This is a genomic window from Acidimicrobiales bacterium (assembly GCA_041394265.1).
In the GTDB taxonomy this organism is placed as follows: domain Bacteria; phylum Actinomycetota; class Acidimicrobiia; order Acidimicrobiales; family SZUA-35; genus JBBQUN01.
In genome coordinates this window covers 4,878,997-4,991,714 of sequence record JAWKIO010000005.1, presented here as the reverse complement: position 1 = coordinate 4,991,714, position 112,718 = coordinate 4,878,997, and the positions used below count along the sequence as shown (strand labels likewise).

General features: G+C 66.8%; 116 protein-coding genes (2 of these 116 only partly in view). 71 read left to right on the top strand and 45 right to left on the bottom strand.

Features of this window, described 5'->3' with window-relative positions; translation table 11 throughout:
* The 3 genes from R2733_23920 to R2733_23910 form a co-directional block, all read right to left on the bottom strand.
* Positions 1-88, bottom strand: partial view of a PA2169 family four-helix-bundle protein gene (locus R2733_23920; protein ID MEZ5379570.1) — the beginning only. It extends 365 nt beyond the left edge of the window; the window shows 88 of its 453 coding nt (coding positions 1-88); it begins with the start codon at positions 86-88; the stop codon falls past the left edge of the window.
* A gap of 119 nt (positions 89-207) precedes the next feature.
* Positions 208-1,596: a trehalose-6-phosphate synthase gene (locus tag R2733_23915; GenBank protein ID MEZ5379569.1), complete on the bottom strand. Its 1,389-nt coding sequence runs from the start codon at positions 1,594-1,596 to the stop codon at positions 208-210.
* 93 nt (positions 1,597-1,689) lie between these two features.
* On the bottom strand, positions 1,690-2,127 hold the full coding sequence (locus R2733_23910; protein ID MEZ5379568.1) for a DUF1992 domain-containing protein: 438 nt from the start codon (positions 2,125-2,127) through the stop codon (positions 1,690-1,692).
* A gap of 98 nt (positions 2,128-2,225) precedes the next feature.
* Between R2733_23910 and R2733_23905 the strand changes: the two genes are divergently transcribed.
* Positions 2,226-3,032, top strand: coding sequence for an enoyl-CoA hydratase-related protein (locus R2733_23905; protein ID MEZ5379567.1), 807 nt, complete (start codon positions 2,226-2,228; stop codon positions 3,030-3,032).
* Between the two features lie 32 nt (positions 3,033-3,064).
* On the opposite strand, the gene R2733_23900 is transcribed toward R2733_23905, so the two are convergent.
* Entirely contained in the window at positions 3,065-5,296 is a 2,232-nt protein-coding gene (locus R2733_23900) for an FdhF/YdeP family oxidoreductase (GenBank protein MEZ5379566.1), read from the bottom strand.
* Positions 5,297-5,592: 296 nt separating this feature from the next.
* On the opposite strand from R2733_23900, the gene R2733_23895 reads away from it, so the two are divergent.
* From R2733_23895 to R2733_23875, 5 genes are all read left to right on the top strand, one after another.
* Positions 5,593-5,841: a hypothetical protein gene (locus R2733_23895; protein MEZ5379565.1), complete on the top strand. Its 249-nt coding sequence runs from the start codon at positions 5,593-5,595 to the stop codon at positions 5,839-5,841.
* An 18-nt stretch (positions 5,842-5,859) separates the two neighbouring features.
* Positions 5,860-6,453, top strand: coding sequence for a hypothetical protein (locus R2733_23890; protein ID MEZ5379564.1), 594 nt, complete (start codon positions 5,860-5,862; stop codon positions 6,451-6,453).
* Positions 6,454-6,479: 26 nt separating this feature from the next.
* Positions 6,480-6,944: an NUDIX hydrolase gene (locus R2733_23885; GenBank protein MEZ5379563.1), complete on the top strand. Its 465-nt coding sequence runs from the start codon at positions 6,480-6,482 to the stop codon at positions 6,942-6,944.
* A 22-nt stretch (positions 6,945-6,966) separates the two neighbouring features.
* Positions 6,967-7,335: an FKBP-type peptidyl-prolyl cis-trans isomerase gene (locus R2733_23880; GenBank protein MEZ5379562.1), complete on the top strand. Its 369-nt coding sequence runs from the start codon at positions 6,967-6,969 to the stop codon at positions 7,333-7,335.
* An 82-nt stretch (positions 7,336-7,417) separates the two neighbouring features.
* Positions 7,418-8,872 (top strand): phosphatase PAP2 family protein, encoded by a 1,455-nt coding sequence (locus R2733_23875; GenBank protein MEZ5379561.1) that lies wholly within the window; start codon positions 7,418-7,420, stop codon positions 8,870-8,872.
* A gap of 5 nt (positions 8,873-8,877) precedes the next feature.
* On the opposite strand, the gene R2733_23870 is transcribed toward R2733_23875, so the two are convergent.
* Positions 8,878-9,180 carry a hypothetical protein gene (locus R2733_23870; GenBank protein ID MEZ5379560.1) on the bottom strand — a complete coding sequence of 101 codons (303 nt, stop codon included), beginning with the start codon at positions 9,178-9,180 and terminating at the stop codon, positions 8,878-8,880.
* Positions 9,181-9,259: 79 nt separating this feature from the next.
* Here R2733_23870 and R2733_23865 point away from each other — a divergent pair, with 79 nt between their 5' ends.
* From R2733_23865 to R2733_23835, 7 genes are all read left to right on the top strand, one after another.
* Complete coding sequence (locus R2733_23865) at positions 9,260-9,982, top strand: hypothetical protein (GenBank protein MEZ5379559.1); 723 nt, start codon at positions 9,260-9,262, stop codon at positions 9,980-9,982.
* A 295-nt stretch (positions 9,983-10,277) separates the two neighbouring features.
* Positions 10,278-10,805 carry a universal stress protein gene (locus R2733_23860; GenBank protein MEZ5379558.1) on the top strand — a complete coding sequence of 176 codons (528 nt, stop codon included), beginning with the start codon at positions 10,278-10,280 and terminating at the stop codon, positions 10,803-10,805.
* A 72-nt stretch (positions 10,806-10,877) separates the two neighbouring features.
* Positions 10,878-11,417, top strand: coding sequence for a sigma-70 family RNA polymerase sigma factor (locus tag R2733_23855; protein MEZ5379557.1), 540 nt, complete (start codon positions 10,878-10,880; stop codon positions 11,415-11,417).
* Positions 11,392-12,801 (top strand): hypothetical protein, encoded by a 1,410-nt coding sequence (locus R2733_23850; GenBank protein MEZ5379556.1) that lies wholly within the window; start codon positions 11,392-11,394, stop codon positions 12,799-12,801. The genes R2733_23855 and R2733_23850 overlap by 26 nt, the downstream gene beginning before the upstream one ends.
* Before the next feature lie 111 nt (positions 12,802-12,912).
* On the top strand, positions 12,913-14,226 hold the full coding sequence (locus R2733_23845) for a hypothetical protein (GenBank protein ID MEZ5379555.1): 1,314 nt from the start codon (positions 12,913-12,915) through the stop codon (positions 14,224-14,226).
* 27 nt (positions 14,227-14,253) lie between these two features.
* Entirely contained in the window at positions 14,254-14,856 is a 603-nt protein-coding gene (locus R2733_23840) for a hypothetical protein (GenBank protein ID MEZ5379554.1), read from the top strand.
* Positions 14,857-14,983: 127 nt separating this feature from the next.
* Positions 14,984-16,165 (top strand): winged helix DNA-binding domain-containing protein, encoded by a 1,182-nt coding sequence (locus R2733_23835; protein MEZ5379553.1) that lies wholly within the window; start codon positions 14,984-14,986, stop codon positions 16,163-16,165.
* Here R2733_23835 and R2733_23830 read toward each other — a convergent pair whose 3' ends face one another.
* Positions 16,166-17,068 carry an SDR family NAD(P)-dependent oxidoreductase gene (locus R2733_23830; GenBank protein MEZ5379552.1) on the bottom strand — a complete coding sequence of 301 codons (903 nt, stop codon included), beginning with the start codon at positions 17,066-17,068 and terminating at the stop codon, positions 16,166-16,168.
* A gap of 62 nt (positions 17,069-17,130) precedes the next feature.
* Between R2733_23830 and R2733_23825 the strand changes: the two genes are divergently transcribed.
* Positions 17,131-18,021 (top strand): aminoglycoside phosphotransferase family protein, encoded by an 891-nt coding sequence (locus R2733_23825; protein MEZ5379551.1) that lies wholly within the window; start codon positions 17,131-17,133, stop codon positions 18,019-18,021.
* A 37-nt stretch (positions 18,022-18,058) separates the two neighbouring features.
* Here R2733_23825 and R2733_23820 read toward each other — a convergent pair whose 3' ends face one another.
* Entirely contained in the window at positions 18,059-18,436 is a 378-nt protein-coding gene (locus tag R2733_23820) for a VOC family protein (protein ID MEZ5379550.1), read from the bottom strand.
* Between the two features lie 235 nt (positions 18,437-18,671).
* Positions 18,672-19,847: an aminotransferase class V-fold PLP-dependent enzyme gene (locus R2733_23815; GenBank protein MEZ5379549.1), complete on the bottom strand. Its 1,176-nt coding sequence runs from the start codon at positions 19,845-19,847 to the stop codon at positions 18,672-18,674.
* 119 nt (positions 19,848-19,966) lie between these two features.
* Between R2733_23815 and R2733_23810 the strand changes: the two genes are divergently transcribed.
* On the top strand, positions 19,967-22,882 hold the full coding sequence (locus tag R2733_23810; GenBank protein ID MEZ5379548.1) for a SpoIIE family protein phosphatase: 2,916 nt from the start codon (positions 19,967-19,969) through the stop codon (positions 22,880-22,882).
* Positions 22,883-22,890: 8 nt separating this feature from the next.
* Here R2733_23810 and R2733_23805 read toward each other — a convergent pair whose 3' ends face one another.
* Both R2733_23805 and R2733_23800 read right to left on the bottom strand, forming a co-directional pair.
* Entirely contained in the window at positions 22,891-23,049 is a 159-nt protein-coding gene (locus tag R2733_23805) for a hypothetical protein (GenBank protein ID MEZ5379547.1), read from the bottom strand.
* 106 nt (positions 23,050-23,155) lie between these two features.
* Entirely contained in the window at positions 23,156-24,394 is a 1,239-nt protein-coding gene (locus tag R2733_23800) for a polysaccharide deacetylase family protein (protein ID MEZ5379546.1), read from the bottom strand.
* A 413-nt stretch (positions 24,395-24,807) separates the two neighbouring features.
* Between R2733_23800 and R2733_23795 the strand changes: the two genes are divergently transcribed.
* The 4 genes from R2733_23795 to R2733_23780 are packed head-to-tail and all read left to right on the top strand — an operon-like array spanning position 24,808 to position 26,352.
* Positions 24,808-25,008: a DUF2188 domain-containing protein gene (locus R2733_23795; protein ID MEZ5379545.1), complete on the top strand. Its 201-nt coding sequence runs from the start codon at positions 24,808-24,810 to the stop codon at positions 25,006-25,008.
* Between the two features lie 20 nt (positions 25,009-25,028).
* On the top strand, positions 25,029-25,577 hold the full coding sequence (locus tag R2733_23790; GenBank protein ID MEZ5379544.1) for a TlpA disulfide reductase family protein: 549 nt from the start codon (positions 25,029-25,031) through the stop codon (positions 25,575-25,577).
* On the top strand, positions 25,574-26,047 hold the full coding sequence (locus tag R2733_23785) for a hypothetical protein (protein MEZ5379543.1): 474 nt from the start codon (positions 25,574-25,576) through the stop codon (positions 26,045-26,047). The genes R2733_23790 and R2733_23785 overlap by 4 nt, the downstream gene beginning before the upstream one ends.
* The gene (locus tag R2733_23780) at positions 26,029-26,352 is read left to right on the top strand and encodes a hypothetical protein (GenBank protein ID MEZ5379542.1); all 324 of its coding nucleotides are present in this window, start codon (positions 26,029-26,031) and stop codon (positions 26,350-26,352) included. The genes R2733_23785 and R2733_23780 overlap by 19 nt, the downstream gene beginning before the upstream one ends.
* Here R2733_23780 and R2733_23775 read toward each other — a convergent pair.
* Positions 26,349-28,058 carry a cyclic nucleotide-binding domain-containing protein gene (locus R2733_23775; protein ID MEZ5379541.1) on the bottom strand — a complete coding sequence of 570 codons (1,710 nt, stop codon included), beginning with the start codon at positions 28,056-28,058 and terminating at the stop codon, positions 26,349-26,351. The two genes, R2733_23780 and R2733_23775, sit on opposite strands and share 4 nt — an antisense overlap.
* A 118-nt stretch (positions 28,059-28,176) precedes the next feature.
* Between R2733_23775 and R2733_23770 the strand changes: the two genes are divergently transcribed.
* Positions 28,177-29,028 carry a hypothetical protein gene (locus R2733_23770; protein MEZ5379540.1) on the top strand — a complete coding sequence of 284 codons (852 nt, stop codon included), beginning with the start codon at positions 28,177-28,179 and terminating at the stop codon, positions 29,026-29,028.
* A gap of 17 nt (positions 29,029-29,045) precedes the next feature.
* Positions 29,046-30,371: an aminotransferase class I/II-fold pyridoxal phosphate-dependent enzyme gene (locus tag R2733_23765; GenBank protein ID MEZ5379539.1), complete on the top strand. Its 1,326-nt coding sequence runs from the start codon at positions 29,046-29,048 to the stop codon at positions 30,369-30,371.
* Between the two features lie 23 nt (positions 30,372-30,394).
* Here the strand turns inward: R2733_23765 and R2733_23760 are convergent, their stop codons facing one another.
* Entirely contained in the window at positions 30,395-30,592 is a 198-nt protein-coding gene (locus R2733_23760) for a CsbD family protein (GenBank protein MEZ5379538.1), read from the bottom strand.
* A 142-nt stretch (positions 30,593-30,734) separates the two neighbouring features.
* Here R2733_23760 and R2733_23755 point away from each other — a divergent pair, with 142 nt between their 5' ends.
* The 3 genes from R2733_23755 to R2733_23745 all read left to right on the top strand — a co-directional run bounded on the left by R2733_23755 (position 30,735) and on the right by R2733_23745 (position 35,754).
* On the top strand, positions 30,735-32,555 hold the full coding sequence (locus R2733_23755) for a fibronectin type III domain-containing protein (GenBank protein ID MEZ5379537.1): 1,821 nt from the start codon (positions 30,735-30,737) through the stop codon (positions 32,553-32,555).
* Positions 32,556-32,647: 92 nt separating this feature from the next.
* On the top strand, positions 32,648-34,432 hold the full coding sequence (locus R2733_23750) for a glycoside hydrolase family 15 protein (GenBank protein ID MEZ5379536.1): 1,785 nt from the start codon (positions 32,648-32,650) through the stop codon (positions 34,430-34,432).
* A complete protein-coding gene (locus R2733_23745; protein MEZ5379535.1) occupies positions 34,429-35,754 on the top strand; it encodes a hypothetical protein in 1,326 nt (441 codons plus the stop codon). The genes R2733_23750 and R2733_23745 overlap by 4 nt, the downstream gene beginning before the upstream one ends.
* Positions 35,755-35,764: 10 nt before the next feature.
* On the opposite strand, the gene R2733_23740 is transcribed toward R2733_23745, so the two are convergent.
* Complete coding sequence (locus R2733_23740) at positions 35,765-36,136, bottom strand: hypothetical protein (GenBank protein MEZ5379534.1); 372 nt, start codon at positions 36,134-36,136, stop codon at positions 35,765-35,767.
* A gap of 92 nt (positions 36,137-36,228) precedes the next feature.
* On the opposite strand from R2733_23740, the gene R2733_23735 reads away from it, so the two are divergent.
* Both R2733_23735 and R2733_23730 read left to right on the top strand, forming a co-directional pair.
* The gene (locus R2733_23735) at positions 36,229-36,618 is read left to right on the top strand and encodes a hypothetical protein (protein ID MEZ5379533.1); all 390 of its coding nucleotides are present in this window, start codon (positions 36,229-36,231) and stop codon (positions 36,616-36,618) included.
* Complete coding sequence (locus R2733_23730; GenBank protein MEZ5379532.1) at positions 36,608-37,444, top strand: SigB/SigF/SigG family RNA polymerase sigma factor; 837 nt, start codon at positions 36,608-36,610, stop codon at positions 37,442-37,444. The genes R2733_23735 and R2733_23730 overlap by 11 nt, the downstream gene beginning before the upstream one ends.
* A gap of 12 nt (positions 37,445-37,456) precedes the next feature.
* Here the strand turns inward: R2733_23730 and R2733_23725 are convergent, their stop codons facing one another.
* The 5 genes from R2733_23725 to R2733_23705 form a co-directional block, all read right to left on the bottom strand.
* Positions 37,457-37,756, bottom strand: a complete 300-nt coding sequence (locus R2733_23725; protein ID MEZ5379531.1) for an STAS domain-containing protein — start codon at positions 37,754-37,756, stop codon at positions 37,457-37,459.
* 95 nt (positions 37,757-37,851) lie between these two features.
* Positions 37,852-38,142: a glutaredoxin domain-containing protein gene (locus R2733_23720; protein MEZ5379530.1), complete on the bottom strand. Its 291-nt coding sequence runs from the start codon at positions 38,140-38,142 to the stop codon at positions 37,852-37,854.
* A gap of 28 nt (positions 38,143-38,170) precedes the next feature.
* The gene (locus R2733_23715) at positions 38,171-38,722 is read right to left on the bottom strand and encodes a hypothetical protein (GenBank protein MEZ5379529.1); all 552 of its coding nucleotides are present in this window, start codon (positions 38,720-38,722) and stop codon (positions 38,171-38,173) included.
* A gap of 5 nt (positions 38,723-38,727) precedes the next feature.
* The gene (locus R2733_23710; GenBank protein ID MEZ5379528.1) at positions 38,728-39,246 is read right to left on the bottom strand and encodes an NUDIX hydrolase; all 519 of its coding nucleotides are present in this window, start codon (positions 39,244-39,246) and stop codon (positions 38,728-38,730) included.
* Entirely contained in the window at positions 39,243-40,430 is a 1,188-nt protein-coding gene (locus R2733_23705) for an MFS transporter (protein MEZ5379527.1), read from the bottom strand. Before R2733_23705 ends, R2733_23710 begins: the two co-directional genes overlap by 4 nt.
* Before the next feature lie 36 nt (positions 40,431-40,466).
* On the opposite strand from R2733_23705, the gene R2733_23700 reads away from it, so the two are divergent.
* The 10 genes from R2733_23700 to R2733_23655 all read left to right on the top strand — a co-directional run bounded on the left by R2733_23700 (position 40,467) and on the right by R2733_23655 (position 47,401).
* Positions 40,467-41,120: a dienelactone hydrolase family protein gene (locus tag R2733_23700; GenBank protein MEZ5379526.1), complete on the top strand. Its 654-nt coding sequence runs from the start codon at positions 40,467-40,469 to the stop codon at positions 41,118-41,120.
* Between the two features lie 33 nt (positions 41,121-41,153).
* Positions 41,154-41,555, top strand: a complete 402-nt coding sequence (locus tag R2733_23695) for a RidA family protein (GenBank protein ID MEZ5379525.1) — start codon at positions 41,154-41,156, stop codon at positions 41,553-41,555.
* A gap of 82 nt (positions 41,556-41,637) precedes the next feature.
* Entirely contained in the window at positions 41,638-42,120 is a 483-nt protein-coding gene (gene mobB, locus R2733_23690; GenBank protein ID MEZ5379524.1) for a molybdopterin-guanine dinucleotide biosynthesis protein B, read from the top strand.
* 19 nt (positions 42,121-42,139) lie between these two features.
* Positions 42,140-42,844, top strand: coding sequence for an SOS response-associated peptidase (locus R2733_23685; GenBank protein ID MEZ5379523.1), 705 nt, complete (start codon positions 42,140-42,142; stop codon positions 42,842-42,844).
* Positions 42,841-44,325 carry a DUF2079 domain-containing protein gene (locus R2733_23680; GenBank protein ID MEZ5379522.1) on the top strand — a complete coding sequence of 495 codons (1,485 nt, stop codon included), beginning with the start codon at positions 42,841-42,843 and terminating at the stop codon, positions 44,323-44,325. Before R2733_23685 ends, R2733_23680 begins: the two co-directional genes overlap by 4 nt.
* The gene (locus R2733_23675; protein ID MEZ5379521.1) at positions 44,322-44,957 is read left to right on the top strand and encodes a CDP-alcohol phosphatidyltransferase family protein; all 636 of its coding nucleotides are present in this window, start codon (positions 44,322-44,324) and stop codon (positions 44,955-44,957) included. The genes R2733_23680 and R2733_23675 overlap by 4 nt, the downstream gene beginning before the upstream one ends.
* A gap of 10 nt (positions 44,958-44,967) precedes the next feature.
* A complete protein-coding gene (gene gcvH / locus R2733_23670; protein ID MEZ5379520.1) occupies positions 44,968-45,351 on the top strand; it encodes a glycine cleavage system protein GcvH in 384 nt (127 codons plus the stop codon).
* Positions 45,352-45,353: 2 nt separating this feature from the next.
* Positions 45,354-45,842 carry an FHA domain-containing protein gene (locus tag R2733_23665; protein ID MEZ5379519.1) on the top strand — a complete coding sequence of 163 codons (489 nt, stop codon included), beginning with the start codon at positions 45,354-45,356 and terminating at the stop codon, positions 45,840-45,842.
* On the top strand, positions 45,842-46,825 hold the full coding sequence (locus R2733_23660; GenBank protein MEZ5379518.1) for a MerR family transcriptional regulator: 984 nt from the start codon (positions 45,842-45,844) through the stop codon (positions 46,823-46,825). The genes R2733_23665 and R2733_23660 overlap by 1 nt, the downstream gene beginning before the upstream one ends.
* A gap of 78 nt (positions 46,826-46,903) precedes the next feature.
* Positions 46,904-47,401: a bifunctional nuclease family protein gene (locus R2733_23655; GenBank protein MEZ5379517.1), complete on the top strand. Its 498-nt coding sequence runs from the start codon at positions 46,904-46,906 to the stop codon at positions 47,399-47,401.
* A gap of 4 nt (positions 47,402-47,405) precedes the next feature.
* Here the strand turns inward: R2733_23655 and R2733_23650 are convergent, their stop codons facing one another.
* Positions 47,406-48,434, bottom strand: a complete 1,029-nt coding sequence (locus R2733_23650) for a phosphotransferase (GenBank protein ID MEZ5379516.1) — start codon at positions 48,432-48,434, stop codon at positions 47,406-47,408.
* Between the two features lie 249 nt (positions 48,435-48,683).
* On the opposite strand from R2733_23650, the gene R2733_23645 reads away from it, so the two are divergent.
* Positions 48,684-49,133: a MerR family transcriptional regulator gene (locus R2733_23645; protein ID MEZ5379515.1), complete on the top strand. Its 450-nt coding sequence runs from the start codon at positions 48,684-48,686 to the stop codon at positions 49,131-49,133.
* A gap of 38 nt (positions 49,134-49,171) precedes the next feature.
* Here the strand turns inward: R2733_23645 and R2733_23640 are convergent, their stop codons facing one another.
* Complete coding sequence (locus tag R2733_23640; GenBank protein MEZ5379514.1) at positions 49,172-50,620, bottom strand: sensor domain-containing diguanylate cyclase; 1,449 nt, start codon at positions 50,618-50,620, stop codon at positions 49,172-49,174.
* A 128-nt stretch (positions 50,621-50,748) separates the two neighbouring features.
* The gene (locus R2733_23635; GenBank protein MEZ5379513.1) at positions 50,749-51,453 is read right to left on the bottom strand and encodes a histidine phosphatase family protein; all 705 of its coding nucleotides are present in this window, start codon (positions 51,451-51,453) and stop codon (positions 50,749-50,751) included.
* Positions 51,454-51,637: 184 nt separating this feature from the next.
* On the opposite strand from R2733_23635, the gene R2733_23630 reads away from it, so the two are divergent.
* From R2733_23630 to lepB (R2733_23580), 11 genes are all read left to right on the top strand, one after another.
* Complete coding sequence (locus R2733_23630; protein ID MEZ5379512.1) at positions 51,638-53,728, top strand: S9 family peptidase; 2,091 nt, start codon at positions 51,638-51,640, stop codon at positions 53,726-53,728.
* 123 nt (positions 53,729-53,851) lie between these two features.
* On the top strand, positions 53,852-55,564 hold the full coding sequence (arc, locus tag R2733_23625) for a proteasome ATPase (GenBank protein ID MEZ5379511.1): 1,713 nt from the start codon (positions 53,852-53,854) through the stop codon (positions 55,562-55,564).
* 3 nt (positions 55,565-55,567) lie between these two features.
* Positions 55,568-57,073 (top strand): depupylase/deamidase Dop, encoded by a 1,506-nt coding sequence (dop, locus tag R2733_23620; protein ID MEZ5379510.1) that lies wholly within the window; start codon positions 55,568-55,570, stop codon positions 57,071-57,073.
* A gap of 1 nt (position 57,074) precedes the next feature.
* Entirely contained in the window at positions 57,075-57,269 is a 195-nt protein-coding gene (locus R2733_23615; protein ID MEZ5379509.1) for a ubiquitin-like protein Pup, read from the top strand.
* A 58-nt stretch (positions 57,270-57,327) separates the two neighbouring features.
* Entirely contained in the window at positions 57,328-58,125 is a 798-nt protein-coding gene (gene prcB, locus R2733_23610) for a proteasome subunit beta (GenBank protein ID MEZ5379508.1), read from the top strand.
* Positions 58,126-58,128: 3 nt separating this feature from the next.
* Positions 58,129-58,806, top strand: coding sequence for a proteasome subunit alpha (gene prcA / locus R2733_23605; protein ID MEZ5379507.1), 678 nt, complete (start codon positions 58,129-58,131; stop codon positions 58,804-58,806).
* Complete coding sequence (gene pafA, locus R2733_23600; GenBank protein MEZ5379506.1) at positions 58,806-60,167, top strand: Pup--protein ligase; 1,362 nt, start codon at positions 58,806-58,808, stop codon at positions 60,165-60,167. The genes prcA and pafA overlap by 1 nt, the downstream gene beginning before the upstream one ends.
* A gap of 12 nt (positions 60,168-60,179) precedes the next feature.
* The gene (locus tag R2733_23595; GenBank protein MEZ5379505.1) at positions 60,180-61,133 is read left to right on the top strand and encodes a WYL domain-containing protein; all 954 of its coding nucleotides are present in this window, start codon (positions 60,180-60,182) and stop codon (positions 61,131-61,133) included.
* Positions 61,133-62,092, top strand: a complete 960-nt coding sequence (locus R2733_23590) for a WYL domain-containing protein (protein MEZ5379504.1) — start codon at positions 61,133-61,135, stop codon at positions 62,090-62,092. The genes R2733_23595 and R2733_23590 overlap by 1 nt, the downstream gene beginning before the upstream one ends.
* A 101-nt stretch (positions 62,093-62,193) precedes the next feature.
* Entirely contained in the window at positions 62,194-62,766 is a 573-nt protein-coding gene (lepB, locus tag R2733_23585; GenBank protein MEZ5379503.1) for a signal peptidase I, read from the top strand.
* Between the two features lie 42 nt (positions 62,767-62,808).
* Positions 62,809-63,411 (top strand): signal peptidase I, encoded by a 603-nt coding sequence (gene lepB / locus R2733_23580; GenBank protein MEZ5379502.1) that lies wholly within the window; start codon positions 62,809-62,811, stop codon positions 63,409-63,411.
* On the opposite strand, the gene R2733_23575 is transcribed toward lepB (R2733_23580), so the two are convergent.
* The 3 genes from R2733_23575 to R2733_23565 are packed head-to-tail and all read right to left on the bottom strand — an operon-like array spanning position 63,378 to position 65,194.
* Positions 63,378-63,839, bottom strand: a complete 462-nt coding sequence (locus tag R2733_23575) for a barstar family protein (protein MEZ5379501.1) — start codon at positions 63,837-63,839, stop codon at positions 63,378-63,380. The two genes, lepB (R2733_23580) and R2733_23575, sit on opposite strands and share 34 nt — an antisense overlap.
* Entirely contained in the window at positions 63,836-64,435 is a 600-nt protein-coding gene (locus R2733_23570) for a ribonuclease domain-containing protein (GenBank protein MEZ5379500.1), read from the bottom strand. Before R2733_23570 ends, R2733_23575 begins: the two co-directional genes overlap by 4 nt.
* A gap of 3 nt (positions 64,436-64,438) precedes the next feature.
* Positions 64,439-65,194: a glycerophosphodiester phosphodiesterase gene (locus R2733_23565; protein MEZ5379499.1), complete on the bottom strand. Its 756-nt coding sequence runs from the start codon at positions 65,192-65,194 to the stop codon at positions 64,439-64,441.
* Positions 65,195-65,358: 164 nt separating this feature from the next.
* Between R2733_23565 and R2733_23560 the strand changes: the two genes are divergently transcribed.
* The 10 genes from R2733_23560 (at position 65,359) to R2733_23515 (ending at position 74,671) form a co-directional block, all read left to right on the top strand.
* Positions 65,359-65,688, top strand: coding sequence for a hypothetical protein (locus tag R2733_23560; GenBank protein ID MEZ5379498.1), 330 nt, complete (start codon positions 65,359-65,361; stop codon positions 65,686-65,688).
* 164 nt (positions 65,689-65,852) lie between these two features.
* Positions 65,853-66,284, top strand: a complete 432-nt coding sequence (locus R2733_23555) for a hypothetical protein (GenBank protein MEZ5379497.1) — start codon at positions 65,853-65,855, stop codon at positions 66,282-66,284.
* Positions 66,281-67,075, top strand: coding sequence for a twin-arginine translocase subunit TatC (tatC, locus tag R2733_23550; GenBank protein ID MEZ5379496.1), 795 nt, complete (start codon positions 66,281-66,283; stop codon positions 67,073-67,075). Before R2733_23555 ends, tatC begins: the two co-directional genes overlap by 4 nt.
* Entirely contained in the window at positions 67,072-69,768 is a 2,697-nt protein-coding gene (locus R2733_23545) for a DEAD/DEAH box helicase (protein ID MEZ5379495.1), read from the top strand. Before tatC ends, R2733_23545 begins: the two co-directional genes overlap by 4 nt.
* Complete coding sequence (locus R2733_23540; GenBank protein MEZ5379494.1) at positions 69,765-70,364, top strand: hypothetical protein; 600 nt, start codon at positions 69,765-69,767, stop codon at positions 70,362-70,364. Before R2733_23545 ends, R2733_23540 begins: the two co-directional genes overlap by 4 nt.
* 46 nt (positions 70,365-70,410) lie before the next feature.
* Positions 70,411-72,021, top strand: a complete 1,611-nt coding sequence (locus R2733_23535) for an FAD-dependent thymidylate synthase (GenBank protein MEZ5379493.1) — start codon at positions 70,411-70,413, stop codon at positions 72,019-72,021.
* 68 nt (positions 72,022-72,089) lie between these two features.
* Complete coding sequence (locus R2733_23530) at positions 72,090-72,977, top strand: LysM peptidoglycan-binding domain-containing protein (GenBank protein ID MEZ5379492.1); 888 nt, start codon at positions 72,090-72,092, stop codon at positions 72,975-72,977.
* Positions 72,978-73,102: 125 nt separating this feature from the next.
* A complete protein-coding gene (locus tag R2733_23525; protein MEZ5379491.1) occupies positions 73,103-73,609 on the top strand; it encodes a hypothetical protein in 507 nt (168 codons plus the stop codon).
* A gap of 1 nt (position 73,610) precedes the next feature.
* A complete protein-coding gene (locus tag R2733_23520; GenBank protein MEZ5379490.1) occupies positions 73,611-74,159 on the top strand; it encodes a hypothetical protein in 549 nt (182 codons plus the stop codon).
* A complete protein-coding gene (locus R2733_23515) occupies positions 74,156-74,671 on the top strand; it encodes a GNAT family N-acetyltransferase (GenBank protein ID MEZ5379489.1) in 516 nt (171 codons plus the stop codon). The genes R2733_23520 and R2733_23515 overlap by 4 nt, the downstream gene beginning before the upstream one ends.
* Here R2733_23515 and R2733_23510 read toward each other — a convergent pair.
* The 3 genes from R2733_23510 to R2733_23500 form a co-directional block, all read right to left on the bottom strand.
* Positions 74,634-75,395, bottom strand: a complete 762-nt coding sequence (locus R2733_23510; protein MEZ5379488.1) for a crotonase/enoyl-CoA hydratase family protein — start codon at positions 75,393-75,395, stop codon at positions 74,634-74,636. The two genes, R2733_23515 and R2733_23510, sit on opposite strands and share 38 nt — an antisense overlap.
* 19 nt (positions 75,396-75,414) lie before the next feature.
* Complete coding sequence (locus R2733_23505) at positions 75,415-76,986, bottom strand: hypothetical protein (GenBank protein MEZ5379487.1); 1,572 nt, start codon at positions 76,984-76,986, stop codon at positions 75,415-75,417.
* 81 nt (positions 76,987-77,067) lie between these two features.
* Positions 77,068-78,075, bottom strand: coding sequence for a tyrosine-type recombinase/integrase (locus R2733_23500; protein ID MEZ5379486.1), 1,008 nt, complete (start codon positions 78,073-78,075; stop codon positions 77,068-77,070).
* Positions 78,076-78,203: 128 nt separating this feature from the next.
* Here R2733_23500 and R2733_23495 point away from each other — a divergent pair, with 128 nt between their 5' ends.
* From R2733_23495 to R2733_23485, 3 genes are all read left to right on the top strand, one after another.
* On the top strand, positions 78,204-78,359 hold the full coding sequence (locus R2733_23495) for a hypothetical protein (GenBank protein MEZ5379485.1): 156 nt from the start codon (positions 78,204-78,206) through the stop codon (positions 78,357-78,359).
* Between the two features lie 91 nt (positions 78,360-78,450).
* Positions 78,451-81,687, top strand: a complete 3,237-nt coding sequence (locus tag R2733_23490; GenBank protein MEZ5379484.1) for a BTAD domain-containing putative transcriptional regulator — start codon at positions 78,451-78,453, stop codon at positions 81,685-81,687.
* Between the two features lie 68 nt (positions 81,688-81,755).
* Positions 81,756-81,920, top strand: coding sequence for a hypothetical protein (locus R2733_23485; protein ID MEZ5379483.1), 165 nt, complete (start codon positions 81,756-81,758; stop codon positions 81,918-81,920).
* A gap of 68 nt (positions 81,921-81,988) precedes the next feature.
* On the opposite strand, the gene R2733_23480 is transcribed toward R2733_23485, so the two are convergent.
* Positions 81,989-83,557, bottom strand: a complete 1,569-nt coding sequence (locus R2733_23480; protein ID MEZ5379482.1) for a hypothetical protein — start codon at positions 83,555-83,557, stop codon at positions 81,989-81,991.
* A 179-nt stretch (positions 83,558-83,736) separates the two neighbouring features.
* On the opposite strand from R2733_23480, the gene R2733_23475 reads away from it, so the two are divergent.
* From R2733_23475 to ilvA, 6 genes are all read left to right on the top strand, one after another.
* Positions 83,737-84,033 (top strand): hypothetical protein, encoded by a 297-nt coding sequence (locus tag R2733_23475; GenBank protein ID MEZ5379481.1) that lies wholly within the window; start codon positions 83,737-83,739, stop codon positions 84,031-84,033.
* Positions 84,034-84,122: 89 nt separating this feature from the next.
* Positions 84,123-85,115, top strand: coding sequence for a hypothetical protein (locus R2733_23470; GenBank protein ID MEZ5379480.1), 993 nt, complete (start codon positions 84,123-84,125; stop codon positions 85,113-85,115).
* 79 nt (positions 85,116-85,194) lie between these two features.
* Entirely contained in the window at positions 85,195-86,136 is a 942-nt protein-coding gene (metA, locus tag R2733_23465) for a homoserine O-succinyltransferase (protein ID MEZ5379479.1), read from the top strand.
* A 167-nt stretch (positions 86,137-86,303) separates the two neighbouring features.
* A complete protein-coding gene (locus tag R2733_23460; GenBank protein MEZ5379478.1) occupies positions 86,304-87,044 on the top strand; it encodes a hypothetical protein in 741 nt (246 codons plus the stop codon).
* Positions 87,045-87,182: 138 nt separating this feature from the next.
* On the top strand, positions 87,183-88,619 hold the full coding sequence (locus tag R2733_23455; protein ID MEZ5379477.1) for a methyl-accepting chemotaxis protein: 1,437 nt from the start codon (positions 87,183-87,185) through the stop codon (positions 88,617-88,619).
* Between the two features lie 34 nt (positions 88,620-88,653).
* A complete protein-coding gene (gene ilvA, locus R2733_23450) occupies positions 88,654-90,201 on the top strand; it encodes a threonine ammonia-lyase, biosynthetic (GenBank protein MEZ5379476.1) in 1,548 nt (515 codons plus the stop codon).
* A gap of 28 nt (positions 90,202-90,229) precedes the next feature.
* On the opposite strand, the gene R2733_23445 is transcribed toward ilvA, so the two are convergent.
* The 3 genes from R2733_23445 to R2733_23435 form a co-directional block, all read right to left on the bottom strand.
* On the bottom strand, positions 90,230-91,231 hold the full coding sequence (locus R2733_23445; GenBank protein MEZ5379475.1) for a DUF4214 domain-containing protein: 1,002 nt from the start codon (positions 91,229-91,231) through the stop codon (positions 90,230-90,232).
* A gap of 223 nt (positions 91,232-91,454) precedes the next feature.
* Positions 91,455-91,808 carry a DUF952 domain-containing protein gene (locus tag R2733_23440; GenBank protein MEZ5379474.1) on the bottom strand — a complete coding sequence of 118 codons (354 nt, stop codon included), beginning with the start codon at positions 91,806-91,808 and terminating at the stop codon, positions 91,455-91,457.
* Positions 91,809-91,823: 15 nt separating this feature from the next.
* On the bottom strand, positions 91,824-91,979 hold the full coding sequence (locus tag R2733_23435) for a hypothetical protein (protein MEZ5379473.1): 156 nt from the start codon (positions 91,977-91,979) through the stop codon (positions 91,824-91,826).
* Between the two features lie 92 nt (positions 91,980-92,071).
* Between R2733_23435 and R2733_23430 the strand changes: the two genes are divergently transcribed.
* Positions 92,072-92,803 carry a J domain-containing protein gene (locus R2733_23430; protein ID MEZ5379472.1) on the top strand — a complete coding sequence of 244 codons (732 nt, stop codon included), beginning with the start codon at positions 92,072-92,074 and terminating at the stop codon, positions 92,801-92,803.
* A gap of 39 nt (positions 92,804-92,842) precedes the next feature.
* On the opposite strand, the gene R2733_23425 is transcribed toward R2733_23430, so the two are convergent.
* Positions 92,843-94,483, bottom strand: a complete 1,641-nt coding sequence (locus tag R2733_23425) for a calcium-binding protein (GenBank protein MEZ5379471.1) — start codon at positions 94,481-94,483, stop codon at positions 92,843-92,845.
* Positions 94,484-94,537: 54 nt separating this feature from the next.
* On the opposite strand from R2733_23425, the gene R2733_23420 reads away from it, so the two are divergent.
* Positions 94,538-95,398, top strand: a complete 861-nt coding sequence (locus R2733_23420) for a TIGR03619 family F420-dependent LLM class oxidoreductase (protein ID MEZ5379470.1) — start codon at positions 94,538-94,540, stop codon at positions 95,396-95,398.
* Between the two features lie 6 nt (positions 95,399-95,404).
* Here the strand turns inward: R2733_23420 and R2733_23415 are convergent, their stop codons facing one another.
* The 5 genes from R2733_23415 to R2733_23395 all read right to left on the bottom strand — a co-directional run bounded on the left by R2733_23415 (position 95,405) and on the right by R2733_23395 (position 100,441).
* The gene (locus R2733_23415; GenBank protein ID MEZ5379469.1) at positions 95,405-96,433 is read right to left on the bottom strand and encodes a Gfo/Idh/MocA family oxidoreductase; all 1,029 of its coding nucleotides are present in this window, start codon (positions 96,431-96,433) and stop codon (positions 95,405-95,407) included.
* A gap of 39 nt (positions 96,434-96,472) precedes the next feature.
* Complete coding sequence (locus R2733_23410; GenBank protein MEZ5379468.1) at positions 96,473-97,324, bottom strand: diguanylate cyclase; 852 nt, start codon at positions 97,322-97,324, stop codon at positions 96,473-96,475.
* Positions 97,325-97,386: 62 nt separating this feature from the next.
* Positions 97,387-98,760: a mycothione reductase gene (locus R2733_23405; GenBank protein MEZ5379467.1), complete on the bottom strand. Its 1,374-nt coding sequence runs from the start codon at positions 98,758-98,760 to the stop codon at positions 97,387-97,389.
* Positions 98,757-99,287: a DUF983 domain-containing protein gene (locus R2733_23400; protein MEZ5379466.1), complete on the bottom strand. Its 531-nt coding sequence runs from the start codon at positions 99,285-99,287 to the stop codon at positions 98,757-98,759. The genes R2733_23405 and R2733_23400 overlap by 4 nt, the downstream gene beginning before the upstream one ends.
* Positions 99,284-100,441, bottom strand: a complete 1,158-nt coding sequence (locus R2733_23395; protein ID MEZ5379465.1) for an aminotransferase class I/II-fold pyridoxal phosphate-dependent enzyme — start codon at positions 100,439-100,441, stop codon at positions 99,284-99,286. Before R2733_23395 ends, R2733_23400 begins: the two co-directional genes overlap by 4 nt.
* A gap of 79 nt (positions 100,442-100,520) precedes the next feature.
* Between R2733_23395 and R2733_23390 the strand changes: the two genes are divergently transcribed.
* A complete protein-coding gene (locus R2733_23390) occupies positions 100,521-101,387 on the top strand; it encodes an NAD(P)-dependent oxidoreductase (GenBank protein MEZ5379464.1) in 867 nt (288 codons plus the stop codon).
* 1 nt (position 101,388) lies between these two features.
* Here R2733_23390 and R2733_23385 read toward each other — a convergent pair whose 3' ends face one another.
* The 6 genes from R2733_23385 to R2733_23360 form a co-directional block, all read right to left on the bottom strand.
* Positions 101,389-102,372: an ABC transporter permease gene (locus R2733_23385; GenBank protein MEZ5379463.1), complete on the bottom strand. Its 984-nt coding sequence runs from the start codon at positions 102,370-102,372 to the stop codon at positions 101,389-101,391.
* A 5-nt stretch (positions 102,373-102,377) separates the two neighbouring features.
* Positions 102,378-103,331 carry an ABC transporter permease gene (locus R2733_23380; protein ID MEZ5379462.1) on the bottom strand — a complete coding sequence of 318 codons (954 nt, stop codon included), beginning with the start codon at positions 103,329-103,331 and terminating at the stop codon, positions 102,378-102,380.
* A gap of 94 nt (positions 103,332-103,425) precedes the next feature.
* Positions 103,426-105,231, bottom strand: a complete 1,806-nt coding sequence (locus R2733_23375; protein ID MEZ5379461.1) for an ABC transporter substrate-binding protein — start codon at positions 105,229-105,231, stop codon at positions 103,426-103,428.
* Between the two features lie 97 nt (positions 105,232-105,328).
* Positions 105,329-106,354 carry an ATP-binding cassette domain-containing protein gene (locus R2733_23370; protein ID MEZ5379460.1) on the bottom strand — a complete coding sequence of 342 codons (1,026 nt, stop codon included), beginning with the start codon at positions 106,352-106,354 and terminating at the stop codon, positions 105,329-105,331.
* A complete protein-coding gene (locus tag R2733_23365) occupies positions 106,354-107,475 on the bottom strand; it encodes an ABC transporter ATP-binding protein (GenBank protein ID MEZ5379459.1) in 1,122 nt (373 codons plus the stop codon). Before R2733_23365 ends, R2733_23370 begins: the two co-directional genes overlap by 1 nt.
* A 176-nt stretch (positions 107,476-107,651) precedes the next feature.
* Positions 107,652-108,461 (bottom strand): YceI family protein, encoded by an 810-nt coding sequence (locus tag R2733_23360; GenBank protein MEZ5379458.1) that lies wholly within the window; start codon positions 108,459-108,461, stop codon positions 107,652-107,654.
* A 349-nt stretch (positions 108,462-108,810) separates the two neighbouring features.
* Between R2733_23360 and glgC the strand changes: the two genes are divergently transcribed.
* Positions 108,811-110,052: a glucose-1-phosphate adenylyltransferase gene (gene glgC, locus R2733_23355; GenBank protein MEZ5379457.1), complete on the top strand. Its 1,242-nt coding sequence runs from the start codon at positions 108,811-108,813 to the stop codon at positions 110,050-110,052.
* 1 nt (position 110,053) lies between these two features.
* On the opposite strand, the gene R2733_23350 is transcribed toward glgC, so the two are convergent.
* A complete protein-coding gene (locus R2733_23350) occupies positions 110,054-111,457 on the bottom strand; it encodes a glycogen/starch synthase (GenBank protein ID MEZ5379456.1) in 1,404 nt (467 codons plus the stop codon).
* Positions 111,458-111,494: 37 nt separating this feature from the next.
* On the bottom strand, positions 111,495-112,718 hold the 3' portion of the coding sequence (gene glgX, locus R2733_23345; protein ID MEZ5379455.1) for a glycogen debranching protein GlgX. Its footprint extends 933 nt past the window's final position; 1,224 of the gene's 2,157 nt are visible here — the last part of the coding sequence; the start codon falls outside the window, past its right edge; its stop codon occupies positions 111,495-111,497.

The window sequence follows — 112,718 nt, the reverse complement described above, 5'->3', positions numbered from 1 at the left end:
GCTCGGCAGCCTCGGCAAAGCCCCTGCTTCCGTCTTCGAGGGTTTCGATGAGATCGGTGGTGACCTTCCGGTCGGTTGAGGTGCTCATGTCTGCTCCTTCACGTCGGCGATAGCGGGCGCTCCGGGTGGGGAGCGGGCCAACGAGTGGCGCTGTACCCGTGGATCGCGGTCACAAACGTGGAGGTACGGATGCTCGCGGGCGATGGCTCACGCAACCCCGGCTGCACCGGCCAGGCGATCGAGACAACGGGTGACCCAGGTGGTGCTGTCGAGTGAGCGAGCGACGGCGGCGCGACGCTCGGCCGACCCTCGGTCGGGAGAATCGGGGTCGGCGATGACACGCCGGAGCGCGGCGGCAATGGCGAGGACATCCGACGCATCGACGGTCACGCAGTGCCAACCGAGATGATGCGACGTACCGGTGCCATCGCTGAGGATGAGGACACACGGTCGGTCGTGATTGGCCAGCGAGTACTCGACGGCCACCCGATTGAAGCCGTCTCTGACCGGGGTCACGAGCGCAACGTCGGCGGCGCGGTAGAGGGCGGCGAGTTCTCGAGGCGACGGAGGTGAGGACACGATGTCGATCACGTCGAGACCGTCGGAGCGACGATGGGCGCCATTGATCCGGGTGGCGATCTCCTCCAGCTGGGATTGCAGGAACCGATGGGTGGGGCCTGCGAGCGACGTCGGGAGGGCAATCTGCACGAGTCGGAGGTCGTCGGCGCCGAGTGCACCCGATTCGAGCAAGGTCTCGATGGCAAGGAGCTTGTGGATCACTCCGGCGCTGTAGTGCAGGTGATCGACCCCGACGGCCAGGACGCCGCCGGGCAGGCGGAGCTTGGAGCTGAGCGCGGCCACCACCGGGTCGTCGAGCTGCCGGAGCCACGCTTCGGTGTCGATGCCGACCGGTTCGACGTGGATCTCAGGGAGATCGTCGTGCGCCAGTCCGCTGGCTGCAAGCATCCGCTGCACGCTGACCGCATCTGCGTCGGTCTGCACACCGATGACGTCGGCGGCCGCCACACGTCTCGCGAGCTCGACCGCGGACGACAGGGTGGCCATCGTGTCGCCGTCCACGGCGGTGTGGCAGAACACCCCGATCTGGAGATCGGGTCGGAGTTCCCGCAACAACCGCGGCACGCCGAGAAAATGTCGACCGTGCATCCACACCGAGGTGCCGACAGGCAACTGGTTGGCCAACATACGAGCCACACGATCGCTGAGTTGCTCGTACGCCGACCACCACGAGTCCCGCACTTCGATGTTGTCCCGCAAACCGTGCAGTGCCGGCCACAGGGTCCGGTCGGCGAAACCCTCGATCGCCTCGGCGATCTCGGTGCGGTGAACCACGATCGTGTGCAGGGACAGGTCGCCGCTGGGGGGCGGCGGTTCACGGTGGGTGGCGAACCCGTACCAGTGCGCACGTGTGCCCCGCAGTGAGGTGGCGACGTCGTTCACCAGGCTGCTGCTGTTGCGCTGCCAACCTTCGGCCGCGTCGTAGACGGCAGGGAGCTGGAACGAGACGATGCAGATCGGAGCTCGACCACCGGAGGGTGACGCGGTAGACGCATCGCCAACGTCCGTTGTCTCCATCGCGCCTCCCGGTCGTGCGGTCGGCGGCGGTGCCGACCGGGTCGGTGCCTACCCGGTTGCGATGAGAGCGAAACCGGTCGTCCGACGCACCGGTCAGAGCAGACCCCAGCGACTCCGCTGTTCTCGCTTGGTGCGACGGAGTCGGATCCACAGGCCGATGGCTTCGTGAACATCGACCAACTCGACGTGGTGCTCGGCGTCGACCGACGAGCGATTGTGCGCTCGGATCTGGGCGTTCAGCTCGTCGAGTTGGGCCCGGAGCACGGCGACGTCGTCGTGGTGGAGGGCCTGGTTGCGGACGGCTCGTCGGTGCTCACGCACCTCTTCGGCCGTCTGTCGCCGCTGCTCGGTCTCGATCCACCGGCTCGCCCACCAACCTGCAGGCCGCTCGGTGTCGAGGTCGGGCAGGGGGCGCCCATGGCCGGCCAGGTTGTCGAACTGACCCCGCCGTTGGCCCTCTCGAATCGCCCTCTCGGCCAGGCTTTCGATCTGGGCGACGCTGTCGAACAGCTCCGGTGGTTCTCCAGCCATCGCCGAACAGTAGCGGCACCAACACGATGGGCGATGGTCGGGCCATCGTCGGCGTTGGCCATCTGAAGCGTCGGTCGAGCCTGGACTATGAAAGGGCCATGCACACCTTCGACGAGACCCTTTGCACCTACGAGGTCGACGACAACGTCGCCACCATCGCCTTCAATCGCCCCGACCAGATGAATGGGATGACCGGCGACATGGAGGTCGCCTACTTCGGACGGCTGCTCCAGGCGCAGGCCGATCCATCGGTTCGGGTCATCGTCGTGACCGGCACCGGCCGCGGCTTCTGTCCCGGCGCCGACCTCGCACATCGCCCCGGCGAAGGCCAGGAGCCACTCCCGAATGCCATTGTCTCCACGCGCACGCCACTCGAGATCACCAAGCCAACGATCGCCATGATCAACGGTGCCTGCGCCGGGGTCGGCCTGGCCTACGCCCTGCAATGCGACTTCCGCGTCGCTGCTGCCGGGGTGAAGTTCACCACGGCCTTCGCTCGCCGAGGCCTCATCGGCGAGTACGGCATGCCCTGGCTGCTCCACCAGATCGCCGGGCGGGCGACCGCTCTCGACCTCCTCATCACGGCTCGGGTGTTCCTCGCCGACGAGGCATTCCGCCTCGGACTCGTCAACGCCGTCGCCGAGCTCGACGACCTCCGCTCTACCGTGATGGCGTTGGCCTCCGACATCGCCGCGAATGTCTCACCTGCGTCGGCGGCTGTCGTCAAGTACCAGGTGACCACCCAGTCGGAGATGGACGCCCACCGGGCGATGGACCAGTCCGACGATCTCATGCGCCAGTCACTCAAGGGTCCCGACGTTGGTGAGGGCATCGCCAGTTTCCTCGAACGACGACCGGTCGCCTTCCCACCGCTCGGCGAGGGCACGACCTTCGACCTCGGCTGAGACCTGCCCCACGGCCGCTGTGCCGCCGCCAGTCAGCGACGTTCGAGGCGAATCGGGATCGATTTCGACGCCGGCGTTCGCACATTCGGATCGTGATGATCGAGCGGGATGAGCGCATTCGTCTCGGGGTAGTAGGCCGCAGCGGCGCCGGGTGGCGTCGGGTACTCGATGACGAGGTAGTCACGCACTCGACGCTCGGGGCCGGGGAGGTCGGTGATGATGTCGACCCGGTCGCCATCGGTCAGCCCGCGCGCCGCCAGGTCAGCACTGGAGAGCAGGATCACGTGGCGGTCGCCGCGAATCCCTCGGTAGCGGTCATCGTGACCGTAGATCGTGGTGTTGTACTGGTCGTGCGAGCGCATGGTCTGCAGCAGGAGGCGGCCGGCTGGTCGCTCTGGGCGGGTGATCGAGAAGTGGGCCTTGCCGTCGTCTGTGGGGAACCGCCGGTCGTCTCGCGGCGGGTGTGGGAGCTCGAAGCCGCCGGGTACCCGGACACGGCGGTTGTAGTCGGCGAAGCCGTGAATCGTCTCCGCCATGGCGTCGCGAACGAGGTCGTAGTTGTTGCGGAACTCGGCCCACGGAACCGGGTGATCGGTACCGAGGAGCGAGACGGCAAGCAGGCAGATGATCGCAACCTCGCTCTTCACGTCGGGGCCTGGCGGCGTGAGACCGCCACGAGACGAGTGCACCATCGTCATCGAGTCCTCGACGGTCACGAACTGGTCGGTGCCGTTCTGCTCGTCGAGGTCGGTCCGTCCGAGCGCTGGCAGGATGATGGACGTGTGGTCGGTTAGCAGATGCGACCGGTTCAGCTTGGTCGAGACGTTGACGACCAGCGGCGTCGACGCGAACGCCGCTTCGACGACCTCGGTGTCAGGTGTCGCTCGAGCGAAGTTGCCGCCGATACCGAAGAAGATCTGAGCCCGGCCATCGCGCAGCGCCCGGACCGACTCGACGGTGTCGTGGCCGGCAGCGCGAGGTAGATCGAGTCCATAGCGGCGCTCGAGGGCCTCGATCGCCTCGGGCTGGACCTGTTCCCAGATGCCAACCGTCCGGTTGCCCTGCACGTTGCTGTGGCCCCGCACCGGGCAGAGTCCGGCGCCGGGTCGACCGATGTGGCCACCAAGCAGTGCGAAGTTGACGATCTCGTCGATCGTCGCCACCCCGTTGCGGTGTTGGGTGACCCCCATTGCCCAGCAGATGATCACACGGTCGGACCGAGCGAGCAGGTCGAACGCCTCGGCGACCAGCGCTGCGTCGAGGCCGGTCATGGCGAGGAGCTCGTCGTGGTCGGCATCGGCGACGTGGTCGACGAAGGCGTCGAATCCTTCGGTGTAGTGCTCGATGAATGCCCGATCGATGGTGACCTCACCGACACGCTCGCGCTGTAGCAGCATCGACGACCACAACTGGAACAACGCTTGGTCTCCACCGAGGCCGATCGGGAGGTGGAGGTCGGCCAACTCGGTCCCTCCGAGCACCAGTCCTCGAACGGTCTGGGGATTGTCGAAGCGGCGTAGCCCCGCCTCGGGAAGCGGGTTGACGGCGATGATGCGAGCACCGTTCTGCTTGGCTCGTTCGAGGGCGGTCAGCATCCGTGGATGGTTGGTGCCGGGGTTCTGGCCGACGATCACGATCGTGTCGGCCTCGTAGAAGTCCGTCAGTCGGACCGTCCCCTTGCCGATTCCGATCGTTCGATCGAGGGCGCGGCTCGTCGGCTCGTGGCACATGTTGGAGCAGTCCGGGAGGTTGTTGGTGCCATAGCACCGCACCAGCAACTGGTAGAGCCAGGCGGCCTCGTTGCTCGTGCGGCCCGAGGTGTAGAAGATCGCCCCGTTCGGGTCGCCGAGCGCGGTGAGTGAGGCGGCGATCTGAGCGATGGCCTCGTCCCAGCCAATCGGCTCGAAGTGGGTCGCTCCCGGGCGTTTGATCATCGGCTCGGTGAGACGGCCGGCACGACCGAGCCAGAAGTCCGAGCGTGTCCTCAGGTCGGCCAGGGAGTGCTCGGCGAAGAACCGGCGATCGGCCCGCTCCCTGGTCGCTTCCTCGGCGACCGCCTTCGCACCGTTCTCGCAGAACTCGGCTCGTTTGCGCTCGTCGGGTGCTGGGTCGGGCCAGGCGCAACCCGGGCAGTCGAACCCCTCGGGTTGGTTGATACGCAACAGCGTCCGTCCGGTGCGGACCGGGCCGAGGGCGTCGAGGCTGCGGGTCATCGTGGTGACGATCGCCTCCGCCCCGGCCGCCGAGGTGTGAGGTTCGCCCACACTCACCTCGTGTCTGCCAGGGTCGGGTCGGCGGTCGTCGTGCTCAGCTCGCTGCATGCCCCCGCATTACCCACTGGCGCAAGTGCCAATCCGCCGCAGACGCCAAATTTGCCAAGCAACTTTGGCGAGTTGACACCGCTGAGCGGAGCGAATTCTCCAAAGTTGGTTTGGCGGGGGTGAGGTCGGGGAGGACCTGGGCCTCACCAGTGAAGGAGTCCAACCATGGGCATCATCGGAATTGTCATCGCCGCCTTGGCGATCATTGGCCTCATTGCCGTCCTCCGAGGACGTGTGGCATGAGGAATCGACTTGCACGCTACGTAGGAACCGGCGTCGTCGTCGCAGGTCTCACCCTCGGTGCGGCTGCGTGCAGCGACGACGACGGTGATTCCACCGACATCGACAATCCGGTCGACGGCTTCGATGACCAGATCGACTCCGGCGCCGAGGAACTCGAGAACGAGATCGACAGCGAGACCAACGACGGTGCCACCGACGACGGCTCGATGGACGACGGCTCGACCGACGCCACCAGTGAGGGCTGATCACCAGCCGGCCGGTCGATGACCACGCGGTCGCCGACCACCACCTCCTCCACCTCACAGGAGGACGAGCTGCCCGAAGATCGGGAGGCTCGACGCGACGACCTTCGCCTGGCGCTGCTGGGCGGGGTCGTCGCCGCGTTGGTGGGCTTTGCCGGCATGGCCATCGTCGGTACCGCCAACTCGTTCCAGGCGCAGCGGCTGCTCGACGCCGTCCTTCCAACGGTCAGATTTGCCGCCTCCGCCTACGTGGCCGGCGGCGCCACGGTGCTGGCACTCATGCTGACGTTGCTGACCTTCTCCATCTCGCATGATCGCGAGTTCCGGGCCGAGCACTACGTGCGTATCCGCCAGATCGCTCAGCTGACGGTCGGCGTGATCGTCGGTTCGGTCATGCTGTTGATGTTCCTGAGCTTCCCGATCGGTGAGGCCGACGTCGAGCGGTCCTGGTACCTCTGGGTGTACTACGCCGTCCTGCTCGGCGGAGCGATCACCGGGGGCACCTTCATCTCGATCGTGTTGATGCTCTACTACGCCGTGCGAGAACTGATCGCCGTGGGTCAGAATCCGGAGCAGAGCGACCTGGTACTCGCTCTCGACGAGGGCGACGACTGACGGTCGGGCCGCCTAGCCTGCGACCCATGACGCGCTCAGGTGACGGATTCATGAGGTGTTCCGACGGGCACGTTCGATGGGGCATCTTCGGCGCCGCCGGTGTGGTCTTCATCGTGCGATTCCCCGACGGCCCGCGGGTGATGCTCCAGAAGCGGTCGGCGTTCGCTCACGAGGGAGGAACCTGGTCCTGCGCCGGGGGAGCGCTCGACGAGGGCGAGACGGCGCTCGAGGGCGCACTTCGCGAGGCATCGGAGGAGATCGGGCCGATTCCGGCCGAAGCGAAGGTCGTCGGCCAGACCGTGTTCCAACCGGCGGACGATTGGTCGTACACGACGTTCGTCGTCGAAGTGCCGGGTGAGTTCGGAGCCTCGATCAACTTCGAGACCGACGCCATCGCCTGGGATTCGCCCGACGAAGTCGAGCAGCGGCCGCTGCACGCCGGATTCGCCGCGGCGTGGCCCGATCTGCGGGCCATCATCGAAGCAGACTGACACCGCCGATAGCGTCGTCGCCATGACCAAGCCTGACGTCACCGTTCCCCAGGAAGATCCGCCCGCCGACCTGGTCGTCATCGACGACACCGTGGGCACGGGCGACGAGGCTCGGCCGGGAAGCCGGGTACGGGTGCACTACGTCGGTGTGTCCTGGTCGACCGGCAAACAGTTCGATGCGTCGTGGGACCGCAACGATCCGCTGCAGTTCAAGCTCGGCGTCGGCCAGGTCATCAAGGGCTGGGACGACGGCGTCGCCGGCATGAAGGTCGGCGGTCGGCGAACGCTCCACATCCCGCCCCACCTCGGCTACGGCTCGCAGGGAGCCGGCGGCGTGATCGCTCCCAACGAGACGCTGATCTTCGTGGTCGACCTGCTCGGCGTCAGCTGAGGTCGGGCGGGGCCGGCTCGCTCCGTCACCGTCGAGGTTTGCTCGCTCGCTCCGTGGGCACCACGCCTCGATGATCGCTCGAGTGTCCACTGCTGCTGCCCTCGTTCGTGCCGTCGCCGACGCCGACCGGCGAGGGCTGCAGCTGGCCATGCGAGCACCATCGGCGACGGCACATCGTCGGCTCGCGTTGCTGACTCGTGCCGCCGACCATTCCAAACTGTGGGCGGCCGTCGCGCTCGCGGAGGCGGCGCTCGGTGGTCGAGCGGGACGGCGAGCAGCGCTCCGGGGCGTCCTCTCGATCGCCGCGTCATCGCTCGTCGTGAACGCCGGGCTCAAACCGCTCCTGCCCCGACACCGACCTGACGTCGTGGCTCGAGCACTTCCGTTCGTCCGCCGACCGGTGTCATCGTCGTTCCCCTCGGGACACAGTGCCTCCGCCGCAGCCTTCGCCGCGGCGACGGTGATGGAGCTGCCGATCGCGGCGCCGATCGTGGTCCCACTGGCGGGATTGTTGGGTTTGTCCCGGGCCACGACCGGTGTGCACTACCCGAGCGACATCGTCGTCGGCGCCGGCGTCGGTCTCGCGCTGGCGGGAGCAACGACTCGGATCTGGCCTCGCCTCGATCCCGACATCTCCACGCCGACGCCACAATTGCAGGTGCGGGAGACGAGACTTTGCGATGAGGGCGACGGCCTGGTGGTCGTCGTCAACGGATCCGCCGGTGACGGTCGATACGACGACGATGTCGCAGCGATCTCGGCCGCCCTTCCTCGGGTCGACATCGTCGAGGTGGACGCCGACGATCCGCTCGACGAGGTATTGGCGAAGGCCGCCGCCCACTGCCAGGCGCTCGGGGTGGTCGGGGGTGACGGCACCATCAGTGCTGCTGCCGATGCGGCAATTGCCGCCGACGTCCCGCTCGCCGTCTTCCCCGGTGGGACGCTCAATCACTTCGCCCGAGACCTCGGTGTGGCGTCGGTGGACGACACGCTGGCGGCCATCCGGGCCGGCACGGTCGCCGCCGTGGACACGGGGACGATCGACGGCCACCGCTTCGTCAACACGGCGAGCTTCGGCACCTACAGCGAGTTCGTCGCTCGGCGCGAAGAACTCGAACCCGCCATTGGCAAGCGGCTGGCCATGGTGGTGGCCCTGGCCGAGGTTCTGGCGACGAGTGAGCCCATCGAGGCGTCGATCAACGGACGGCAAATGTGCGTCTGGATGATCTTCATCGGCAACGGGGTGTACCGGCCGATCGGTTTCGTACCGGCGGCTCGCGGTCAGCTTGACGATGGGCAGTTCGACTTGCGCATCATCGACGGCTCGGTCCTCTGGGCCCGCCTGCGGTTGGCGCTGGCGCTTCTCACCGGCCGCCTCGATCGTTCGCCGACCTACCACCAGGCGGCGGTCGATCACGTCACGGTGGCCACCGAACGCGGCGAACTCGACCTGGCGGCCGACGGTGAGATCTTCGGAGGCCGAGGGAACTTCGACGTCGACAAGCACGCCGCCTCACTCCTGGTGTTCGTTCCCTAGAGCGTTCAGGCCGCACCCAGCGAGGCGACGGCCCGGGCATGGGCCGTCGCAGCGACCCAGCTGGTGACGGACTGGGTCGCTCGATCGAACTGCGGTGCCTGCTGCCACAGCTGGACGAAGGCTCCGGCGGCGACGTCGAAGCGGCCCACTGCATCCTTCACGGTGAGCCCGACGATCCCGAGGACGAGCGGCGCCATCGCGTCGTAGAAGGCGGCGAACGCCGATTCGTCGCCCCGCTGGATCGCCATGACGATCGCATCGAGGTGGTCAGGGGAGAGGGGTTGCAGCACGCCCAGCGTGCTACCCACTGGCCGGACCTCCGAAACTGCCGCGTCTCCATCGGGGCCCCTTCGTATATCGGTGCCCACCCGCGCGAGTATGGCCCGCATGCCCAAGGTCTTGCGTTTGTTGTTGGTGCTCACCGTCCTCGCGCTCGCCGCGTCGTGCGGCGGTTCGAGCGATGGATTGGCGTCGGCCACCGACGCAACGACCGCCACCACCGGCGAGGAACGCCAGCCAACGACGACCACCGCGGGGTCCGAGACCACCGGGAGCGGTGACACCGACGCTGCGGACGACAGCGACTCGGAAGGCAGCAGCTCGGATGGCAGTGACTCCGATGGCAGTGACTCGGATGATGCCACCGACACCGGTGCCGCTACGGGTGCTGACGATGGGTCGTGTCTCGAGGGCGAGTGGGACATCACCGAAGACGAGTTGGCGGCCTACTACGCCGCACTCGGCGAGGCGTCGGGTGTGCCGATGACGGCAACCGGGTCGGCTCGGTTCGAGTTCCTCGATCAGCACTTCGTCTACAACGCCGTGTTCGAGCTCGAGATGGACCTCAGCGGCCAGATCGCCAACGCCGAGGCCGACGGCGTCGCCGAAGGAAGCTACGAGGCGAGCGATGGTGTCATCACGACCGAGCTCGAATCCAATTCGATGAACATCACGGTCAACGTCGGGGGGATGGAGCTCGACGCCGGCGATCTCGGTAGTGACATGCTCACGTCGATTCCCGTGAACGACACCACCTACAGCTGTGACGGCCCGACGCTCTACTTCCAGACCGGCGCCGATCCGCACCCGGTCAAACTGACCAGAGCTTGATCACACGATCGGCCGCTCGGGAGGGTCGTTGGGCACGAGCGGCTCAGGCGGATCCTGCGGCCCGATCGGCGGCGGCAGAGGCGACGGAGGTTCGATTGGGTCGGGCACCGGGGGAGCGGGCGAAGGGACGACGCCGGGATCAGGGCTGAGGGGATCGGGGATCGACATCATGTGCTCCTTGGATTGTTGCGGACGTGGGACCGGAGGCGAGCCGTCGACGCCCTACCCGTGTCGAGGGAACGACAACCCTCAGACTGGTTCCGTTTCGCCTGGCGGCGACGGGCATGATGGGTTCATGACCGACGCAGCCCCCAGCCCCACCGCCTCCAATCCCGCAGCCGATGCCCCAACATCGAACAGCATGGTGATCGTGCTCGCTGTCGCCGACGACGAGAGCTCGTGGAAGGCGGCCGAGTTCGCGGTCCGGATCGCAGACGAGCATGACACGGTGATCGTCGTGAACGTGGCCTCGGACCACGAGCCGATGCACCACCGGGTCCACGAGCTGCGCGAGCTCGATTGGCTAGGCTACGCGGCGCTCGCCCTCCTCCCGCCGGTGGCGCCCGTGATGCCGCCGCTCGAGCCCGATGACGAGCAGGCGGAGGCCACGATCACCCTGCCGGCAGCGGTGGCGGGTGAGGACGTCGTCGTCACGCACGGGGATCCGGTCGAGAAGATCTGTGAACTGGCAACGCAGGTGAACGCCGACCTCATCGTGGTTGGAACCAGCGACCCCGGCGTGTGGTCCCGTATCTTCAGCGGTGAGTCGGTGAGCCGCGGCGTGGTCGACCACGCTCCGTGCTCGGTGCTGGTGGTCCGATGACGAGCCGCACGGCATGAGCGCCGCGGAGGATGAGACGAGGGGGGTCGACGCCGTCAGACGTTGAACAGGGTGATGGAAGTGCTCGCAAAGCGTGCAACCACCGACCGTAAGGCCGGCAACACGCGCTCCTTCGGCGCGATGTACGACGTGTATGTCGACGAGGTGTACCGCTACGTGCACCGCCGCTGCCGCGATCACGCACTCAGCGAGGACATCACGCAGGAGGCGTTTCTGACGGCCATCCGTTCGACCGACGATCCGGACTCGCTCACCATCGCTTGGTTGCTCACCGTGGCGCGAAACCGGCTCATCGACGAGTTGCGACGACGAACCCGATACGACGAGCGGCTCCGTCTGCTCGGCGCCACGGCCACGGGTATGGAAGCCGTCGACCCGTCAGATCGACTCCGGGTGGAGGAGGCGCTCGATGAGCTGAGCACGGACTACCGACTCGTGCTCACGCTCCACTACATGGACGGCTTCACGGTCCCCGCACTGGCCGAACATCTCGGTCGATCGGTGAAGTCGGTCGAAGGGCTCGTCACTCGTGCCCGTCGCGAGCTGCGATCCCGTCTCGGGGCAACGCATGAATCGAGCAGCAATGGCGGATGAACTCGAGGTGCTCGTGCGCTCGACAGAGGGCGAGAGCCCTACCCCGGCGTTCGTCGCGAAGCTGCGAGCGGAGATCGAACGTGCATCGATCGACCCGGCGGTGCCGCGCGAGGTCGCTGGAGCACCGGCTGACGACGGACACCGTCACACCGGGCAACGCCCGAGGATCGCCGAACGTTTGGCCATCGCCGCCGTCGTCGCCGTCGTCGGCCTCCTGGCGGCTCGTCAATTCACTGTCGATGATCGAGCCGCCACGCACGCGGTCGCTGACGCAGGGGAGACCTTGGCTCCGCTGCGTGGCCAGTCCGTTGATGTCGAGCCGGGTACCCATCGTGTCGACACACTGGGCACGGCGTTCACGTTCGTCACCGATCGCCTCATGTCGTTCAGCGCACGCCGCAACGGCATGGTCGAACTCGCACACGTCGGTTCCCAGGGAGCCGACGACCGCACCATCCTCTTCTCCCGGCTATCGAGGTGGAGCGACCCATCGACGGGCGAGACGCCGCCAAGCGAAACAGACGCCGGCGACACGCCGCAGGACGCCGCCGAGTGGCTGGCGCGAGCGGAGCGCCAGGGCATCACGGCGACGAGGAGTGCGGTCGTGGTGGATGGTAGGGAGACAACCCGGCTCGATCTGGAGGTGCCGGAGCCGGTCTGCCCGCCGTTCCCCGACAATTGTCTACGCGTCGGCAGCAATGGCTCGTCGGACGAGATTGGTCTGCGCGGCGGCTCGATCTATCGAATGTGGATCATCGATCAGGGCGACGAGGACCCGATCCTCGTACGTGCGGCAGTTGACCGTCGCTCTGAGGTGACCTGGCTCGATGATGCCGAGCGCATCGTCGCTTCGCTCTCGCTGGGCGGCGTCGAAGCCAACCCGGTGCTCACGACGGGCGCTGGTGCGACCGACCTTCCATTCCTCGGCGGCATTCGAATCGAGCTGGCCCCGCGCTCGTACGCAACGCTGGAACCGTCGGGCCTCGGCCGGATCATGGTTCCGGACTGGTCGGCCGACACCGCATTCTTCACGAACCCGATCAGTGCCGACGGCGCGCCCGTGTCGTCGATCGATGCCCTCGTCGATGCACTGGAGTCAGAAGGCGTCGAGCTGCACGAATTCGCTACAACGTCGGTCGACGGGGCTTCGGCACGGGTGTTCGATCTGACCAGTTCGGACTCCGTCGAGCTCGCACTGTCGAACGATCGAACCTCGGTCTGGTCGGTGCCACCTCGCGGGCGACTCTGGCTCATCGAACACCTCGAGCGTGGCGTCGTTGTCGTCGTCGCCGAGGCGTTCGAGAGCGTCGACATCGTCCTCCCGCTGGCGATCGAGCAGACGGAGGCGCTGCTCGAATCGTTGCGCTTCGCTGCGGGCGACTGATCAGCGAGGGCGCATCGTCGAAGTTCCGTGAGGGGATTCGGCAGCTTCGATCGTCGAAGAGGTTGAGGACGGCAGGGCGCTGCGAATGGCAGCGCCGAGAGGGGAACCAGCATGACGCTGCTTCGGAACGTATCCATCGCACTCGCGCTCGGCTGCGCTGCATGTGCCAGCGACGATGTCGCACCGCTCGAGGCGGCACCGGCGGAGCAAACGACGGTTCCAGTCGACACCACGGCGACGACGGACCACGCTGACGTGGCGTCGAGCGACTCGACGATGTCCGCTACCCCCGACACCGGCCCGGCCTTCGATGCCGCCGCACCGCTGCTCGACGCTCGCCTGTCCCCAGTGGACCCAGGCACGTACCGAGTGGAGACCATCGGGACGTCCTTCAGTTTCTCCACCGAGGAGGAGCATTGGGTGCAGCTCAACGGCGGAGGAATGTTCGTGCTCTCCCATCCACGGAGCAACGGGCCCGACGACCGGGCGATCGTGTTCCTTCGGCTACCGAGCCTCGTCCACCCCGACGACCTGTTGACATCGCTCGACGGGAACATCGAATCGCTCGGAGCGTGGCCCGCGACCGACTTCGCCGGATGGCTCGATGCACTCCCGGATGCCTTCGTGGTGACCGATCAGCAGGAAACCCTCCTGGCCGGGAGGCCGGCGGTGTCGGCACAGGTGACGCTCGAAGGCGGCGATTGCGTTCCCGGCCGACCGTGTGTGATCTTCGCCATCAATCACGACTCGCTCCGGGCGAAGCTGTTCTCCCGCGAAGCCATCTATCGGCTCTGGATGGTCGACCAGGGCGATCATGACCCGCTCTTGGTGATGGTCGAGATCAGAGGCGAGGCGGACGCCGACTGGTTCGACACCGCTGACGACGTGTTGGCGACGGTCGCCTTCGATGAGCCCCAGCCGAACCCGGTCATCGAGATCCAGGGGCCGACCGAACTCGATCTGCTCGGAGGCATCAGCTTCGTTGTCGATCAGCCCATGGTGGTCGAGCGAGGCAGCGGCGGCTACGGCACGATCAAGGAGGCCTACCTGCCCGGGGGATCGGAGTTGCTCATCGCACCCAACGACCTCGAGGGGCACCCCATCGCCACGACCGACGACCTGGTCGACGTCCTCGCTGACGCGAAGTTGGTCGTCACCGAGCTCGATCCAACCGTCGTCGGGGGGCTTCCGGCCCGCGTGTTCGACGTCGCGAGTTCGAACGGTCCGCCCGTCGTGACGCGGAGCGCCATCTCGGCGTCGGCATGGCTTGCTCCGCCGCGCGGCCGGATGTGGGTGGTCGAGCATCCAGAAAGAGGGGTGCTGGTCATCACCGCCGAGTCGTTCCTTGCCTCAGATGAGGTCTTCGAAACGGCCCTCGCCCAAGGCGAGCAAATCGTCGAGTCGCTCGAATTCATCGAGCGGTGAGACCCAAACCAGCGAAGGGAAGCAACAATGTTCAAACAACTGATGGCAGCCACGGCGATCGTAGGATCGGTCCTCGCCCCAGCGGGCCTTGCCGGAGCCAGCGAGCATCGGCCGCTCGTCCAAGAGATCGGCATCGGGTTGGTCTACGAGACCTTCGACGAGACCGACAACCAGATGCTGTTCGTCGGTGGCAGCGTTGGCGAGTTCTGCGAGGACAATCCCGCAGATCCTTTCAATGCCGAGCCGGGCTCGGCGATGGCACGAGTGTTCGTGCACCGCGACGGCGCGGTGACGGTGAAGGCGACCAACCAGGAACAGCCGGCGTACCTCTATCGAACGGGTGCAGCGGGTGGGCCTCCATGGATCGAGGCGGTGTGCGCCGACATGGCGAATGGAGCCGAACCACCGGAGGCGTTCGCAACTGGCGCGGTCGCTCTGAAGCTCCGCGTCACCGAGCACTCGCCTGACTTGGTCGACGTGTTCAACTCGACGCGGGGGACGGTGACGAGTGCCGATGGAAGCAGGTTCCGGGTGCGCTCGAAGGCCGACTTCATCCTCGAGAACGGCATGCCGGCCGGCGACCCGACCGACTTCGTCGAGCTCGATGTGCGTCCGATGTGCCGACGCTGAAGCAGGTGCTCGCTGGTGGTCTCGCCGAGGACGTCGATCCTCGGACTCCGGGGGCATGATGGTGCCATGAGGCAGCCCGCTCCAATATCGCAACACCCGAACCCGCCGCGCCGGCAGGGCTGAAGCCATGCGGGAGATCGGCGTTGCCGAGCGACGAGCTCGGCTCGGGCGACGGCATGGGTTGGCGGATGAGGCCCGGTTCACCGGCGCTGTCGATGCTGCAACCGCCTTGTGGGGCCTCCACGCAACCGATCCGGTCTCGATCTACCTGTCGCTCCGGGCTCGCATCGACGGCTTCCGGCCGGAGCACCTGGAGACGGCCATGTACGACGAACACCGGGTGGTGAGGATGCTCGGCATGCGCCGCACGGTGTTCGTCATCCCGGTCGATCGTGCGGCGGTCATGCACCAGGCATGCAGCGCAAAGGTGGCAGCGACGCATCGCCGAGCGCTGGTCAAACTGCTCGAAGAGAACGGTAACGACCAAGCAGATGGCTGGTTGGCCGACCTCGAGCGGCGGGTCGTCGAGACGCTGACGACACTCGGCGCGGCGACCGCCGTCGAGCTGTCGGCCGCCGTCCCTGATCTCCGCACCAGTGTGTCGGTCTCGCTGGACAAGCCATACGGCGGCACAGGTGCCATCAACAATCGAGTGTTGACCCAACTCGCAGCCGATGGACAGATCGTGCGGGGACGCCCCACCGGCCGCTGGACGTCGACGCGCTACCGGTGGGAACCGGTCGGCCACTGGATCGACCAGCCACTCGACTCGGTCGACCCGACCGACGCCGAGGCCACGATGGCTGGCGAATGGTTGCGCACCTACGGTCCCGCCACCGAGGCCGATCTGCGGTGGTGGGCCGGGTGGACGCTCACCCAAACACGCCGGGCGCTCGCCACGATCGGAGCGATCGAGGTCGGTCTCGATGGAGCGGCAGGATGGGCCATGCCCGACGACCTCGATCCCGTGATCGATCCCCAGCCGTGGGTGGCGCTGCTGCCGGCCTTGGATCCGACCGCCATGGGGTGGAAGGACCGTGACTGGTATCTCGGCCCACATCGAGATGCCCTGTTCGACCGCAGCGGCAACATCGGACCGACCATCTGGTCCGACGGTCGCGTCGTCGGTGGATGGGCACAGCGGCCCGATGGCTCGATCGCCTGGCGGTTGCTCGAAGACCTCGGTCGCGACACCGAGGAGGCGGTCGAGCGCGAGGCCGGCGCAGTCGAGTTCTGGCTGGGTGACGTGCGGTTCAAGCCCAAGTTCCGGACACCGACCGAGCGCTCACTGCTCGAACCCGACGCGTGATCAGGTGGCCCGCTGTGGGCGGTTGAGCGGCGCCACCGCAGGAATCGATTCGAGCGCTTCCGCGAGGGCACCGGCTTCCCACGGATCGTCGCCGGCGGCGACGGCAAGATCGGTGTGGCCCCAGCTCTGTTGGAGCGTGATCTGCGATCCGAACACCCGGAAGATCTGTCCGGTGAACCGACAGGCCGGGCTGGCCAGGTAGACCGCGAGTGTGGCGGGGTGCGCCGGCTGCCATTTTGGATCGTCAGGGTCGATCCGACCATCGGCGCCGGGGACCGACAGCGTCATCCGGGTCGCAGCAACCGGTGAGATCGCGTTGGCGCGGACGCCGTAGCGGGCCAGCTCTTTCGCAATGATCTGGGTGAACGTCGCGATGCCCGACTTGGCGGCGCCGTAATTGGCTTGACCGATGTTGGCGTAGAGGCCCGAGCCGGAGGTGGTGTTCACGATGCGTCGTGGTTGGTCGTCACCCGCCTTGGACCGTTCGCGCCAGTAGCCGGCGGCGTGGCGGGTCGGCCCGAAGGTGCCCTTGAGGTGCACCGCCATGACGGTGTCCCAGTCGTCCTCGGTCATGTTGACGAGCATGCGGTCACGCAAGACGCCGGCGTTGTTGATCACGGCGTGCAGGTCGCCGAATGCGTCGATCGCCTGCTGGACCATCGCCTCGGCGTCGCTCCACGACGAGACCGAACCGGTGTTGGCCACGGCCTCGCCACCGTTGGCGATGATCTCGTCGACGACTGCCTGGGCCGGACCGGCATCGGCACCGGTGCCGTCGAACCCTCCGCCCAGGTCATTGACGACGACTCGAGCACCTTCCTGCGCCGCGATCAGCGCCTCATCCCGACCGATGCCTCGACCGGCGCCGGTGACCAACACGACCTCTCCGTTGAACAGACCCATGCCGGGAGTATGCGTCGGATATTCCGGCAGGGTCCAGCGACGCACGCACTACGTTCGGCGCAATGGCCGAGCGAATGCACGCCGACGAGATCGGGACCGACCAACAGCTGGTGCGCCGCCTCCTCCAGTCACAGATGCCGGCCCTGGCCGAGCTGCCGATCACCATCGTCGAGCCGTGGGGCACCGACAACGCAATCTTCCGCCTCGGTGACGAGCTGGTCGTCCGCCTGCCACGCATCGCGGCCGCCCGGCACCAGGTCACCCTCGAGGCCGAATGGCTGCACCACATCGGGCCGTACCTGTCAGTCGCGGTGCCGGAACCGTTGGCGATTGGCCAGCCCGATGCCACCTACCCCTTTCCCTGGGCAGTGCACCGATGGGTCGAGGGTGACGGGGCCGCGCTCGATCGCATCGGCGATCCGGTCGCGTTTGCCCGCACGCTGTCGATGATCGTCGCGGAGCTGGCTGCCGTGCCGACCGAGGGCGCTCCGATCGCCCGCAACCGGGCACGACCGATCCAGGACTACGACCGCTCGGCGCGGGCGGCCATCGCCTCGGCCGCTGCACTCGTCGACACCGCGGCCGCGCTCGAGTTGTGGGAGGCGGCACTCGACGCTCCGCCCTACGGCGGTCCGGTCCGTTGGGTGCACGGCGACCTCGAGGGCAACTGCATCGTCGCCGACGGCGAACTCTGCGGCCTCATCGACTGGGGTCTCGCGTGCGTCGGTGATCCTGCGGCCGATGTCGCCGTGGTCTGGTCACCATTGTTCACCGAGGCGTCCCGGGAGGTGTTCCTCGAAACGCTCGGTGTCGACGACGCCACGCTCGCTCGTGCCCGTGGGGCGGCAGTGCAGCAGGCGTGCGCCGCGTGGCCCTACTACCTCGACACCTATCCGTTGATCGTGGAGCGATCCCGACACAAGCTCCGTCAGCTCGGCATCGACACGATCTGAAACTGGCCAATCGCCGGAACGCCCGAATCGGCCGGTGTCACGACCATTCGATGACGTCGTCGCCTTCGAGTGTTCCCGGCGGGGCCTCGACGACACAGAACGGCTGCCCGGAAGGGTCGGTCATGACCGTCCACTGAGCGAACGACGAGGCGACGACGGCACCGAGTGCTTCGAGGCGCGCAACCTCGGCCGGGACGTCGTCGGTATGGATGTCGATGTGCACTCGAGGTGCGCCCTCGCCGAGGCGTTGGACCAGGAGCACCATCGCAGTCGAGACCCGGACACCCCAGAACTCGTCGTGATCGAGTTGACGAAGCGGCCGGCCGAGCGCCGCGCCCCAGAAGTTCGTCGTCGTCTCGACCCGGTCCTCCGGAACGTCGATCACGACGGCAGCGAGATGACTGCGGTGTGCCATCCCGCTGTTCTACCAGCGTTGCCGGCCCGATATCGGGCCACTCCCGCCGTTCGTCGCGCACGCCATCTCTCGGCTCTCCGGCCCACCTCCTCTCAACTCTCGGCTGTCGAGCCCATTTCCGGGCTCCAGAGCCGAGAGTTCGTCAGGTGTGGGCTCCACAGCCGAGAGTTCGCCAGGGGTGGGCTCGAGTGCTGACAGTTCGGGCAATGGGTGGGGGCAGTATCGCCTGCTTCGTTCAGCCGAGGCCGGCGACCACGGTGCACAGACGATCGAGCTCGGCTTCGGTGTTGTAGTAGTGCGGTGACGCCCGGACCGTCGACCGGAGCGTGCCCCCATTTGACTGCCACGGGCTGGTTGTCGCCACCGTGACGTTCACCCCGGCCTTGGCCGCCGCAGCGCGGATGTCGGACGGATCGTGGCCCTTCACCGTGAAGGTGACGATGCCGCACAGTCGGCGTCCTCGGTCGAGCACCTCGACGCCGGGAAGTGAGCGCAGCTGCGATCGCAGGTGGCGGGCCAGCAGGGTGACCCGCGCCTCGATGGCGTCGATGCCGAGCGCGAGCGCATAGTCGATCGCGGTGGCCAGGCCACTCTTTGCTGCCGGGCTCGACTCGAACAGCTCGAAGCGGCGGGCAGTGGCATCGAGTACATAGCCGTTGGCCGCGTTCCAGCTCGCCGAGTGACCATCGATGAACTCGGGTGGTCGAAGCTCGTCGAGGATGCAGGCCCGGACGTAGAGCAGCCCGGTCCCGCGTGGCGCACGCAGGAACTTGCGACCGGTCAGCGACAGGAAATCGCACTGCAGCGTGTTGACATCGACCGACATCTGACCGACCGACTGGCATGCGTCGAGAAGGAAGTAGCACCCGGTGCGCTTGGCGATGGCGCCGACCTCCTCGGCCGGGTTGACCAGTCCCGAATTGGTCGGCACGTGCGTGAGGGCGATCAGCTTCACTCGCTCGTCCTCGGCGGCGGTTGCGAGGAGGTCGAGGTCGATCTGTCCATCGTCGTCGTCGGGCACCACGTCGACGTCGATCCCGCGTTCCCTGGCCTGGATCAGCCCCAGCGCATTCGAGACGTACTCGGCCTGCCCGGTGAGCACTCGGTCGCCCGGCTCGAGTGGCACGGCCGACAGCGCACGCCACCAGGCCTCCGACGCGTTGGTCGTCAGCGCCAGCTCGCCAGGTTGACATCCAAGGAGCGTCGCGCCGGCGTGATAGAGGCGATCGAGTCGCCGGGCCTCACGCTCAGCCGTCTCGTAGCCTCCGAGCACTTCTTCCAGGCGGAGGTAATCGATCATGTCGTCGACCACCATCCTCGGAGGCAGCGCAGCGCCGGCGTTGTTGAGGTGGGCGACCGCAGCGCATCCCGGGGTGTCGTTGCGAACGGCGTCGAGATCGATCGAGAGCATCGCCGCATCGTAGAGGTCGCAGCTCGACGGCCTCGGGGTTTGTGTCTCCGGCGGCGGCCAGCGTCGATGATCTTTCGCACGATTGGCCCGGGGCGGCCCGAACCTCGAAACTTGACGACGTGAGTGAAGACCCGAACCTCGAGCACCGCCTGCCCTTCGACCAGGCGTCACTCCGCCTGATCGACCAACTCCCACTCGTGGTCTGGGTGCACGACGCCACCGGGGCCCAGGTCTTCGTCAATCAGACCTTCTGCGACTATTTCGGGGTGACGCGCGACGAGATGCGCGACGATCGTTGGTCGCTGCTCACCCATCCCGACGACGGCACCGCGTACGCCGACGACTTCGCCGAGGCGGTCGCCCAACAACGTCCATTCCATCACGAGGTGCGGGTGCGCCGGGGCGACGGTGAGTGGCGTTGGCTGGAGTCCTGGGGTACTCCGCGCTTCGATGCCGACGGCAGCTACCAGGGCCACATCGGCACGAGCGCCGACATCACCGATCGACGCAGCGCCGAGCGCGCACTCGCCGACACCGCCGCCTTCACGGATCGAGTGCTCGACGGTCTGTTCACCTTCGCCGGCGTCCTCGACGTCGAAGGCGTCGTGATGAGTGCAAACCGCGCCCCCCTCGAGGCCGCCGGTCTGGACCTCGACGACGTCGTCGGCAAGCACTTCTGGGCCTGCCACTGGTGGTCGTACGATGACGCCGTCGCTGGTCGCATCGAGCAGAGCTGCCGGGACGCCGCCGCCGGCATGGTCGTCCGCTACGACGCTGTCGTACGGATCCGAGACGACGGCCGTCTGCCGATCGACTTCCAGATCGCACCGCTGCGAGGGCCCGGTGGAGGCGTGACCCACCTCGTGGTGTCCGGCCTCGACCTCACCGACCGTGTGCAGGCACAAGCCACCGAACTGGCCGCCCGCCGCAAGTCCGAGGCGCTCGAGTCGATCGCATCGGGCCTTGCCGCCGCCGCAACCGTCGAAGAGGCGTCGACCGTCCTTGCTCACGAGCTGCACGACCACACCGGCGGCGCCGTGTTCGTCAGTCTCGCACGCGACGGCGAGGTGTCGATGGTCGCCAGTGCGGGCGGCAGTGTCGAGTCCTGGACCGCAGCCGACGACCTCGAAACGCCGGCGCAGGTCGTCGCCTCGACCGGCCACCCGCTCCGCATTCCCTCCGGCTTGGCCTTCGATGAGCGATTCCCCCATCTGGCGTCGGCCCGGCGCGCTGTCGGCTTCGAGTCGTTGGTGGTCAAGCCCATCACCACGGCCGACGGGACACCCCTTGGCGCAGTGGAAGCGATGAGCCCGGTCGCAGGCTGGTTCGATCTCTCACGCCGAGCGCTGTTGCGAGCTGCGTCTCAGCAAGCCGGGGGCGCATTCGAGCGGGCCCTCCTCCACGAGCGTGAGCGACGAGCCCGAGACCGTGCCGAGCTCATCGCCAGCACCCTCACCACCGTCGAAGCGGTGTCGAGCGTCAACGAGCAAGTCGAAGTGCTGACCGAGCTGCTGGTCCCACGCATCGCCGACTTCGTCACGATCGAGGACCCGGACAGCGAGCATCCGTTGTTGGCCATGGCACACGTCGATCCGGAACGAGCGGTCACCCTCGCCTCCCTTCGTCGCTGGCATCGGCTCGAAAACCGGAACCCGTGGTCGCTCCACGGCGTCGCCCACGGCGAGGCTCGCCTCGTTCCCAATGTCGATGCCGACCCGTCGGGACAGGTCGAGCGTGATCACGAGACGGCCACACTGCTCGATCAGTTGGCGATGCGCTCCTACGTCGCAGTCCCGCTGTCCCTCGGCGTCGATCGCCACGGCGTCTTGCTGTGCGGGATGAGTGACCCCGAACGACGCCGTTTCGATGACGACGATCTTCGGTTGCTCTACGAGCTGGCGTACCGAGTCGGGGCGGTCATCAATGCCACGGCTTCACGCGAGCAGGAGCACGAGAGTTCGCTACGTCTCCAGCACGCGCTCCTGCCCGATCAGGTCGTGGAGCATCCGACCATCGACACCGCTGCCCGCTATCAGGCGGCGAGTGTGCATCTCGAAGTCGGGGGCGACTGGTACGACACCCTGTGTTGGGACGACGGGTCCTACGGCGTGGTCGTCGGCGACGTCGTCGGTCACGGCATCGAGGCCGCGGCCGCGATGGGACGGCTCCGTGCCGCCTCCGGCATCCTGTTCGCGTCCGGTCCTCCCGACCCGTCCGTCATGCTCGAGACGCTGGACCGCTTCGCCCGGGGACCCGACGGGACCGAGTATCTGACCGCCTTCTGCGCCGTCGTCGATCCGAACACCAACCGATTGTCCTACGCGTCAGCCGGCCATCTCCCTGCCCTCGTGGTCTCCCAGACCGGCGAGACCCGCTGGCTCGATCAGGCACAATCGATTCCGATCAGCGCCATCGAAGTCGAGCGTCGCCGGTCGGCATCGGTCGAGCTCGCTCCCGACGACACCGTGATCATCTACACCGACGGGTTGGTGGAGCGGCGGGGCCGCGACCTGCACGAGGCGATCGGTGCGCTCGCTGAACGGGCCCGCTCGCTCATTGGGCTCGACATCGAGCATCTCAATCAGCAGTTGGTGTCTGGTGTTCCGCTGCCCGCCGAGGACGACGTGGTCGTCGTTTCGCTGCGGTACGCCCCGACGGGCAATCGGTTCCGAGCGACCATCAATGCCCAACAGTCCAAGGTGGCTGCGCTGCGCGAGGACCTCGATGCCTGGCTGGCCAACGGTGGCGTCGACGAGGAGACCCGCTATCGAGTGGTGCTCGGGACCAGCGAAGCGTGCGCCAATGCGATCGAGCATGGCTATTCAAAGATCCGCTCGGGACGAGTGCACGTGCGGGCCGCGGAGACCGAGGGCACCGTGCAGGTCATCGTGAGCGACGCTGGACGGTGGCACGAGCGTAGGACGCAGCTGCCCCACCGCGGGCGCGGCACACACATCATGGAATCCGTCGCCACCTCGTTCGAACGCCATACCAGCACGACCGGCACCACGGTCACCCTGGTGTTCGAGCCCTGAGGTCGGCCTCAGTCCGAGCGACTGAGGCGCTCCCGAAGCTCACGAATCTTGCGGAGACCAAGCTCGCGCTGTTGGGCGTTGGGGAGCGCTCGTCGCCACCGAGGACGCGTGACGAACAGCGGCTGTTCGATCATGTCTCCGTGATGCTCATCGTCCGGGACCGACATGGCTGACTCGTTTCGCTCGCCTGGTCCATTGTTGCCGCTCGGCCGGCAGCGTGCTGCACAGAACGGCGACGATCAGACGGTCTTGGCGGTCATGCGGTCTAGGTCCTCATGCGGTCTGCGTGGTCATGCGGAATTCTGCGGACTCGCTGAACGCCAGCATCACCTCACGGCGCGGGACGCCATCGGCGAGTAGCGCCAGCCAGTAGTCACGTCCGGCGGAGTCGGGCGTCCGGCCGAGCACGTTGGCGTAGGCGGTCGTCACGAACGCCGTGTCGGCGAGCGGGCCGTAGGTGGTGACGAACTCGGGGCTGTGGAGGAAGGAGTAGGACAGCGGATGGAGCGACGCCGATTCGGTCGCGATGCCAAGCCAGTACGCAAAGCCGTCGCGATCGGGTTGGCGTCCCAGGTGCGAGCAGTAGATCCGGAACACCGCACCGTGGTCGGGATCGCTGCGATCGACGAAGTCGTCGACCGGGCCGAGTCGACACGGTGCCGGCGGGAGCACCAGGTCGCCGGTCTCGACGGTGGTCGTGGTCGTCGTTGCTGGCTGCGTCGTAGAGGTCGTGGAGGTCGTCGTTGGCCCGGTCGTGGTCGTGGTCGGTTGCGTGGTGGAGGTCGTCGTTGGCTCCGTCGTGGTGGAGCCAGTGGTCGGTGGCTTCGATCCCGGGTCACACCCTGGGAGCGAGCGGAACTCGATCTCGTCGCCGTGCTCGTCGATGAAGCGTCGAACGGCCTCGACGGTCATCTCACCATCGGTGTAGCCGTCGTGGAGCAACACCACGTCGCCATCGCCGGCGCGCTCGAGTGCCTCGGCGTAGTACGCGGCACTGACTCGCTCGTAGTCGTGGATGTCGAGGTCCCACATCTCCTCGCTCATGCCGAGCGAAGCACCGATCGAGCGGACCGAGTCGCTCGTCGCGCCGAACGGGGGGCGATAGCACGTCATCGTGTGGCCGCCACCTCGGGAAACGGCGGCCTGCGCGTCAACGAATTCGGTGCGGATCTCGGCCGGCGACATGGCGTTCAGGGGGCGGTGGGTGTCGGAGTGATTACCGAGGGCGTGCCCGCCATCGATGATGCGTTGGATCATCCCCGGGTTTCGATCGACGTTGTCACCGATCACGAAGAAGGTTGCGGTGACGCCTTCTCGGGCCAACAAGTCGAGGAGTGACGAGGTGGCGCTGTCGAGCGCAGGGCCGTCGTCGAAGGTGAGATAGACGACCTTGCGACCGTTGGCGCCGGCGTCGACCGCTGGCACCACACCGGCGAGAGCGCTCAGCGCCACCAACAACGGCGCGATCGCGCCCCGACCATTCCGCCACCGATACCGCACATTCCCTCCCACCGGTCACCAACCCACCACGCAACGTGACCAAAGGACTCTCGCAGAGTGGTGGCGGGAACGCAAGTGTCGATGGCCGCGAGCTACCGACGGGATCGTCGAGTTGATAGAACGTGGATCATGAGTCGCCCCACCAACAAGCGTCGCGTCACCACCCCCTCGAAGCCGGTCGATGGCCAGATTCGCCGCAGAAAGCATGGGGATCACTTTCATACCGAGCGGTGGTGCCAGCACCATCAGCAGTGGGAGCCAGCCGATTGATCCTCGGCTCTGACGGCGGATTGTCAACATTGTGTAAACAGCGTGGTGCGCTGTGTGAACAGCTTGCGACACCATGAATTCGCGGTTCCAACGCGGAGGCGGCGTCTCTACGTTCCACGTGTCACCACCGCGGTGGCCCACGAAGAGGAGTCTCCATGGCACGCGCAACCGTTCACACGTTCGCCACCGACAGCGGCTGGGTCAACCAGCGCAGCCGGGCCGGGGCGATCCGTACCGTCTACCGGACGCGGGCCGAAGCCCAGCGGGCCGGTCAGGAGATCGCCCGCCGGGACCGGACCGAGCACGTCGTGCACGCCACCGACGGCAAGGTCCTTGCCCGATCCTCGTTCGCCTGAGGCAGTAGCGTTGGCGGCTCATGGAGCCGACCGACAAGCGAAGCTGGGCAGCACGAGCGGGGCTGGCGGCGGTGGCGGTCGCCGCAGTGGCGTGGTTGGCGATCTCGTCACTCACCCCGGCCGACCTCCCGAACTATGGGGGAGCGGGTACGCCCATTTCCCTCCCCGACGCCGGGCGCATCACCGCTGCGGATGCCGAGTCATTCGCCCAGGTGCTGGCCGGCCAGCGCGGCCGCCCGGTGGTGGTGAACGTGTGGGCTTCGTGGTGTGCCCCGTGCCGGGCCGAGATGCCCCTGCTCCAGGCGGCAGCAGACGAGTACGAGGCCGAGGTGACGTTCCTCGGCGTGGCGTCGAACGATCAGGTCGCTGACGCCGAGCAGTTCATGGTCGACGTTGGTGTCGGCTACCCCAACGTCTTCGACACCGACGGATCGATTGCTCGAGCGTTCGCCGTGTCGGCCTATCCGTCGACCTTTGTGTTCGATCGCGACGGCGTGATCACGGCTCGAGTCGACGGCGGCATCTCCGAGCAGCGTCTCGCCGGACTCGTTGCCGAGGCGCTCGGGTGATCGATCTCGGCCTGCTGCTCAGCATGGTCGTGACGCTCGGCGTGCCGATCGTCGTGGCACGCCGATGGTCGAGCGGGGGCGAGCGCTCCGGTGACACCGACCCTCTCGCACCCGATCTGCTCGACGTGGTCCTCGGGCCCCTGCTTGCCGGGTTGGTGGTGGCGCGGCTGACGGCGATCGTCCTCGATGACCCGGCGGCATTCGGCCGAGTGACCGACGTGTTGATCATCCGTAGCGGCGTGGAGTTCTGGCCGGGCGTCGTTGTTGCCGCAATCGTGGCCGCAGCAGCCGCTCGGCGTTCCGGCGTTGCGGTCATGGCACGACTGGCTGCGCTGGTGCCGCTCGGACTGCTGGGAACGGCTGGCTACGAGGCGACGTGTGTCGTGCGTGGTGGGTGTTTCGGGCCCACCAGTCCGGTGGGGCTCCGGCCGCAGGGGTCAGCACCACGATGGTGCCCGTCGGCATCGTGATGGCGGTTGCCATGGCGGGTGGCGCGCTCTGGCTCCATGCACGGGCGGCACGTCTCGATGCGCCCCTCACCGTGGCGCTGGGTGCCCTCATCGTCGCAGGCGTTCGCTCGGTCGGCTCGTTCTGGCTGCCCCACCTGGGCGACGGTCTCACTCGCCAGCACCTGAGTTCGCTGCTGGTCACGGCACTCGCCGCGGCCGCTTCGGCCATGGTCGCCGCGGAGGGTCGACGCACCGGCGGGGGCAGGAGTGCCGACCGGGAAGAGGGGCGGCGGCGTCCTCCTCCCGGTCGACGACCGTCTTTCTAGCGAATTCGACGGTCCTTCGCATTCTCGATCCCGAGGAATTTCGAATTCTGTCCCGAAATCGACCGCCGATCGGCTTCCGCGGTGACCCGGGCCCGACTGCGAGGAGCCCGGTCGACGGCGTCGAGGAAGACGGTGCGGTCGAGCCGGTAGAGCGTTGCGCCGTCGGGTCCAGCGACGACGTCGGCGTTGCGGGTGCCGGAGGTCAACAGGGCCAGCTCGCCGACGTAGGAGCCCACGCCCCGCTCGATCGTGCCACCGTCGGGTAGGTGCACGACGAGGTGTCCGCGCCCGATGACCATCATGTCGTCTCCCGGGTCGCCGCGGCGCAGCACGACTTGGTCGGGCGTCGCCTCCTCTCGTACGAAGTTCCGCAACAACTGCTCGAGCGCGAAGGGAGGAAGCGGTGCGAAGATCACCGTGGACCGGAGGAGGGCGAGGAGTTCGAGGTCGACGGGGGCTCGATCGGCATCGATCGCTCGGAGGGCGGGCCACAGCAGCACCGGGACAACGGCGCCGAGCGCGCCGAGGAGCAGGAGCCCTGATCCAAGCCCGAGGTGCACCACCGCAAGCGAGAAGGCGGCGCCGCCGAGCGCAAGGGCCGCTGTGCTGGTGGACTCGAGCACGCCGAAGACGCGGGCCAGGGTGTCGTCGGGCGTGAGGCTCTGCAGCATGGTTCGGCCGGCGATGGAGCTGACCGACGTGCCGGCACCGACGAGGACGAGCAGGACGACCGCCGGCACCAACGACCGCACCTGCGAAAGCGCAGCGAAGGCGCCGGCGGCAACGATCGACGAGCCCGCGATGGCCAGGGTCAGACGCCGACGGCCAACGAGTCCGATGCTCACGACGACGCCGAGGAGGGTGCCGGCACCGAGTGAGGTGACCAAGATCGTTGCCGTGTCCTGGGTGCGACCGAGAAACTCGACGGCGACCGCCGCGGCACCAACGTCGAGCGCGCCGGCCGCGATCGACGTCGTAGCCAGCACGAACACGATCAGCAGTGTCGGACGGTCGCGGCGGATGAGGTGGAGCCCGGCCATGAGGCGTTCGCCGATGGCGTTGATCGGAGGATCGTCGACGTGCGCTCTCGGGGCGAGATCGCCGGGCACCGCCCGCAGCCCGAGCAACGCGCCGAGCGTCATCAATCCTGCCATCGCGGCCAATGCGGCCCCGAGGTCGACGAAGTAGAGCAGCACACCGGCGACGGCCGGTCCCAGCAGCTCGGCCAGGCTCATCATCATGCCGACCCCGACATTGGCGGCGGTCAGTTGATCCGGCGACCGGGCCATGCGGGGTACCACCGACGCCGCAGCAGGTGCCGGGAACGTCAGGAGTACCGAGAACACCAGCCCACAACCGTAGACGACCAACGAAGGCGCATCGAGCAGGACGGCGCCCGCAGTGGCGCCGAGTGAGGCTGCCATGAGGGCGAACCCGATCGGGAGGATTCGGCGGGAAGACGCAGCGTCGACCACCGCAGCGACGGCGGGAGCGAGAACGACGGCGGGGGCGAGCAACGCGACGGCCACCCAGCCGGCTTCGCCCACGCCGCCCTTCTGGTAGGCGTACAGCAACAACGTGAGCCAGGCGGCGTCCTCGGCGAGGCGCAGACCGAGCAGGGCGACGAGCAGCGACCGCATACTCGCGGCCGACGCCAGGACGGTGACGATGCCACGTCGAGCGGCCGGTGAGGATGAACGTGGCAAGGAAGCGCTCCCTCGGGGCGTGGCCGCAAGCTAGCGCGAGCCCAATCCCGGTGTCGACCCACGGTTGCACGGACGGACGGCCCATGCGGTTGTGGTGTGGGCCGGGTACCTTTTCGGCATGTACAGCTTCCGCCAAAGCCGCTTCGGCGGCGGCCAAGACCCGTGGTTCCGGATTGGTACGTGGGATGTCGGGTCGGCTGGCATCGCGGCATTGGCCGTGGTCGTCGGCATGGTGCTGGTGGCCGTCGAAGGCCGGGCGAACCCTGCGAGCCAGTGGCTCGTCTTCAACGCATCCGACGTCGCTGCGGGCCAGGTGTGGCGGCTTCTCACCTGGTTTGTGCCCAGCGCGATCAGCCTGTGGACGCTCGTCGCAGCGTTCTTGATCTTCTCGTTCGGTTCCCAGATCGAGGGCGCACTGGGTCGGGTCAAGATGGCGCAGTTCCTCGCCGTCATCGTCGCCATCCCGGCCGTGCTCGGGTTGGCCTTCTACCTGCTCGACCAATCCGGCGCCCCGATCGCGCTCGCTGGCGGGAGCCTGCTCGGCCAGTTGCTGTTCTTCGTCTTCGTGCTGTACCTGCCCGGTGTCCGCTTCTTCTTCGGAATCCCGGGTTGGGTGATGGCAGCGGTCGTCATTGCGCTCCAGCTGCTCAGCTATCTCGCCGACCGGAACTGGATCGGGGCGCTGCACTTCCTGCTCACGCTGGGTCTGATCGCGGTTGCCACCAAGGCCTTCGGCTTGGCCGAAGAACTGCCGATCCCAGCGATCCAGCGCCGCTCAGGCGGGCGCGCGGCGGCCCCGGCGCCCTCGGCAGCAACCGTGCGTGAACTCGACGACGCCCGGTTCCGAGAGCTCGACATCGATCCGATCCTCGATCAAATCGCCGCCTTCGGTGTCGAGAGCCTGAGCGCAGATCAGCGCCGCACCCTGGAGTCGTTCTCCAAGCGAAAGGGTCGCAAGCGGGGGCGTTGATCCGACATCCTGTCGGTGTGACCAATCTCCACGCCCGACCCTGGGTCCCTGCCGCCGCCGAAGCACTTGTCCAGCGCATCGCCGACACCGCTGCGTCGGCGACACCCGATGCCAATGCCGCACGACTCGATGAACTGATCGCGTGGAACCGACGGATCCATGACGAGGAGTGCATCAACCTCAATCCGGCGACCAACACCATGAACCCACGCGCCGAGGCGGCACTGTCGTCGGGGCTCGGTAGTCGCCCGTCGCTCGGCTACCCGGGAGACAAGTACGAGATGGGTCTCGAGGCGATCGAGGCCATCGAAGTGATGGCGGCCGAACTGGCGGCCGAAGTGTTCGATGCCCACTACGCGGAGGTACGTGTGCCATCGGGTGCCATGGCCAACCTCTTCGGTTTCATGGCGACGACGTCACCCGGCGATGCCATCATCGCCTCACCGGCGGCGATCGCCGGTCACGTCACTCATCATCAGGCGGGCGTGGCGGGTCTCTACCACCTCGATACCCACGACGCGCCGTTCGACGCAGCCCGCTACGTGATCGATGTCGACGCCCTCGCCATGTCGGCTCGTGAGCTCCGGCCGAAGGTGATCACGGTCGGCGCCAGCTTGAACCTGTTCCACCATCCGGTGTCGGCCATTCGCGAGATCGCCGACGAGATCGGTGCGGTGGTGTTGTTCGATGCCGCGCATCTCGGCGGCGTGATCGCCGGTGGCGCGTGGCCGAATCCGCTCGTCGAAGGGGCCCATCTGATGACGATGAGCACGTACAAGAGTCTCGGCGGCCCGCCGTCAGGACTGTTGCTCACCAATGATTCGGCGATTGCCGAACGGGTCGACGCGATCGCGTACCCCGGTTTGACTGCGAACTTCGACGCCGCAAAGACCGCTGCCCTGGCCATCACCATGCTCGACTGGCAGACCCACGGAACGGACTACGCCGCCGCCATGGTGGCGACGGCGCAGTCACTCGTCGGAGCGTTGTCGGCGAGGGGCGTACCGATCTTCGCAGCCGACTTCGGGGGTACCGAGTCACATGCGTTTGCGGTGGATGCTCGCCACCTTGGCGGGGGACATGCCGCGGCGGTGAGCTTGCGGGAACGGCGTCTGCTCGCCTCGGCCATCGGTCTTCCAACCGACACCGCGGAAGCCTCGGGGGGCGGGCTGCGGCTAGGGATGAACGAGATGGCTCGGTGGGGGATGACCCCGACCGACATGCCGGAACTGGCCGACCTCATCGCCCGGGGTCTGGATGCCGATTCGCCGGCAGCCGCCGTGGCCGACGACGTGTCGGCCATGCGGCGACGCTTCAGCCAGCTGCACTACGTGCGCTCGTAGCCGGCGAGGGCACCTCGGCGACGTCAGCGAGTTGCCGACCGTGCGGCGTCCATCGCTTTCTGGGCGCCTTCCTTGACGTTCTCGATGGCGTCGTCGACGGCGTCTTTGATCTTGCCTCCGGCCTCGTCGGCCTTGCCTTCCGCCTTGAGCTTGTCGTCGTCGGTGAGGTCACCGGCGGCCTGCTTCATGCGGCCCTTCATCTGATCGACTTCTCCAGCCATGGTGGCTCCTTTCGATTGGATACGGATGGCGGGCTACCCCGTGATCGACGGCGCAAACCTTTTGTCGCAACCCTCAGCGACGCCACGGAACGTGGGCAAGCCTTCTCTGGCGGTGCCCGCTTGGTCTCGTCACGCTGTGAGCATGCGTGTGCTCCGATTGATCGTCCTCTCCTTCGCCGTGGCCGTCGGTGGCCTCGGACTCTTCGCTTTGCCGGTCGCCGCCGAGATCGATCCGACGAACCAGACCTGGTGGGGCGTCGACGGGACCGTGACCGGCACGACCACCGACTTGATCGACAACGACGTTTGGGCGATCGAGCAGATCGGCGACCGGGTGTACGTGGGCGGCAAGTTCTCACGCATCGCCCACGAGACCGATCGATTCGACCAGCCGTTCATCGCCGCATTCGACGCCGCAACCGGCATTTGGATCAGCTCGTGGACTCCGCAGTTCGACGGACCGGTGTACGCCTTGCAGCGCTCGGCCGACGGCAGTCGGCTGTTCGTCGGTGGTGAATTCGAGACCGTCGACGGAGCCAACGTGAAGGGTCTCGTCGCCCTCGACCCGGCGACCGGGCGAGTCGACTGGAACTGGCGAACTCGGGTCTCGGGCGGTTCGCCCGCCGTCGTGCGCGCCCTCGATCTCGAGGGTGACCAGCTCTACGTCGGCGGATCGTTCGACTACCTCGGCGTCAACGGCGTCAGAGTTGCCACCGACGGGGTCGGTCGAGTGTCGGCCTCCACCGGCGTGATCGACACCACGTGGCTGCCGACGATGGTCGGTGGCACCACCTGGGATCTGGCCCCATCGAAGACGAGCGACGCCATCTACATCGTTGGCTCTTTCACTTCGGTCGATGGCCAGGCCGGCACCCAGCACGTTGCCCGCCTCGACGACACCGGCCATGTGTTGGGTTCTTGGCGCTACGTGCTGAATCACGACTATCCCGAGTGGGCGCAGGTGGTGGAGACCACACCGCAGGGCCTGGTCTTCATCGGCGGATCGCAGCACATCCTCAACGCCTATACCGAAACCGACATGGCGCTGCAGTGGTCACACACCACGAATCCCGCCGGTGGCGACTACCAGGCCGCCGAGTACGACCCGGCGACCGGCCGGGTGTATGCCAGCTGCCACTGCTTCAACCAGCACTGGAGCCGCAACGACGGCGGTGTGAACACGTTGTTCCGTGGCCAACCGATGAACTGGACGGGTACGGTCACCGACATCGACTGGGTCATCGCCTATGACGGTGCGACGGGCGCAAAGGTCGACACCTTCGTGCCCGACTTCTCCGGCCAGGCCGGGCCGTGGGCGCTGCACACCTCACCGAACGGTTGCTTGTGGGTCGGCGGGGGGATCTCGGCCACCAACGGAGTGAGCCAGCGTTCCCTCACCAAGATCTGTGACCTCGCCGTGCTCGACAGCGTCCGCCCGAGCACCCCGGGCAGTCCGACGGCGGCGAACGCCACGTCGTCGACGGTGGACCTCACGTGGAACCCCAGCACCGACAACGTCGGGGTGACCGGCTACGAGGTCTACGACAATCTGTCCGGTCAGGTGATCGCCACGTCGCCGACCAACTCGGTGACCGTCACCGGGCTGGCCGCCGGCACCTATGAGCTCTACGTCAAAGCGCAAGACGCCGACGGCAACCGGTCGTGGCGCTCAGGTATCCGCTCCGTCGTCCTGACGGGAGACGACATCACCCGCCCGAGCACGCCCCGCGGTTTCAACATCGCCAGTTCGGACGCAACCACGATCAGCTTCGTGTGGCTGCCCTCGACCGACAACGTCGGTGTGGTCGGCTACGAAATCCTCGATGTTGCCACCGGTGCCGTCGTTGCCACCTCGGCCACGACGGAGGTGACCATGCCACTGACGCCGGGCGTCACCGTGGCCGTACGTGCCTACGACGCCGCTGGCAATCGCTCGTGGCGGTCGAACACGCAGACCATGTGACCGAACCAACCGGGGAGCCGTACGGGCGTGTGAGCGTGCCGGTCGATCCGACCGGCACGTTTGACCCAACTCGTCAGGGGTAGGTCGAGCCGGTGGCTCACGGATCCTCGACCCCCATCGGACAGCACGGCGTGATCGGCGACATGGAGACGCTTGCGCTCGTCGGCCGAGCAGCGTCCATCGAATGGTGCTGCTGGCCTCGGTTCGATTCACCGAGCATCTTCGGCTGCCTTCTCGACGAGGACGGCGGCGCGTGGTCGATCACACCGGTCGGTGAGTCCTGGCGGGACCGCCAGATGTACCTCCCCGACACCAACGTACTGGTGACCCGCTTCCACTCCGACGAGGGACTCGTCGAGGTCGAGGATTTCATGGTGGTGGGTGGCGCAGGCCGAGGACTCGTTCGGCGTGTCACCGGCGTCCGCGGCGCCATCGAGATGCGCAGTGTGATGGCACCACGCCCCGACTATGGGCGGCGCGAGCCGACGCTCACCGCAGCGTCGAATGGTTCGGTGCTGCTCGACGTCGGTGGCACCATGCTCTCGGCCACCGGCACCGTCGACCTCACCATCGCCGACGACGCCCGGTCGGTGACGGCCGCTTTCGTGGTGAGCGAAGGCGAGACGCACTGCTTCGCCCTCGGGACCGACGGTGTCGACCTTCTCGATGACGAGCTGCGACGCGCGACGAGCTCGTTCTGGCGCAGCTGGATCTCGCAGTCGAGCTATCGAGGGGCATACGCCGAAGTCGTGCGACGGTCGGCACTCACCCTCAAACTGCTGACCCACCAGGCGTCGGGAGGTGTGATTGCTGCCGGCACGACCAGCCTCCCCGAACTCGTCGGCGGGGAGCGGAACTGGGACTATCGGTACGTCTGGATCCGCGATGCAGCGTTCACGCTCTACGCCTTTCTCGAGCTGGGCTTCACCGCCGAGGCCGAGGCGTTCACCGGCTGGCTGGGTGACCGGTTGATCGACGACGATCGCAACGAGCGGGCGTCTCCTCTGGCACCGCTGTACGACCTCGACGGCAGTACCAAACTGGACGAGATCGAACTCGACCACTGGTCGGGCCACCGCGACAGCCGACCCGTACGCGTCGGCAACGCCGCCTCACGCCAGCTGCAGCTCGACACCTACGGCGAGCTGTTGGACTGCATGTATCTGGCCGACAAGCGCGGCGCCGGTCTCTCCCTCGCCACGTGGCGCGAGTTGGCGGCGCTCGTCGACTGGGTCTGCGATCACTGGGATCAGCCCGACGACGGTATGTGGGAAGTCCGCTCTGGCCGCCAGCGCTTCACCTCCTCTGCGCTGATGTGCTGGGTGGCGGTCGAGCGAGGGATTCGGATGGCCAACTTTCGAGGTCGACCGGCAGATCTCGACCGTTGGCGACGCACGCGCGACGAGATCCACGCAGCCATCGTCGAGCGGGGATGGTCCGAGGATCGGGCGGCCTTTACACAGGTCTTCGACGGCGATCAGCTCGACGCTTCGCTCCTGCTCATGCCACTGGTCAAGTTCGTTTCCGGAACCGATCCCCAGTGGCTGTCGACACTGGCCGCGATCGAAGACGGACTGGTGCACGGCGTGCTCGTCGACCGCTACGACAATGCGACGAGCGATGACGGACTCGAGGGAGACGATGGCTCGTTCAGCATCTGTTCGTTCTGGTTGGTCGAATGCCTTGCCCGGGCCGGGCGGCTCGAAGACGCACGGATCCACTTCGAGAAGATGCTGACGTTCGCCGGACCGCTCGGGCTGTTCAGCGAGGTCGTGTCGCCATCGGGGGACCAACTCGGGAACTATCCGCAGGCGTTCACGCACCTGTCGCTCATCAGCGCCGCCATCCACCTCGACCGACTGTCGACGCCCTCATGACCGCTCGATCGACCACGACGGCACTCGTCATGTTCGGGCTCACCGGTGACCTCGGCCGGAAGAAGCTGTTCCCTGCGATCGTCGAGCTCGCCCGGGCCGGGCGGCTCGACGGCCCGGTGGTGGGCGTGGGCCGCAGTCAGCTCGACGACGACGAGTTGTGGCAGATGTTGCACGATGCCGTCGACGACGATGTGGCTGACCTGCGAGACGTGCTCGATCTGCGCTACCTCCGGGGGGACTCACAGGAGCCGTCGACCTACGACGAACTGTCGAAGATGCTCGGCAACGACGTGGCCCCGGTGGTGTATGCAGCGCTGCCGCCCGTTTTGTTCGGTGGCGTGGCACGCGGCATTGCCGATGCGCTTCCCGCCGCCACTCGACTCGTGGTCGAGAAGCCCTTCGGCCATGACGTCGCCAGCGCCGTGGCCCTTCACGACGAGATCACCAGTTTGATGCCGGCATCGCAGGTGTTCGCCGTCGATCACTTCCTGGCAAAGGCCGAGGTCGAGCACCTCGCTCCGTTCCGGTATCGAAACCCACTCATCGACGCAGCGTTCGACCAGTCGAGCGTCGATCGCATCGAGGTGATCATGGCCGAAGCGTTTGGTGTGGATGGACGGGGAAGCTTCTACGAGTCGGTCGGAGCACTCCGAGACGTTGTTCAGAACCACCTGTTGCAGATGATCGCGGTCGTGCTCATGGAGGCGCCGGCCGACGACTCGGCCAAGGCATTCGATCGGGCACGAGCGAATCTGCTGGCCGACATGCGGCCGCTGACGCCGGCAGATGTGGTGCTGGGACAGTTCGACGGCTATCGCGACCTCGACGATGTCGCCGACGATTCGATCGTGGAAACATTCGTCGCCGCAAGGCTCGCTGTCGACAACACACGATGGCGCGGCGTGCCGATCACGCTCCGTACCGGCAAGGAGCTTGCCGACTCGGTCACGAGCATCGAGATCCACCTCGGCGAGAACACCGTTCGCTTCGGGATCAAACCCGAGCGCATCGTCGTGCTCCGGCTCGACGTCGATGGGGAGCGTACGGACCTGGTGGCGTGTGCACCGACCGGTCACCCCGCCGACGAGGCGGGGGACCATCGTGGTGCGAAACGGGGCGAGGTGATCCTCGGTGACTACGCCACGATGCTTGCCGGTGCGATCGACGGCGACCAACGTCACTTCGCCCAGATCGCCGACATCGTTCGAGCCTGGGAGATCGTCGAGGGCGTGCTCGATTCGGGCGCGAGACCCGAGTCGTACGAGCCCGGCTCATGGGGACCTCCGTCGGCTCGAGCGCTGCTGGACGAGTCGGCGAGCTGAGACCCGGTCGTCAGTCGTGCAGCTTGCGGTAGGTCCAGCTGCCGTAGTGCCAGATCGTTTCGCCCCCGCCATCCACGATGATTCGGCCGGCCTCCTCCGCTCGGTCGCCGACGCTGAGGACTCGCACGACCGAGTTGCCATCCTCGAGCTGGGCCTTGAACTCACGAAGCGAATCGAGTTCCTCACCCTGCTGGAAGAAGCGGATGATCTTCCCGGCGAGGCCGTCGCCGTCGAGATCGATCTGATCGGCGTCGTGGGGGCCGTCGAGCACCTCGACGTCGAAGCCGTTCGTGCGGAGCACGTCGACGATGTCGTTGCGGCGCGGCGCCGGGGCGATGCCGACGACCTCGTCGGTCTGGAATGGGTTGTTGATGTCTGCCATGGTGCGTTCATGCCCTGAGCAGGACCACCGAAACGATATGTTTGCGCGTGAGCGCGGTCGGGGAGAAGCACAACCATGAATGGATCGAGCGAATGAACGAGACGCAAGAGCTGCTCACGATCGAGTTCCCGGCGAGGTCCCGATTCCTGAGTCTGGCTCGTCTGAACGCAGCGTCGATGGCGGCGGCCGGAGGGTTCGACGTGGAAGAACTCGACGACATCCGACTGGCCGTGGGTGAAGCGATCGGCTGGTTGCTGCTCGACGACGCCGCTGGCGGCAAGGTCACGATCATCTACGAGGCCGACGGAGGCGAGTTCTGTCTGCGGGCGAGCCGCCGAGGTGACGCCCTGCCAGTCCGCGAGCCGGACGATCTGGTCGATGCGATCCTGGCGGCCATTCTCGACTCGCACGAGCTCGGCACCCGGCCTGACGGCGAGCGATGGGTGGAACTGCGCAAGGAACGAGACCTCGTTGGCAACTGAGCGCGACAGCGCAGCTGGCGACGGCGCGGCTGGCGGTACGGCACGCGACAGCGCTGTTGGCGAGTCATCGGCGACGGCAGCTCGCGATGCGGAGCGTGAGCGGCTGTTCCTCGAGCTGCGAGAGACCGGCTCCCAGGACGTGCGGAATCGCCTCGTCGAGAGCTACGCCCCGCTCGTGGTCTACTTCGCCAAGCGGTACAGCAATCGCGGCGTGCCCGACGAAGATCTTCGCCAGACCGCCCAGCTGGCGTGTGTCAAGGCCGTCGATCGCTTCGATCCGACCCTGGGAATCAAGTTCTCGACGTTCGCTGGTCGCACGATCGAGGGGGAACTCAAACGGTACTTCCGTGACAAGACCTGGGCGGTGCGGGTGCCGCGCAGCTTGCAGGAACGTAGCGCGGAAGTCCGCAAGACCATCGATGCGATGTCGGCTGATCTCGGCCGTCCGCCGTCGGTCCAGGAGCTGGCCGAGCGGACCGGCTACTCCGACGACGAGATCATCGAGGCGCTCGACGTACAGACCGCCTATCGGGCCTCCAGCATCGATCTGCCGGCGGGGACGAAGGACGACGGTCCAGGGCACGCGCTCGCCGCTCGGCTGGGCGAGACCGACGGCGGTTTCCACCAGGCCGAGGTGTCGATGGCGGTCCAGTCGCTCATCGAGAAGTTGCCCGACCGCGAGCGCGAAATCATCGAGCTCCGGTTCTTCGGCGGCCTCAAACAGCAGGAGATCGCCGACCGCATGGGCATCAGCCAGATGCACGTCTCACGTCTGCTCCGCCGGGCGTTGGATCAGATGCGGGTCTACCTGCCGGCTGGTGACTGAGGTGGGTGCGGTCTAGGCCGGATCGAGGCCGAAGATCTCGAGCAGGCCGACGATGCCGAGCACTCGCTTGACCGGTGTGGAGGGATTGGTGATCGACACCGTGCCCTCGGGGTTCTGCTCTCGGAGCCGGATCAGGGCCGAGATACCCGCCGAGTCGAGGAACGACACCCCGCTCATGTCGAGTACGAGCCCGCCAGGGCCGGGTTCGACCTTGGCCAGTTCTTCGAGCACGCCGTCGCTGTGGTGGGCATCGAACTCACCCTGGAGCACCGCCACCGTGACGCCGTCTTCTGTTCGTGCGGAAACGTCCATCTCTCACCTCTGCGTCGATCGACAGGTTATAGCGTTCTCAGCAGGTCAACGCCACACCCCTACGGCTGGACGTGGTGAGCTGGCTGGGGGAGCGGTCAGGCGTCGCGGTCGGTCGTTGCGACCCCTTGGTTCGAGGCCAGAGCGAGGACCTCGTCGAGCGAGGGGTTGACCAGGCCGACGTCCCCGATCTGGACGGTCGGGACAGTTTCGTTGCCGTTGGCGAACGACCGGACCGTCGCTGCTGCTTCGGGGCTGTCCCAGATGTTGACCAGCCGGTGGGGCACGTCGGCACGATCGAGTTGTGAGCGAAGCGAGCTGCAGAACCCGCAGCCCGGCCGCCAGTACACGATGATGTCGTCGGCCGTCGTCGGCGATGGTGAGGTCATGTTCGCTCCAACACCGGGTTCCCGCTGGTCATTCCCGGTGGGCATCCTCTCCCCGGTGGGCTCCCTCGTTGGGACGCCCGGTGCGCGCCACCGCCACGGCGGCAGCCACCACCACGAGTGCCGACACCACGTGGACCGTCAACAGGCGTTGCACGGTGTCGACCTCGATGACGCTCGAGTCGATGAGTACGAAATCGACGGTGTTGCCGAACACCCACCGGTAGCCGCGGATGTCGTCGCCGCTGGTCACGGCGAAAAGCGCCAACTGGTCCCACCCGAGGAGGGAACCGGTGATCAGCGAGACCACCAGGCCGAGCACCGAGACCACGAGGCCGAGCACTCGACGAGCGGTGTGATCGGCTCGGCCCGGTCCCATCAGCGCGAGCACTCCTGAGGCGACGACGGCCTGGGCTGCGATGGCGACGGCGACCAGGTGGGTGATGATCAACGCTCGACTCAGTCCGCTCGATCCGGGGCGGTAGGTGATGAACAGGCCGATCCCGGTGAGGACGACCACGGTGAAGGCCCCGATGAACGCCCGGCGAACCCAACGAGTCGCACGAGGAAACGGTCTCGCCACGTCGCTCAGCGGAGTCTCGAGCGGAGCTGGAGATACCGCTCGGCGTCGGCGCCGATGTGGCCGAGGAGGCGAGCGATGCGTTCGTCGCCCCCGGATCGTCGAGCGATGGCTTCGGGGGTGAAGGTGGCGGCGTACTCGTCGGGCAGGACCCATCGGTGGTTCGTGTGCTCGTGGCTGATCGCGACCTCGCCATCACCGACGATCGGACCGCAGAAGCTGAGCTGGAGCATGTCGCGCCCATACACCCACATGGGGTAGCAGCCGACCATCGTCGGCGGTCCGGCCAGCTCGAAACCGGCCTCCTCCCGGAGTTCGCGCACCGCCGCCTCGAAGGGATGTTCACCGGGGTCGACAAGTCCGCCAGGCAGGAAATACGTGCCGGCCATGGCGGTTCCTTCGGCCCGCTGGAGGAGGAGGATGGCGCCATCGGCCCGCTCGGCGTAGACCGCCGTTGCCAGCGCGAAGGTGGGGAGGTGGAGCTCGGTCTCGTAGACCGGGTCGAGCGGATCGTCGGCTGCCGTCATCGTCGAGACGGTAGCCGAGCGGGACGGCCCGCCAGCCACGTTGCGATGGTCGCCAGGCCCGCCGCAGTGATGACGATCAGCGAAACCCAGCGCCGTTCGCCGGTGCGCTCGGCGACGACCCCGGCGGCAACCGGACCGGTCGACCCGACCAGGAGGAGCACCGAGCCGTAGAACCCCATCGTGGCGCCGAGCTGACGCCGATCGAACAGCTCTTCGGACTTCATGCCCTGGAGCGGACTGAATGCACCGATGCCGAACCCGGCGACGGCAGCGAAGACGATGGCGACCACGAACGTGCCGGCGACCGACACCAGCGCGCCGCCTGCGCCGATTGCGGCGAAGGCGAGCATGAGGGAACGATCCGAGCCCAACCGATCGACGATCGGTGCGAGCGGCACCCGGCCGCCGATCTGGGCGAAGCCACGGAGTCCGGCCATCGTGGCGGCGGTCGTTGCCGACAGCCCCGCCGTCGTCATGATGGGCACCTGGTAGACGAGCAGGGTCGACATGGCGATGCCGCCGAAGGCGACGGCGGCAGTGAAGAGGCGGGGACCGCGCTCGCCGACGGTGGCTCGGATCACGTCGCGAAGCGGCAGGGGGGTGGCGTCGGTCTCGTCGTCGGGCACGGCGGGAAGGCCGAGGCCGGCGAGCACGAGAACGGTACCCGCCAGGACGGCGAGGATCCGGACGGTGGTGCGCCAGTCGGTCGTGTCGACCAGCCAGGCCGTCAACGGCAGGAAGGTGGCGGAGGCGAACGCACCCCACATGGTGAGCACGGCGATTGCCCGGGTCGGTTGGTCCGGGTTGAGCCGCACCGCCGTGGTCATGGTGACGTGGTAGAACGCGAGCGAGCCGAACGTGCCGAGTCCGATGGTTGCGCCGAGGAAGAACACCGGCAGGTGGTGGGCGAACGACGCGAGCGCCAGCCCCGCCGCGCCCACGAGTCCGGCCAGGCACAGCACCAGACGGTGGCCCACTCGGTCGAGAAGGCGTCCGCCGCCGAGTGAGAAGCACCCGATCGCCACGGTGCCGGCCGAAAACGATGCGGCGAGCGACGATTCGTTCCATCCGGTGTCGAGCCGGATCGGGTCGAGCAGGACGCCGAACGCGTAGTACCACGAGCCGTACGAACAGATCGTCACGAGGCCGAGCACGGCGATACTGCGATGGTCGATACGGCTCACGGCGACATCTTGCCGGGTGAGGTGCCAGGATGTGGCATGACCACCTTGACAGCAGCAGACGGCCACACCTTCGATGCCTACGAAACCGGCGAGGGAAGCAAGGGCATCGTCGTCGTCCAAGAGATCTTCGGCGTGAATCCTCACATTCGATCGGTCGCCGATCGTGCAGCACAGGCCGGGTACCGCGCCATCGCACCGGCGTTCTTCGACCGGGTCGAGCGAGGCGTCGAACTCGGCTACGACGGCGACGGCATGAAGGCCGGCGTGGGGTACGCCTCGCAGCTCGACTGGGCCAACACCATGACCGATCTCACTGCGGCCATCGAGCATCTGCGCTCCGAGGGTGTCACCAGCGTTGGCGTCGTCGGCTTCTGTTGGGGCGGCACGACCTCGTGGCTCGCGGCGTCGAGCGCTCCGGTGCAAGCGGCCGTCGGCTACTACGGGGGTGGTGTCATCGGCATGATCGACAAGGCCCCGCAGGTGCCGACGATGCTGCACTTCGGCGCGCTGGATGCCCACATCCCACTCGACGGCGTCCAGCGGGTGGCCGAGGCCCACCCCGACGTGCCCGTGCACATCTACGACGACGCCGACCACGGGTTCCACTGCGACGCCCGGGCGTCCTACCACGAAGCCTCGGCCAAGCTTGCGTGGCAGCGCACCCTCGACTTCTTCGCCGAAAACCTCTGAGCATCGGATGACTCACGTGCGAGCATGCTCGCCATGAACCGACGCCACATCAGCCAGGGCAGTACCTTCGAACGCGACATCGGCTACTCACGCGCCGTTGTCGATGGTCGTTGGGTGTTCGTCAGTGGAACGACCGGGTTCGACTACTCGTCGATGACGATCGCCGACGACATCGTGAGCCAGGTCGAGCAGACGCTCGCGAACATCGACGCGGCGCTCGTCGCGGCCGGAGCGTGCGCGGCCGACGTCGTCCGGGTCCACTACCTGCTGCCCGACGCCTCCGACTTCGAGGCCTGCTGGCCGGCGCTGCGATCCTACTTCGCCGAGGCAAAGCCGGCGGCCACGATGATGGTCGTCGGCCTGGCCGACGAGCGGATGAAGATCGAGATCGAGGTGACGGCGCTCACGCCGGAATCAGCATCGGTATCGAGGTGACGGCGCTCACGCCGGAACGAGCATCGGTATCGAGGTGACGGCACTCACGCCGGAACGAGCATTGGTGTAGTACAACCAGGCCGTGCTGCGACCCCCCGATCCTTCCGATCTCCCTCCGATGGTGTCGTTCGTTGCACCGTCGGGCACCGGCAAGACCACACTGGTCGAAGCGGTGGTGGCCTCGCTCATCTCGCGGGGACACCGCGTCGGCGCGGTCAAGCACGATGCCCATCGGATTGAACTCGACACCGAGGGCAAGGACTCCTGGCGGCTGCGCCAGGCCGGCGCGGAAACCCTCCTCGTCGGAGCGAATCAGCTGGCGTGGATGAGCGATGCGTCGACGCCGCCGGCGCTCGATGAGCTGGTACGTCTCTTCTTCGCCGACCACGACCTCGTGATCGTCGAGGGCTATCGATCGGCGGGGCTGCCGACGATCATCGTCGAACGCCCCGAGGTCGGCGATCCGACCTGGCGACGGCCCGACGAAGCCCTCGTGATCGCCACGGTGCATCCGAGTGAGGTGGACCGAGCGGTGGCGCTGGTCGAGCAGCGTGCCCGCTCCTGACAGCAGGTACGGTGGACGCATGTGTGGCCGCTTCGTGTCGGCGTCACCCCCCGATGAGATCGCTCGCTATTTCGGGGCCGTGCCGCCAGAAACCACGTTGGAGGAGAACTACAACGTGGCGCCCACCAACGAGGTGTACGCCGTCCGTGCCGACCACGGTCACCGATCGGTCGCGTTGCTCCGCTGGGGTTTGGTCCCGCCGTGGGCCGACGACCTCAAGATCGGGTCCAGGATGATCAACGCCCGGTCCGAGACCGTCGCCTCCAAGCCGGCGTTTCGTAAGGCCTACGCCCAGCGCCGCTGCCTGATCCCGGCCGACGCCTTCTACGAGTGGCAGAAGGTCCCGGGCCAGAAGGCAAAGCAGCCGTATCTGATCAGTCGGGTCGACGAGGAGCCGCTCGTGTTCGCCGGGCTCTGGGAACGGTGGGCGCCGAAGGACGACAACGGGCAGTGGCTGAACGACCAACGGGTCGAGAGCTGCACGATCATGACGACCGCCGCCAACGCCACGATGGCGGCGATCCACGACCGGATGCCGGTCATGATTCCTGCCGTGCGATGGGACGACTGGCTCGACCCCGACACCGACCTCGAAGCGTTGTCCGACCTCCTCGTGCCGGGCCCCGAGGGCCTGTTGCAGCTGCGGGCCATCACGACGGCGGTGAACAACGTGCGGAACAACGGGCCGCAGCTCATGGACGAAGCTCCGCCCGCGGGCTCATGAGCGAACTCTCCTTCCAACGCCGATTTCGGCGTCAGTTGGTGCGCCTCCAGGCTCGCCTCGAGGCCGGCACCGGCGACCGATGGATCCCGCCGGTCGTGGCGCTGCTGCTCTCGGCGGTGCTCACGAGTCTGTCGGTGGCGCGTGTGCGTGGCGTCGACGCCGGGATCGACCTGGCCGGCTACGCCCAGGCCCTCTGGTTGCTCGGCGAGGGCAAGCTGCCACAGGCCTCGCTGTTCGGCGACGGTGTGCACCTGTTGGGGGTGCACTGGTCGTTCGTCGTCTATCCGCTCGCGCTACCGGCCAAGCTGGCGTCGACGGCCACTGTGCTCGTGGTGGCCCAGTCGATCGCCCTCGGGCTCGGGGTGATCCCGCTGTGGCGACTGGCGCGCCGGGTGGCCAACGTGCGTGTCGGTGCCTCGGTCGCGCTGGTCGTGGCGTATGCGTTCTACCCCGCAGTCCACGAGCTGGCGCTCGACGACTTCCATCCCGAGGCCTTCGCCGTGCCGGGTCTCATCGCCATGGTCTACCTGGGAGCAGTGAAGAACTGGGTGGGCTACTGGGCGTGCGTTATGTTCGTGCTCGCCTGCCGCGCCGATCTCGGCCTGGCCGTTGCGCTCTGGGGATTCGTCCTGCTCAGCGAGGGCAAGCGCCGCCCTGGCCTCTGGACGATCGGTGTCGGTACGTTCTGGGCGCTCGGTCTGCTCCTGGTGGTGCAGCCGGTGCTGTCCGGTTCGGTGGTCCGCCAGTACGGCACCTACGGCGACTCCCTCGGTGAGGCGATCATCCAGATGGTCACGCACCCGATCGAACTGCTGAGCGATCTCACCTCGCAATCCAATGTGACGATCCTCGTCGGCCTGTTGGCACCGGTGATCTTCCTGCCGCTGCTGTCGTTGCGGCATCTCGCCCCGGCCCTGCCTCTCGGCGCCCTCTACCTCGTCACCGCCGACGGCGACGCCGCCTTCTCCGAGCGGTACGGCCTGTTGACGGCGTTCGTGTTCATCGCCTCGACGTTTGCGCTCGCTCGCCTCGGCACCATGGGGGTCGACCGGGTGTTCGTCGACATTCGCCTGCTGTTGTCGTTGGTCGCGGCATCGATCCTGTTGTTCATCAACGATGCACCCTCGTCGCCCTATAGCGAACCGTGGTCCTGGTCCGAGCAGACCGCAACCGACCGCTCGATCACCGAGGCGGTGGCGCTGCTCACGAGCGACGATGCCGTGCGGACCACGCCCTCGGCCGTCGCTCCCCTGGCCGAGAGGTCGTGGCTGCACGTGCTCGACACCTCCCAACAGCCGCAGATCCTCAGCGCCGTCTACCAGGTGCGGGCCGTGTTGATCGTCGAGGACGACCTTCCACCGCTGCCCGACGACGATCGGGTGATCCAGAGGGAGAGCTTCGATGCCGGCATGCGGACCCAGGGGTACGACCTGATCTACTCCGACGTGACCAACGGCGTCTTGCTGTACTACCGGCCATGACCACACCAGGGGAGCGGCCCACCTCGTCAGCGTTGTCGTTCATGGGGCCTCTGACGGTGCGCGACCTGGCCACGGTGCCGAACCTGATCACGTTCGTGCGGTTGTTGATGATCCCGGTCTTCGTGTGGCTGTTGTTCGGGCGCGACGACCGCGGTGGCGCGGCCTGGTTGTTGGCTGCGCTGGGTTCGACCGATTGGGTCGATGGCTGGTTCGCCCGTCGCTTCGCCCAAGTCAGTGAGTTCGGCAAGCTGTTCGACCCGCTGGTCGACCGACTGATGTTCTTGGTGGCCATCCCATGCCTGCTGATCGACGGCTCGGTTCCGATCGTGGTCGCCGTCTTGGCGCTGGCTCGTGAAGGCATCGTCGCGCTGGCGGCGCTGGTCCTGGCGAAGGCGGGCGTTCCCCGATTCGATGTCACCTGGGAAGGCAAGACCGGCGCGTTCCTGCTGATGTTTGCCTTCCCACTGTTCCTCGGGTCCAACTCCGAACTCTCCTACGCCGATTGGTTGGGCCCCCTCGCCTGGCTCTTCGCCGTTCCGGGACTGGGCTACAGCTACTACTCGGTGCTGTTCCAGTACCTGCCCATGACCCGGGCAGGATGGCTTCGCGCTCACTCCGACACGATGCGCTAGCGTGGGCCGTATGAACGTGCCTGATGATCTTCGGTATTCCTCCGACCACGAGTGGGTTCGTGCAGAAGCCGACGGCCGAGTTCGTGTCGGGATCACCGATTACGCCCAGGATCACCTCGGCGAGGTCGTCTTCGTCGAGCTTCCCGAGGTCGGAGCGGCGCACACTGCGGGGTCGGCGGTGGGCGAGGTCGAGTCGACCAAGTCGGTGTCGGAGATCTACACCCCGCTCAACGGCACGGTCGTCGAGGTCAACACCGAGTTGGTCGACGCTCCGGAGCGTCTCAACGAAGACCCCTACGGTGACGGCTGGATCTGCGTGATCGAGCTGGCCGACGACGCCGACCTGTCGGCCCTGCTCGATGCCGAGGCATATCGCTCACTCACCGAGGGCTGAGGGTGGCAGTGGACAGCGTCTGCACGCACTGCAACTACGACAATCCGATCGGCGCCAACTTCTGCATGTCGTGCGGCAAGCAGCTGTCGCGCCCCCAGTTCCAGGAACACACCGCAAGCCTCGACGCCACCGGCCCAACGGCGATCACCCCCGACTCGGTGGCCGATGCGCAGGCCCAGGCCGAACGAGTGCAGGCGATGTTCGTGGTGCGGGTCGGTAGCAAGCGAGGCAGCCGCATCGCGCTCGACGCCGATCTGATCACCATCGGTCGCCATCCCGACAGCGACATCTTCCTCGACGACATCACGGTGTCCCGGCGCCACGCCGAGGTCCGTCGAGCCAACGGCGGCTTCGAGGTCGTCGACGCCGGCAGCCTCAATGGCACCTACATCAACAAGGAACTGATCGAGCAGGGCCCGCTCAGCGACGGCGACGAACTCCAGGTCGGCAAGTTCAAGCTCGTGTATCTCGAACTCGGAGCCGATGATTGATGGGCGACGGCGAGTACTGGTCGATCGGTGAGGTGCTGTCGCTCCTGCAGGACGAGTTTCCGGAGATCACCATCTCGAAGATCCGGTTCCTCGAGAGTCAGGGTCTGATCGAACCGGAGCGCACCCCGTCTGGCTACCGCCGCTTCTACCAGAGCGACTTCGACCTGCTCCAGTGGATCCTGATCCAACAGCGCGATCACTACCTGCCGCTCAAGGTGATCCGCGACCGCATCAAGTCGGGCGACACCGAACAGGGATTGCTCGACTTCAGCGGTGCCAACGGCGACCACCCGCCGGCATCCACGCGGGCAGAGGCCGAGCCTTCGCCAGGCGGCGAGGTGGCTCCGAAGCGGCCGAGTCCGGTGGCGCCCGACGTCGTCCCGCTCTCGTCGGAGTCGGCGGTCGCCACCAACGCCAACGCCACCTCCGGCGCCGAGCCAGACGCAGGGGCGACATCACCGGTCGAGGTGTCCGGCGACAACGGCGAGACCGATCCGACCACCGAGTCGGCGGCAGCCGACGCGGCGCCAATGGCACCGTCGATCGCCGACGAATCTGATGCCGGCGAGCCCACGGTGGTGGTCGACGAGCCGGTGGCGCCGCTCGCGCTGACACGAGACGAGCTGTCGGAGTCGTCGGGGTGTTCGGTCAAGATGCTCGCCGATCTCGAGCGCTACGGGCTCGTGAAGGGGCGCAAGGCGGGTCCCACCGTGCTCTATGACAACACGGCGCTGCTCATCGCTCGCATCGCCGCCCAGTTCGCCGCCTTCGGACTCGAGCCTCGCCACCTTCGCACGTTCCTGATCGGCGCCGAGCGAGAGATGGGTTTGGTCCACCAGGTCGTGGAGCCGATGCTGCACCGGCGCGATGCCGAGACCCGTCGCAAGGCGCACGAGACCCTCGACGATCTCACCGATCTCGCCGGAAGCTTGCGTTCGATCCTGATGCGCCAGGCCGCCGAGGAACTCCTCCCGAAGCACTGATCGGTTCGGCGGGCGCCGAGGTCATGAACGGTGCGAGTCGACGGGGTGACTCGGCGTGGCGTCGACTACGGTGTCGCCATGACGGTCGAAATGGAATTGGTCGGCGTCCGCGTCCAGATGCCCACCAATGCACCCATCCTCCTGCTGCGTGAAGCCACCGGCACGAGGCGGACGGTTCCCATCTACATCGGCGGGCCCGAGGCCCACGCCATCGATCTCGCCCTCTCCGGCCAGCCCACGCCTCGGCCGATGACCCACGACCTGTTCGTGACCGTCATCGATGGTCTGGGCGCCACCCTCGACCACGTGGTGGTCACCGAACTGCGGCAGGGCACGTACTACGCAGAAATCGTGCTGCGGGTCGGTGACGGCAGTGAGCACCGGTTCTCGGCCCGCACGTCGGATGCGGTTGCACTCGCCGTTCGCGCCCACGCGCCGATCCTCGCCAACGAGGCGCTGGTCGACGAAGCAGGCATCGACGAAGAACCCGACGAGAGCGAAGACGAGGCCGAGCAGATGGTCGAGGAGCTCCGCAAGTTCCTCGATCAGGCCAATCCCGACGACTTCAAATCTTGAGCAGCTAGCAGTCGATCAGACCGACGAGATCGAGATCGAGTACGGCCTGGGCGATACGGCGCAGGCTGGTCGCGATGAACGCCGTGGTGCGAGCATCGACCGCCTGGCGTTGCGCGAGGAACAGCACAGCCAACGCCGGCAAGGCGAAGCCGGCCCGTAGGGAATCGTGGTCGATCTCGATGCCGGCCGCCGCACCATAGGTGGCCAGCGCGTCGTGCTCGACGGTACGGCGGGTGGCCGGTTCGAGGCTGGTGGCCAGCATCCACGCCAGGTCGCCGACGCCGGGCTGCTGCGCGATCTGCTGCCAATCGAAGAACACCGGCTGGCCATCGTCGGGACGGAAGACCAGGTTGTCGGCCCGGGGATCACCGTGGCACAGCACCGATGGTCCAGCGTCGGCGAAGCGCGCCGCGACTGCGTCCTGCGCATCGACCAGCCGCGTGAAGGCCGCGAGCTCGCCGGGGCTCACCGTGTCAGACCAACGATCAGCGAGCGTCGCCAGGCCGAGCCGGAGTGCACCTGGGTCGAGGCCGGCCACCGTATTGCTTCGCACGCCGCTGACCGTTGCCCCGTCGTTGGTCGCTGACTTGTCGTCGGTTGCCACTGTCGGTCGGCTGCTGCGGTGGAGCCGACCGAGCGCGGCGGCGATCGCGACGGCGTCGTCGGGGGACAGCCCGTCGAGTTGATCGACGATGCGGTGCGCCGAGAGGTCCTCGAGCACGAGCGCAGGGCCGAGTGGGTCATCGATCACGGCGTGGCACGTCGGTGCGTGCACGTCGAGGTGGGGGAGAAGCTGGCGGTACGCCAGTGCCTCGCGGTCGTACGCCCCACTCCGTCGGGCGGCATCACCATTGGGGCCCTCGACGCCGAGCTTGACCGCGATCGACACGGGTCCGCCACCGGCACTCGGTTCGAACTCCACGCGGTAGACCTCACTGAAGACCCCGCGCCCTCGGTTGAGATCCTCGACGGAGCGGATCGTGCGATCGGGGAAAGTGGCGGTGGCGGCCGATCGGGCTCGCTGCATGGTCATGGGGCTCTCGGCGTGGGTCTCGGTGCGTCGGTTGGGTTCGCAGTGCGGCGGAGTTACTGGTGTTGCTGTGGTCGGGAGAACACGAGTAGTGGCAGGTCACGCGCGGTTCGCGCGAACGGTCCTTGACCCGGTCTCGACCTCACTTTAAGGTTTCCCCTGGTTGCACTGTCGTAATTACGGGCGCGTGACACATCGATCGCGCCGGCCGGGCGAAGGGCCCGACGACACCAACTCGAGGAGGTTTGGCCGGTGCCGGTCGAAGACAGTTTCAGTGGGAAGCGCACAGCCGAGATCGTTGGCATCACGTACCGCCAGCTCGACTACTGGGCGCGCACCGATCTGATCAAGCCGTCGATCGCCGAGGCCCACGGCTCGGGTTCACGTCGTCGCTATTCCTACCGCGACCTGCTCGAGCTGAAGGTCGTGAAGACTCTGCTCGACGCAGGCATCCGGCTCGAATCGGTCCGCGAGGCGTTCGCCTTCCTCCGCAACCAACTCGGCGAAGACGTCGCTTCGGCCAACCTCGTGATCAACGGCGCCAATTCGGTCGTCATCAGCTCCGGCGACGAGCTCATCGAGCTGCTGCAGCGAGGCCAGGGTGTGCTGAACATCCTGCCGATGGCCGGCGTGAAGGAAGAGATCGACGCCGCCATCGTGCAGCTTCGTTTGCCGTTGCCGGGAGCGCAGCGAGCGTCGTAGCCGCTGCTCGCTCGGTGGGCCGTTTGCGGCTGGTCGGCTCAGCTCGCGGCGTCGTCGACGGTCAGTCCCGGACGCCACAACTGCGCCTGGTTCTTGCCTTTCGCCTTGGCTCGATACAGCGCTCGGTCGGCTCGCTCGAAGGTCTCCTCCGAGGGGTGATCGGCCTCGTGCAGGGCGACACCGGCGCTGAGTGTGGTGCCGTGTGCCTGGTGTTCCCAGCCGAGGAGCACACGGTTGGCGACCGTGAGGGGATCGGCGAAGGCTCGTCGGGCAACGATCAAGAACTCGTCGCCGCCGAGGCGAGCTGAGGTGTCGGAGTCACGCAGCGTCTCTTGCAGATGCCGACTGAGCGCCTGGAGGACGAGGTCACCGGCAGGATGGCCCTGGGTGTCGTTGATGGTCTTGAACCCGTCGAGGTCGAGCAGGATCAGAGCGTCGCCGGGCTGGAGCGCCCGGAGCAGTGCTTCAGCGTGGCGACGGTTGCCGATGCCCGTGAGTTCGTCGCGGGTCGTCGCCCGGTTGAGCTCGTCGATGACGAAGAGGTGCTCGATCGCGATGGCGATCTGCACGGCGAAGAGGCGGGCCAGTTCGAGCGTGAACTCCGGGTCGGTCGTGGCGATCGGGTAGACGAGGACCGCGCCGGCGGGCGCCTCGGCCGCCGGAAGAGGGAGCACGAGCATGGTGCCGTTGGTCTCGGTGGGGATGAACTCGGGCTGGTCGCCGGTGACGGCCTTGGCGACGAGCTGGGAGGCGAGCGGACCCGGCGCATTGTTGGTGGTCGCCCCGACGCTCACCGGGATCAGCGAACCCTGGGTGTCTCGGAGTACGACGGTGGCCCGCTCGACGTCGAAGATCTCGGTGGCGGCCGCAGCCACCTGGTGGGCCGCCTGTTCGAGCGAACCGGGCTGGCGGAAGCGGCGCAGGACGTCTTCGAGTTGTCCGAGCCGCTGAAGGCGGGTGTCGCCCTGCGAGCCTGATCGGGTGACCCGGTCGACGAGCGCAGAGACGACCTCTGCCGCCAGCGCGCCGGCCGGTACCGCAACGAGTGGAAGGGCGAGCGACAGCCGATCCGACTCACGCCAGTAGGCGAGGAGAAGGGTGAGGAGGAGCACTGGGCTGAGCCCGAGCGACAGGCCCGGGGCAGACACGAAGCCGACGAACCCCAGGATCAGCGCAGCGATGACCGTGAGGCCGACCGGGGCGTAGCGAGTGCTGGCCGCGCCGCCCACCGTGATGGCGCCGACGAGTGCGATCGTGGCGACGGCGGCAGGGAGCAAGCGGATCCAGGGATTGTCGATGTTCTCCCACGGGATGAAGGCCGCGACGACGGCGGTCAACGCCAGGGCGATGGCGATCAGCGTGAGTGCGGCGGACGCGCTGGTGGAACCCGATCTCGCAGCGAGATCGAGTAACGCCAAGAGCGCTGAACCACCGAGCAACACCGCCGCTGCTACTCGATAGCGCTTTCCCCACAGAGATTCCGCCATGTCCTTCTTCCCGCGGCCACGGACCGTGCCCAGGACCGTACCCTAGGTGAGTCTGCGACGGAAGGATGCCCTGCTGGGTGGATTCCCCGCCGTGGAGATGTGCTCACCCATCCGACCGTCGGCCCTGATCAGGTCGGGGGTTCGGCGTCGGCGGTGAGGGGTCCCGTGTGGGCAGCGTCGTTGAACGATCGGACCACCCACGGTCCAGCCGGATCGACCACGAGCATCGAGATGGCGCCATTGCGGCAGCCGGCGAACGTGAAGGCGTCGGTGCCGGTGGCATGCCCGAGGAGGGCGCCGACCACGCCGCCGTGGCAGGCGACCACGACGAGCTGATCGGGATGGCGAGACGTGATCGCCTCGATGGCGCCGACCGTGCGCCGGGTGAAGATCTCGTTGGTCTCGGCTCCGGGGATCTCGCCCCACTCGCGGCGCTCCCGCATGCGGACCGTGGCCGGGTGGCCCTCGGCGGCCATCTGCCGGAACCGTCCGCCCTCGCCCTCACCGAGGTGGACCTCTCGCAGATCGGCTTCGATCGCGATGTCGAGACCGAGCAATGCCGACAGCGGCGAGACCGTCTGCACGGTGCGCTGGAGCGACGACGCGTAGACGGCGTCGATCGGCTCATCTCGCAAGCGCTCGGCGACCCGCTCGGCCTGGAACCGCCCCAGCGGTGACAGAGGGGGATCGCCCTGGCCGTCGACCAGCGGGAAGGGTGTGCCCTCGACGAACGGGGCCGACTGGCCGTGGCGGACGAGCACGATCTGGCACGCCCCAGGTGGCGGCTGGAAGAAGGTCTGGGGATAGGACTTGGGTTCGGGTGTCGTCGTCACCCCGCCGAAGCTAGTCGCCACCCCCACCGATCCCGAACTGTGCGTCATTCTCACCGCGAATCCCGTTCTGTGCGTCACAGTTCCCGCGAGCGGGAAGTTTGGCGCACAGTTCGGAGAAAGCGAGGTGTTTGACGCACAGAACGGGTCTGGCCGCCATGCCAGGGCCTCCCGCTAGCCTCCGGCCATGGAATCCGAGCAGGCGCAAGCACCCCGGGCCGAGGCGCGTCCGACCGAACGAGTGCTGTGGGGTGAGACCGTGGTCGACGACTACGCGTGGATGCGCGAGAAGTCGCCCGAAGTCACCACCCACCTCGAGGCCGAGAACGCCTACGTCGACGCCATGCTCGGCTCCACCGCCGAGCTCCAGCAGCGCATCTTCGACGAGATCAAGCAGCGGGTGAAGGAGACCGACCTGTCGGTGCCGGTCCGCAAGGACGGATGGTCGTACTACACCCGCACCGTCGAGGGCGATCAATACGCCATCCACTGCCGCCGCCCCATCGTCGACGAGGCCGACGCGTCCGAGGCAGGCGAGGGCGACGAGCAGATCCTGCTCGATGAGAACGTCGAAGCCGGCGACGCCGAGTACTTCGAGGTCGGCGTGTTCGAGGTGTCGATCGATCACCGCCTGCTCGCCTGGGCCGACGATCTGACCGGCGACGAACTCTTCACCCTGCGCTTCCGCGATCTCACCACCGGCGAGGACCTGCCAGACCGGATCGAGGGGGTCACCTACGGCAGCGCCTGGGCGGGCGATCATCGGACCTTCTTCTACGTCAAGCCCGACGACGCCATGCGACCGTTCCAGGTGTGGCGCCATGTCCTCGGTACTGCGGTCGACGACGACGTCTGCGTCTTCACTGAAGACGACGAGCGCTTCTTCGCTTCGGTGGGCCGCGACAAGGACGACTCCTTCATCCACATCGGTGTGTCGTCGGCGATCACCGACGAGACCTGGCTGTTGCCCGCCGACGATCCCACCGGCGAACTCCGAATCGTCACACCTCGCCGTGACGGCATCGAATACGGCGTCATGCACCGCAACGGCGAGCTGGTCATCCACACCAACGACGGTGCCGAGAACTTCCGGATCATGACCACGTCGCTCGACTCGACGGGCCACGAGTCGTGGGTCGAACTCGTGCCCGAGCGAGACGATGTCATGGTGAGCGGGTTCGACTCGCTGGGCGACTACCTGGTGCTGTTCGAACGGGCCGAAGGGCTGACTCGGCTGGCGGTCCGCCGCTGGAGCGATGGCGAAACCTGGGTGCTCGACCAACCCGAGGCCGTGTACTCGGTCTGGGCCGGCGCCAACGTCGAGGTCGACACCAGCGTGCTGCGCTACGGGTACACCTCGATGGTGTCGCCGCCGTCGGTGTTCACCATCGACCTCGACACGGGTGCGCGCACCTTGCTCAAGCAGTCGGAGGTTCTCGGCGGTTACGACTCCGACGACTACGAGACCTGGCGGAGCTGGGCCACCGCCGGCGACGGCGCTCGCATCCCGATCAGTCTCGTTCGTCGGCGGGGGAGCGGTGAGCACGGCCCGCAGCCGTGTGTCCTCTATGCCTACGGCGCCTACGAGGCGTCGATGGACCCCAGCTTCTCGGTCGCTCGGCTCTCTCTGCTCGACCGCGGCTTCGTCTTCGCCATCGCCCACGTCCGTGGTGGCGGCGAGATGGGCCGCCGCTGGTACCTCGGCGGCAAATTCGAGCACAAGGTCAACACGTTCACCGACACCGTGGCGAGCGCCGAACATCTCGTTGCCGAGGGGTTCACCACGCCGGCCCAACTGGCGGTGCGAGGCGGCTCGGCCGGCGGGCTGCTCGTCGGCTCGGTGATCAACCTTGCGCCCGAGTTGTTCGGGGCGGCGGTGGCGCAGGTGCCGTTCGTCGACAACATCAACACGATGCTCGATCCGAGCCTGCCGCTCACCGTCACCGAATGGGAGGAGTGGGGGAACCCGGCCAAGAGCGAGGCGATCTACCGAGCGATGCGGGCGTACAGCCCGTATGAGAACGTGAGCAACCTTCCCTACCCGGCCGTCTTCGCGACCGCAGGGCTGAGCGACCCTCGAGTTGGGTTCTGGGAACCGGCGAAGTGGGTGCAGCGGTTGCGGAAGCACACCACCAGCGGCGCGCCGGTCCTGCTCTGGACCGATCTGGGCGCCGGTCATGGCGGCCCGTCGGGTCGCTACGACTCGTGGCGTGACGAGGCCCGAACGCTGGCGTTCATCATCGACACCGTGGGATCGGCCGAGCCGGGGCCACGGTGAAACCCTCAGCCCGTTCCTTCGTCGGCCGATGAGGCGTGTAGGGTCCGTCTGTCGGATGCAGCAGGAGGTAGTGCCGTCAACAAGTCAGAGTACGAGCGCCGCCTGACCGCCTACGAAAGCGGAATGGCCGAGCTGCAGGTGCAGCTCAAGGCAATGGAGGAAGAGGTCATCACTCTTCGCCGTCGCCTCCAAGACGCGCCGAAGCGGGTCCGAACGTTGGAAGAGCGGTTGCTCGACACCAAGGGCCAACTCGCCCAAGCCGTCAGCCAGAACGAGAAGTTGACCTACACGCTGCGAGAGGCGCGAACACATCGCCGCGCTGCGAGAAGAGGTCGAGAAGCTCACGCTTCCCCCTCCGCGTACGGCACCTTTCTCGGCATCAACGCCGACGACCAATCGGCCGACGTCTTCACCAGCGGTCGCAAGATGCGAGTCGAACTGAGTCCCGCCATCGACCGGTCGACGCTCGAGCGGGGCAACGAGGTCGTCCTCAACGAGTCGCTGAACATCGTGAAGGTCCGTGGGCCGGAACGCTCGGGCGAGGTCGTCGCCGTCAAGGAGATGATCGACGACGGCAACCGCGCCATCATCATCGGCCGGGCCGACGAGGAGCGCGTCGTCGAGCTGGCCGAGCACCTCAAGGGCACGCTCGTACGGGCCGGCGACTCCATGCTGCTCGAACCCCGCGCCTCACTGTTGATCGAGAAGCTCCCCAAGCTCGAAGTCGAAGAACTCGTGCTCGAGGAAGTCCCCGATGTCAGCTACGACGACATCGGCGGTCTCGACGACCAGATCGAGATGATCGTCGATGCGGTCGAGCTTCCGTTCCTGCACGCCGACCTCTACGCCGAACATCAGCTGCCTGCACCCAAGGGCATCCTGCTCTATGGACCCCCGGGTTGTGGCAAGACCCTCATTGCGAAGGCCGTCGCCGCGTCGTTGGCCAAGAAGGTCGCCGAGGCCTCCGGCGCCGGCGAAGCCAGGAGCTACTTCCTCAACATCAAGGGCCCGGAGCTGCTCAACAAGTACGTGGGCGAGACCGAGCGCCAGATCCGCCTCATCTTCCAGCGGGCTCGTGAGAAGTCCGAAGAGGGCATGCCGGTCATCATCTTCTTCGACGAGATGGAATCGCTGTTCCGTACCCGCGGCAGCGGCATCAGCTCCGACATCGAATCCACCATCGTGCCGCAGCTGCTGGCCGAGATCGACGGTGTCGAAACCTTGAAGAACACCATCGTCATCGGCGCCTCCAACCGGGAAGACCTCATCGACCCGGCCATCCTGCGACCGGGCCGCCTCGACGTGAAGATCAAGATCGAGCGCCCCGAGGAAACGGCCGCCACCTCGATCTTCGCTCGCTACCTCACCAACGATCTCCCGATCCACGCCTCCGAGATCGAGGCCGAGGGCAACATCGACGCCGCCGTCGACTCGATGGTCGCCAAGGCGGTCGAGCACATGTACCGCCGCGACGACGACACCCGGTTCCTCGAGGTCACCTATCAGAACGGCGACAAGGAAACGCTGTATTTCCGGGACTTCTCGTCGGGTGCCATGATCGAGAACGTCGTGCGACGAGCCAAGAAACTGGCCATCAAGCGGTTCCTCGACGTCGGTGAGCGAGGCATCAAGGCCGAAGACCTCGTTGCCTCGATCAGCCAGGAGTTCAAGGAGCACGAAGACCTCCCGAACACGACGAACCCCGACGACTGGGCCAAGATCTCGGGCAAGAAGGGCGAGCGCATCGTGTATGTCCGCACGCTGGTCGGCAAGAACGGCGGTGACAAGACCGGCGGCCGCACCATCGAGCAGGTCGCGACCGGTCAGTACCTGTAGCGCATGGCCGTCCCCAAGATCGTCGGAATCGAGACCGAGTTCGGGATCATGGTCCGCGGCACCAACGACTGGAACCCGGTCTCGGCGTCGTCGGTCCTCATCAACGCCTACATCGGGTCGGCCACCGGCTCGCTCGGCGAACGTTCGGCTCCGGTCGCCTGGGACTTCATCGACGAGACCCCGGGCGCCGACGCCCGCGATGCGATGGCGCTCGAATTCGCCATGCCGCCCGAGGTCGAAACGCATCTGGTGAATGCGGTCCTCACCAATGGCGCTCGGTACTACGTCGACCACGCCCACCCCGAGCTGTCGACACCGGAGTGCAAGGACGCCCTCTCGGTCGTCGTGTTCGACCGGGCCGCCGAGATGATCGCCGCGGACTCCATGGAGCGGGTCCGCCAGGTGCTGCCGCCGGGGCAGGAGATCATCCTCTACAAGGACAACTCCGACCGCAAGGGCAATGCCTACGGCTGCCACGAGAACTACTTGCTCGACCGGTCGTTGCCGTTCGGCCAGATCATCCAGGGTGCCACCCTGCACTTCGTCACCCGCCAGATCTTCACCGGATCGGGCAAGGTCGGCAGCGAGCTGCCCGACGCCCGCATCGACTACCAGCTCACCCAGCGGGCCGAACACTTCGAGGAAGAAGTCGGGCTCGAAACCACGCTGAAGCGACCGATCGTCAACACCCGAGACGAGCCGCACGCCGACTCCACCCGCTACCGGCGGCTGCACGTCATCGCCGGCGACGCCAACATGAGCCAAGTGGCCACCTTCTTGAAGGTCGGCACCAGCGCCGTGGTGTTCGCCATGCTCGAGGACCACGCGCTCGACCGTCTCCCCACCTTCCTCGACCCGGTGCGCACGATGCACCAGGTCAGCCACGACCTGTCGTTGCGAGCGCCGCTGCGCCTCTCCGACGGCACCACCGCCACCGCCATCGAGCTGCAGGCCGACCTGCTCGATCAGGCCAAGGTCTGGGCCGACAAGTACGGCCTCGAGTCGGTCGGTGGCGACGACGTCGGCACGATGATCCTCGACCGCTGGGAGCAGGTCCTCACCGGGCTCGAGCGTGATCCGATGGAGGTGGCGGGCCAAGTGGACTGGGTGGCCAAGCTCCGGCTCATCGACGGGTTCCGCGAACGTCACGACGCCCGGTGGGACGACCCACGGCTTCGGGCGCTCGACCTTCAGTACCACGACCTACGCCCCGAGAAGTCGTTGGCGGCGCGTGCCGGCCTGGAGACGATCGTCGACGATGCCGATGCCCGTCACGGGCGCACCGAACCCCCCACCGACACCCGGGCGTACTTCCGGGGGCGCTGTCTCGCCAAGTACCCCGACAACGTCGTTGCGGCCAACTGGGATTCGATGGTGTTCGACACTGGCGCCGAGCCGCTGCGACGGGTTCCCATGCTGGAACCGCTTCGCGGTACCGTGGACCACGTTGGTGCGCTCATCGATTCGAGCGACACCGCCAAGGAACTTCTCGAGAAACTGGGGGCCTGACATGGCCGAACGTGAGCAGATCAAGCGGACCGCTCCTCGCCCGAGCGAAGAGGTCGCCGAGCAGGCACCGGCCGCGAGCGAGGCCGGCGAGAAACTCAAGTCCGATCTCGACGACCTCCTCGACGAGATCGACGAAGTGCTCGAGACCAACGCCGAGGACTTCGTGAAGAGCTACATCCAAAAGGGTGGCCAGTAGCCGAGCCGGGCGGCAACCGAGTCGGTTGGCGCAGGTCGAGGAGGGATAACGTAGGGCCATGACTTTGCCCCTGTTCAGCACGTCGGACGATCCTGGTCCGAGCTTTGCTGGTCTGCTGCAGCGCGTCGGGGTCGATCCCGGCTACAAGATCGCTGCTGCGGCCGGCGACGAGCTCGACATCAGCCACGGCACCACGGTCGTTGCGGTCAAGTTCGACGGGGGCGTCGTGATCGGTGGCGACCGCCGGGCGACTGCCGGCAACCTGATCAGCCACCGCACGATGGAGAAGGTCTTTCCCGCCGATCGCTGGTCGGGCGTCGCCATCGCCGGCGCCGCCGGCCCGGCGATCGAGATGGTCAAGATGTTCCAACTCCAACTCGAGCACTACGAGAAGGTCGAGGGTCACGCCCTGTCGCTCGAGGGCAAGGCCAACCAGCTGTCGGGCATGGTCCGCAACCATCTGCCTGCTGCCATGCAGGGCCTCGCCGTGGTCCCGCTGTTCGCCGGCTACGACCGCCGCCGCCGTAAGGGCCGGCTGTTCGCCTACGACGTCACCGGCGGGCGCTACGAAGAAGAGAACTACGTGGCCTCGGGGTCCGGTTCGCTCCACGCCCGCACCGTCATCAAGATGGGCCATCGAGAGGCCATGGCCTCGGTCGACGCGTCGGTCGACCTGTTGCTGAAAGCGTTGTTCACTGCGGCCGACGAAGACTCCGCCACCGGCGGCCCTGACGCCATGCGTGGCATCTACCCGATCATCGCCACCATCACCGAAGACGGCTACCAGCGCCTCGACGACGACGTCCTCGCCCAGCGCTTCGCCGCCATCGTGGCCGATCTCACCGAGAGGGACTGAGCCATGAACATGCCGTTCTACGTTGCGCCCGAGCAGGTCATGAAGGACCGGGCCGACTACGCCCAGAAGGGCATCGCTCGAGGTCGCAGTCTGGTCGCCATCGAGTTCGACCAGGGCATCTTGCTCTGCGCCGAGAACCCCTCGCGCAACCTGCGCAAGATCTCCGAGATCTACGACCGCATCGCGTTCGCCGGCGTCGGTCGCTACAACGAGTACGACCAGCTGCGCATCGCCGGGATCCGCCACGCCGATCTCAAGGGGTACACCTACAGCCGCGACGACGTCGACTCCCAGGCGCTCGCCAACCAGTACGCCCAGATGCTCGGGCAGATCTTCACCCATGAGATGAAGCCGCTCGAGGTCGAGATCCTCGTCGTCGCCATCGGCTACGTGCCCGACGGCGATCGTCTGTTCCACATCCGCTACGACGGTTCGGTCACCGACGAAGACGTCTTCGTCGCCCTCGGCGGCGATGCCGAGGCGATCCGCCAGCGCCTCGCCGCCGCCGACCTTGCGAACCTCGATGAGTCGGGGGCGGCCAAGGCCGCTGTCGCGGCCCTCGCCGGCCCCGACCGCGAACTGGCCCCCGACGAGATCGAACTCGCCGTGCTCGACCGGCGAGACGAAGGGCGATGCTTCCGTCGCCTCACCAGCGACGACACGAGGGCACTGCTCGGCTGATGTACCAGAAGCGGATCTACGGCATCGAGACCGAATACGGCGTCACCTGCACCCTCCGCGGCCAGCGCCGACTCAGTCCCGATGAAGTGGCTCGCTATCTGTTCCGTCGCGTGGTGTCGTGGGGCCGCTCATCGAACGTGTTCCTGGTCAACGGAGCACGGCTCTATCTCGACGTCGGCTCACACCCCGAATACGCCACCGCCGAGTGCGACACGATCGGCGACGTCGTGGTGCACGACAAGGCCGGGGAGCGAATCCTCGAACAGCTGCTCGACTCGGCCGAGGAACGGCTGCAAGACGAGGGCATCCGGGGCACCATCCATCTGTTCAAGAACAACACCGACTCGGCGGGCAACTCCTATGGTTGCCACGAGAACTACCTCACCACTCGCAGCGACGAGATGGGCCACTACGCCGAGGTGCTCATCCCGTTCCTCGTGTCGCGCCAGATCTACGCCGGTGCCGGCAAGGTGTTGCACACCGCCCGAGGCTCGGTCTTCGCCGTCAGTCAGCGGGCCGAACACATCTGGGAAGGGGTGTCGTCGGCCACCACGCGGAGCCGACCCATCATCAACACTCGAGACGAACCGCACGCCGATGCTGAACACTTCCGGCGCCTGCACGTGATCGTCGGCGACTCCAACATGAGCGAGTACACGACCTTCCTGAAGGTCGGGGCCATGGCGATCCTGCTGCGCATGGTCGAAGACCCGGCGTGTGTGTTGCGAGACATGACCCTCGAGAACCCGATCCGGGCGATCCGTGAGATCTCGCACGACCTCACCCTCCAACGCAAGGTGCGATTGGCGAACGGCCGCGAGGTGTCGGCCTTCGACATCCAGTCCGAGTATCTGCAACGAGCGCTGCGGTACGCCGACACCAAGGGCTTCCCCGACGACGAGATGAAGGCGTTGGGCATGTGGGAACACGTGATGACCCAACTCGAGTCCGATCCGTTCAAGCTCGACCGAGAGCTCGACTGGGTGATCAAGCACAACCTGATCGAGGCGTATCGGGCCAAGCACGGGCTCGGCCTCGACGACGCCCGGGTGCAGCTGCTCGACCTGCAGTACCACGACGTCCGGCGCAGTCAGGGCATCTTCTACCGGATGCAGGATCGGGGACTGCTCGAGCGGACGCTGACCGACGACCAGATGCTCGACGCCATCGACACCCCGCCCCAGACCACACGAGCCAAACTCCGTGGCGACTTCATTCGCCGGGCCAAGGAGCAGAAGCGGGACTACACCGTCGACTGGGTCCATCTGAAGCTGAACGACCAGGCGCAGCGCACCGTGTTGTGCAAGGACCCGTTCAAGTACGAAGACGAGCGCGTGGCCAAGCTCATCGACTCGCTGTAGGCCGTCGGCTCCGTGTCCAAACTCGAACGCCTCCTCAACCTCACCGCGGTGCTGCTCGACACTCCGCGGCCACTCAGCGCCGAAGACCTTCGCAAGAGCGTCGAGGGCTATCCACCGCCGGGTCCGTCGTTCCGCCGTGCGTTCGAGCGCGACAAGGACGACCTGCGAACGATGGGCATCCCGCTCACCGTCGCCCGAGTGCCGGGGGTCGACCCGCCGGTCGACGGCTACCGGATTCTTCCCGAGGACTACTACCTCGCGGATCCGGGCCTCGACGCCGCCGAACTCGCCGCCCTTCACCTGGCCACGATTGCCGTGCGTGTCGACGGCAGCGGTGAGGGTCGGGAAGCGTTGTGGAAGCTCGGCGGCATGGCTGGCGACGTGGCACCTGATGGTTCGCCCTCGGTGGCGAGCCTCCCCATCGATCCTGCGGTGACCCCGTTGTTCGAAGCGATCAGGGAACGCCGAGCCGTTCGGTTCGGCTACCGCGGCGAGCAGCGCACGATCGATCCCTGGCGTCTGCACTTCCAGCGGGGTCGCTGGTATGTCTCGGGGTTCGACCAGGACCGCCAGGCGGAGCGCAACTTCCGGATCGGACGCATCGACGGCGACGTCGACGTACTCGGCGATCAGGCCTGGTCGACCGAACCACCCGAGCACCGCGAAGCCGGCCGTGCCCTCCAGGGATGGGAGCTGGGCGAGGAGGCACCGACACCGGTCGAGGTCGTGGTCGACACCGAGCGGGTTGCCTGGTTGCGCCAAGAGCTCGGCCCCAACGCCACCGAGCGCCCGGCGACGCCGTCCGAGGGACCGCACGACAGTGTGGTGTTCACCGTGGGTGTCGTGAACCTGGCTGCCTTCCGCTCGTATGTGCTCGGCCTCCTCGAGCACGCCGAGGTGCTCAGCCCGGCCGAGCTCCGGGCCGACGTCATCGCCTGGCTCGAAGCGATCGAGGAGGCCGGCTGATGGCTGCGGCGAACGCGTCCGACCGACTCCGCCGGGTGCTCGCGATGGTCCCGTGGATCGTGGCGAACCCAGGCGTCGAGGTGGCCGCCGTCGCCCACCGGTTCGGCATGAGCGAAGCCGACGTTCTCGAAGACCTGAACGTCGTCTGGATGGTCGGCCTCCCGCCGTACACCCCCGATGCACTCGTCGAGGTCGCGATCGAGGACGACAAGGTGTGGATCCACTACGCCGACTTCTTCTCACGACCGCTCAAGCTCACCACCGGTCAAGGCCTGGCGCTGCTGGCGGCCACCGACGGCCTGCTCTCGGTTCCCGGCACCGAACCCGATGGGCCGCTGGCCCGAGCGCTGGCGAAACTCGCCGAGGTGCTCGGCGTCGAGCCCGACGTCAACCTCGAGGTCGATCTGGGAGCGGCCGAGGCGCCGATGTTGGCCGAGCTCCGCCAGGCCGCCGAGGCCGCCCAGGATCTCATCATCGACTACTACTCGTACGGCCGCGACGAGCGCTCCACCCGCAGAGTCTCCCCGTGGAGGGTCAGCTCGACCGGCGGTGCGTGGTACCTCGAGGGGTACTGCCACACCGCCGAGGGGGAGCGACTGTTCCGAGTCGACCGCATCGAAGACCTGCGCCCGACCGGCGAGCCGAGTGCGCATCGCCCCGACGACTCCGGCCCCGAGGTGCGATTGTTCCACCCCCGCGCCGACGATCCGAAGGTCACGCTGTGGCTTGCGCCCGAGGCCCAGTGGGTGATCGAGACGTATCCGACCGAGTCGGTCAAACGCCGTCGCGACGGATCGAGCGAGGCCACGCTCGTGATCACGGCGGTGCCGTGGCTCGAACGCTTGCTGCTCCGACTGGGGTCGCAGGTCCGGGTCATCAGCGCCGACGACGAGCGACTCACGAACCTCGGCTCGGCTGCTGCCTCTCGTGTGTTGGAGCGTTACCGCCATTCGAGATGACGGCCCCGTTCGTGGCGAGGGCGCCGTTAGTCTCGTAGGTGATGCACGACGCCTCCGACCAACCGGTTCAGCAATCCGGTGAGGGCGCCGATGGGGATCCGATGACTGCACCCGCCGACGTCGCCGAGCCGACGCCCGAGATCGACGAAGATGCCAAGGCCGTCCGCGCGGTCATGGAATGGGTGGTCGTCGTGGTGGGTGCGATCGCCGTCGCCCTGTTCGTGCGTGGCTTTTTGTTCCAGCCGTTCTGGATCCCGTCGGAGTCGATGGAGCACACCCTGGAGAAGCAGGACCGGGTCATGGTCAACAAGCTCAGCTATCGCTTCGGCGACATCAGCCGGGGCGACGTCGTGGTGTTCGAGCGTCCTGACGACGACCCCAACGGCTATCAAGACCTGATCAAACGAGTCATCGGGCTACCGGGCGATGTGGTCGAAGGGCGCGATGGTGCGGTGTACGTCAACGGCGAGGCCATCGACGAGCCCTACCTCGATCCGGTCGACGTGATCGTCGACTTCGCGCCGATCACGGTGGCCGAGGGTGAGTACTTCATGATGGGCGACAACCGAGACGACTCGTACGACTCCCGATTCTTCGGCACCGTCCCCGAGGGCAACATCGTCGGTCGAGCGTTCGTCCTCTTCTGGCCGCTCGACCGCGTCGGCTCGCTCTGACCGGTTGCGAACCGACCCGTGCCGAACGACCCCGACCGAGCCGTGACCGAACACGACGCCGACACTGACGGCACTGACGGCTATCCCACCGCCGAAGTGAGCGCACCGATCGATGAGTCGCCATCGTCGCCCATGCGGGCAGCCATGGAATGGGTGTTGGTATTGGGAGGCGCGATCCTCCTCGCCCTCGTGGTCCGCAGCTATGTACTGCAGGCATTCTCCATCCCGTCCGAGTCGATGGAGTCGACCTTGGTCGTCGGCGACCATGTGGTGGTCGACAAGCTCAGCTATCGCTTCAGTGACATTCACCGGTTCGACGTCGTCGTGTTCGACCGGCCGCCCGGTCTGCCGAGCGAATACGACGAACTCATCAAGCGCGTGATCGGTCTGCCGGGCGACACCGTCGAGGGACACGACGGCGCGGTCTTCGTGAACGGCGAGGCGATCGATGAGCCCTACCTCGATGACGACGTCACGATCGTCGACTTCGCGCCGGTGGTGGTGCCCGAGGGCGAGCTGTTCATGATGGGTGACAACCGGAATCGGTCCAGCGACTCCCGCGTCTTCGGGCCGATCAGCGACGACACCGTCGTTGGCAAGGCTCGCTTCCGCTACTGGCCACTCGACCGTCTCGGTGGACTCTGACCGATCACGGGGAGCCGGTCGAGTTGTGGGAGTTCGCTTGCGGCTCGCCCGAGTGACTGCCCGCTGATCACGACGGCGAACCGTCGCTGGTGACGGTCCCAGTGCCGCGCCACGTCGATCAGGATCTCGACCGCTGTGTCGGGCACCGGCGAAGTGAGCACGAGCAGCAGGGGAGCGGAGGGGAGCCACGACAGGTCGCGCATCACCTCTTCGAAGGCATCCCAGTTGTTGCCGACCCATTCAGGAAAGGTCGCTGCTTCGCGCACGGCGGCGAGGAAGGACTCCTTGGAGGCGTGCTCACCTTCGACCACCAACGGTCGCCAGCCGAGCCCCTCGGCCCGAGGTGCAAGGTCGTCGGGAAGCGTGTCGATGGACCAGACGCCGGGGGCGGTCCAGCCGGTGAGCAACGCGTCGATCGGTTCGATCATGACGACAACACGATCTCGCGGAACGAGTCGTAGTGGTCGTCGGTGTAGTACAGATCGCCGTCGGTTCCCGCAACGATGCGGCGGGCGCCGCGATCACCCTCGCCCGGGGTGACGACGGTGTACTCGCGGTAGTAGCCCTGGGGCTGATCCGGCAGGATCCCTTCTCGGTTCTGGAACACCGAGTCGTCTTGGGAATAGGGGAACGGGCCGCCCGAGGCGACGAGGTCGAGCGTGTCGATCGCCTCGATCGGCAGTTCGGCCGGCGCGATGGCCGGGAGCCCACTGAATCGTGCGGTCGGCGGCGCCTCGTCGTTGGCGCTCGGCGCGTCGTGGAGGGTGTCGTCGGCTGCCGCGTCCTCAGCTTCGTCGGCGGCGGTGTCGTCCACTGCCGTGTCGTCAACTGCGGTGTCGTCGGCGGTCGCCGAGGTGTCTTCGGCCGGGGTTGCCGTCCCGCCGGCGGTGATCTCCGCCGCAACCTCGCTGCTCGACAGCTCGTTGTCGTTCGTGGTGTCGTCGCCGCCGGCGAGGGACACGATCACCCACGCCAGGATGACCACGACGGCACCAGCCAGGAAACTCTTGATGTTCGGTTTCATCGGCTACTCCGGCTCGTTCGGCTGATGGGCGTCGCTGGACTCGGCGTGGTCGGGATAGAACGCCGCCCACTGGGCGGCAAGACGGTCGGAGTGGTCACTGAACACACCGTCGATACCGGCGTCGAGGAGGTTCGCGATCTCACGGGGGTGCTGGGCGTCCCAGCCGAGGGCGTACCGCTCGAAGCGGTGGAACATGGCGATCGCGCCACCCGACCAGTCCATGTGGCGAAGGTTGATCGCATCGATCCCGGTGTCGCGCAACCGGTGGGCCCTGCGCTCGATCCCCTCGGCGATGCGTGACAGCCGTGTGGAGTCGACGAGCCGGGCTTCGGTGGCATGGCGCCACGGGAGCAGCTGCTCGAGTGTGGGATGACACAACCACAGCTGGTGTTCGGCCCCTGCATTGCGTGCGACCGCGACCACGGCATCGAAGGCAGCCGGGTCTTTCACATCGAGTGAGAACGGAACACTGGTCGTGACCGAGTCGTAGAACTCGGCGAGTGTCGGCATGTGCGACGGCAGTTGCGAGGTGCGCAGATCGGCGATTTGACGACGCCGCAGACGTGGGCCGAACGCACCATCGTGATCGAGCACCGGCTCGCCATCGGCGGTGATCCAGACGTCGCTCTCGAGTCCGGTCGCACCCAATCTCAGTGCGAGGCGAAACGATTCGATCGTGTTCTCAGGGGCGTGTGCACGTGCTCCACGGTGGGCAAACGCAATCGGAACGTCGAGCAGTGGTGGCAGTCGCGGCGGCACGTCCACCATCTTGCCAACGCAGATCCACCGCAACCACCAATCCACCGGGCACAATGACGCAGGGGCAGGAGATCTGTGTTCTCTTGCCCATGTCCTCAAGAGTGCCCTACCTCCTGCCGAACCTATGCGAGTAGACGAGGAAGACGGTAGGAGGAACTCCCAACATGGCGACCATTCGAGCCAGCTGCCCCGATTGCGGCGATGTCGAGCTCACCACGAATGACGTTCAGGTTCGCATCTGCGATGACAACAACCACGGCACGTATTCGTTCCGTTGCCCCCACTGCCGCATGGTGGTGGTGAAGTCCGCAGAGACTCGCACGATCGATCTGCTGGTGGCCAGCGGTGTGTCGTTCACGACCTGGCGCCTCCCCGCCGAGCTCAACGAGGTCCATGCCGGCGAGCCGATCAACCACGACGACCTCCTCGACTTCCACGATCTCCTGATGGACGACTCGGCCCTGGGCCAGGCGCTGTCGGAGTTCACCGGTTAGCTCGAGCAATTCGAACATCTGCCTCGTCGACACGAGCCGCCGGGAGCCCCCGGCGGCTCGTTCGCGTTCTGCCAGGCGAGGGGGGCGTCGACCGGCGAGCACGAGCACGGCGACTCAGTCTGGCGAGGCTCTGCTGCTGTACGCAGGCCGCTAGTCTGGCCGCCATGTTCGGGATCGGAGGAGGCGAGTTCTTGGTCATCGCCCTCGTGGCGCTCATCGCCGTTGGTCCCGAACAACTGCCATCGGTCATGCGCAAGTTCGGCAACTACGTCGCCCAGCTCCGAAGCCTGGCCGACGGTGTCCGTGGCGAATTCATGTCGGGGATGGACGAGCTCGATCCGGTCAAGTGGACCGGCGACGGCTCCGACGAGAAGCCGATCGTCCCGCGGGGCTATGCCGAGTCGGCATCGAAGTCCACGATCGACCAGGCGTTCGGCCCCCGCGGTGCGAGCGCCGCGGCCAAGGCCGAGGCTGAAGCGGCACCCGACACCGAGGCCGCAGAAGAGACTGTGGCCGAGGCCGCTCTCCCGCTCGAGCCCGACACCGACCCCGACATCGAGTCATCGCACGCCGAGCAGGATCCGCCGGCTTCGTGAAGGTGTCGTTTCGCAAGAAGAAGACGCCTCGGTCTGCCGAGGCCGACATGTCGCTCGTCGAGCACCTGTCCGAGCTGCGCTCGCGACTGATCAAGAGCGTGATGGCCGTGGTGATCGGTGCCGTCGTCGTGCTCGTGTTCCAACAGCGGGTCTTCGATTTGCTCACCGAGCCGTACTGCGAGGTCGGTACGAAGGTGGCGAGCGACGGTGCGGAGGACTGCGCCCAGTTCCTCGCCACCAGCCCGCTCGACCAGTTCGACGTCTTGATCACACTCGCCGGATGGGGCGGCTTGATCCTCGCCCTGCCGGTCATCTTCTACCAGATGGCGCGCTTCGTGCTGCCCGGGCTGTATCCCAACGAGAAGCGGGCGGTGCTCCCGTTCCTTGCTGCCTCGATTCTCCTGCTGTTCGCAGGCGTCGTGACCGCCTACCTGTTCCTGCCGCGGTCGCTCGAGGTCTTGAGCAACATCGGCAGCGAGGACCGCTTTGCTCAGTTCTATACCGCCGATCAGTACCTCAGCTTCTTCATCAAGATGCTGCTGGCGTTCGGCATCGCGTTCGAGTTCCCGCTGGTGCTGGTCTTCCTGCAGATGACCGGCATCGTGCAAACGGCAACGCTGCGACGCCAGCGCCGCATCGCCCTGGTGCTGGTCGTCATCGCTGCGGCGATCATCACGCCGACCGGTGATCCGTTCACATTGAGCGTGGTCGGCGTACCGATGTACTTCTTCTACGAGGCGTCACTCATCATCGGCGGGCGACTCACGAAGAACCGAGCAAGCCTGCTGTGACCGCCGAGTCTGCCTTCGTTCAGTCGCTCGGGTTCGAGCCTGACCGATTCCAACTCGATGCGTTCGCCGCGTTCGACGAGGGGGCGCACGTGATCGTGGCCGCGCCCACCGGTGCGGGAAAGACGCTCGTGGCGTCGTATGCGATCGATCAGTTGTTGCGCCGCGGCCGGCGCGTCTTCTACACCACGCCGATCAAGGCGCTGTCGAACCAGAAGTTCCGGGATCTCATCGGAACCTATGGCCTCGATCGTGTCGGTCTGCTCACCGGTGACAACGCGATCAACGGTGACGCTCCCGTGGTCGTGATGACCACCGAAGTGCTGCGCAACATGCTCTACGCCGGGCGACGCCTCGATTCGCTCGGTGCGGTCATCCTCGACGAGGTGCACTACCTCCAGGACAGCTACCGAGGGCCGGTGTGGGAGGAGGTCATCATCCACCTTCCCCGAGACATCCAGCTGGTGGCGCTGTCGGCCACGGTGTCGAACGCCGACGAACTCGCCGAATGGATGGAGACCGTCCGCGGCACCACTCGACTCGTGGTCGAGACGCGCCGACCGGTCGAACTGGAGAATCTCTACCTGGTGGGCGAGCGGGCGAGTGCGAAGCTTCATCTGATCAAGACGCTGTCGCAGGGCAAACCCAACGCCAAGGGCTTCCGCTACGACCCCGAGATCCAGCGAGGGCGCAACCGCAAGGGCCCCAAGGGGCCGAAGGGGCGAACCCGTCCGAAATGGCAGACGCCACGCCGAGTCGATGTCATCCAGCTGCTGCGCGAGCGGGAGCTGCTCCCCGTCATCTACTTCCTGTTCTCTCGCGCTGCGTGTTCCGAGGCCGCGCTGTCCGTGCTCGATGCGGGCATCACCCTCACCACCAGTGAGGAACGCGAACGCATCCGCCAGATCGCCGCCGAACGCATGGCGAACCTCAGCGACACCGACCGTGCGGTCCTGGGCTACGACCGATTCCTCCAGGCGCTCGAGGCCGGTGTTGCCGCCCACCATGCCGGCATGGTGCCCCCGATGAAGGAAGTCGTCGAGACCTGCTTCGAGCGGGGCATGGTCAAGGCGGTCTTCGCGACCGAGACGCTCGCACTGGGGATCAACATGCCGGCCCGAACGGTGGTGATCGAGAAGCTCACCAAATGGAACGGCGACGGCCACGAATTCCTCAGCCCGGCGCAATACACCCAGCTCACCGGCCGGGCGGGGCGGCGTGGCATCGACGACTTCGGCGATGCGGTGGTGCTGTGGTCACCGTGGGTTCGCTTCGAACAGGTCGCCACGCTCGCCGCCAGCCGCGACTACGTCCTGCGCTCGGCGTTCCGCCCCACCTACAACATGGCCGCCAACCTGGTGCGGCGCTACGACCCCGAGCGGGCCCGACAGTTGCTCAACCTGTCGTTCGCCCAGTTCCGTGCCGACGCCGACGTCGTGCGAGGTGAGTATCAGCTCGAGAAGTTGCGCGACCGCTACGCCCAGATCGAGGGTCGCATCGAGCGAGAGTTCGGCCCGATCGGTGAACTCCGTGCGGCGCTCGCCACCGAGTCCGAGATCGAGGCCGATCCCGACGAAATCGCCTTCGCACTGAGTCAGCTGCGCCCGGGCAACGCGCTCGAGGTTGTCGCCGCCGACCTCCCCTCGCCGGTCGTGGTGATGGCCGTGGCCTACCGCAAGGGCGGGCGTGTGAAGGTGTTGGTCGCCGACACCGAAACCAACAGCTACGAGATGACCGCACCCATGCTCGAGCGGGTGCCGGTGCACCTCGGCGACGTCGCCGTGCCCGATCCGTACCTGCCGAACAGCGTCTCGTTCGTCTACGAGATCGGCCAGGCGTTGGCGACGGCGAACTTCCGGGCGAGCAAGCGCCGTTCGCTCGGTCCCACCACGATCTACACCAGCGACGCCGATGTGCCTGCCGGTGCCCGTAAGGGTCTGCGCCGTCTCGACAAGCTCGACGCCGAGATGGCGTCGATGCGCACCGGGGTCAACTCGGCCGCCGAGTCCCTCGGGCTGCAGTTCGATCGGGTCATCGAGCTGCTCACCGAGCGAGGCCACCTCGACGGCTGGTCGCTCACCGCGTCGGGGGAGCGGCTGGCTCGGATGTACCACGAGCTCGACCTGCTCGTCGTCGAGGCCATCGAAGCCGGCCTGTTCGATGGACTGGCCCCGTCCGAGGTTGCGGCGCTGGCGTCGACCTTCATCTTCGAGGAGCGCCGCAGCCACGATGTGCCCGAGCCGTGGTTTCCCACCGACGAGCTCCGGCGCCGGTTCGGCAAGCTCACTCGCCTGCATCGAACGCTCGCCAACCACGAGCATCGGCTGCGCCTGAACGAGACCCGGGTCCCCGATGCCGGCTTCATGGCGGTCGCCCACAGCTGGGCCGCAGGAGGGCACCTCGATCAGGTACTCGACGACGAGGAACTCACCGCCGGTGACTTCGTGCGCACCGCGCGACTGCTGATCGACCTCTTGCGCCAGATCGCCCAGTTGGCCATCGATCCTGCCACTCAGCGTGCGGCCAGGGCCGCCTCGGATGCGGTGCACCGCGACCTGGTGGCCGTCTCGTCGGCGATCGACCTCGACGGCGATGAGCTCGACGATGACGGTCTCGACCTCGACGGTCTCGAGGATGACGGACTCGATGATGTCGGACTCGATCAAGACGGCCTCGATCGAGCGTCGGACTCGTGACCATCGAGAAACACTCGGTCTGGGCCACCGAGACGGTCTGGCCGGTCGGCGGTCCACGTTTCGATACCGATCGCGAGCTGGCGGCGGCCGCCGCCGCTGCGCTGGAGCGAGGCGAGCAGCTCGAGGCGGTGCTCGCAGCGGGTGATCTGCGGCGCACGCTCGGTGGACCCCGTCCCGAGAACGCAGCGCCGTATCGGTACCCGTGTGACCTCGGCTTCGTCCGGCTCGACGACGGTCCCGAACTCCCCTTCGCCGCCCACGTGGTGTGCCATCGTCGCTGGTGGCAGGGAGAGGCGGCAGTGGTCATGAACGCCGCCTACGTGGGCGAGCGGTATCTCGGACCCCGGTCCCATCCCAACGACGACCTGCTCGATGTCACCTTCGGTGCCCTCCCGCTGCAGCAGCGGCTGATGGCCTCGAAGCGTTCCCGGCAGGGCACACACCTCCCGCATCCAGCACTCACCGTCGTCCGTCGGCCGGTCTGGGCCCACGACTTCGCCCGCCCGACCGCCGTGTGGATCGACGGTCGTCGCACCGGTCGTTGCCTCCATCTCGAGGTCCGTCTGGTCACCGATGCGTTCGTGGTGATCGCATGACGGGGATGCACCCCCTTGGGTGTTCACCCGAATACGCTCTGTCACCGTGAGTACGTATGTGGTCGAGGAATTCACCGCCGCCGAGGCCGATGTCCTTCGGCGGTACTTCACGAACCTCGACCTGCCGGTTTTCGCCCTCGTCAACCTCCCCGAAGTCGTCAAGGGTGCGTTGTTCGCCCGCTATTCCCGTTCGCCGAAGAGCCTGCGCCGGCTGTTCCTCGACGAGTTCGTCGGTGAACTCGACATCGAAGGCGATTCCGGGGTCGATGCCACCATGGGCCTCGACCGAGCAGAACAGCTCTACGAGCGCATCTTCGTCGAATACGGCGACGACTCCGTGGCCCAGTTGGGCGGCGTGCATCTGGCCTGTGAGCAAGCATCGAACTTGCTCACCAAGGTGCTCGAGTGGGGGCGTCTCGCCTCGTATCTCGAGCAATCGACCCGCTACATCTCCTACGACAGCCGGGTCGGTGGCCGCTACCGCTACTACCGAGACCCGGTGATCCTGGGCTCCGAACTCGGCACTCGCTACGTCGGCGATCTCGATCGGCTGTTCGACACCTACGCCGAGCTCGCCGACATCGTCACCGACCACGTGCGCGCCACCACACCGAAGGCGGCATCGGACTCCGACTTCGTGTACCGCCAGGCGATCAAGGCCAAGGCGCTCGACGCCGTCCGTGGCATCTTGCCCGCAGCCGCCCAGTCGAACGTGGGTATTTACGCATCGGGGCAGGCCTACGAACAACTCTTGCTGCGGATGCGGTCGCATCCGCTCCCCGAAGCCCAGCTCTACGCCGATCTCATGCTCACCGAGCTCCGCAAGGTGATCCCGTCGTTCGTCCGACGGGTCGACCTGCCCGAGCGCGGCGTGGAATGGAGCGAGTACCTGGCCGACGCTCGGCTGTCCATGGAGGACATCGCCGAAGACCTGCTCGACGAGGCCGGTCCCGCCGATACCGATGCCCGGGTCGAGCTGGTCGACTTCGATCCCGACGCCGAGATCAAGCTCGTGGCGTCGATGCTCTATCCCTACTCGTCGCTGCCTGAACGGCGGATCGAGGAACAGGTGCGGGCCATGACGGTCGAAGACCGGCTGCGGGTCATCCGGGCCTACACCGGCGATCGCCGCAACCGTCGGCATCGGCCCGGCCGGGCGCTCGAGCGTCCGTTCTACCGCTTCGACATCCTCGCCGACTACGGCGCCTTCCGGGATCTGCAGCGTCACCGGCTCCTGACCGTCGAGTGGCAGCAGCTCACACCCGCCCACGGGTTCACCCGCCCCGAGCTGGTCGACGAGGCGGGGGTGGGCGACCGCTTCGACGCTGCCATGGAGCGCTCGGCCGCCCTGTTCGATGCGCTCGAGCCGGCGTTCGGCCCGCAGGCGTCGCTGGCGGTGTCGTTGGCCTACCGGGTGCGCTTCAACTTCAACCTGAACGCACGATCCGCGATGCACATGCTCGAACTGCGCTCGACCCCACAGGGCCACCCGGCCTACCGCACCGTGGCCCAAGAGATGCACACCGCCATCGCCGAGCAGGCCGGTCACCATGCCGTCGCAGCGATGATGAGCTTCGTGAATCACGACTCCGAGACCGAACTCGAACGCCTCGACGCCGAGCGGCGAGCCGAGGCTCGCCGCACCGCACGCTCGTAGGGCCAATCGAACCAGGCCCGCGTGGGCCCAACGACTCATCTTCGTCGTTCGTCGGCCGATAGATCGGTATGGCTCTTCCATTGATGGTTCGACGCATCACTGTCTCGGCATTTGCCTTGGGCTTGGCGACGACGGGTGTGTTGGCACTCCCGGCGGCGGCAGCCGCGAGTGACGACGGCTCGACCTATACCGTCGGCGAAGGCGACACCCTGTCACACGTCGCGCTTCGCACCAACACCTCCATCGAGGATCTGCGAGATCTGAACGGACTCGGGAACGTCGACCGGATCTACGTCGGCCAACGTCTCGTCGTGTCGGTTCCGACGATCACCTACACCGTGGCCGATGGCGACACGCTGTCGGCGCTTGCGGTGAAGTGGGGCACCACTACCACCGAACTCGTGGCCTTGAATGGGTTGGTCAACGACGATCGCATCCGAGTCGGGCAGCAGCTCCAGATTCCCGCCACTTCGTTGGCTGCGGTCATCGACACCATCGATCTCGATCGGTATCCGAACCTCCCCGAGCGCATCCGGCAGCGGCCGGAGCGACTTGCCCTGATCCCCGTCTTCGAGCGGTGGGCGGCGGCCAACGATCTGCCGGTCGATCTCCTCATGGCCACGGCCTGGCACGAGTCCGGCTGGAACCAGGAGGCGCTCTCGAGCGCCGGTGCGGTCGGCGTCGGGCAGTTGATGCCGGTGACCGCCGAATGGATCGGTGCCAGCCTGATCGGCCAGCCAGCGCTCGATCGTTTCGAGGTCGAGGACAACATCCGCATGAGCGCTCGCTACCTCGACTGGCTCCTGGATCGCAACGACGGCGACGTTCGGCTCTCGCTCGGCGGGTATTTCCAGGGGCCGACCTCGGTCAGCAACGGCGAGTGGCTCGACGCCACCGAGCAGTATGTCGCAAACGTGATGGCACAACGAGCGCTCTTCACCGACAGCACGGACTGAGGATCGGCAGAGAAACGCCAGCTCAGGGAATTGCGGTCGAACTTTGGGGCGAGATTCGGCGGTTGCGGGTGTTCTCTGTGTAGAGTCCGCCCGTTCCAGGAGAACCACCCGATAGGTCTGCGGTAATGAGTGACGACGACATCGAAGAAACAATCGACGACGAGGTCGAAGAGGACCTCGACGAGGATCTCGACGACGACGATCTCGACGCAGATCTGGATGGCGATCTCGACGACGACGATCTCGATGACGACCTCGGCGACGACGAGTTCGCCGTCTCCGACGAGGTCGGTGACGACGACGAGGAAGAAGAAGACGAGGAGCCGGCCCGCCCGCGAGCTCGCAAGGTCGATCCCGACGAAGACGACGATGACGACGATCTCGATCCTGACGATGTCGAGGCCGATCTCGACGCCATTCTGAAGGATCGGATGGCAGCCTCCGACGACGAGGACGACGACGAAGACGACGACGGCCCGAAGCCGTTGCCGGCCGAGAGCAAGCGCAACGACGAGTTCGTCTGCGATAGCTGCTTCATGCTCGTGAACCGGGCCCAGTTCGGCAAACCCACCAAGCCGCGCTGCCCGATGGGCGATCCCGACTGCCCGTCGATCGTGCGCCTCTTCGGCTGAGATGGCCGGCAACGGCGATCCGAAGTCCCCGCTCGACCAACTGGTCGATCTCTTCGTCTACGCGCCGGTCGGCTTCCTCTATGAGCGCGATGAGGTCGTCGACCGACTGATCACTCGCGGCAAGAGCCAGGTGCAGTTGGCTCGGCTCATGGCCAAGATGGCGTCACAGCAGCCCGGTGGTACCGAGGCCATGGTGAACGAGGCGGTTGGATTCGCGGCCGACGTCGTTGCCAAGAGCCTGGCGGAGTTCGGCGCAGCGCTGGGTCTCGTGCCCACGCCGGCTCGTGCCGGCGAGCGAGACGACGTGGTCGACGTCGAGGAGCACCCGAGTCCTGACCCGGTCGGCGATGCAGACGCAGACGACGTCTCCACCGCCGACGCCGAGTCGGTTGCGTTGCCGATCGACGACTATGACGCCCTCAACGCCCGTGCCGTCGTTGCGGCCCTCGATGATCTGACCCTCGACCAGGTGGAAGTGATCGCGGCCTACGAGCGGTCGCATCGCAACCGCAAGACCATCCTGGCCAAGGTCGATCGGATGGGCGCATGAGCGAGGGCGCTCGTCGGGCGAGTGTCGATGATCTCGCGGCGATCACGACGGTGCTCGAGACCGTGGTGCCCGAGGTCGCCGAGCAACGGGGTGGTGCGACGTTCCTGGTCGCCGAGGGCGCGGCGCTGCAACCCCTGGCCGAGGCCCTGGACGATCCGGATTCGGTCGTGCTGGTCGGCACTTACGACGACGTCGTCCTCGGTGTGGCAACGATGCGCTTCGTGGAACGAGCCGACGGCCGGACGGCTGGGAAGATCGAGCGTCTGGTCGTCGACGCGGATGCACGAGCCTCGGGCATCGGCGAGGCGATGATGAACGAGCTGCTCGAGGCGTGCGAGGCCCGGGGATGCGCCGAGATCGAGTCGGTCGCGCTCCCCGGGGATCGTCACACGAAGAACTTCTTCGAGTCGTTCGGGCTCAAAGCCCGGATGCTCACGGTGGCACGGTCGCTGAGCGACCGTTCTGCCAAGTCGCTCAGCGACCCTTCCACTGAGGGGCCCGCTTCTCGATGAAGGCCAACGGGCCTTCGGCATAGTCCTCGGTCTTCGCCAGACGGCCCATGGCCTTGCCCGACAGGGCGAAGGCGGCGTCGTCGTCGAGACCGACCGACCCCTTCATCACCCCCAGGCTCTCACGCACGGCGAGCGGAGCGTTGACCGTGATCCGCTCCGCGAGGGTTGTCGCCTCGGCCAGGGCCTGACCGGGTTCGCACAGCACGTTCACCATGCCGAAATGGTGGGCCCGTTCGGCCGAGATGGGATCACCGGTGAGGATCAGTTCGGTCGCAACATTGCGGGGGAGGGCCACGGGGAGGCGGAAGAGCCCACCGGCGGCGGCGGCCAGCGATCGCTTCACCTCGGGCACTCCGAAGCGAGCGTTCGACGAGGCCACCACGAGATCACACGACAGCACGATCTCGGTTCCGCCGGCGAGCGCCGGTCCGTCGACCGCGGCAATCAGCGGCTTGGTGCGAGCCCGCCGAACGATGCCCCCGAAACCTCCCCGTTCCGTGCTCATCTGGGCGCCCGTTCCAGTCGAAACCGCCTTCAGATCCGCCCCCGCGCAGAACACTGGGCCGGCACCGGTGATGATGCCGACCCAGATGTCGTCGTTCGATTCGATCTCGTCGAGCGCTGCCTCGATGCCCTGGGCGACGGGGCCGTTGACGGCGTTTCGGGCGTCGGGACGATTGATGGTGATGAAGCCGATGTGGTCGGAAACCGTGAAGTCGATCATGGCGCCGACACTAGAGGCATCAGCCTTCGCTGACCTCTTCCTCGGCCGGTGTGGTGTCGGCCGGTGCGGCGGCCTCAGCGTCTGCTGCCGGCTCACCAGCGGGGAGTGCGTCGGGGGCGGGGTCGCCGGCCTCGAGGGCGTCGGGCGCCGGGGCGCCGGCGGGAAGCGCGTCGGGGGCAGGAGCGCCGGCCGGAAGGGCGTCGGGGGCCGACGGAGCCTCGCTCGCTGCGGCGGCGGACTCGGTTGCCGGAGCGTCGCCGGCGGGAGCCTCCGATGCAGCAGCCTCCGATGGAGCAGCCTTCGACGGAGCAGCCTCGGACGCAGGGGCGGGTGCCGGCGCCGACTTCTTCTTGGCGTTGTCGCGCTTGGGGCGACGACGCTTCTTCGATGCGGCCTCGGCCGGGTCGATGCCGAAGTGTGTGGCGATGTCGGGGACCCGATCGGCGATGCGCTTGACGGCCTCGAGGAGCTCAGGAGTGGGTTCGGCCGGGTAGCCGGCAGGGGTCACGCCGCCGCGAACCGGGGAGTAGGCCAGCGCATCGACGACCGCAGCCCAGCGGTCGGGTGCAATGTCGGCGCTGAGTGCGGCCGAGGCCGCCTCGGTGAGCTTGGTGGCCAACTCGGCAGGGATGGGAGCCCCGGCCTTGACTGGACGCGAGCTGAGTCGCAAGGCCCGGATGGTGCGGCCACCCTGCACGGCGGACTCCAGTTCGGCCAACCAGGCGGCCTGATCCTTCTCGAGCCTGGCGTTCAACCCGGCGCGAAGCTGCTCGGCCTTCGCTCGAGCCGACTCATCCTTCGAGGTGGGATCGGCTGCGCTGACCACCGACCGCAGGTCGCGGAGCTCGAGCTCGTCGAGATCAGCGAGCGCGGCGTCGGCCCGGTCGTGCCAGTCGGCGTTCTTCATGGTGGAGACCATCGGCTCGGCGATGGCCAGCACCGTCTTCATCTCGATCGTGGGGGCACCGGCAGCCGCGGCCTCGGTGTTCTGCTTCTCGATTGCCGCCCGGACGGCGGGGAGCCCACCCTTGAGCACCTGCTCGGCGATGGGGCGATGCTCCTCGGGCACGGCCTCGAGTGCGGCGTTGCGATGCACCCGACCGGGACGCAGTCGCTTGGCCTTGGGGCGGGAGTCCTCTCGGGGGCCACGGCCACGGCCGCCGTCACCACGCCCACCCTCGCGACGAGGGCCTCGCTCACCATCGCCGCGGCCTCCGTCGCGGCGGGGGCCACGCTCGCCGTCGCCACGACCACCTTCACGGCGCCGACGCCCACCGCCACGACGATCGTCGTCGCGGTCGCGCCGGCCGGTGCGGACGGTGGTCACCAGCTCGTCGTCGGAGACCGGCCGGGACACCATCTGGAGCAGGTCGGTGCGTTCCTTCTTCGCCTTGGGCGGGAACACCTCGGTGACCTCGATGCCATCCAGGTGGAACTCGGCTTCGACTCGCACGACGTCGCCGATCTTGGCGTCGGGATAGAGGAGCGAGCCGCTGAGCTCACCCTTGGGCTGGCGAGCGTTGGCCGCCCGCCAGGTCCAGTTGCCGTCGTCACGGGTGCTGGTGAGTTCGACTTCGATTCTGCGAGCCATCGTGGCGCTCCTACGTTCGATGTGGGCGCATAGCGGCGCCACCGGCGCGCCACAGTGACACGCACGCCGACCACGCTATCGTCAGTCGCCCTCGGTAGAGCCCTCCGGCGTGGCAGCGGCGACGGTGGCGGTCACCTCGCTCAGTGCGCGATAGGCGTCGTTGCTCCTGGCCGCTGCCCGCACCTCGCGAGCCGTCGCATCGACGTAGCGCTGCGTGGTGGCGAGCGACTCGTGACCGAGCAGCCGTTGCAGCTCGGTCCCCGATGCCCCGTTCCTGGCGAGATTGGTGGCAAACGTGTGGCGCAGCGCATGCACGAGCGCGCCCCTCGGGACGCGGGATCGGATGCCGGCTTCTCGATACAGCCGATCGACGAGGTACTGCAGCCCTCCTCGTTGCATCGGGCGTCCCTTGGTGTCGACGAACAGGGCGGCATCGACCGGGATCCGACCGGGGAATCGTCGGAGTCGCGTCTCGAGGTAGTGGTGGATGACCGCTTCGACCTCGGCTTCGAGTGGGACGGTCCGCTCCTTGTTGCCCTTGCCTCGCACGGCCAGCACCCGCTCGCCCGGCGGACCGTCGATCGACCGCATGGTGAGGTCGAGGATCTCGGCGAGCCGGAGTCCGCCGGTGATGAGGGTGACGATCAGCGCGAGGTCGCGTTCGGGCCAGGGGTCGCGAGCCGTCTTGCGCCCGGTGGCCGCCGCCGTCAGCAGGAGGTGGATGCTGTCGTCGCCGACGATGGCCTTGGGCCGGCTCTTCGGAACGCGTGGTTTCTCGATGGCGGCCATGGGGTTGCCGGGAACGACACCCTCGGCGACAAGGAAGGTGTACAGCTGGTTCCAGGTCGACCATGTTCTCGACACGGTCGATTCCGATTGATGACTGATGCCGGCGAACGCCCGCCGCAGGGTGCGGATGTCGAGGTCTTCGACCCGCAGCTCGGCCATGGGGCGCTGGGTCACCTCGGCGAGCTGCACGAGGATCGCGTCGAAGTCTCGTCGATAGGCGGCGAGTGTGTGAGCGGAATGTTTCTTCGGGCGCCGAGCGAGGAAGAACTCGTCGATGAGCGCCGGGAGCGGATCGGACACCCGTTCCACCGTAGTGGGGTGGTCACGCCGGATTGGGCCGTTCGGCTCATACCACCCCTCGACCGGCCGATAGATGTCCGAGAAGGAAGGGTCCGATGCACCACCGTTTGTCTTGTCCGTCGTGTTCGATGAATGCGAGCACCACCGATCACCGCCACTTTGCTCCCGCCGGCGTCGTCGATGGTGCCGAACTCCGCCGCTGTCGCAACTGCGGCGAACTCGTCGTGCTCGCTCGGGGTACCGAGGCCGGGCATCGAGCGGCGGCGCTCTCACGGGCGTCGTGAGCGCCGCTGGGTGACCCACCGCTCAAGTTGCCACGAGTGAACCGCTGCTCCGAGGCGACAAACCCTGTGATGACCGGCCACACTACGTGGGATGACGCCGCCCACGCACGGTGAGCGCCTGGTCGGGCTGCTCGAGGACGCCTTCACGGTCCCGCTGACTCTCGTCACGGGCGGCTCGGGCTGGGGCAAGTCCACCCTCCTCGCCTCATGGACCGACGGCCACCGGGTGCTGCCGGTCCGAAGGAGCGGCCTCGATCCGACGCCGATCGCCTTCGGTCGTCGCTTGCTCGAAACCGTGGCCCTGCGCCACCCCGGGGTCCAGCTCCCTCCGGTGCTCGACACCACCAGCGGCCGCGGACCCGACGCCGACGCCGTGGCTTCTGATCTCGCCGAGCTGGTCGCCTCCGCCGTTCGGGGAGCGCTCGACGACACGGTGTCCCAGCCCCTGCTCCTCATCATCGACGATCTGGAGGAACTCCCGCCCGGGGTGCCGGCGCTCGTGCTCTCGCTGGCTCGTCAGGCCCCTGGCGAATTGCATCTCGCCGTGGCCACCCGAACGGCGGCCGACCTGCGTGTCGCTCGACTGCGAGCCGAGGGACGACTGGGCGAGATCACGCCTCGTGACCTCGCCTACACACTCGACGAACTCCGTCACGACCTGATCGAGCGTGTGGGCGATGCCGCCGCCGAGCAGGCCGAGCGCCTGCATCGCCTCACGAACGGTTGGCCGCTCGCCGTCGAGCTCGTGGTGAACTCGCTCCAACGGTCGGCGCCCGAGCACTGGCAGGTCCGCATCGACTCGCTCGACCAACCGGGCAGCCCGCTCGCCGACCTGTTGATCGAGGAGGGACTTGCCCAACTCGACGACCTCAGCCGACAGGTCCTGCACGTCGCCGAATCGGTGCCTCGCCTCAATCATCGGTTCTGTGAGGCGGTGGGACTTGGCTCGACGACGGCCGACGTGCTGGCGCGTCTCTCCGAAACCGGTCTGTTCCTGACCTCCGATCCCGAAGAGCACGGATGGTTCCGTTCGACCAAGCTCGCGGCGACGGTATTTGGCATGTCGCCGGCGAGCATCGACGTCGATCCGAAGGTGCTTGCCGACGCATACGTCGCGAGTGGGCACGTCGACGATGCCCTCGTGGTGTGGTCCGATCGACTGGGGATCGGGGAGCCGGCCGACCTCGTGGCCTTCGTCGTCGACCACGGTGAGGAACTGGTCGCACGAGCCGATCCCGAGCGCCTCCAGCGGGTCCTCGACCATCTCGGCACCTCCGACGATCCGGTGATCGCCGAAACCATCGGACGGGTGTCGTTTCGTCGTGGGGACTGGGATCGTGCGCTCGAGGCCTTCGAGCGCTGCGAGCGACTCACCGGGTCGCTCCCCGCACGGCTGGGAGCGAGGTTGGCCCAGATCCGCTATTTGCGGGGTGAGATCGGCCCGGCGATCGCCGTCTGCGAGCGCGCAGTGCTCGGCCAGGGCGACCGGGCGGCCGACGCTCGGGTCTGGGCGTGGTGGTCGTCGGCGCTGTGGCTGCGAAACGAGGTCGACGCGTGCGCGGAGAAGGCCGAGCTCGCGTTCGCCGCCGCCAGCGAGAGCCGCAACGACGAGGCGCTCGCGACGGCCCACACCGTGATGGCCATGCTGGCGGCGCTCCGCTCGGATCGCTCGGCCAACGACCTCCACTACCTTCGGGCGCTCGACCACGCCAAGCGGGCAGGCGACGTCATGGCGATCATGCGGATCCGTTCGAATCGCGGTTCGCGATTCATCGAAGAGGGGCTGTACGCGGAGGCGCTGATCGAACTCGATCAAGCCATCGACCTGGGCGAGACGAGCGGCTTCGGGACGATGCTGACGATCGGTCTGGTCAACCGGGGCGAGGCGTACCACGCGATGGGGCGACTCGACGACGCGTTACGGGATCTGCGCAGCGCGCTCGAGGTGGCGACCCGTATCGGCTCGCTCGAGGCGGCGTATGCCCTCCTCGAACTCGGATTCGTGCAGTTCGATCGAGGAGAGACCCGTCAAGCTCGCGCGTCGCTGACCGAAGCGCTGGCCATGGCCGAGCCTGAGGGCGACCTACAGGCCATCGTTCCCTCGCTCGTCGGCTTGACCCGCTTGGCACTGATCGATCGCGAAACCGAAGCCGGCGGCGTCGCTGCCGCCCGGGGGTTGATCGATCGGGCACTCCAGGGCGAGGCCTCGCTGGACCATCCCCAGGCGCTGTCGGTGTCGTCGATGGTGGCACTGGCGGAGGGGAATCGCGAGCGTGCCGCCGCCGACGCCCGGGCCGCTGCCGATATCGCCGCCGTCCGCCGAGACCGGCCGGGGCTGGCACTGGCCTACGAGATGCAGGCGCTCGCCAGCGATCCGCCCGATCCGGTGTGCGCCGACCGGGCACTGACCATCTGGCGCGAGATCGGCAACGCGGTCGGGGAGTGCCGGGCGATGCTGGTGAAGGCGAGGGCTGTTCCGGAGCAGGGGAGCGCCCTCACTCGGTCGGCGCAGCTCCGGGCCGAACGCATCGGTGCTCGCGGGCTGGCCGCCGATGCCGAGTTGCTCCACCGCGAGCTGGCGCAGGCGGTGCGGCACGGGCTCGAGGTCCGCACGATGGGGAGCTTCGTCGTCACCCGCGATGGGGAGGACATCGGGATCGCCAGCTGGCAGTCGAAGAAGGCCCGGGACCTGTTCAAGATGCTGTTGGCACGCCGACCGGCGCGGATGCCGCGTGACCAGATGATCGAGATGCTGTGGCCCGACGAGCCGCCGGCCAAGTCGCAGCGGCGGTTCTCGGTGGCGCTGAGCACCGCCCGAGCCGTTCTCGACCCCGAGAAGCGGGAGGCGTCCGATCACTATCTCACTGCCGACGCCAACACCGTGGCACTGCGAACCGAGAATCTGCAGCTGGATGTCGCCGACTTCCTGGCGCTCACCGACGAGGCCGAGCAGCTGCGGCGTGGCGGCGATCTGGTGCTGGCCCGGGCCGAGATGGAGCGCGCCAGCGGGCTGTACCGGGGACAGTTCCTCGAGGACGACCTCTACGAGGAGTGGTCGGTGGCCATGCGTGAGCTGTGTCGGCTTCGGTTCCTCGACCTCTCGCGCCACCTGGCCCGACTCTACGAAGGCGACGGCGACCTCGAGCGGGCGACGAGTCAGTGGCTGCGGATCATCGAGTCCGATCCCTACGACGAAGAAGCGCATCTCGGGGTGGTGCGACTGCTGACGGCGAGCCGTCGCCACGGCGAAGCTCGTCGCGCGTACCGTCGCTACGCAGGGCAGATGGCAGAACTCGGGATCGAAGCGGCGGCATTCCCCTCGCTATGAGCGTGCGGATTGGGCCGCTCGAACTCGACTCGAACATCACTTGAACACGGCCGTGCAAGATGGGCGTCGTGAAGGTGTTCGTCGTCAAGATTCCTCAACCGGGCCAGACCTGGCCGGAGGGTCTCCGAGGCACCGTGGAGGATTCGGCGACCGGTGAGTCGCAGGTGTTCACCACGGCCGAGGAGTTGGTCGAGGTCTTGACGACGAAGACGAAGAACGCCGCCGAGGCGTGACGAACCCGCAGATCGGGGTGGTGGTCAACGGAGGGAAGACCACCATCTCGATCAGCGGCTTCGCTGGCTCAGACGCCGGCTTGCTGGGAGTAGACCTGCGCCGGCTGCGAGCGCTGGTCGGCCGGGGGAGCGGCGTAGGCCTGCGGCGCGTGCTGCACCGGTGGTTGTTGGACGGGTGCCGGCTGAGCGGGCGTTTGCGATACGTCTGCGTGCTGTGCTGATGACGGCGCGGCTGCTGGTGCCGCCGTGGCCTGCTGCTGGTTCAGCTGCTGTGCTGCGAGCGCTCGCATGGCCGCTTGCTGCTGGGCGTTCGCGTCCATCGGCGGGCCCGGCTGAGCAGGCGGGGCGCTCATCTGTTGCGCCGCCGCAGCCGGCGGCGGGCCTTCGTCGCCGCTGGTCACGAAGTAGATTTGGGCGACCCGGTCGATCATCTTGATGTCGAGGGCGCGGGGGAGTCCCTCGTACTCGGCGATGCCCGTCATCAGATCGAGGAAGTCGATTGCGACGTAGGGGCGAAGCTCGCCGATGAAGTGCTCCGATACCCGGCGAAGGTGGTGCGCCGCCTCCGCGTTGACATTGATGTTCTTGGCCTTGGCAGCCCGCACGAGGATCCAGTTGAACGCCGTCTCGGTCACTGCGCCGACGTAGACCTTGTTGCGGAGCCGTCGGAGGAACGCCTCATCACCGAGCTCATGCGGATCGAGGTTCGTCGATGCCACGAGCTTCAGTTCGAACGGCACCGTGAACTTGGAGCCGTTGACGAGCCGGAGGAAGTCGATGCCGCGAGAGAGCGGCACGATCCACCGGTTGAGCAGCTCGGTCGGAAGGAGCTGTTGGCGTCCGAAGTCGTCGACGACGAGGATGCCATTGTTGGCCTGCATCTGGATCGGCGCCTTGTAGGCGCCCGAGATCGAGTCGTACTCGAGATCGAGCATGCGGGCGTTGAGTTCACCGCCGACGAGCACGAGCGGCCGATTGCACAGCACCCAGCGCTGATCGAGACCGGGTGGCTGAGGGTCGACCGCCTTGTGGGTCGCTGGGTCGTAGACGGTGATGATCGACCCGTCGACCTCGACCGCCCGAGGCACGAGCACGGCGTCGGTGTGGAGTCGGATCATCCGCTCGGCGAGGCTGGTCTTGCCGGTCCCGGGAGGCCCGTACAAGAAGATGGCGCCATCGCTCAGGAAGGCCGGACCGAGCTGGTCGAGCATTTCGTCGGCCACGACGAGGTCGCCGAAGGCGGCCCGAATCGTCTCGCGATTGATGGTCACGTCGGACTTCTGACGGAGGATCGTCTCGGTATAGGTGGCCAAGGACACCGGCAGGCTGCCGGCATAGCTGGCACCGACCATCCGCTCGCTGGTGGTGCGGTAGCCCGTGTCGCTCAGGCCGATCCGGTAGTCACGGCCCTCCATGCCGTAGTACTCGATGATCTTCTTGTCTCGAAGGGCATCGGCGATCTCCTTGGCGACCGGCATGGTGATGCCGAGGCCGAACGAGACATTGTGAATCGTCGTCTCCCGCTCGACGAACACCCGGCGAGCGAACAGGTCTTCGACGAGACCGCGGGGGATCCCGAGGTCGTCGACCCGGGCGGCCGGCCGCGCCGTCAGCATGGTGGAATCCAGGGCGTCCATATGAGGAGAACATCGGCGGTTTCGGGCCAGTCCTGACCGATCTGTCGCAACATGGTTCCGATGACCCACCTGACCTGCTCGAACAGTCGAAAGATTCTCCTCAGGTCGCGCACCGAGTCGTCCGAGAATGGGGGAGCGACCGCGCACCCGGAACCCGCGGTCTCGGCAGAGGACCTTCGATGAATCGCAATATCGTGCAAGTGGCCAGGATGCGAATGCAGGACGCCGTGTGCGGCGATGTCGTGAACCGCGTTCCCGACGCCACCGAGGGTTGGTTCCAGATCGGGATCATCGAGACGCTGTTCGACGGCAAGACCCAGTTCTCGAGTGCCGATCGACGAGTCACCCTGTCCGGCCATGCACACGACATCTGCGGTGTCCAGGTGTTGAAGCCGGTCGAGATGGAGATGCCCATCCCTCCCGAGGTGATGTCGGAAGAGGAAGCGGCTGCCGCCGCTCCGCCGTCCGGCCACTGATCCCGATCGGCCCTGATCCCCATCGGCCAACGCTCGGATCTGGCCGTCGGCGACGTTTGTGACAGGGGAGTGGCGGGTAGCCCCTCGTCATGTCCGACCACGTCACTATCCCCACCCCCTCGACCAGCTCGATGTTCATCGCCGGGGTGGATGTCACCGAACTGGCTCGCCGTCGACCGCCGTTCACCTCGCTCTACCTGAACGGTGGACCCCAGCCGCGGGAGCGAGCCCATCTCGCCCTCGACGCAGCGGGCGCTCCCAACCTTCACCGCATCCTCGATGCCATCGATACGACCGAACTGCTCGCCAGCCGAGCGATTTTCGCCGCTGACGACGGACCCGTCGTGACGTTCTCGATCGAAGAGCCGCTTCGACATGACGTTGCCCGCAGCGGTGAGGTCCTGTCGCTCGGCACGCTCGTCGAATACTCCCAATTCAGCTCGCCTCACGCCGTGGTGACGATCGAGGACGACATGTTCGGCGTCACCTCCTTCGGGTCGGTCGACGTTCCGGGCGGCGGCGCCCACGATGCTGTCGGGCCGGTAGCGGTCAGCCAATCCGTGCACACGGCGATCGAACAGTTGGGGTTCGTCGAACCGACGCTGCTGGCCCTCGTCGGGACCGGCGACCAGCTCGAGCGATATGCAGCGAACTTCAGCGATGCGTTTCCCCATGCCTGGGTGCAGCACTATGCCACCGACGATCTCGATGATCAGCTCGTCGACATCTCCGACCAGATCGTTCGCGATGCACAATCACGGGCGGCTGAGACGCTCACCCTCGAACTGGCGCAGTTCCGAGCGGCCCGCGATGCCGGCCGAGTGGTCGAAGGCCCGCCGGTCCTCGATGCGGTGCGCCGAGGGGGAGTGGCGACACTCCTCGTGCACGATGACGCCGACGACGACCGGATGGTCGACGGCGACCGATTGGTCGATCACATCACCCACTCCGCAGCGCGGAACAACGTCCCGCTACGGATGATCCCGAACCTCGGCGACGGCCGTGGCCCGGCCGAGGGCCTCGGCGCCGTCCTCGCCGAGGACCAGGCGGCCACCGCCGCCGCCTCACCCGCCGCCGTCTGACCAAAGCGCGGAGCCTCCCAACACTTCGGCAGAGCATCAGGGGGAGGGGCGGGGGTCGGCGGGCGCGTACGCTTTCGTCGTGCCCATCAGGATTCCCGATGCCCTTCCCGCCCGCGAGGTCCTCGAACGTGAGGGCGTGCGGGTGATGGACGAGTCGACCGCACTTCGCCAGGACATCCGGCCGCTGCAGATCGCGCTCTTGAACCTGATGCCCGACAAGATCGTCACCGAGACCCAACTGGCACGGCTGCTCGGGTCGACGCCGCTCCAGGTGGAACTGACACTGGTGCGAGTGGGGAGCCATGCGGCGAAGAACACCGCCGAGGATCACCTGATCTCGTTCTACCGAACCTGGGACGAGATCAAACACCGCACGTTCGACGGGTTCATCATCACCGGCGCACCGATCGAGACCCTCGACTTCGAAGCGGTCACCTATTGGCCCGAACTCACACAGATCCTCGACTGGACGACTACCCACGTCCATTCGACCTTTGCGATCTGTTGGGGTGCGATGGCGGCGATCTGGCACTTCCATGGTGTGCCGAAGTACACGCTCGACGCCAAGGCCTTCGGTGTCTACCAGCATCGAAATCTTCAGCCGGCCTCGCCGTATCTCGCCGGGTTCTCCGACGACTTCGCTGTATCGGTGTCGCGCTGGACCGAGGTCCGCAAGGACGACGTACTTGCGGTTCCCGAGCTCGAACTCTTGATGGAGTCCGATGAAACGGGTGTGTGTCTGGTGTCGGAAACCGCCGGCAATCGGCTCTACATGTTCAATCATGTCGAGTACGACTCGACATCGTTGGCCAACGAGTATTTCCGAGATGTCGACGCCGGCGTCGACATCGAGGTACCGCACAACTATTTCCCCGACGACGACCCAACGCAGCAACCACTGAACCGCTGGCGGTCACACGCCTTCTTGTTGTTCGGCAACTGGATCAACCAGCTCTACCAGTCGACCCCGTTCGACTTTGCGACGTCCGAGCACGAGGGGGCGTCGGCAGCGAAGGGGTAGGAGTCGCTCAGGGCATCAAGCTGGCTGACCTGGGTCTCCAGACAAGTGCTGCATAATGACGATTATGTTTGTTTCGCCACGTCGTGAAACCGGACGAGACAGCGGACGTCGTTGGTGGCAGGTACTAGTGTCCAGTGCCACAACGAACTCACGTCTGGAGGGATGCGATGAGTGACAAGGTGACGAACCTGTCGGGCAAGGGTCAGGGCAGCGGCGTGCCGGCCATGGATGCGGTCGAGGTGCAGTACGCCGAACCGATCGACTTTCCCGATTCCGACGGCGATGGTTTGGACGACATCGTCGAGGCGACGATCGGCACCGATCCGCACAACGTCGACACCGACGACGACGGTCTGATCGACAGCGAGGAGTTCGACTACGGAACCGACCCGCTGAACGCCGACTCTGATGGTGACGGCGCCAACGACTGGTACGAGGCGGTGCTGCGCCGCACCGACCCCAACGACGCCAACGACACACCTCCGCCGTTGACCGGCGATGGTGACACGCAAGTCGCTGATTCCTTCAACACCGGGAATGTCAACGTCGGCAATGGTGACAGCCAAATCGAGGACTCGTACCAAACCGGAACTGGCGATGTCGTCGACGGTGATGGCGGCTTCGGGACGGGGAGTAGCACTCCCCCGGCGCCGACCGTTCCGGTCGACAGCGATGGCGACGGCCTGTCCGATGACTTCGAGGACCAGTACGGTCTGAACCCGAAGTCGGCCGACAGCGACGGCGACGGGCTCGGCGATGGCTACGAGATCGATCTGAAGACCGATCCGTGGGAGGTCGACACCGACGGCGATGGCGTGTCCGACTATGCCGAGGTCAAGTTGGGCACCGATCCGCTCGATGACAGCGACGTGCCCGACGACGACATGCTCGACTCGCTCGCCGACTGAGACGTCTACCGGGTCATCGAGCGCACGCGAGGGCTCATAGCGCGGTGGCGGGGCTCCGAAGCTGGTGACACCGATCTGACGCGCCTGCCCGCTGGCGTTGGTGGATCGAGTTGATCTCCAAGCCAGAGGAAGCCCCGTATGCGCCGATCCATCGTCATTGCCGCTTGCACGTTCATCGCCCTGCTCGGTGGGCTGGTGTCGATCGTCGTGCAACGAGCGTCGGCGTCGATCGAGCGCGGTGAACAGATGAACCAGGCGGCCGAGGTGCTCGCCGAGATGGAACAGTTCCAGGTCGCCAAGGTCCAGGTGTATGGCGGCGTCCTTGGCCTGATTCGTGCCACCGACCAGGCGACCGCCGACGAAGGGTCGGCCGCAGTGGTCGGTGGCCTGACCGATGAACTCACCCATGCGACGCGCATCGTCGAGATCGCGGCCGAGTCGAACAGCGAGGAGGTTCGTACCGCAGCAGCGAACCTGACGGCGGCCACGGATCGGCTCCGGCCCTACGCCGAGACCCTGTCGAATGGTGGCGACGCCCCGCTCGAGGTGCTGGCGACCATCTCCAGTCCCGAACTGCTCGCTGCGGTCGACGAGGCCGACATGGCCGCTGCCAATCTCGCCATTGCGGCCCGTGCCCACTCGGAACTCGTGGCGTCGCAAGCACACGATGCCGGGCGGTCGCTCCAGATCATCGTTGTCGCCGGCGCCGCGTTCGTTGCCTTGCTCGTCCTCGGGCTGTCGTGGGTCTATGGCACCAAGGTCGACCGACGGATCGGCCAGGTCTTCGCACAACTGCGGTTGGCGGGTACCGAACTCGACGATGTCTGCTCGGTGCTCGAGTCCTCGGCCACCGGGTCCGTCGACCGGACGGCGATGGCGGTGCAGCGGGCCGACCTGATGGGCACGACGATCCGCAATGCGTCGGCGTCGATCCTGCAGCTCGGCGGATCGGCCGATCAGATCGCAGCGTCGGTGGCGAGCTCGGACACGATCATCGACACCGCATCCGACCAGGCCAAGGTGGCAACGACGACCATCCAGCGCCTCGATACCTCGTCGGCGGAGATCGCCAATGTGCTGGTGCTGATCTCGACCATTGCCGAGCAGACCAACCTCCTGGCGCTCAATGCCACAATCGAGGCGGCCCGAGCCGGTGAGGCCGGCAAGGGATTCGCCGTGGTCGCTGGTGAGGTGAAGGAACTGGCCAAGCAGACGACGGCCGCGACGACCGAGATCGCTGACCTCGTCTCGACCATCCATACCGACACTCGTGACGTCGTCGGCGCCATCGCCGGCATCTCCGAGACCATCGCCCAGATCGCCGATGCCCAGACCGTCATCCGGGTCGCTGCCGATCAGCAGTCGCTCTCGGTGCACGACCTCGAAGGCACGATGGCGACCGCGTCGAACACGACGGATCAGATCGCCGCGTGCATCCACGACGTCGCCTCCGATGCCTCGTCGACGACCGGCATCGTCGGGCGCCTCGTCCACACAGCACAGGACATGAACACCAACGCCGCGTCGCTCGCAGGATTGACCGGTGAGCGTTCGGTGGTCACGTCACACCATTGAGCCACCGCGGGCGATGGCCCGTTAGCGTGACCAGGTGGAGATCGAACGAGTACCGCTGTCCGACGCCGACGAAGCCGGGTATCTCAAGCGCATCCTGACCTCGAAGGTCTACGAGGTCATCGATGAGTCGCCGCTCGACGATGCACCCGTGCTCTCCACCCGGCTCGGCAACCGGGTCATGCTCAAACGCGAAGACCTCCTGCCGGTGTTCTCGTTCAAGATTCGCGGTGCCTACAACAAGATGGCGAACCTCTCCCCTGCCCAACGCGGCTTCGGGGTGATCGCGGCGTCGGCCGGGAACCATGCACAGGGCGTAGCAATGGCCGCCCAGGAACTCGGCTGTTCGGCGGTCATCGTGATGCCGATCACCACCCCCGAGGTCAAGGTCGACGCCGTGCGGGCTCGCGGGGCCGAGGTGGTCCTCCACGGTGAGTCGTACTCCGACAGCTACGGCCTCGCCGTCGAACTGATGGCGCAACGATCGCTCACGTTCGTACACCCGTTCGACGATCCCGACGTGATCGCCGGCCAGGGAACGATCGGTATGGAGATCCTGCGCCAGCATCCCGAGCCGATCCACGCCGTGTTCGTGCCGATCGGAGGAGGCGGGCTGATCTCGGGCATCGGCAGCTACCTGAAGGCGCTGCGGCCTGGCATCCGTGTGATCGGTGTGCAATCCGACGACTCCGACGCCATGGCGCAATCGCTCGAGCACCGGGCCCGGGTCGAACTCGACACCGTGGGGCTCTTCGCCGATGGCACGGCCGTGAAGTTGGTCGGCGAGGAGACGTTCCGTGTCGCCTCTGGATGTGTCGACGAGGTCATCCGAGTCGATACCGACCAGATCTGCGCGGCGATCAAGGACGTCTTCACCGACACCCGCGCCATTCTCGAGCCGTCCGGCGCCCTGGCCATCGCCGGAGTGAAGGCGTACACGGAGCGGACCGGCGTCAGCGGTGAGACGCTCATCGCCGTGGCCAGCGGTGCCAACATGAACTTCGACCGGTTGCGCTTCGTGTCGGAGCGGGCCGAGATCGGCGAGCATCGCGAGGCGGTCTTCGCGGTCACGATTCCCGAGACGAGGGGGAGCTTCCGGCGGTTCATCGAGATCCTCGACGAGGGGCGCGCCGTCACCGAGTTCAACTACCGCATCGCCGACGCCGACGAAGCGTATGTGTTCGTCGGCCTCCAAGTGTCGAGCCGGGCGCAGGCGCGTTCGATCGCCGAGTCGTTCCGGACGGCCGGTCTCGAAGCGCTCGATCTCACCGACGACGAGCTGGCGAAGCTGCACCTGCGGCATCTGGTGGGCGGCCACTCCCCTCTCGCCAACGACGAGCGTCTGTACCGCTTCGAGTTCCCTGAACGCCCTGGTGCCCTGAGCACCTTCCTGTCGAGCATGGCCCCGGACTGGAACATCTCGCTGTTCCACTACCGCAACCACGGGTCCGACGTCGGTCGAGTCCTGGTGGGCATGCAGGTGCCTGACGCCGATGCCGGCGAGTTCGATCGGTTCCTCGACCAACTCGGCTACCGGTACTGGGAGGAAACCGAGCACCCGGCGTATCGGTTGTTCCTGGCCTGATCTCGGACGGCGCTCGCCGGCGAGCGGCTCACCCGGGGAGATCGCCACCCAGCGGGTAGCGAGCGAACAGCTCCTCCCAGATGGCGTTGGTGAACAGGTCGTTGGCGTACTGTGGTGCTCCCCCGTACCCGGGTACGAGACGCATGGTCCACAGGTCGGCCAGCCCCTCATTGGCCGCCTTGTCGTTCACGACCCGTTCGACCTCGGCCCGTTGTGCGGTGGTCAACGCGTCACGATGGACATACAACAGCGAGATCCGAGCGTGGAAGGCCTCGTGGACGTAGACCGCATCGGTCGTCGATGCCGGCCAGTTGGGGTCGGTGCGGACGCACCAGGTCAGGTTCCAGGTGCTGCGCACCCAACGCACGTTCCCGCCGAACTGGTCGGCCTGGCACTGCGTTGCCACGTAGGTACCGCGTGCCAGCTCGGCATCCGCTGCGGCCCGTGCGGACATGCCGGACCGAAGGAAGGCCCGGTCGCCGGCCGCGGCCGCGCTTGCGGTTCCGGTTGCCGTCGTGAACTCGGCGGACTCGGAGAACGAGATCAACAGGTCGCCACGGTCGAAGTCTCGGCGCGCCAGCTGGGTCGCCCAGTAGCGGTAGCCGACGTCGTCGGACGGTCGCCCGAGCACGTTGCGATAGACAAGGTCGAGGAAGCCACGATCGTCGACGGCGCCGTAGCGCTGGACGAACTCGGCCGAGCTGATGAAGGCATCCGCCATGCCGGCTACATCGAGCCGATGCGCCAACACTTCCCCCGTCCAGTAGTCGAGCCCGCTCGTATCGGGCAGCCGGAGAAATGCTGCGCAGTAGAGGCGATAGACCGACGCCCGCTTGGTACTGGTGACGTAGAGGTCACTGGGAGGCGTCGCCCCGATGCAGACGTCACCGTCGGCCGCGGCCGTTGGTGCCGGTGAGGTTGCGGTGGCTGCGGTGGGCGAGCCGACCACCAATGCGGTGACGGCCAGCGTGAGTGCAAGCGTGTTGACGAACAAGCGACGAACGAGTGATGCCCGGACGGCAGCGAACATGGAGGACCTCGGCGGGGACGGGTACTCCGGAACCTTCGGCTGCGGTGTGGCCAACGTGAGCCAGACGGCTCAGATTCTGTAGTTCGTTCGATCCGCCGGACGTGGGTCCGCTGCCCCATCTCTCGGCTCCTGAGCCCGGAAGTGGGCTGCCCGGCCGAGAGTTCGCCGGGGGTGAGCTCGACAGCCGAGAGTTCGGGTGGTCAGGTCGGCGTCGAATGCTCGATCAGTGGAGGGAGGCGGGGAGGTCGAAGGTGCCGTCATCGTTCGACGGGAAGTCGACGATGTCGGTGACGGCGGCGAGATCGATCGGGCCGTACACGTGGGGGAACTCGATGCCGCTGCCGTAGGAGTCCTCGAAGACCAGGTCGGCGGACAGCTTCGAGCCGTCGATCACCAGGAGGACGAGATCGGTCCGCCCGGCGTACCGCTCGTTGGCCGGGATCAGGACCTGCTCGGGAGTCGACAGGTGGATGAATCCCTCGGAGATCAACGAGTCGGCTCGATACTCCCCCACCCGCTGTGCCTCGGCCCAGGTGTCGGGCGTGGCGATGTGGAGCAAGGTGGGGAGACTCGTCATGGCCCCAGTTTGTCCTCAGCCGACGCCGATGCGGCGTAGGAGGTACACGATGGGTGCCAGCGCAGCGCCGATGGCGATGCCCCACGCCATCACGAGCAGCACGAAGCGCACGATCTCGGGCCAGCGGCTGTTCGCCTGCTCGGCGATCGTCGGCGTCTCGACCACGGCCATGCACTTCCTTCGGCCGCACGATCACAGAAATGAAGCGGGGCGATTCGACTCGGCGGCGACACAACGCCGAGTCCATCGGCCACACTGGCGCCATGAGTCGAGCCGGAGCACACGCCGACCGAGCGGGCGCGGCAACCGGCGTGGTCACGCTCTACGACCTGTTCGGCGTGCCGTCGGCCTGTACGCCCGACGAGCTCCGTCAGGCGTATCGACAGTTGGCCCGTCAGCTCCATCCGGATGTGGCCGGGCTCGACGACGGCGGTCTCGCCATGGCCAAGCTGAACGAGGCGTGGCGCATCCTGTCCGACCCCGACGCTCGGCAGCGGTACGACCTCACGCTCGGCAGTCGCTCGCACCTCGCAACACCGACATCGCCGCAACCACCGCCCAGAGCGCAATGGAGCCGCCGACAGGCCTGGGTGATCAGCATTCAGGCGCAGATGGCTCGCCTCACTCGTCAGGCCGGACGCAGTGCCACCCAGACGCTGCTGATTCGAGCGCCACGAGCCGACCGTGCCCATTACGAGGGTTTGGTGGAGCTGATCGTGGCGAGCGTGATCGAGGACACCGAGCCACGGGTGCGTGCCGCTCGCGCCGCCGGCGCAGCACCACTCGATCTGGCGTCGGCGGCGTCGCTGATCGCACTGCGATCGCTGGCCGACCGGCTGCGCCGAGAGTCGGCGCTCGGTGTGAATGCCGATCTGATCATGACGGCCGAGCTGATCGACCGAATGTGGGACATCATGGCCCACGAGCTGACGAGCCAATTGGCAAATGGGCTGGGCGGCAATCCCCATGTCGCCCACGCCATCACCCATCGCTGAGTGCGCATTGCGGGGCGCCGCGCGCTCCGTGACGGTCGTTCAGCAGGCGTTGAACGTGTCGATGTCGGCGCCGCCGTAGCACGGGTCACGCCCGTCGCCACCGTCGAGATGGTCGTTGCCCGCTCCACCGTAGAGCCGATCGTTGCCGTCGCCGCCGTAGAGGGCATCGGCCCCTGCGCCGCCGGCCAGTCGGTCGTTGCCGGCGCCACCGACGAGCAGATCGTCAGCGGCATCGCCGCTCAGATCGTCGTCGCCCGGTCCCCCGTAGATTCGATCGAAGCCGAGATTGCCCCGGATCAGATCGTTGCCTCCGAGGCCACAGATCACGTCGTCGTCGGTGGTGCCGTTGAGGGTGTCGTCGCCGTCGGTACCGGTGATCGTGCAGCCGGCCGGACCCACGGTCGCCTCGAACACGAAGATGGCACCCTCGTCACGGACACCATCGATCTCGAGCCCGGGTCCGGCAACAACCAGGCGCCCCTGGACGAAGGCGACCGCGGTCCCGAACTGTGAAGGAGGGGGCCGGCGGCGAGCCGGGCTTCCGTCGGCCGGTACCGGGATCGGGGCCTGGATCGTCTGGGCGTGGCGCAGGTCGACGACTGCGGTGCTGCCGCCGCCTGCGGCTTCGTCGGCCAACTCGATCGAAAACGTCATGGTGCGCTCGTCGCCGGGCAGGCCGAACGCGACCAGGGTGCCGTCGCTCGCCGCGCTGGAGGCCTGGACCGACCACTCGGGATCGGTTTGCAATCGACCGCCGGCGTCGGGGCCGATGCGGGTCCAGACCCCGCTCGGCCGGGTGAAGAAGCCGTTCCGCTGCACGAGGAACTCGCCGGGCACCGTCGACGAGGCGACCACCGCGCCGCCACCGATGCCGTCGAAGCGAGCGTCGACGAGCCAGGCATCGCCCGATCGTCGGAAGAACTGCACCTCACCGGTGGCGGCTTGTGACCGCACCCCACTGACGGCAACGAGGTCGCCAGAGGTGTCGACGGCGATCGACACCCGCTCGAGTTCGGGCGCGAGTGCCACCACGGGCTGGACGCCGCCATTGAGGTCGAACACGTCGACGAATCCTGCCTCGTCACCGGCGGAGTCCCTCAGGACCGCAAGCGTCGCGCCGCCGAGCGCGGCCACGTCGGCAAAGGCCGCGCCGTCGGTCCGCTCGTGGCTCGCGATCTCGGTGAGCAGGCCATCAGTACCGATCGACGCTACACGAAGTCGGCCGTCGTCAACCACCACGAGCGTGCTGCCCGACGCAGCGATGGTCTGCTCGGCGAAGACGACGTCGGCGCTGGCGGGAGGCCCTTCGGCGCCGATGAGGACCACGGTGGCCGTCGCACCGTTCACGCCTTCGCTGCCCACCGCGATGATGCCGGCATCCACCGGGAGGAGCATGCGGCCGAAGTCCGCCGACGGATCGCTCGGCACGAAGGGAGCTGCCACCGTGGTGGCATCGGAGAAGACGGTCGTGTTGTCGTCGATCGTTCGATCGACGACCGATCCCGTCGCTCCCATGAGCCCGGCGAGTGCCACTGCCACGCCGACGACCAGACCGCCGGCCGACAGCGGCCCCGAGGGCGAGGTCGGGGTGATGGGTCGCCGTGTCGATCGCCGCCGGCCCCAGGCCGGCTGGCGATCGACGTCAGGGGTCACCGCTCCCTGTTGTGTTCCATCACGCACGGTGAGATTCTCTCACGGCCGCCCGAGTGGCGGCACTGAGCTAAGTTGCCACCCATGGACCTTGGCCTGATGATCTTCCCGACCGATCAAACGATCGACCCCGTCGAACTCGGTCGTGAGGCCGATGAGCGGGGCTTCGAATCCTTGTGGTTTCCCGAGCACAGCCACATTCCCGTGGCCCGGACCACGCCGTGGGGAGGGCGTGACGGTGCTCCCCCACTCCCCGATCACTACTGGCGGTCCTACGACCAGTTCGTGGCGCTCGCCGCCGTTGCCGCCACCACGACGAACCTGAAGGTGGCGACGGGCATCACCCTCGTCGCCCAGCGCGACCCACTGTGGTTGGCCAAAGAGGTGGCGTCGCTCGATCGGCTGTCGAATGGTCGCTTCATGTTGGGCATCGGCTACGGCTGGAACAAGGAGGAGCTGGCGCATCACGGCGTGGCCTACACCGATCGCCGAGCCCGGCTTCGTGAGTCGGTCCTGGCGATGAAGGAACTCTGGACCAACGACGAGGCCGCCTTCCACGGCGACCACATCTCGTTCGACGCCAGCTGGGCGTGGCCCAAGCCGGTCCAGACTCCACATCCGCCGGTGATCCTGGGTGGCAGCGCCGGCCCGAAGACCGCAGCGCACATCGCGGAGTTCTGTGATGGCTGGATGCCGATCGGCGGGCGCTATGACCTGTCGAGCGGGATCGACGCCGTCCGGGCGGCGTGTGAGGACATCGGGCGTGATCCCGCCTCGGTGTCCCTCGGTGTCTTCGGCGCCAAGCCCGACGCCGAATCGCTCGAGAAGTTGGCGGCGCAGGGCATCACCCGTGCGGTCCTGGGCCTGAGCCAGGGCCCGCGCGACGAGGTGCTGGCCGACCTCGACCGGTTCACCCCGCTGATCGATGCCGCCCGCGATCTTTGAGGCCGGCTACGACACCGTGACTGCGGCCCCGCCGTCGGCGGCCGATCGGTAGGCCGCATCAGCGAGCACATGGGCTCGCAGCGCCACCGCCACATCAGGGTGCGCCGACGTGCCGGCGATGACGGCATCGACGAACTCGCGGTCGGGGTTCTGTGTGTGCCCGTCGGATCGGACCGACGCCACCAGCTCGGCGCCTTCGAGGACACCCGAGTCGGTCTCGCTCTCCCACCGAACCGGCCCCGTCCACTCCCCCTCCACGGTGATCGTGGCTCGTCGACAGAAGATCTCGATTCGGCGCTGGCTTGGCCTCGAAAGCACGTCGTGCCACGTCGAACTCAGGGTGGCCACGGCGTCGCCCTCGCCCCGCAGGAGCACCGTGGCCTGATCCTCGATGCCGTCGATCCTGTGGTGGTGCGCCGTCATCGCCGCCACACTCGTGATGGGGCCGATCCACCAGTCGAGCAGGTCGAGGTCATGGATCGAGTGCTCGAGGAGCGCCCCGGACCCGGCGAGCGACCGGTCGCCTCTCCACGTGGAGGCGTACGTACCCTGCGTCGGGAAGTACTGGTCATCGCGAAACACGATGCTCATGACGCCACCGTCGACTCCCGATGCCAGGCGCTGGGCGACCCAACGCATCGCCGGAGACCGTCGAAGCACCAGCCCGACCTGGTTCGTCACCTCGGCTCCCAGCACGAGTTCGGTCAGCGACCGTGCCTCGGCCAAGCCCACATCGAGTGGTTTCTCGCAGAACACCGGCCGTCCTGCTTCCACGGCCTGTTCGACGATCGAGCGGTGGGCCGCGGTCCAGGTGCAGACGTAGACGGCGTCGACGTCGGCGATCAGCGCGTCGAGCGACGGCGCCACCTCGGCCCCGAACTCGTCGGCGAACTCGGTGGCTCGAACCATGTCGAGATCGAAGACGGTCGTGACCCGGGCGCGATCAGCGACGGGCTGGAGGGAACGCGCGTGGAAGCGGCCGATGAGGCCGCAGCCCACGATGCCGATATGGAGCGGTGAGGATCTGTCGGGCACACCGCACAGCGTGCACGCCCGATCAGGTCGCCGCAAGCGTCAGAAGGTCACCATCTCGGTGCGATTGCCGTCACCGGTGGCGGTGAGGCGGCCAACGACCTCGAGCCGGGACTGGATCTTGTCGATGGTCGGCCGATTCGTTCCGATCATGCCGACCATCACGCTGGCGGTGAAGCTGATCAGGCTGCCGTCGAATTCGACCGGGAAGACCACCTCGTCGCGAAGTCGCTCGGCGATCTCTCGCAGCTGTTCGGGCGGCGAATCGGTGGTGAGGAGGGCGAGAAACGCCGCGTCGTCGAATCGACCGAGCAGATCGGGGCCGCGCAGGCGGGCCTGCACTCGTTCGCCGACCTGACGCGAGACCCGCTCGACCACCCGTTGGCCCCGCTCGGCGGCGAGGTTGGGCAGGTCATCGATCCACAGCGCAATTACCGCCAGGGGCTGGGGCGACTGGGTGGTGAGGCGGTGGTGCAGCTGTTCGAGCAGGTGGAAGCGGTTCGGCAGCCCGGTGATCTGGTCGTGGGTGAGGTCTCCGCCGGCGATGGCCGAGAGCTGGTGCTCGAGTTCCATGCGACGGAGTCCGACGACGATGACGGCGTCGTTGATGCGGCGTGCGGACAACTCGAGCGGCATCATCCCGGCCGCCAGGCGGACCGGCATGGCGTGGACCTCGGGACGAGCCGAGGAAAGGAAGTCGGCCACCGGTACCTGGGTCTCGGGGATGATCAGCTCGGACAGTGGCGAGCCGACCAGCCGCTTGCGAGGAATGCCCGTGGTGTCGACCGCCTCGGCGTTCGCCCCTCGAATCACACCGTTCTCGAGCACCACGCAGGCGCCCGGGGCGTACCTCAGGACTTCGGCAATCTGTTCGGCATCGGCGTCAGCGGGCAACGGTGCTCCTCTCTACCTCGACTGTATCGGCGGTTTTGGCCCGTCATGAGCAGCAAGTTCACTCACTCGAGGGCATCGAGCAGGGCGTTTTCGACCACTTCGGTAAGAGCCGGGTGGATGTAGTACATCTCGCGGGCCATGCGCTCGGCCGGCAGCCCGAACTGCATGGCCTGGATGAGCGGCTGGATCAGTGTGGCGGCTTGCGGCCCGATGATGTGGGCGCCGATGACCAGACCGGTGGACCGGCTGACCAGGACCTTCGCGAACGACGTCTCGTCGATCAGCGCCCAGCCATAGGCGGTGCCGCCATAGTCACGGCGCCCGACCGCATAGTCGATGCCCAACATGGTCGCTTCGGACTCCGAGTAGCCGACCGTTGCCACCTGCGGATCACTGAAGACCGCCGACGGCACGGCCGCATAGTTGGTCGAGCGGAGGTCGTCAGGATGCGCAAGGTTCCAGAAGGCGACCTTGGCCTCGGCATTCGCCAAGTGCTTCAGCTGGTAGGAGTTCGCAAGATCACCCACCGCCCAGACACCCTCGACCGGCGTCGCCATCGTCTCGTCGACCACCACCCGACCATCGTCGTGCAGCTCGAGCCCGCCGGCGGCAGCGTCGAGGAGGTCGCTGTTGGGGACCCGCCCCGTCGCGACGAGCAGCTCGTCGAACTCGTGGGTGTGCCCGTCGGCATGCACGAGGATCGTGTGGTCGGCGTGCTCGATGCGGTCGGGGATGCACCCGGCGTGGAAGGTGACTCGCTCGGAGAACACTTGCGTGAATCGGTCGGAGATCTCGGCGTCGTGGTGGCGGAGGAGCCTCGTCGAGCGGTTGAACACATGGACGTCGGAGCCGAGCCCGCTGAACACGTGCCCCATCTCGACGGCGATGAAGCCGCCACCGATGATGCCGAGCCGTGGTGGGAAGTGGTCGAGCCGCATGATCGAGTCGGACGTGTGGTAGCGAACGTCGGCCAGTCCGGGGATGGCCGGGATCATCGGTCGAGCGCCGGCGGCGAGCAGCACCTTCGGCGCAGTGATGGTCTGGTTGGACCCATCGGGCCCGGCCACGTTGAACGTCTTGTCGCCGATGAAGCGCGCCGTGCCACGCAGCAGCGTGATGTGTTCGGAGCCGGTAGCGCGGTACACCTCTCCCCCGGCGGCGATCGGGTCGATGAGGCCGAACACCCGGTCGCGGATGCCCACCCAGTCGATGTTCGCCACGCTGGCATTGATGCCGAGCCGCTGGGCGTGGCGAACCGTCTCGGCGACGTCGGCCGGCAGGACGAACATCTTCGAGGGGATGCAGCCACGGTTCAGGCAGGTCCCACCGAAGACGTCGCGCTCCACGATGGCGATCTTCCAGCCGTCGAGATACTCGGGGATGGAGTTCCCCGAGCCGCTTCCGACGATGATCAGGTCGTAGGTCTCGGTTGTCACTGCTCACCTTCGGTCGTTCGTTGGAGTGCCGCTTCCGCCTCGGCCCGCTCGCGTTCGATCTCGGCTGCCCGCCGCTTCATGTCGTCGGCGATGGCGGGCTCGACCTTGGTCCAGTCGACCTCGTGCGGTTCGAGCGGGGTCATCATGAGGTCCATCCCCATCCAGAACGTTCGACTGAACGGGAAGAGCAGGAGCGGCATCGTCACGGCCACGATCACCGACATGATGATGAGTGCCTTGGCGTTCGGGTTGGGGAACGACAGCGCCGTGGCCACCCCGACGAACACCATCAAGATGAAGAAGCTGGCGATCGTGTTGATCCCGATGGCGCCGATCCACTGGCCTTCGAACCGACCGAAGACGAGCCCGCAATTGGGGCAGGCATCGGCCATCTTGGTCCATCGCCGGAACAACCCCTTTCGTTCGCCACACGCCGGGCACGCCATGGTCGCCCCGCGACGCAACAGCGTCGGCGTCGATGGACCGGGGCGCTTGGGTTGATCCTTGACCAGTCGTGGTTGGTTCATGACGCTGACTCTTCTCGTGCTGCGTGCCAGCGACCCAGACGGTGCATGGCCTCGGTGATGTGGGCGGTCGAACCGGCGTATGAGAATCGCACGAAATCGTGGCCGCGTCTGGGATCGAAGTCGATCCCGGGGGTGACGGCGATGTCGAGTTCGCGGAGCCACTGTTGGCACAGGTCGACGGCGTCCATGCCAAGGTGTCGGATACTGGCCCACACATAGAAGGCACCGTCGGCCGGCGCGAGCTCATCGAAGCCGGCGTTGGCCAACCCCTCGAGCATGATGCGCCGGTTCTCGGCATAGACGGCGACGTTGGCATCGAGTTCGGCGAGGTCGTCGAACGCCGCAAGCCCGGCCACCTGCGACACGCTCGGCGCACAGATACTCAGGTTCTGCGCCAGCCGCTCGAGGGGGGCGATGAGGTCGAGCGGGGCCACGATCCAGCCGAGGCGCCAGCCGGTCATGGAGAAGTACTTCGAGAAGCTGTTGAAGACGACCACGTTCGCGCTGTGGGCAAGGGCGGTGGTGGCGGGGCGGTCGAAGGTGATGCCGTGATAGATCTCGTCGACGACGAGGCGGACCTCGTTGACGTCGGCCCAGCGGGCGAGCGCTTGCAGCTCGTGGTCGGCGAGCACGGTGCCCGTCGGGTTGCTCGGGCTGGCGAGCACCAGGCCGTCGAGCGGGAGGAGCGCGTCGAGTTGTTCGATGGTCGGTTTGCACTGGTCGGCGATGTCGACGGGGAGCCCGACGACATCGATGCCGAGGGCTTCGAGATCGTTTCGGTAGCACGGATATCCCGGCTCGATCACGGCGACCCGATCGCCGGGGTCCCACAGGGCGAGGAACGCCAGGACGCAGCTGCCCGACGCCCCGGTGGTCACGACGACGCAGCCGGGATCGACGGCGAGCTGGTGTCGTTCGTCGTACCAGCGAGCGATGCGAGCACGTAGCTCCGGTGTTCCGAGGGCGGCGGTGTAGCCGAGCGTGGCGGTGCCGATGGCGGCGATCGCCGCGGCTCGGGCGCCCGCCGGCGCCGGCGTGCCGGGTTGGCCGACCTCGAGGTGCAGGACCTCGTTGCCTGCCGACTCGTGTTCCTGTGCCTGACGCATCACTTCCATCACGTGAAACGGTGCGATCTGGCTACGACGCGACGACATTGCTTCCTATCCTGCCAGGAGGGGCAGCGTCCGCAACCGATCGCGGGCGTCGCCGCACGATCTGTGAGGAGACATCGGCATGCGCATCGGATTCATCGGACTGGGTGTCATGGGGTTTCCCATGGCCGGGCATCTCCAGCAGGCCGGGCACGAGGTCACGGTGTACAACCGGACCTCCTCGAAGGCTGACGCATGGGTCGAACAGTACGGCGGCGCACTGGCGGCCACCCCGGCGAACGCAGCCGAGGGCGCCGAGGTGGTCATCACGATCGTCGGCAACGACGACGACGTTCGGTCGGTCGTCTACGGCGACGACGGAGCGCTCGATGCGATGGCCAACGGCAGCGTGCTGATCGATCACACCACGGCATCGGCCGCACTGGCTCGTGAACTCGGCGACGCCTGCGTCGCCCGGGGCGTGGGTTTCGTCGACGGTCCGGTGTCAGGAGGGCAAGCCGGCGCCGAGAACGGTCGGCTCACCGTCATGTGCGGTGGTGAGGCCGAGACGTTCGAATCCGTCGCTCCCCTGCTCGAGACGTACGCCATCAACGCCACGCTCATCGGGCCCGTCGGCAGTGGCCAGCTCACGAAGATGGTCAACCAGATCGCGATCGCCGGCACGCTGCAGGGACTCTCCGAAGGTCTCCACCTGGCGATGCTGGCCGGGCTCGATACCGACCGGGTGCTGGCCACGATCTCGAAGGGAGCCGCGGGATCGTGGCAGATGGACAACCGCGGCACCACGATGGTCGAGGGGTCGTTCGACTTCGGCTTCGCCGTCGATTGGATGCGCAAGGATCTTGGCATTGCCCTCGACGAGGGCAATGCCCGAGGCGCCAGCCTGCCGGTGGCAGCCCTGGTCGATCAGTTCTACGCCCGAGTCCAGGCCCGAGGCGGCAACCGGTGGGATACGAGCAGCCTTATCGACCTACTCCAGAACCCCTGATCTACAGAGCGGAGGAACGCACCGCACGCCGCTTCTGGAACCAGTCGCCGACCTGGTTGAGCGACAAGACTGTCAGGGTCAGCGCGAGCGAGGGCCATAGCACCGGCAGAATCGACACCTTGATGTCGCGTCGGGCCTCGTTGATCATGTTGCCCCAGGTAGGCGTGGGTGGTGACACGCTCAGGCCGAGGAACGACAGCGAACCCTCGACCACGATCACGAAGGCCGCGGCCACCAGCGCGTAGGAGAGCAGCGTCGGGAAGACGTTGGGAATGATCTCTTTGAACAGGATCGTGCGGGGCTTGGTGCCGATCGCTCGAGCGGCGAGCACGAACTCGCGATTGGAGATGGCGAGGGAATTGGCCCGGGCCACACGGGTGTAGGCCGGAATCGACAGGAAGCCGATGACGCCGGCGATCACGTAGAGGTTGCGGACCTCGAAGATCGACACCATGGCGAGCAGGAGGATGAGGGCGGGGAAGGCGAGGATCACGTCGATGAAAGCCATCACGATGGTTTCGGTGCGACCCCGGACGAAGCCGACCAGCGAGCCGAGGAAGCCGCCGACGCAGACACCGACGACGGCCGACACGGTGGCGACGATCATCGATACCCAGGCCCCGTGAACGATGCGGGAGAAGCTGTCACGGGCGAGCACGTCGGTGCCCAACCAATGATTGCCGCTGGGGTTCTCGATCGGCGACCCTGTGCCCCGCTGGCCGGTCTTCGGATTGAAGATGTTGTTCTGGAGCAACGGATCCTTCAACGGCAATGCGTCGTCGAGGAGGCCGTCGAGCTTGGCATAGAGTGCACCGACGACGATGAGGATCAGCCAGATCGCGGCCAGCTTGACCACGATCGGCATCGACCGGAAGATCGAAAGGGCCGATTCGCGGCCCTTCGGTTCGTTTCCAGGAGGCGGTTGGTCGGCCTCGGCGAAGACGATGAGATCTTCGGCGGTGGTGGTGCCTTCGGCGATGGTCATGGCACTCAGCCCTTTCGGATTCGCGGATCGACGACGGCGTAGAGCAGGTCGACAAGGGTGTTGATGATGACATAGACCGCAGCCACGAACACCGTGATCCCCTGGATCACCATGATGTCACGCTGGCTGATGGCGTTCAGGAGTCGTCCGCCCAACCCGGGGATGGCGAAGAGGAACTCGATCACGACGGTGCCGCCGAGGAGCGCACCGAAGTTGATGCCGACGATCGTGACGAGGCTCAGCGAACTCGGTCGTAAGGCATGGCGGAGCAGGATGTAGCGGTCCTTGAGGCCCTTGGCTCGGGCGGAGAGCACGAAATTCTCCTGCAGGGTGGCGATCATGTCGGAACGCACGAGGCGGGAGAAGATCGCCATCTGGGTTGAGGCGAGCGCAACGGACGGCAGGATCGCTGACTTCAGGTTGTCGATCAGTCCGGCCTCGCTCAGCCGTTTCCAGCTCGAGTTCGGAAACCAACCGAGCTTGATGGAGAACAAATAGGTCAGGAAGATGCCGGTGATGAAGTTCGGCACCGACAGTGCGACCTGCACGCCGGCTGAGCTGATCTGGTCGGCCTTCTTCCCCTGCTTGTAGGCGCCGAGCACCCCAATGGGCACGGCGAGCAGCACGGCGATGATCACCGCCATGAAGGCGAGTTGGGCCGTGACCGGGATGCGTTCCTTGATCGTGGTCATGACCGGCTGATCGGTGATGTAGGACCGGCCGAGATCACCTTGCACGGCGTTGCCGAGCCACCGGGCGTACTGCACCGGGAGCGGGTCGTTGAGGTGCAGCTCCTCGCGAATCTGCTCGACGAGTTCCGGATCCTGGAGGTTGTCGACCCCGAGGATGGCGTTGACCGGATCACCGGGCAGGAGCTTGGTCATGCCGAAGGTGATGATCGACACGGCGAGGAGCGTGGCGAGCAACCGCACGAGTCTCCAGGCGATCAGCTTGAGCATTGTCGGGGGTCCTCCTGCCCGAGGTGGGGCAACGTGGTGGGAACGAGGGCGGGTGGGGCGAGGCGCTGCGGCCCCGCCCCACCCGGAATTGGGATTACTTGGTGTTCATGTACACCTGGGTCCAGCGGCCTTCGGCCGAGGGATGCCCGATACCGAGGTCACCGCTGGGCAGGGTCCAGCTGTTGAGGCCTCGGATGTCGGGAGTGACGCCAATGGCGGTGGCAGTCGAACCCGAGTACCAGATCGGCTGTTCCTCGCCGATGATCAGGTTGATCTGCTCGTAGAGCCCCTTGCGGGTCTCGAAGTCGTCGGTGGCAATCGCCTCTTGGGCCAGCTGGAAGGCTTCGGGGCTGAACCAGTTGGCGAAGTTCGACGGTGACACGATGCCGTCGAGACCATTCTCGGCTGCGTTCTCGGCGCTGTACGGCGCCAGGAACGGGTTCAGCGAGATCGACGGATCGTCCTCGGAGCTCCAGCGCCAGCAGTGGGCACCGTGGACGCCGATGAAGCCGTTGTCGGCGCCGAGGGCGTTGTTGATGTGGGTCTGCTGATCGAAGTTGGTGAGCGTGACGTTCACCAATTCCGACCCGGTCCACACCTGCTCGAGCACCTGCATGGCGGCGATCAGGGTCGGATCCGGCTGGCACGACAACTCGACGTCGATCGGCTCACCGGCGGCCTTGCCGTCGGAGCGCTCTGGATCGTCGACGTACTCCTGCACCATGGCCTTGCCGGCCTCGAAGTCGAACTGCGGCCAAGCGTCGGCGGCCTTCTGGCTCCACCACGGGCTGTCGGCGCTGAACCACTGGGTGGAAGGCAGCGAGATGCCGGTGCCGCCGAGCGCTTCGATCACGCCGGCCTGGTCGTTCATGAGCGTGAGGCCCTTACGAACCCGGAGGTCGTCGTAGGGAGCGACGGCCACGTTGAACATGCCGCCACCGGTGTTGGAACCCTGGTGCTCGAAGAGCACGATCGAGTCGCCGACGGCCCGGGCGTCACGAATGGTGCCCTGGCGAAGGGTCTGCATCGCGTTGTTCGTGCCCGAGGTGAGGGCGTCGAGACGGGTGCCTTCGTCGGGAATCGGCTTGAACACGATCGAGTCGAGGTACGGCAGCTGGTTGCCATCGGCATCCGACATCCAGTAGTTGTCGTTGCGGACGACCACGGTTTCGTTGTCGAGGTCACGCTTTTCGATCACGAACGGGCCGGTGCCGATCGGTGCGGTGCTGTAACCCTCGGGGTCGGCAGCTGCTGCGGCCGGGTCGAAGACCATGCCCAGCGGTGCACGCGACAGGTACGACGGGAAGGCCGAGTTCGACCCGCTCAGCGTGTAGGTCACCTCGAGATCACCGGTGGCTTCGACGCCGATCAGTTTCGACGAGCCGAGCGATCCGGCGGCAGCGGCGCCTTCCTGCTGGAGGGGGAACATGTCGGCGATGGTCTGGGCGGTGAGCTCGGTGCCGTTGTGGAAGGTGACGCCCGGACGCAGGGTCATCACGTATTCGGTGAAGTCGGCGTTCGGCGTGATCGACTCGGCGAGGTACGGCTGGATGGAACCGTCGGACGCCTGCTCGGTCAGCTTGTCGTAGATGCTGATCATCATGTTGTAGCAGGGCGACGAGCACGCATCTTCCCACGGCCGCAGACCGGTGGCCTCGGCTTCCAGGCCGATGCTGACGGTGCCGCCGTAGTCGGGTGCGTCGGTTCGTTCCTCGACCTCGGTATCGACGTCGCCCTCGGCTTCGTCGCCCGCTTGCGGTGCGGCCGTCGTCGCGCTGGTGTCCCCGGCGCCCTCGCTGTCCCCGCCCGCACTGTCGCTCCCGCTGCCACCGCAGGCGGCGGCCACGATCGAGAGTGCGAACACGACAGCGATGAGCTTCTTCAACTCATGCCATTTCATTCAGGTATCTCCCCTACTTCGGTTTGGTGCGGGCCGATCTGGCCCGCCCGTTGGACACGGTCACTCATGCCCGACCGCGCGAGCGGTCGTTGTCCCTTCATGGTGTGATCGTGAGCTCTGACTCCTGAACGGGAATCAGAGGATGGTGGCACGCCACGAAATGGTCGTCGCCAACGCGACGCATCTGTGGCTCGGTGCTCGAGCAGACCTCGTCTGCATACGGGCACCGGGTGCGGAATCGGCAACCCGAGGGCGGGTTGATCGGTGATGGCAGGCCCTCGTCGACCAGTACCTCTTCGTCGAGGACGATCATCGGGTCGGGAATGGGCGCCGAGCTCAACAGCAGCTGGGTGTACGGATGTGCCGGGTTGGCATAGAGCTCGTCGGACTCGGACACCTCGCACATCTTGCCGAGGTACATCACGGCGACTCGGTCGCTGATGTTCTTGACGACGGCGAGGTCGTGGGCGATGAAGACCAGGGTGAGGCCGTAGCGGGCCTTCAGGTCTTCGAGCATGTTGAGGATCTGGGCCTGCACCGACACGTCGAGTGCCGAGACCGGTTCGTCGCAGATGATCAGTTGGGGCTCGAGCACGAGCGAGCGGGCGATCGAGATGCGCTGGCACTGACCGCCGGAGAACTCGTGCGGATACTTCGGCCGAGCGACGTCGGGGTCGATCCCCACGGCGTCGAGCATGGTATCGACCAGTTGCTTCTGCTTGGCGTCGTCGGCCGGCCCCCACACGTTGAGCGGCTCGGCGACGACGTCGCCGATCGTGCGACGAGGGTTGAGCGAAGAGATCGGATCCTGGAAGATCATCTGGAGATTGGTGCGCATCTCCCGCAGCGCCTCACCCTTGAGGGCGGTGAGCTCCTTGCCGTCGAGCTTGACCGAGCCGCCGGTGGGGACCGGCAGCTGGAGAATCGCCCGACCGGTGGTCGACTTGCCACATCCGGACTCCCCCACGAGCCCGAGGGTCTCGCCCGGTGCGATGTCGAAGCTGATGCCGCTGACGGCGTGAACGACCGCGCCGCGCCCGGCAGGGAACTCGACCGTGAGGTCTTCGACTCGCAGCAGCGCCTCGCCTTCGGGGCGCAGGTGCGCCTTACCCGAACCCGCCATCAGAGGGCCATCTCTTCGGTGGCCATCGCTCGTCCGGCGGCGGCGAGCGTGACGGGATTCCCGGCGGCGAGGTTGGACTCGAAGGCCGCAGCGGACTCGGGCGTGCCAACGGGGAACCAGCACGCGAACGAGTGGTCAGGGGTCGAGGCGGGCGTCAACGATGGCTCCTCCTCGAAGCACTTCGGTTGGGCGTAGGGGCAGCGTGGTGAGAACGAGCAACCCTTGGGTGGGTTGATGAGATCGGGCGGGCGACCGGTGATGGCCTGCAGCCGAGTGTGCTTGGGGTTGGACACCTTCGGGATCGAGTTGAGCAACCCCTGGGTGTACGGGTGCTTCATGTCGGCGAAGAGGTTCTTGGTGGTGGCCTTCTCGACCGGCTTGCCGGCGTACATCACCATGATCTCGTCGGCCCGGCCGGCGACGACGCCGAGATCGTGGGTGACGAGGATCATCGACATGAACCGCTCACGCTGTTGCTGACGTAGCAGGTTGAGGATCTGGTGCTGCACCGTGACGTCGAGAGCGGTGGTGGGCTCGTCGGCGAAGAGCAGCTTCGGGCCACAGGCCAGGGCAATGGCGATCGACACGCGTTGACGCATACCGCCCGAAAGCTGGTGAGGATAAACGTCGAACCGTTCCTCGGGTTCGGGGATGCGCACGCTGCGGAGGAGTTCGACGGCGGTCTGGCGGGCCTCATCCTTCGAGACACCGAGGTGGTAGCGCAGGTGCTCGGTGACCTGGCGTCCGACCTTCACGACCGGGTTGAGCGAGGTCATCGGATCCTGGAAGACCATGGCCATCTCGATGCCCCACAGGTCGCGCATCTGGGCGTTGGACTTGGTCATCAGGTCCTGACCCTCGTAGAGCACCGAGCCCGACGAGAGGACGTTCGACGCAATGTTCAGTCGCATGATCGAGCGAGCGAGCACCGTCTTGCCCGAACCGGACTCGCCGACCACCCCGAGGGTGGTACCTCGCTTGAGGTCGAAGCTCACACCGTCGACCGCCTTCACCAAACCGGCCGGCGTGGCGAAGTGGGTGCGCAGGTCCGAGACGGCGAGGAGTACATCGCTGGCCGTCGTGGCATGAAGCCGTTCGCCGTTCTGGCTTGCCTGATTCATCGTCCCCCGGGTCCTCAGTGTCGTGACTCGCAATGATGGTGCAGAATTGTGACTGGCGTCACGCACCCTGTCGAATCGACACGGGACAGCAATGCTGCCCACGTCGTTCGGCGTGTGGCGATTGCCACGTCAGGTGTGTAGTCGCGACCACCGCCCAGGGTCAATTGCAGTACTGCTCACGCGCGGGCAAAGACCAGGGAGAACTCCATGATGCCGATCTCGTCGACACTGGCGACGACCGGTGCTCGGGGCGGATCGATGTCGTAGTCGATCATGGCGATCTCGGTGGATCCGACCACCAGGAGTCGTCCGCCGACGATCTGCCCATCGATGGTCACCTGGATGGCTCGGGTGACGCCGTGCAGCGTGAGTTCGCCATCCGCCGTGGCGTTGATCGTTGCGCCTTCCGCTGGGAGCTCGCTCAGGACGATCGGCGCGGTGAGGACGAAGCTGGCCTCGGGGAAGTCATTCGTCTCGAGCCCCTGCCGCCGCATCTGCGCGTCACGAGCGCCGTTGTCGCTCACGAGCAGTGTGAGGTCGGCGAGGATCGACACCGACTCGATCGTCAACCCGTTGCCGACGAGCTCGCCGGTCACGCCGGCCGTGCGACCGACGGCGGTGAAGTCGCCGACACCACCGAGTACCTCATCGACCCGGTAGCCGACGAAGGTCGCATCACTCGGCACCACCGACCAAGTCCCGGTGAGGTCGTCGATGGGACCGGCGTCGGTTGTCGTGGTGGTGGTCGTCTCTTCGGTGGCATCCGTCGGCGCCGTGGTCGTCGACTCGGTCGAGTCCTCGGTCGACGTCGTTGGAGCGACCGCCGACGTGGTTGCGTCGCCCTCCTCGGCGACCAGCGCGGCAGACTCGGCCAGCGAGACCTCGGCTTCGGGCTCGTCGAAAAGTCCGAGCCACCAGGCGAGTCCCACGCCGATCACGGCGAGTACGCCGACAACCGACCCGGCAATGAGCAGTCGCTTCTGCATGTGCGCACCCTAGATGGTCGACCCCAGGAAGGGCCGGGTCGAGCCGATCACGCCGCTCGGCCGAAAAAGAGTGAGAGGGTGGTCCGGCCGGACCACCCTCTCGGAGTCGAGAACAAAATGCCCTGGTGTGGGACCTCTGCCCGCCAGAGGTGGTTCCCACAGACACTGTTCCCGGTACCCGCACCAACAGTGAACACCACCAGCACCCTCCGTGGCAATGCCGATGACGAAAATGGGTTGGTCGGCTCATGCGTTTTGGCTCGTCGCAACACTCGCGAGGCCATCAGTTCTCCGTGATTTTCACTGCCATGAGCCAGCACGAGGTCTCGTCGTCGGGCAGGATGTCGTCATGGCACTCGAAGCTGGAATTCGCCCGAAGGTCCTGAGCATCGTCCTCGCCGGTGGTGAGGGCAAACGAATGATGCCGCTCACGTTGGATCGGGCAAAACCCGCGGTGCCGTTCGGCGGGCACTACCGCCTGATCGACTTCGCCCTGTCGAATCTCGCCAACGGTGGCTACCGCAAGCTCGTCGTGCTCACCCAGTACAAGAGTCACTCGCTCGACGTCCACATTTCTCGCACCTGGCGCATGTCGACCTTGCTCGGCAACTACGTCACGTCGGTCCCGGCTCAGATGCGCCGGGGCCAGCGCTGGTTCGAGGGCTCGGCCGATGCGCTGTTCCAGAACCTCAACCTCGTCGACGACGAGAGCCCCGACTACATCTTCGTCTTCGGCGCCGACCACATCTATCGGATGGACCCCCGGCAGATGCTCGACCAGCACATCCGGAGCGGCGCCTCCTGCACCGTCGCTGCGTTGCGGGCCGAGCAGTCCGAGGCGCACCAGTTCGGCGTCATCGACCAAGGCGAAGGCACCTCGATCAAGGCCTTCCTCGAGAAGCCGGCGAATCCTCCCGGTCTGGCCGACGACCCCACCAAGTCGTTCGTCTCGATGGGCAACTACGTGTTCAGCGCCGACGCCTTGCGTGCGGCGTTGCAGGAGGACTCGGAGAACCAGGCGTCGAAGCACGACCTGGGCGGGGATCTCATCCCCTACTTCGTCAACCGGGGCGAAGCCGACGTCTACGACTACAGCACCAACATCGTGCCCGGTGACAGCCAGCTCCAGCGTGGCTACTGGCGAGACGTCGGAACCCTCGATGCCTACTTCGAGGCCAACATGGACCTCATCAAGCCGCTGCCGCCATTCAGCCTGTACAACGAGGAATGGCCGATCTGGACCCTCGGCCGTTCGCTGCCGGCGGCGAAGTTCGTCATCGATGGCACCCAGCCGCCGCAGGTCTCGAACTCGATGGTGAGCAACGGCAGCATCCTGTCGGGTTGCTCGGTGGCCGATGCCGTGATCGCCCCCGGCTGTCGGATCCAGCGCAACGCCTCGGTCGAGGGCGCCGTTCTGTTCGACGGCGTGCGCATCGGCGAGGGCGCCGTCGTGCAGCGTGCGATCATCGACAAGAACGTCGTGGTCCCACCCGGCACCCGGATCGGTGTCGATCCCGAGGAAGACCGAGAGCGGTTCACGGTCACCGATTCCGGGATCGTGGCGATCCCCAAGAACTACAAGTTCGTCTGACTCAGCGCTCGAGCAGCCGCTGATACCACTCGATGTGCTGCTTGGCCGGCTCGTGCCATGACCAGTCGACGGCCATCCCACGCTTCTGGATGGCCCGCCGGCGTTTCGCGGCTCGATGCGCTCGCACGGCACGGTGGTTGGCGTCGACCAGACCTGTGAGGTCGACCGTCGCCGAGAGGAAGCCGGTGCCGTTCGTCGGATCGTCGTCGGCGTCGGTGATCGTGTCGACCAGCCCGCCGACCGCCGTGGCAACCGGGATGGTGCCGTAAGCCATGGCCTGCATCTGGGCGAGCCCGCACGGCTCGAATCGGCTCGGCATCACGAAGAGGTCGGCACCGGCGAACATCTGGTGGGCCAACGGCTCGTCGTAGCGATCGGTGATGGCGGCGATCCGATGCGGGTGATGGTCGACGCTCGATCGAACGGCTTCGACGAGGTTCGCCTGCCCGGACCCGAGGATGACCAGGCGGGCACCGAGGTGCTCGAGGTAGGGGGCGAGTCCGAGGGCGATGTCGACCCCCTTCTGGTCGACCAGTCGGGTGACCATGGCGATGAGGACCTGGTCGTCGTCGGGCACCCCGAAGGTGGCTGCGATACTCGAGCGGGCGGCGTTCTTCGCGGCCTCGATGGTCTTGATGTCGTCGTCACCGGGGCGATACGTGACGGGAAGGTGGGGGTCGGTGGCCGGGTTCCACACGCCGGTGTCGATCCCGTTGCGGATCCCGACGAGGGTGTCGCCGATCCGAGCCAGCTCGTGGTCGAGGCCCATCCCCTGCTCGGGCGTGAGGATCTCGCGGGCGTAGTTCGGGCTGACGGCCACGACGGCGTCGGCCGAGCGAATGGCGCCGAGCAACGGGTTCGTGACGTCGTACCAGGCGAAGCGCCACGGGTCGACGGGCAGCCGACCGAGCCATTCGGCACCACTGATGCCCTGATAGCCGAGCGTGTGGATGGTCAGCATCGTCGGCGGTGGGGTACCGAGGAATCCCAGCGTGGCGGCGGTGTGCCAATCGTTGAGGTGCAGCAGGTCGGGGCCGAGCTGGCGGACGAGCGCGGCGATGCCGGCGGCAAAGCCGTAGAACCGGTAGTCGTTGTCGGGCCAGCCCTGCCCGGTCACCGGGTCGACGTAGGGATGGGGGCGGGCCATGCCCGGACGTCCGACGAGGATGATGTCGCCGAATGCACCGACCGATCCGCGCCGCGCCGTCAGCTCGCCCGCCCATTCGGGGCCGTCGAGGGCCCAGGTGTCGGCGCCGTCGAGTTCGATGTCGCCGTAGTCGGGAAGGACGATGGTCAGCTCGATCCCCTGCCGCTGGAGTTCGAGGGCCAGACCGGCTGCGGCTTCCGCCAGCCCGCCCACCCTGGCGAGCGGGGCGAGTTCGGCGGTGGCGAAGAGGACTCTCATCTACGGCTCCTGCAATCGAGGCAAACGGTCGGGTCGGTCACGCCACTGGAGCATCGCACAACACCACGACCGACCAGGGTTCCACCACCAGACTCGAGATGACGGTGTGTCCCTTCGCCATCGGCGCCGATGACGACAGCGTGAGCGACCACGCCCGATCGGCGAGTTCGGGTGGCACGGACATGCGGACCGCTCCCGGGCCGGCGTTGAACATGATCAGGAAGCTGTCGTCGATCACGGGACGGCCCCTCGCGTCGCGAGCAGCGATGCCGTGACCGTTCATGAAAACGGTCAGCGAGCGTCGTGAGGGATCGTGCCACGCACCGTCGGCCATGATCGTGCCGTGGGGCGTGTACCACGCGATGTCGACGAGTTCGTGGTGGCGTCCCGGTCCGTCGGCGGCCCGCTGCAGTTCCGATCGCTGATCCTCGAGGCCGGCCCCGGTGAAGAACCGACGGCGTCGGAACAGGGGGTGCTCGTGGCGCAGCGTGGTCAGGCGGCGCACGAACGCGATCAGGTCCTCGTCGGTATTCGACCAGTCGAGCCACGAGATCTCGTTGTCTTGGCAGTAGGCGTTGTTGTTGCCGCCCTGGCTCCGGCCGAATTCGTCGCCCGCCATCAGCATCGGCACGCCCTGCGACAGCAGCATCGTGGCGAGCATGGCCCGCACGCGGTATGCCCGCCGTTCGAGGATCTCGGGGTCGTCGGTCGGCCCCTCGACACCGGAGTTCCACGATGAGTTGTGGCTGTCACCATCGCGGTTGTCTTCCAGGTTCGCCTCGTTGTGACGCTCGTTGTAGCTGACGAGGTCGGCCATCGTGAAGCCATCGTGCGAGGTGATGAAGTTGACCGACGCCGACGGGCGGCGTCCGCTCCACTCGTAGAGATCGGAGCTTCCGGTGAAGCGCGCGGCGAGATCGGCCATGGTGGCCTGGCCCCGCCACAGGTCGCGAACGGAGTCGCGGTAGCGGCCGTTCCACTCCGACCACAGCGGCGGGAACCTACCGACCTGGTAGCCGCCCTCACCCACATCCCACGGCTCGGCGATGAGCTTCACGTCTCGCAGCGTCGGGTCCTGGTGGATGATGTCGAAGAAGGCGGCGAACTGGTCCACGTGGTGGATGTCGCGGGCCAGCGCCGATGCCAGATCGAAGCGGAAGCCGTCGACGTGCATCTCATCGACCCAGTACCGCAACGAGTCCATGATGAGTCGCAACACGTTGGGGTGCGCGACGTTCAGCGTGTTGCCGGTCCCGGTGTA

What these genes read in the sequence shown, in the direction of transcription:
- R2733_23365 (MEZ5379459.1), bottom strand. Translation starts at nt 107,475, where the DNA reads ATGAATCAGGCAAGCCAGAACGGCGAACGGCTTCATGCCACGACGGCC.
- R2733_23710 (MEZ5379528.1), bottom strand. Translation starts at nt 39,246, where the DNA reads ATGACGGCAGCCGACGATCCGCTCGACCCGGTCTACGAGACCGAGCTC.
- R2733_23360 (MEZ5379458.1), bottom strand. Translation starts at nt 108,461, where the DNA reads ATGCAGAAGCGACTGCTCATTGCCGGGTCGGTTGTCGGCGTACTCGCC.
- R2733_23430 (MEZ5379472.1), top strand. Translation starts at nt 92,072, where the DNA reads ATGAGTCGAGCCGGAGCACACGCCGACCGAGCGGGCGCGGCAACCGGC.
- R2733_23820 (MEZ5379550.1), bottom strand. Translation starts at nt 18,436, where the DNA reads ATGGCACACCGCAGTCATCTCGCTGCCGTCGTGATCGACGTTCCGGAG.
- R2733_23510 (MEZ5379488.1), bottom strand. Translation starts at nt 75,395, where the DNA reads ATGATCGACTTCACGGTTTCCGACCACATCGGCTTCATCACCATCAAT.
- R2733_23735 (MEZ5379533.1), top strand. Translation starts at nt 36,229, where the DNA reads ATGAACGAGACGCAAGAGCTGCTCACGATCGAGTTCCCGGCGAGGTCC.
- dop (MEZ5379510.1), top strand. Translation starts at nt 55,568, where the DNA reads ATGGCCGTCCCCAAGATCGTCGGAATCGAGACCGAGTTCGGGATCATG.
- glgC (MEZ5379457.1), top strand. Translation starts at nt 108,811, where the DNA reads ATGGCACTCGAAGCTGGAATTCGCCCGAAGGTCCTGAGCATCGTCCTC.
- R2733_23570 (MEZ5379500.1), bottom strand. Translation starts at nt 64,435, where the DNA reads ATGAAACCGAACATCAAGAGTTTCCTGGCTGGTGCCGTCGTGGTCATC.
- R2733_23885 (MEZ5379563.1), top strand. Translation starts at nt 6,480, where the DNA reads ATGACGCGCTCAGGTGACGGATTCATGAGGTGTTCCGACGGGCACGTT.
- R2733_23915 (MEZ5379569.1), bottom strand. Translation starts at nt 1,596, where the DNA reads ATGGAGACAACGGACGTTGGCGATGCGTCTACCGCGTCACCCTCCGGT.
- R2733_23380 (MEZ5379462.1), bottom strand. Translation starts at nt 103,331, where the DNA reads ATGCTCAAGCTGATCGCCTGGAGACTCGTGCGGTTGCTCGCCACGCTC.
- R2733_23835 (MEZ5379553.1), top strand. Translation starts at nt 14,984, where the DNA reads ATGCGGGAGATCGGCGTTGCCGAGCGACGAGCTCGGCTCGGGCGACGG.
- R2733_23795 (MEZ5379545.1), top strand. Translation starts at nt 24,808, where the DNA reads ATGGCACGCGCAACCGTTCACACGTTCGCCACCGACAGCGGCTGGGTC.
- R2733_23830 (MEZ5379552.1), bottom strand. Translation starts at nt 17,068, where the DNA reads ATGGGTCTGTTCAACGGAGAGGTCGTGTTGGTCACCGGCGCCGGTCGA.
- R2733_23840 (MEZ5379554.1), top strand. Translation starts at nt 14,254, where the DNA reads ATGTTCAAACAACTGATGGCAGCCACGGCGATCGTAGGATCGGTCCTC.
- R2733_23630 (MEZ5379512.1), top strand. Translation starts at nt 51,638, where the DNA reads ATGGAATCCGAGCAGGCGCAAGCACCCCGGGCCGAGGCGCGTCCGACC.
- R2733_23445 (MEZ5379475.1), bottom strand. Translation starts at nt 91,231, where the DNA reads ATGTTCGCTGCCGTCCGGGCATCACTCGTTCGTCGCTTGTTCGTCAAC.
- R2733_23815 (MEZ5379549.1), bottom strand. Translation starts at nt 19,847, where the DNA reads ATGCTCTCGATCGATCTCGACGCCGTTCGCAACGACACCCCGGGATGC.
- R2733_23385 (MEZ5379463.1), bottom strand. Translation starts at nt 102,372, where the DNA reads ATGACCATCGCCGAAGGCACCACCACCGCCGAAGATCTCATCGTCTTC.
- prcB (MEZ5379508.1), top strand. Translation starts at nt 57,328, where the DNA reads ATGACTTTGCCCCTGTTCAGCACGTCGGACGATCCTGGTCCGAGCTTT.
- R2733_23400 (MEZ5379466.1), bottom strand. Translation starts at nt 99,287, where the DNA reads ATGAACCAACCACGACTGGTCAAGGATCAACCCAAGCGCCCCGGTCCA.
- R2733_23470 (MEZ5379480.1), top strand. Translation starts at nt 84,123, where the DNA reads ATGTCCGACCACGTCACTATCCCCACCCCCTCGACCAGCTCGATGTTC.
- gcvH (MEZ5379520.1), top strand. Translation starts at nt 44,968, where the DNA reads ATGAACGTGCCTGATGATCTTCGGTATTCCTCCGACCACGAGTGGGTT.
- R2733_23575 (MEZ5379501.1), bottom strand. Translation starts at nt 63,839, where the DNA reads ATGATCGAACCGATCGACGCGTTGCTCACCGGCTGGACCGCCCCCGGC.
- R2733_23555 (MEZ5379497.1), top strand. Translation starts at nt 65,853, where the DNA reads ATGTTCGGGATCGGAGGAGGCGAGTTCTTGGTCATCGCCCTCGTGGCG.
- R2733_23850 (MEZ5379556.1), top strand. Translation starts at nt 11,392, where the DNA reads ATGAATCGAGCAGCAATGGCGGATGAACTCGAGGTGCTCGTGCGCTCG.
- R2733_23720 (MEZ5379530.1), bottom strand. Translation starts at nt 38,142, where the DNA reads ATGACCTCACCATCGCCGACGACGGCCGACGACATCATCGTGTACTGG.
- R2733_23440 (MEZ5379474.1), bottom strand. Translation starts at nt 91,808, where the DNA reads ATGACGAGTCTCCCCACCTTGCTCCACATCGCCACGCCCGACACCTGG.
- R2733_23680 (MEZ5379522.1), top strand. Translation starts at nt 42,841, where the DNA reads ATGAGCGAACTCTCCTTCCAACGCCGATTTCGGCGTCAGTTGGTGCGC.
- R2733_23845 (MEZ5379555.1), top strand. Translation starts at nt 12,913, where the DNA reads ATGACGCTGCTTCGGAACGTATCCATCGCACTCGCGCTCGGCTGCGCT.
- R2733_23905 (MEZ5379567.1), top strand. Translation starts at nt 2,226, where the DNA reads ATGCACACCTTCGACGAGACCCTTTGCACCTACGAGGTCGACGACAAC.
- R2733_23695 (MEZ5379525.1), top strand. Translation starts at nt 41,154, where the DNA reads ATGAACCGACGCCACATCAGCCAGGGCAGTACCTTCGAACGCGACATC.
- R2733_23590 (MEZ5379504.1), top strand. Translation starts at nt 61,133, where the DNA reads ATGGCTGCGGCGAACGCGTCCGACCGACTCCGCCGGGTGCTCGCGATG.
- R2733_23480 (MEZ5379482.1), bottom strand. Translation starts at nt 83,557, where the DNA reads ATGGACGCCCTGGATTCCACCATGCTGACGGCGCGGCCGGCCGCCCGG.
- R2733_23755 (MEZ5379537.1), top strand. Translation starts at nt 30,735, where the DNA reads ATGCGTGTGCTCCGATTGATCGTCCTCTCCTTCGCCGTGGCCGTCGGT.
- R2733_23515 (MEZ5379489.1), top strand. Translation starts at nt 74,156, where the DNA reads ATGAGCGAGGGCGCTCGTCGGGCGAGTGTCGATGATCTCGCGGCGATC.
- R2733_23760 (MEZ5379538.1), bottom strand. Translation starts at nt 30,592, where the DNA reads ATGGCTGGAGAAGTCGATCAGATGAAGGGCCGCATGAAGCAGGCCGCC.
- R2733_23455 (MEZ5379477.1), top strand. Translation starts at nt 87,183, where the DNA reads ATGCGCCGATCCATCGTCATTGCCGCTTGCACGTTCATCGCCCTGCTC.
- R2733_23495 (MEZ5379485.1), top strand. Translation starts at nt 78,204, where the DNA reads ATGAATGCGAGCACCACCGATCACCGCCACTTTGCTCCCGCCGGCGTC.
- R2733_23475 (MEZ5379481.1), top strand. Translation starts at nt 83,737, where the DNA reads ATGAATCGCAATATCGTGCAAGTGGCCAGGATGCGAATGCAGGACGCC.
- R2733_23725 (MEZ5379531.1), bottom strand. Translation starts at nt 37,756, where the DNA reads ATGGACGTTTCCGCACGAACAGAAGACGGCGTCACGGTGGCGGTGCTC.
- R2733_23505 (MEZ5379487.1), bottom strand. Translation starts at nt 76,986, where the DNA reads ATGGCTCGCAGAATCGAAGTCGAACTCACCAGCACCCGTGACGACGGC.
- R2733_23490 (MEZ5379484.1), top strand. Translation starts at nt 78,451, where the DNA reads ATGACGCCGCCCACGCACGGTGAGCGCCTGGTCGGGCTGCTCGAGGAC.
- lepB (MEZ5379503.1), top strand. Translation starts at nt 62,194, where the DNA reads ATGACTGCACCCGCCGACGTCGCCGAGCCGACGCCCGAGATCGACGAA.
- R2733_23685 (MEZ5379523.1), top strand. Translation starts at nt 42,140, where the DNA reads ATGTGTGGCCGCTTCGTGTCGGCGTCACCCCCCGATGAGATCGCTCGC.
- prcA (MEZ5379507.1), top strand. Translation starts at nt 58,129, where the DNA reads ATGAACATGCCGTTCTACGTTGCGCCCGAGCAGGTCATGAAGGACCGG.
- pafA (MEZ5379506.1), top strand. Translation starts at nt 58,806, where the DNA reads ATGTACCAGAAGCGGATCTACGGCATCGAGACCGAATACGGCGTCACC.
- R2733_23855 (MEZ5379557.1), top strand. Translation starts at nt 10,878, where the DNA reads ATGGAAGTGCTCGCAAAGCGTGCAACCACCGACCGTAAGGCCGGCAAC.
- R2733_23530 (MEZ5379492.1), top strand. Translation starts at nt 72,090, where the DNA reads ATGGCTCTTCCATTGATGGTTCGACGCATCACTGTCTCGGCATTTGCC.
- R2733_23675 (MEZ5379521.1), top strand. Translation starts at nt 44,322, where the DNA reads ATGACCACACCAGGGGAGCGGCCCACCTCGTCAGCGTTGTCGTTCATG.
- R2733_23615 (MEZ5379509.1), top strand. Translation starts at nt 57,075, where the DNA reads ATGGCCGAACGTGAGCAGATCAAGCGGACCGCTCCTCGCCCGAGCGAA.
- R2733_23910 (MEZ5379568.1), bottom strand. Translation starts at nt 2,127, where the DNA reads ATGGCTGGAGAACCACCGGAGCTGTTCGACAGCGTCGCCCAGATCGAA.
- R2733_23865 (MEZ5379559.1), top strand. Translation starts at nt 9,260, where the DNA reads ATGCCCAAGGTCTTGCGTTTGTTGTTGGTGCTCACCGTCCTCGCGCTC.
- R2733_23640 (MEZ5379514.1), bottom strand. Translation starts at nt 50,620, where the DNA reads ATGGCGGAATCTCTGTGGGGAAAGCGCTATCGAGTAGCAGCGGCGGTG.
- R2733_23650 (MEZ5379516.1), bottom strand. Translation starts at nt 48,434, where the DNA reads ATGACCATGCAGCGAGCCCGATCGGCCGCCACCGCCACTTTCCCCGAT.
- R2733_23825 (MEZ5379551.1), top strand. Translation starts at nt 17,131, where the DNA reads ATGGCCGAGCGAATGCACGCCGACGAGATCGGGACCGACCAACAGCTG.
- R2733_23895 (MEZ5379565.1), top strand. Translation starts at nt 5,593, where the DNA reads ATGAGGAATCGACTTGCACGCTACGTAGGAACCGGCGTCGTCGTCGCA.
- R2733_23395 (MEZ5379465.1), bottom strand. Translation starts at nt 100,441, where the DNA reads ATGTCGTCGCGTCGTAGCCAGATCGCACCGTTTCACGTGATGGAAGTG.
- R2733_23880 (MEZ5379562.1), top strand. Translation starts at nt 6,967, where the DNA reads ATGACCAAGCCTGACGTCACCGTTCCCCAGGAAGATCCGCCCGCCGAC.
- R2733_23520 (MEZ5379490.1), top strand. Translation starts at nt 73,611, where the DNA reads ATGGCCGGCAACGGCGATCCGAAGTCCCCGCTCGACCAACTGGTCGAT.
- R2733_23740 (MEZ5379534.1), bottom strand. Translation starts at nt 36,136, where the DNA reads ATGGCAGACATCAACAACCCATTCCAGACCGACGAGGTCGTCGGCATC.
- R2733_23420 (MEZ5379470.1), top strand. Translation starts at nt 94,538, where the DNA reads ATGGACCTTGGCCTGATGATCTTCCCGACCGATCAAACGATCGACCCC.
- R2733_23435 (MEZ5379473.1), bottom strand. Translation starts at nt 91,979, where the DNA reads ATGGCCGTGGTCGAGACGCCGACGATCGCCGAGCAGGCGAACAGCCGC.
- R2733_23860 (MEZ5379558.1), top strand. Translation starts at nt 10,278, where the DNA reads ATGACCGACGCAGCCCCCAGCCCCACCGCCTCCAATCCCGCAGCCGAT.
- R2733_23745 (MEZ5379535.1), top strand. Translation starts at nt 34,429, where the DNA reads ATGACCGCTCGATCGACCACGACGGCACTCGTCATGTTCGGGCTCACC.
- R2733_23805 (MEZ5379547.1), bottom strand. Translation starts at nt 23,049, where the DNA reads ATGTCGGTCCCGGACGATGAGCATCACGGAGACATGATCGAACAGCCG.
- R2733_23790 (MEZ5379544.1), top strand. Translation starts at nt 25,029, where the DNA reads ATGGAGCCGACCGACAAGCGAAGCTGGGCAGCACGAGCGGGGCTGGCG.
- R2733_23890 (MEZ5379564.1), top strand. Translation starts at nt 5,860, where the DNA reads ATGACCACGCGGTCGCCGACCACCACCTCCTCCACCTCACAGGAGGAC.
- R2733_23525 (MEZ5379491.1), top strand. Translation starts at nt 73,103, where the DNA reads ATGAGTGACGACGACATCGAAGAAACAATCGACGACGAGGTCGAAGAG.
- R2733_23560 (MEZ5379498.1), top strand. Translation starts at nt 65,359, where the DNA reads ATGGCGACCATTCGAGCCAGCTGCCCCGATTGCGGCGATGTCGAGCTC.
- R2733_23770 (MEZ5379540.1), top strand. Translation starts at nt 28,177, where the DNA reads ATGTACAGCTTCCGCCAAAGCCGCTTCGGCGGCGGCCAAGACCCGTGG.
- R2733_23370 (MEZ5379460.1), bottom strand. Translation starts at nt 106,354, where the DNA reads ATGGCGGGTTCGGGTAAGGCGCACCTGCGCCCCGAAGGCGAGGCGCTG.
- R2733_23655 (MEZ5379517.1), top strand. Translation starts at nt 46,904, where the DNA reads ATGACGGTCGAAATGGAATTGGTCGGCGTCCGCGTCCAGATGCCCACC.
- R2733_23390 (MEZ5379464.1), top strand. Translation starts at nt 100,521, where the DNA reads ATGCGCATCGGATTCATCGGACTGGGTGTCATGGGGTTTCCCATGGCC.
- R2733_23660 (MEZ5379518.1), top strand. Translation starts at nt 45,842, where the DNA reads ATGGGCGACGGCGAGTACTGGTCGATCGGTGAGGTGCTGTCGCTCCTG.
- R2733_23460 (MEZ5379478.1), top strand. Translation starts at nt 86,304, where the DNA reads ATGAGTGACAAGGTGACGAACCTGTCGGGCAAGGGTCAGGGCAGCGGC.
- R2733_23700 (MEZ5379526.1), top strand. Translation starts at nt 40,467, where the DNA reads ATGACCACCTTGACAGCAGCAGACGGCCACACCTTCGATGCCTACGAA.
- R2733_23375 (MEZ5379461.1), bottom strand. Translation starts at nt 105,231, where the DNA reads ATGAAATGGCATGAGTTGAAGAAGCTCATCGCTGTCGTGTTCGCACTC.
- R2733_23350 (MEZ5379456.1), bottom strand. Translation starts at nt 111,457, where the DNA reads ATGAGAGTCCTCTTCGCCACCGCCGAACTCGCCCCGCTCGCCAGGGTG.
- arc (MEZ5379511.1), top strand. Translation starts at nt 53,852, where the DNA reads ATGGCCGAGCTGCAGGTGCAGCTCAAGGCAATGGAGGAAGAGGTCATC.